The following is a 113014-nucleotide window of genomic DNA, read 5'->3' as shown; positions in this document are numbered from 1 at the left end:
GGTCGGCGTCGTGCCGATGGAGACGAGCCCCTTGAACGACGCGCTCTCTTCGGATGTGACATTGCGAATAGCGTCAAGCTCGGTCATCACGCGGGTGGCGTGGTTGAGAACTTCGCGGCCGATCTCCGTGATGACCATGCCGCGCCCGTGCCGCTCGAACAGCGCGGCGCCAAGTTCCTTTTCAAGCAATCTGATCTGCCGGCTCAAGGCCGGCTGCGCGATGCGAAGGCGATCGGCGGCCTTGCTCAGGCTTCCCAGTTCGGCCACGTGGATGAGTGTCTTGAGCTGCGCGACGTCCATCTCTGTGGTCCACCAGTGCTTAGGAAGGCGCGATTACGCCGCCCGCATGATGGCATCCACGAGCAATCCTGCAAACAGCAGCAGCCCCGCGTCGCGGTTGGACTTGAACAGCCGCAGGCATAGTGCGGAGTCGCTGATATCGGTGCGTGCGACCTGCCAGACCAGATGCAAGGCGAATGCCGCGAGGCCGAGCCATGCCGGCCAGCGCGCGCCAGCCAGCGCTAGCGCCGCGCCGATCAGCACCACGGCAAGCCCGTAGAACAGCGTCAGCGCGGCCTGCGTGCGTTCCCCAAACAGCAGCGCGGTGGACTTCACGCCGATCAGCGCGTCGTCCTCGGTGTCCTGATGAGCGTAAAGCGTGTCATAGGCGATCACCCAGCAGATCGAACCCGCGTACAAAGCAAGCGCTGTTGCATCGATGCGACCGAACACGACAGCAAAGCCCATCAGCGCGCCCCATGAGAAGGCGAGGCCCAGCACGCTCTGTGGCCAGTAGGTGATGCGCTTCATGAAGGGATAGGCGGCAACGATGCCAAGCGAGGCGATGCCGGTGGCAATGGCGAAAGTGTTAAACTGAAGCAGCACCACAAGACCGATGAGGGCCTGCAGCACCAGAAATGCAAAAGCCTGTTTCGCCGTGACCTGCCCGGCCGGAATCGGCCGCGAGCGTGTGCGCTCCACCTTGGCGTCGAGATCCCTGTCGGTGATGTCGTTCCAGGTGCAGCCGGCGCCGCGCATGACAAAGGCGCCGATAAAGAACAGCGCGATCATCTTGGGCAATTGATGGATATCATGCGCCATGCCGGAGGCGAGCGCCGCCGACCACCAGCACGGCATCAGCAGCAACCATGAGCCGATCGGACGGTCGAAGCGCGACAGCCGCAGATAGGGCCGCGACCACAACGGCGCCGAGCGATCGACCCAGTTGCCGGTCGCATCCGCAACGCGGGCGGCCGCGTCGCTCATTGGAACAGAATGATCTGCCACCCGATCATCGGGTGAGCACGTTGCCGTTCAGCGTATCGAAGGTGGTGCCGCCGCTCTTGCGCGCATTGTTCGCTTCCGGCAGCGATGCCGAGGAGCCCAGCACGTCGCTGAGACGCGGCGCTGCCACCGGGCCGCCACCACCGCCACCCCGTTGCTGCTGCGCGACGCTGCAGACCTTCTGCCGCATGCCTTCGGTGTTCTTGTGGCCGGTCTTCATCTGTTCGCCGACATTGGGCGGGATGCCGCACTTCTGCGCATTCGCCTCGATGTATTTGATCATCTTGACTTCGGTCTGCGAGAAAGAGGTGATCAGCTTGCAGGCCTCGTCCGGCGGCGCGCGACGCTCGCTCGCAGCCTTGATGGCAGCGCCCTTCTTTTCGGCGTCCTGGCGCAGGGGCAGAAAGCCCTTCATGCAATCTTCGCCGCCGGGCGGGCCCGCCTGCTGCTGCGGAGGAGCGCCGAAGCCGCCACCACCAATCGGCGCAGCGCCGTTGGAGGGAAACGCGCTGGGCGCAGCCGCTGCACCATTGACCGGCGGAAATGGCGACGCGCTGGCAGGCGCACCGTTCACCGGCGGGAATGGCGACGAACTCGCAGGCGCAGCCGAGCTGTTGCCCGGCAGCGGCGCGGGAAACGCGCCTTGGGCATAAACTTCGATAGCCTGCATGGCGAACACGGCCATGGACAGCGGCACAATCAAACGACGGATGATCACAGATATTCCTCCGGCAGCTCAGTGCCCCGATTGATCGGGGGCGAAGCCCATCCTGATTCAGGACTTTCTACGATTCCTGCCAAGCCTTAACAACCCACCAAGAGCACGCGGATTCGGGCGGCAGCACGGCGCAAAGCCGCGTTCTCGCATGATAATTCGTCGCAGTTGGGCTAAAGCTCGCCCTCTGAATGGAACATGAACGATGCCGCAAGCCGATTTCCGCAGCCCCCGCCTCTTTGTCGATGCGCCTTTTGCAGCCGACGCAACCATTTCGCTCGATCGCAACCAGAGCAATTACCTCGGCAATGTGCTGCGGCTGGGCTCCGGCGCCTCGGTGCTGGTGTTCAACGGCAAAGACGGCGAATGGCAGGCCGCCATTTCCGGCGGCAAGCGGGCAGACCGCCTGACCCTGCTGACCCAGGTCCGGCCACAGGATACCCTGCCCGACGTGACCTATGTATTCGCCCCACTGAAACATGCACGGCTCGATTACATGGTCCAGAAGGCCATCGAAATGGGCGCGGCGGCACTGCAGCCTGTCATGACGCGCTTTACCCAGGCCAGTCGGGTGAATACTGAGCGGATGCGCGCCAATGCGGTCGAGGCGGCCGAACAATGCGGAATTCTGAGCGTGGCCAGCGTCGCCGAGCCGCTGAACCTGCCCAAATATCTCGACCAGCGAGACGCCAAGCGGCTGCTGATCTTCTGCGACGAAGCCGCCGAAGTGGCCGATCCCGTGGCGGCGCTGACCGGTGCCCGGGAGGCCGCAGCGAACGGAATCGACGTCCTCATCGGCCCAGAAGGCGGTTTTGCCGAGGAAGAGCGGGCTCTTCTGCTGAAACAGGCCAATATTCTCCGGCTGGCGCTGGGACCCCGGATCATGCGCGCCGATACGGCGGCGGTGGCTGCGCTGGCGCTCGTGCAGACTGCCCTTGGTGACTGGAATGGTAACCAAGTAGGCAAATAGCCCGCTGCCATGACCCGACATTAAGGCCACCGGGCGATGGTGGTCGAAACGTCGCAACCGCCATGCTATGGGCTGCGCCAACGACCACTCTGTTGAGATTGCTGGACTTCGAGATGACCAAACCCGCCGCCCCTCGCGCGACCGGATCCGCCGCCTGGGCGGATGCGCTGCTGTTGTCGTTTGCCGAGGCCGGCTACGCCCATGCCGAGCCGGCGATCCTGCAGCCGGCCGATCCGTTCCTCGACATGTCCGGCGAAGACATCCGCAAGAGCCTGTATCTGACGACCGACGCGTCGGGCGAAGAGCTATGCCTGCGGCCGGATCTCACGATCCCCGTGGCGCGCGATTATCTCTCCTCGCCGCAGGCCGGCCAGCCCGCGGGCTTCAGCTATCTCGGCCCGGTGTTCCGCTATCGTCAGGGCACGCCCAGCGAATTCCAGCAAGCCGGCATCGAATCCTTCGGCCGTCAGGATCGCGCCGCCGCCGATGCCGAAATGCTGGCGCTCGGCCTGGAGGCAACGGCCGCCTTTGGCCTCAGCGATATCGAGATTCGCACCGGCGACGTCGCACTTTTCGCGGCGCTGATTGAGGCGCTCGACCTCTATCCGGTGTGGAAGCGCCGGCTGATGAAGGACTTCAACCGCAAGATCAGCCTGACCCACGATCTCGACCGGCTGACCCTCGCGGAGTCGCCGGTCCGCAACGAATACGAAGGCGTACTCGCCGCGCTCGCGGGCTCCGACCGCAAGGCGGCGCTGGCACTGGTCACCGACCTGATGTCGATCGCCGGAGCGACAAATGTCGGCGGCCGTTCGGTGGCAGAAATCGCCGATCGCTTCCTCGAACAATCGACACTCAAGGGCGGCGCACTGCCGCGCGATGCGCTGGTACTGATCAAGCGCTTCCTCGCGATCTCAGGCGATCCCGACGATGCCCTGCAGCAACTGCGCAAGCTCGCCTCCGATGCCAAACTCAACATCACGGCCGCCATCGACGAATTTGAAAGCCGCATCGGCTTCATGGCGGCGCGCGGTATCGATACCACCAAGACGCGTTTCTCGACCTCATTCGGCCGCGGCGTCGACTACTACACCGGCTTCGAATTCGAACTACACCGCAAGGGCAACGGCACCGAGCCGCTGGTCGCCGGCGGCCGGTATGACGGACTGCTGACGCAGCTCGGCTCCGCTACGCCGATCCCTGCGGTCGGCTTCTCGATCTGGATCGAAGCCCTCACTCACAACGCGTCCTCGGCGCTGGTTTCCGGGAGCGCGTCATGACCGCACCATTCGTCCTTGCCGTTCCCTCCAAGGGACGCCTGCAGGAAAACGCCGAAGCCTTCTTCACCCGCGCCGGTCTGACGCTGGCGAAGCCGGGCGGCGTGCGCGATTACCGCGGCACCATTGCCGGCTTCGACAATGTCGAAATCGCCTATCTCTCGGCCAGCGAGATCGCCTCGAACCTGGCGCGCGGCTCCGTGCATCTCGGCATCACCGGCGAAGATCTGCTGCGCGAGAGCATCCCCGACGCCGACAAGAAGGTCGCTTTGATCGAAGGCCTCGGCTTCGGCAGCGCCAATGTGGTGGTCGCGGTGCCGCAGGCCTGGATCGATGTCCGCACCATGGCCGATCTCGATGACGTCACCACCGGCTTCCGCGCGCAGCACAATCGCCGCATGCGCGTCGCCACGAAGTATATCAACCTGACGCGCAACTTCTTCGCGTCCCATGGCGTGGTCGACTATCGCATCGTCGAAAGCGCCGGCGCCACCGAAGGCGCACCGGCCACCGGCACCGCCGAACTGATCGTCGACATCACCACCACCGGCGCGACCCTCGTCGCCAACGGCCTCAAGGTGCTCGATGACGGCGTCATCCTGCGCAGCCAGGCCAATCTCGTCGCCTCGCGCGCCGCCGATTGGTCGGCGCAGTCCTTGGAAACTGCGCGCATCATTCTCGACCACATTGCCGCGCGCGCCCGCGCCAGCAAATACAAGGAAGTGCGCACCCGCTTCGCCGGCTGCAATCAGGCGCTCCTCACCGAGGCCCACAACCGTTTCGGCGTGGTGTCGCCGTTCGGCGGCCCGACCTCGTCGGGCATGATCACCCTGCACTGCCCGCCGGCGCAGCTTTACGCGCTGAGCAGCTTCCTGCGTGCCAACGGCGCAGATACCGTCTCGGTCGCCTCGCTCGACTATGTGATGGATCGCGAGAATCCGCTGTTCGCCAAACTTGAGGCGTTCTTGCGGCAGTAACGCGCAGCGCGGCGTTTCGCCTTGCTGGCGGACGCACCGGCTGATTACCATATGATTCATGAGCGTATTTTGGATATCGGAATCTGATCGATGATGCTGGGCAGCGACGTATCGAGCCTGTCGACCGATGCCGCGACCGCCGCGGCACAAGGCCTGTCGATCGTTGTGCCTGTTTACAACGAGGCGCCCGGCCTTGCTCTGTTTCATGAGCGGCTGGCGACGCTTGCGACGACACTGAAAGAACGCCACGGCCTCGCCTGCGAAGTCGTCTATATCGATGACGGCAGCGCCGATGGCACGCTGGCGGTTGCGCGCAGCCTGCAAGCCACGTCGCTCGACGTTCAGGTCGTGTCACTGTCGCGCAATTTCGGCAAGGAAGCCGCGCTGATGGCAGGGCTCGACCATGTCACCAAGGGCGCGGTTCTGTTCATGGATGGCGACGGCCAACATCCGCCGTCACTGGTCGAACAGCTGGTGCGGCACTGGATCGTCGAAGGTTATGACGTCGTCTATACCGCTAAAGCCCATCGCGACAACGAATCCTTCCTGCGCCGCCAGGCCGTGCGCGGCTTCTATGCGCTGATCAACTGGGGCGCGCGGCAGAAGATCCCGGAAGACGCCGGCGACTTCCGTTTGCTGTCACCGCGCGCCGCAGCGGCGCTGCGGCAGCTGCCGGAGCGCAACCGGTTCTTCAAGGGACTGGCGACCTGGATCGGCTTCCGCCAGCTCCGCGTCGACTACGAGCCGGCGGCGCGCGAACATGGCGTGACATCGTTCAATCCGAAGCAGTTGATCGGCCTGTCGATCGAAGGACTGACCTCGTTCTCGGTGGCGCCTTTGCGTTTCGCCAGCCTGCTCGGTCTGCTGCTCGCCTTCGGCGCGTTCCTGTTCGGTCTGTCGATCCTGTGGGAGACATGGGTCTCCGGCAAGTCTGTCCCGGGCTATCCATCGCTGGTCGTCGGCCTGATGACCCTCGGCGGCGTGCAGCTGATCATGATTGGCGTGCTCGGCGAATATATCGGCAAGATCCTGTCTGAACTGAAGGCGCGGCCGATCTATTTCGTCGCCGAGCACAGCGTGAAGCGCAACACCCCCGATAGTGTGACGCAAACCACCGACCGGACCGCTGCCGAATGACCGGCGCAGCCCTGCGCCGCATCACGCTCTGCGCCGACGATTATGGCATCAGCCCCGGCGTCAATCAGGGCATCCGCGAACTCATTGCGCTTGGACGCCTCAACGCCACCTCCGTGATGGTGGTCGGACCTGCGATTTCGCGCGATGACGTGAGTGCGTTGCAGGACGCCGTCGCCAAGAACCCGAACTGCGAGATCGGGCTACACGCGACGCTGACCGCCCCGTTTCATCCGCTGACGATGCACTACCGGCCGCTGCTCGACGAGCTGTTCCTGCCGCTTGGCAAGATGCTGCGCTTCAGCCTGATGCGGAAGCTGGATCGCGAGGCGATCGAAACCGAGCTGACGACGCAGATCGCGAAGTTTGTGGCCCTGTTCGGGCGCGCCCCCGACTATGTCGACGGGCACCAGCACGTACAGACCTTCCCGCAGGTGCGCGATGCGCTCCTCGCTGCGGTGAGGAAAAATGCGCCGAAGGCTTGGGTCCGGCAATCCGGCCGCGTGCTACCGTTAGGCCAACGCCTCGATAATCCGAAGGCGCTTCTGCTCGACACCCTCAGCGCCACGTTCCGCCGACGTGCGACGCGCGCCGGCGTGACGTTCAATCCGGGATTCTCCGGCGCCTATGACTTCACCAAGCAAGCCGACTTCAGTGCGCTGATGGCCGGTTTCCTCAACGACCTCCCGGATGGCGGACTGGTGATGTGCCACCCGGGTCATGTCGATGAGATCCTGATCGACCTCGACCCGTTCACCGACCAGCGCGAACGCGAATATCAGTATCTGGCAAGCGATGCCTTCGTGCAGTTGCTGGCGGCAAACAACGTCACTCTCGCACGCTAATCCGCGAACTGTCCGCTCGCCTTGATGATCGGCGCCCAGCGGTCGACTTCGCTATCGAGCTGCTTCTTCAATGCCTGCGGCGTCGCCTGATCCTGTGGCACCGGATCGGTGTTGATGTCGTTGAAGCGCTTGATCAGCTCGGGATCGCGCAACGAATCCTGCAGCACCTTCGCCAGTTTCTGCACGATATCGTCAGGAGTTCCCTTTGGCGCGTAGATGCCATGCCAGGCGCCAGCTTCGAAGCCTTTCAGCCCAGCCTCATCGGCCGTGGGGAGATCCGGCATCGACGACAGGCGTGTCTTGGTGGTGATGGCGTAGCTCTTCACCAGCTTGGCTGCGATCGGGCCGGTGGTGTTGGTGGTCTGGTCACAGGTGAGATCGATCTGGCCGGCGATCAGGTCGTTCATGACGGGGCCGTTGCCCTTGTAGGGTACCGACAGGATCTGCTTGTCGATGGCATTCATGAACATCAGGCCGCACAGCTGCGAGGCCGCGCCGAGGCCGGCATTGCCGAAGGTCATCTTGTCGCCGTTGGCCTTGATATAGGTGATCAGCTCGGCGAGCGTGTTCGGCGGCAGGTTCGGCCTGGAGATGATGGTCATCGGCGCATTGGTGACGAGGCCGATCGGCGCGAAGGCGGTCTTGGTGTCGTAAGGCAGTTTGCGATACAGCGTCGCCGCGGTGGAAATGCCGATGTGATGGATCAGGATCGTGTAGCCGTCCGGCTCGGCACGGGCTGCGCGGGCCGCCGCGATGGTGCCGCCGGCGCCTGTGGCGTTTTCGATGATGATGGTCTGGCCGAGGATCTTCGACATGGTCGCAGCGGTGACGCGCGCGACGGTGTCGGTGGCACCGCCGGCCGCGAACGGCACCAGCATGGTGATTGGCCTGTTGGGATAGCCCTGTGCGAAGGCAGCGGAGCTTGCCAGCGTAATCGCAAACGCAAGTGTAGCTGTGACTTTCATGAGATCCTCCCTGAATATTGTTTTGATTATTGAAAGCGAACGCCCCGGTGAGGCCGGGGCGTTCGGAAATCGCGTCAGACGTTCGAACTATGGATCGCCTCCACCACGGCGTCGGTCACTTCTTTCGTTGTAGCCTTGCCACCGACATCCGGTGTGATGATGCCCGCTTCGCAGACCTTCTCCACCGCACGCATCAATCGCGCCGATGCATCCGGCTCGCCAAGATGATCGAGCATCTGCGCGGCGGTCCAGAAGCTGGCCACAGGATTGGCGATGCCCTTGCCGGTGATGTCGAAGGCCGAGCCGTGGATCGGCTCGAACATCGACGGGAAGCGGCGCTCAGGATCGATATTCGCTGTTGGCGCCACGCCGAGGCTACCGGCCAGTGCGCCGGCGAGGTCGGAGAGAATGTCGGCGTGAAGATTGGTGGCCACGATGGTGTCGAGGCTCTGCGGCTTCAGCGTCATACGCACGGTCATGGCGTCGACCAGCATCTTGTCCCAGGTGACGTCAGGGAAGTCCTTCGACACTTCGTCGGCGATCTCGTCCCACATCACCATGCCGTGGCGCTGCGCGTTCGACTTGGTGACGACGGTGAGCAGCTTGCGCGGACGTGACTGCGCGAGCTTGAACGCGTAGCGCATGATCCTGACCACGCCGACCCGGGTGAACACCGAGACTTCGGTACCGACTTCCTCCGGCAGCCCGCGATGCACGCGGCCGCCGCAGCCGGCATATTCGCCTTCGGAATTCTCGCGCACGATCACCCAGTCGAGATCGCCAGTTTCGACACCGCGCAGTGGCGAGGTGATGCCGGGCAGGATCTTGGTCGGGCGCACATTGGCGTATTGGTCGAAGCCCTGGCAGATCGGCAGCCGCAGGCCCCACAGCGTGATGTGATCGGGCACATCGGGCGCCCCCACCGCACCGAAATAGATCGCGTCGAACTTCTTCAGCTTCGGCAGGCCGTCTGCCGGCATCATGACGCCGTGCTTGCGGTAATAGGCCGAGCCCCAGTCGAAGGTCTCGACATTGAAAGTCACGTCGCCGACGCGCTTTTGCAGGGCTTCGAGCACACGGGTGCCGGCGGCGATGACTTCGGGACCGATCCCGTCGGCCGGGATGGCCGCGATGGAATATTCGCGCATGGTGAGGTCTCTGCTGGGTTGAACTGGCTCTCCCTACCCTGCAGGCGAGCTACGCCGGGCTCAATCGCGGTTGTTTATACAAATAAATGATATAATAACTCCCGAGGCGGCCGAAGGGCGCCATCGGGAGGCTTGATGGATCTGCACCAGTTGCGCTGTTTTGTAACCGCGGCGGACGAACTGCATTTCGGCCGCGCGGCGCAGCGACTCGAGATGATGCCGTCCGCACTCGGCCGCTACATCCGCCTCCTCGAGGACGATCTCGGCACACGCCTACTGACGCGCACGACGCGCAGCGTCGCCCTGACCGATGACGGCGTCGAGTTTCTGAAACAGGCGCGCGACCTGCTCGCCCGCGCGGATCAGATCGCGTCGTCCTTCCGCGCACGCGTGCGGGCCCGTGCAGCCACGATCCGGGTCGGCGCAATCGACAGCGCCGCCGCCGGGCTTCTGCCGGCGCTGCTTCACGATCTTCGCGAACGCGCCCCTGACCTTGCCATCAAGCTTGATGAGGACAAGACGATCCGGCTGCTGCCCCGCCTGCTGTCGGGCCGGCTCGATCTCGCTTTCGTCCGACCGCCCGAGAGTGCCGACAAGCGGCTGGAATTCATGTTTCTGTTTCACGAGACAGCCGTCGTGGCTGTCTCCGAGCGCCATCCGCTGGCGTCGCGCACGCATCTGACGATCGCCGATATCGCCGACGAGCCGCTAATCGTGCCGGAGCGACGGTCGCGGCCGCATAGTCACGACCTGACGATGAAGCTGTTTGCGGAATCCGGGCTGCAGGCCAATGTGGTTCAGATCGCCGACGAGAAGCAGACCATCGTCAATCTCGTTGCCGCCGAGATCGGACTGGCGATCGTGCCGCGCTGGACGTCCCGCATGCCCGCGCGCGGCGTTCGCTATGTGCCGCTGGGCATGTCGGCCATGAACCGGCTGCCACTCGCCGCAGCCTGGGTCAGAGGGACCCGCGATCCGGCACGGGATCAGATTCTCGACATGCTGAAGGCCAATCTGGCGCGCTACGCGCAGGAAGCATGACAAGAGGAAGCACGACAAGGCCTGCCGGTCGTTTTGTCGCATAACTAAATTTAATCCCGGCGGCACTTATTGCGACACAAAGCGTCACTACATCTCCAGCGCGCAAAGCAAGCGCGCTTTGAAGACAGAGGACGCCATGACACCGCAAGAACGCCAACTGGTTGATGATCTCTTTGACCGGCTCAGCAAGGTCGAAGGCGCGCCACGCGATCCAGACGCGCTCGACGCCATTGCGCAGGGCCAGCGCCGCGCACCCAATGCGGTCTATGCGCTGGTGCAGACCGTATTGCTGCAGGACGAAGCGCTGAAGCGCGCCCATGAGCGCATCCAGCAACTGGAAGGCAACGGCGCCCCCGAACAGGCTGCTCAGGGCGGTTTCCTCGATTCGATGCGGGACGCCCTGTTCGGTCAGGGTCAGAACCCGAACCAGCCGCGCGGCTCCGTGCCGAGCGTTCGCCCGCCCGAGCCGAGCCGTCCTGCCTGGAACACCGGGCAGGTCATCGGCCAGCCCCAGCCACAGGGTGGCTATGGTCAAGGCGGATACGGCCAGGGTCCGGGACCGGGCCAGTTCGGCCAGCAACAACCGCAAGCCGGTGGTGGCGGTTCGTTCCTGGGTACAGCGGCTGCGGCAGCAGCCGGCGTGGTCGGCGGGTCACTCTTGCTCGGCAGCATCCGTTCGATGATGGGCGGCAGCCATCAGCAAGGTTTCGGTGACGCCGCCAATGCCAGCGAGAGCAAGAGCCCATGGAGCTCCGGTTCGGATTCCTCCGGCGGCAACCTCGGCAATCAGGCCGGCGTCAATGATATCGGTTCGTCCAGCGGCTCCCGCGCCGGATCCTTCGATCAGGCGCAGGCCGATGCCGATCAGGACCAAGATCAAGACCAGGACGACGGCGATTACGACGCCATGGACATGGATTCCGACGACAGCGATTTGGCATAATTGTCGGGCGACGCAGCCTTAACCTCTCCCCGTTTTTTACGGGGAGAGGTCGGCCGGCGAAGCCGGACGGGTGAGGGGCATCGCGCGATATGAGCCTCGGTCGCTCAACTATCGGATCGGATTTTAGCAGCAAAAGATGGCCGGCCGCGTAACGGTGGGATTCGACAGTCCCTTCGTGATGAGAGCGCATGCCCCGCCCCTCACCCGGCGCTGCGCGCCGACCTCTCCCCGCACAGCGGGGAGAGGTTAAGTAAGATCAGATCACGACCACCCGGGCGCCGACGCCGACGCGGCCATAGAGATCGATGACGTCCTCGTTGCGCATGCGGATGCAGCCTGAGGAAACGTTGGTGCCGATCGTCCATGGCTCGTTGGAGCCGTGAATACGGTACAGGGTCGAGCCGAGATACATCGCACGCGCACCGAGCGGATTTTCCGGACCGCCTTCCATGTAACGCGGCAGATCAGGACGGCGCGCCAGCATTTCCTTTGGCGGCGTCCACGACGGCCATTCCTTCTTCGCCGTGATCGTCTTCACACCGGACCAGGCGAAGCCCGGCCGGCCGACGCCGATGCCATAGCGCATTGCCTTGCCGCCACCCTGTACCAGGAACAGAAATTTGTTCGGCGTATCGACGACGATGGTGCCCGCACTTTCGCTGCCCTGATATTCGACCAGCTGCGGCTGATATTTGGGATCGAGCGCTGGGCGCGCGGCATCTGCCGTCTCCTCCTGCCGATAGACACGCTGTTGCGGATCCATCGGCGGCAGCAGCGAACGCCGCTGCTCGTAAGAGTAGTCCGGCTGCTGCTGATAACGCTGGCCCTGCCGCGCCGGACCGTCGCTGAACAGAAACTCGATGAAACCGCCGCCCATGCGCGAGCGTTCGGCATAGGCCGCGCGCTGCATCGGGCGCTGCGGCTGCTGCGCATAGACCACCGGAGGCTCGGCGAATTGGGCCGCGGCTTCCACCGCAAGCGTCTGATGCGATCCAGCGGCGATGAAAGATGCGCTGGCAAGAAGCGTGAGAGAGAACTTTTTGAACATCGACGTACTCTGCACTGTTTCGTCGTGCGCGTTCTCACCTGAGAAGCGCTTTGCACACTCCGACTTAAGGTTAAAATCGCCTCGGTTTGGTAAACACAATCGCCGTTTGGATTCACCACGTCGTCAAACGGCGCAGTTCTATTTGGTAGCGTTTATTTTGAATGAACGCGAAAGCCCCATGGTTAACTAACAGTTCTCTCACAGAAATTTCGACTATAGGTGCGATGTTCCCGCGTGAACTTCACGTTAAACTCATGGGTATACGAACGGGGGATTGATTGAACGTTGGGGGACCTGATGTCTGTTCGTCGCAAGCGATTTCGCATTGAAGAAGTTTTCGGTACTGCACCTATGCCCAATGAAGTGGTGGGCAGCGGCGAGCCGATGCCAATGCATCGCGAAATCATGGCTGAGCTCCGCGCGATCCGCGCGCAGATGGGAGCGCCGGCCCGCAACGCCGTGACAGATCAGGTCGGCGCCGCCGCCGATCAGCAGGTCGCAGAAGCGCAGGCGCTGCTCGCAACCTACCGCGCTCAGATCGAGCAGTGCGAAAAGCTGAAGATCGAACTCGATCTGATCCACGACGCCATTACCCGTACCAAGATGGAAATCGCAGTTCTTCACGGCAAGAGCTTCGAAGGCGACGAAATGGCGAAGGTCAACGGTGAGCTCGGCGCCGTCGTCGGCGGCACTGAAGAAGCCACGCAGCAGATTCTCGCCGCAGCCGAAGCCATCGATAATGCATCGACAGCGCTCGGCAAGGTGACCTCACCCGATCAGCAGAAGCAGATGCTGGAAGAGATCGGCGATAACGTCGTCGCGATCTTCGAAGCCTGTAACTTCCAGGACCTCACCGGCCAGCGCATCAGCAAGGTGATGACCACGATGAAGTTCATCGAAAACCGCATTACTGCGATGATGGACATCTGGGGTGGCGTCGATGAGATCAAGGCGCATGCGCCGGCCAAGGTCGATGACCGCAGCGAAGACGACAAGCTGCTCAACGGCCCGAAGCTGGACGGCGACGTCGGCCACGCTTCGCAGGACGATATCGACGCGCTGTTCGGCTAAGATAATTTTCGACCACAGTTAGAGATCGTTTAACGCCGGGCAGCAATGCCCGGCGTTTTTATCATCACGAAACAGAGCAGCACCGCGAGTGCCAGCACGGTCCCAAGCAGCAGCACCATGCGGTCGGACAGCGTCTCGACCGCGGATGCCACCACGAACGGTGCAAAGGCCTGCACGAACAAAGCCGGCCGCGCGATACGGCCGATGACGCGGCCATACCCCACCGGGCCAAACATCAGAAGCGGCAGCGCACCGCGCGCGATGGTCATGACGCCATTGGCCGCGCCGAAGCCGATAGCGAACAAGGCCGCCAGTGGAAACGAAATCCCTGCAAAGGCCAGCATTGCGAAGGCCGATACCACCAGCACCACCGCCCCGCGCGCGATCCACAGCGGATGGGTGCGCCCCGCGAGCATGAAGTCTGCCAGCCGCGATGCCACCTGCGCCGGTCCGAACATCGCACCGATGGTCACCGCCGTTGCAGCAGTGAGCCCGCCGCGCTCCAGCAGCGCCAGCAGGTTCGACGTCACGCCCGACAGAATGAAGCTATAAAGCGAGAACGCCGCCGCCAGCAGGATGAACGGCCAGCCTTCCGGGCGCAGGGTCGCCTGCGGGGGAACGACAACGGCGTCCGCCACGGGCAGAGGCGCGACGGCGACGTGGCGCGGCAATGCAAAAGCATGAAGCGGCGCAACCACAAAGGCGAAGATCGCTGCGAAGGTCAGATACGTCCCGCGCCAGCCGACGGCCTCGAGCAGAAGATGGGTCGCCGGCCAGCCAACCGTCGAGGCGAAGCCGCCTGCAAAGGTCACGAAGGTGATCTGCCGCCGCGCCGAGGCACCGAAGATGCGCGTCAGCGTGGCGAAGGCGGGATCGTAGAGCGACGCCGACATTGCAGCGCCGAGCAACACCCAGCAGGCCAGATAGGTCGCAGGATGATCGGCTACTGAAAACAGAGCGAGACCCAAGGCACCGGCCAACGCGCCCGATGCCATGACGACATTGCCGCCGTGGCGGTCGATCAATCCACCAACCACCGGCGACAGCAGTCCCGATACGATCAGCCCCAGCGAAAAGCCTGCCATGCCGAAGGCCAGCGACCAGCCATGTGCCGCCGTGACATGCGGCATGGTCAGCACCGGTGGATAGATCAGGATGCCCCAGGTCAGGATCTGGGTGAATGCCAGCACAAGGACCGCGCGGCCCGGTCCGAAAACAAGGTCGCGCAATCGGTGCATGGGCTCACGTCTTCAAGGGAGTGGCGGGACCCGCCTTACGCCTCAGGTCAGGCCTTGTCAGGTCAGGCCTTGGGTGCGCAACGGACATAGACCATGTTGCCGTAGCGAACCGCAGCGTCCTTGTCGATGAAGCGCGTGACGAGAATCCGGCCGTCGAAGGAGACGATCTCGCGATCCTTCTCACCACCGGCGGGACCGGGCGGGCCGATATAGTTCTTGCCGCTCGGCGAGCCCTTGAGGCGCAGTTCCTGCGGCGTCGCCTCGTCGGCGAGATGCATGATGACGCCGCCGGTGGCGCCCTGGCCGATGATATAGGGCTGCTTGCACTGGCCGCGCGCGGCGTTCTCGGTGCGAACGCGATCATTGGGATTCATGTAGGACGCCAGACCCCAGCGGCCGACGAGTTCTTCCGAGCGGATCGAGGCTGGCAGTTCCGGCGCCGGCGGAGGCTCCGGCGGCGGTGTCGGCTGCGAGTTCCCAAAGCTGAACCCGCCCAGTCCACCAGACGTGCCGCACCCGCCCAATGACAGCGCCAAAGTTGAAACGATCGCCAGATGGGCAACCGTGCGGGCGTAGCGTGACCTGATCATATTATCCCCTAGAGCAAATTCCCCGGCTGCCCGTCCCGGCAGCCAAGCGCAAAACACCTGACGGCGCAATGAGGTCGGCAGAATTACGCCGACTCTCCATTATGGTTTCCAGATCATCCTATATTGGCCTCACCAAGGCCTTAAGGCCTCGCTTGACTCAAAAAGCGTCTGGCCATATTTCCCGGACGCTCAATTAGCACTCCCGGAGCGCGATTGCTAAGGGAATGAGCCGGCCGCCCCCGAGCGTTCCGGCTGGATTCCCGCCCGCCTCCGAGATGGCAACGAAATCGCAAACCCTAAAGGGACACTCCCATGGCCAAGACCAAATTCCGCCCGCTGCACGACCGCGTCGTCGTCAAGCGCATCGTCGCCGACGAGAAGACCAAGGGCGGCATCATCATCCCGGACAGCGCCAAGGAAAAGCCGTCTGAAGGCGAAGTCGTCGGTGTCGGCCCTGGCGGCCGCGACGAAGCAGGCAAGCTGATCCCGATCGACATCAAGGTCGGCGACAAGGTTCTGTTCGGCAAGTGGTCGGGCACCGAGATCAAACTTGACGGCGAAGAACTCCTCATCATGAAGGAGTCGGACATCATGGGCGTGATCGCTTAAAGGCGGTCCACTCTCCAAACACTCGGACGTCATGCCCGGACTTGATCCGGGCATCCATCTGGCTTCTTCGCAGGAAGATGGATGGCCGGGTCAAGCCCGGCCATGACAGCGTTTTAATTTCAAATTCCCATCACTTGGAGCACCATCAACATGGCAGCCAAAGACGTTAAATTCTCCGGAGACGCGCGCGATCGCATGCTGCGCGGCGTCGACATTCTCGCCAACGCCGTCAAGGTCACGCTCGGTCCGAAGGGCCGCAATGTCGTGATCGAGAAGTCGTTCGGCGCTCCGCGCATCACCAAGGACGGCGTCACCGTCGCCAAGGAGATCGAGCTCGAGGACAAGTTCGAGAACATGGGCGCGCAGATGCTGCGCGAAGTCGCCTCGAAGACCAACGACACCGCGGGCGACGGCACCACCACCGCCACCGTGCTGGCCCAGGCCATCGTCCGTGAAGGCGCCAAGTCGGTTGCTGCCGGCATGAACCCGATGGACCTCAAGCGCGGCATCGATATCGCCGTCGCCGCCGTCATCAAGGACATCACCAAGCGCGCCAAGCCGGTTGCGTCTTCGGCTGAAGTCGCCCAGGTCGGCACCATCTCCGCCAACGGCGACGCCGCCATCGGCAAGATGATCGCCCAGGCAATGCAGAAGGTCGGCAACGAAGGCGTCATCACGGTCGAAGAGAACAAGTCGCTCGAGACCGAAGTCGACATCGTCGAGGGCATGAAGTTCGATCGCGGCTACCTGTCGCCCTACTTCGTCACCAATGCCGAGAAGATGACCGCCGAGCTCGAGGATGTGTACGTCCTGCTCGTCGAGAAGAAGATCTCCAGCCTGCAGGCCATGCTGCCGGTGCTCGAAGCCGTGGTGCAGTCGGGCAAGCCGCTGCTGATCATTGCTGAAGACGTCGAAGGCGAAGCGCTCGCCACACTCGTGGTCAACCGCCTGCGCGGTGGCCTCAAGGTTGCTGCCGTCAAGGCACCAGGCTTCGGCGATCGCCGCAAGGCGATGCTGGAAGACCTTGCGATCCTGACCGGCGGTCAGCTCGTCTCGGAAGATCTCGGCATGAAGCTGGAAAGCGTCACGCTCGCCATGCTCGGCCGCGCCAAGAAGGTCGTGATCGACAAGGAAAACACCACCGTCGTCAACGGCGCTGGCAAGAAGCCGGCCATTGAGGCTCGCGTCAACCAGATCAAGGCGCAGATCGAGGAGACCACCTCGGACTACGACCGTGAGAAGCTGCAAGAGCGTCTGGCCAAGCTGGCTGGCGGCGTTGCCGTTATCCGCGTCGGCGGCGCGACCGAAGTCGAAGTGAAGGAAAAGAAGGATCGCGTGGATGACGCGCTGAACGCCACCCGCGCGGCCGTTCAGGAAGGCATCGTCCCCGGTGGCGGCACTGCGCTGCTGCGTGCCAAGAAGGCCGTCGGCCGTCTCACCAACGAGAACGCCGATGTGCAGGCCGGTATCAACATCGTGCTGAAGGCGCTGGAAGCTCCGATCCGCCAGATCGCCGAAAACGCCGGCGTTGAAGGTTCGATCGTGGTCGGCAAGATCCTGGACGAGAAGTCCGAGACCTTCGGCTTCGACGCGCAGACCGAAACCTATGTCGACATGGTCGCCAAGGGCATCATCGATCCGGCCAAGGTGGTGCGTACTGCACTGCAGGACGCCGCCTCGGTTGCCGGCCTGCTGGTCACCACCGAAGCCATGGTCGCCGAACTGCCGAAGGAAGCTGCACCGGCGATGCCGGGCGGTGGCGGCGGTATGGGTGGCATGGGCGGAATGGGAGGCATGGGCTTCTAAGCCCTGCTTTCACGCTCAACTGCATTGTGATCGAAGGCCGCCTCCGGGCGGCCTTCTTTTTTGCCCTGATACAATGCGCCTGCGACTTATGGCCTTTCGCCTTGGTCGCGGTTCTGATTCAATCCCGTGATTAATCTCGCATGGGCGGAATCAGATAAATCCGCCCGGAGACACGTCGATAACGTCCAGGGACTTTTGAAATGCGCGCGCTTCATCTTTGTCTGCTCGGCCTTACGGTCACCGCCTCGGTTGGGACCGTCCACCACGCCTTCGCGCAGGTGAAAGCCGCGCCGAAGAGCCAGCCGGCAGGCCCCGAGACACGCTATTTCACCTCGATCGACGGCGTCATGAACGGCAATGCCGACGTCATCCTGCGCGAGACGCGGCAAGGCAAAGCCGTCACGGCGGCGACACTTGATGTCTGCTATCCCGCCGAGAAGGGTAGCGACCGCAAGGATCGCTTCGTCGCCAATCTCGCGGTCAGTGGGTCGACGTTGACCGGCGCAACGCAGACCCAGGTCGACAAGCTGCCGGTGACCATCAAGCTGAACCGCCGGCCGACCGGCGACACGTTCGAGTTCAAGGGACAGATCTCGGTCGGTCAGACCAATAACAACGTGACCTCCTCGGACAATTCCGATCAGAGCGAGAAGGAATTCCAGGACAATCAGTCCACCGACGACAATATCGCGCCCGCGCCGAAGGACTTCACCGAAGTCTCGCCCGAAGCGATCGCGGTCAAGATCAAGCTCGAAGCCGCACTCGATTTCGTGCGCACACTGCGCGGTCAGAGCGTCGAGGTCGCGTTGAACAGCCTGGCCGTATCGTGCGATGCACTGCGCGCCGGCGAGCAGGTCATCAGCCTCGCCATCGATCCGGAACGCGCCGCGGCTTTCGTCGCCAAAACCAAGACCTATCCCGGCGTCGTCAATGTCGGCTGGACCACGGGCGCTATCGACATGGATCGTACCGTGCGCTTTGCAGCCGCCGACTGGCGCGATGGCGACAAGATCAATCGCGACAAGGTGGCGACCGCGCTGGCGAATGTGCTCGCCAGGACCATGTCGGGCAAACCTGCCGCCGCGTCATGGGACGACGAGACCGGAAAGCTCAAGCTGACCTTCAAGCGCCCGAGTCAGGTTCTGCCCGCGCTCGAATTGACGGAGACGGTCGAGGTCAACGCGATCATCGCTCCCGACAAGCCCGGCACGACGGATAAGCTGATCCTGTGGGTCAGCACACCGTCAGTAACAACCGCGGATGAGAACTCGGGCGCGAAGCTGGCTCTCGCGGATTCGCCGACGGCCGATGAAGAAAGCGATCCGCGCGACGACAACGGCGCGGTTGCAGCTGTCGCGGCGGAGTTCAAGGCACAGCGTTGGGATGCAGATAATTCGAACTGGAAGTGAGCGCCGCTACTTCCCCTCTCCCCTTGTGGGAGAGGGTGCCTGAGCGAAGCGAAGGCGGGAGAGGGGTAGCAGCAAAACTCAGCGCCTGTGGCACCCCTCTCCCGTCTCGAACGCACTTCGTGCGTTCGATCCACCCTCTCCCGCAAGGGGAGAGGGAAAGGAAGAAAGCTTCGCTACCAACGCAGCTTAAGCTATCAATTCGTATTCAGCCGAAACCGCAGCGACTTCGGCCCGACGAACGTCACTGCATCACCGCGCCGCTGCCAGTTGGTGGCCGCGCCAAGATCGGCGATCAACTGATCGTCCATCGCGGCCTGTGCGTCCGAGCAACTGCGGTTCTCCATCGCGCCGGCGACGAAAACGACAGTATTGCCGGCGACCGAGAACTGTCCCTTGCCGCCCTTGCACCACAACTCCACCCGCGCCTCACCGGCCTCGCCGATTTCCAGATTGGGAATTCGTTTCGAGCCGGGCTGACGTTGCGCATCCAGAGTCATTTCCATGCCGAATGGAAACTCGTCGGCGGCATGCACAGGGACGGCAATCAGAAACGCAGCACCGGCAAGAGCGGCCCGCAGCAAAGTGGTCATGGCAGTCATATGAATTCTCGGCGTGATGGGATCGGCGACAACGGCCGCGGTTCTACGCGCGGCCGCGACGGTTGACCAGAACCGTCGGGAAACAATATGGCGCGACAACGAAAAATCCCCGCGGCCTTGCAGCCGCGGGGATTCGTCATTGGTTCGTTGCGTGCACCCTACGGCGCCAGGACCATTAACGTGAACGGATAGACATAGGCCTGCAGCATCACGAACAGGCCGACCATGCAGGCCAGCACGATCGAGTGCCAGAACACGAAGCGCAGGATGGTGCCCTCATGCCCGAACCAGTTGGTTGCGGTGGAAGCCACAACGATCGATTGCGCATCGATCATCTTGCCCATCACGCCGCCGGACGAGTTCGCCGCGCTCATCAGGATCGGCGACAGACCGAGCTGTTCGGACGTGATCCTCTGCAGGTTGCCAAATAGCACGTTCGATGCGGTATCCGAACCGGTGAGCGCCACGCCGAGCCAGCCAAGCAGTGTGCCGAAGAACGGGTACAGCACGCCGGTGGCAGCGAAGGCCAGACCGAGCGTCGCGTCGACACCCGACAGGCGCGTGAGCGTGCCGATGGCCAGCATCGCCGAGATGGTGATCAGCGAGTAGGCGCAGATCTTGATGGTGCGGCCATATTCCACAATCATCTTCGCAGGCGAGAAGCCCATGATGAAGCCGGAGATGATCGCAGCCAGCAACATACCGCTGCCGGTATAGGAAACGTAAGTGAACGCGAACACCGCGCCTTCCGGCGTCGGCTTGGCGGCCACCGGCGGCACCTTGTTGATCATGTTGTGCAGCTCAGGCACTGGAAAATTCCAGGAGAAGATCGGGTTGACGATCCCCTTGAACCAGTTGGTGCCCCAGACCAGCAGGATGACGCAGAGGATGATCCATGGCGTCAGCGCGCTCCAGACCTGAGCCGAGGTCAGCTTCTCCGTGCTCATCGGTTTCACCGGCGGCACGGTGGACGCGGAATCGTCGTGCTGGCGCAGCGCGGCCGAGGTCCAGATCGTCTTGGGTTGCCAGACCTTCAGGAACAGGATCAACGCGCCCATCGAGATCAGCGAGGCGCCGATGTCGACGATCCACGGATTGATGAAGTTTGAGATCACAAATTGCGGGATCGCGAAGGAGAGCGCGGTAACGAGGATGGCAGGCCAGACTTCCTTCATGCCCTTCCAGCCGGCAAAGGCCCAGACCACCCAGAATGGAACGATCATGGAGAAGACCGGCAACTGGCGGCCGACCATCGCGCCCAGGATGAAGGGGTCGAAGCCGGTGACGGTGGCGAGGCCCTGGATCGGCGTGCCGAGTGCGCCATAAGCGACGGGCGCGGTATTGGCGATCAGCGACAGGCCCGATGCTGCCAGCGGCGAGAAGCCGAGGCCGATCAGCACGGCGCCGGTGACGGCGACCGGCGTACCGAAGCCCGACGCGCCCTCGAAGAATGCGCCGAACGAAAACGCGATCAGCAGGATCTGCAGGCGGCGGTCATTAGTGACGCCGCCGATGGCGCGTTGCAGTACCTCAAAGCGGCCGCTATCGACCGTGAGGCGATACATGAAGATGACGTTGAGGACGATCCAGCCGATCGGGAAGAAACCGGTCACGACGCCGAGTGCCGATGCGCGAAGCGACATATTGGCGGGCATCGTGAATGCATAGATCGCCACAAGATTGGCGAGCACCAGCGCAATGATCGCTGCGATATGCGCCTTGACCTTGTTGGTCGCGATCAGCACCAGCAGGACGACCACCGGTATCGCGGCTACAAGCGTCGAGATCGCGGAGCTATTGAATGGATTGTAGACCTGATTCCACATGGTCGTTTCCCCCCTTTGTATTATTGCAGCGGCTCGATCGTTATCGATCGGCAAATTGCTGATTGTTCACTTGCGAGGGCATCCACGATCGGTCAAAGCCGATAGCGCCCATAGGCTACGCGAATGCGAGGCCCCCATGCCTCGCTTTTGGTCATGCTAGGGTGAATCACAGTTTCGCGACAAGGTGCCGCAGGACATCAAACCAGCTACTTTAGTCTAAACGCTGGAATTCATTTTTGATCTTAAGGGCTTAGGGCCCTCCTCCCGGAGACGACCTGTGAATAACATCCGCTCCACGCTCGCGACCGTCTGGCGGATCGCGGTTCCTTATTTTCGTTCCGAGGACAAATGGGCGGGACTCGGCCTCCTCACGGCGGTGATCGCCATCGAGCTGGCGGTGGTCGGTCTCAGCGTTTTGTTCAATCGCTGGAACAACACCTTCTACAACGCACTGCAGGACAGAAACCTCGACGTCTTCACCTATCAGCTCGCTTACTTCAGCGTGCTTGCGGCGATCAACATCGCACTCAAGGTCTATCAGCTCTACCTCAACCAGTGGCTCCAGATCCGCTGGCGGCGCTGGATGACCGAGCGCTATCTCGGCAACTGGCTCGCCGACGCCAACCACTATCGCATGCAGCTGCAGGGCGACGCTGCCGACAACCCGGATCAGCGCATCGCCGAAGACGTGAAGCTGTTCGTGGAGAAGACGCTCGACATCGGCATCGGCCTGTTGAGTTCAGTCGTTACGTTGCTCTCCTTCGTGATCATCCTGTGGGGCCTGTCCGACGCGGCGCCGCTGCATGTGTTCGGTCGGGATATCCCGATCCCCGGCTATCTCGTCTGGGGCGCTCTCGTCTATGCCGTGATCGGCACCGCGCTGACTCACTATATCGGCGCTCCATTGATGGCACTGAATTTCCAGCAGCAGCGCTATGAAGCGGACTTCCGCTTCAATCTGGTGCGTGCGCGCGAAAATGCCGAGCAGATCGCGCTGCTGCGCGGCGAACCGGTCGAGCGCCAGCGACTCTCGACCCGCTTCCAGCTGGTCGTCGGCAACTGGATCGACATCATGCGCCGCACCAAGAAGCTGACATCCTTCACGGTCAGCTATCAGCAGATCGCGATCATCCTGCCCTATGTTCTGGTCGCGCCAGCCTATTTTGCGGAGAAGGTCCAGCTTGGCGCCGTGATGCAGACCGCGGATGCGTTCGGCACCGTGCAGGGTGCGCTTTCATTCTTCGTCACAGCCTATCGGACACTGGCGGAATGGCAGTCCGGCGTGATGCGCCTTGATGGCTTCGAGACAGCCATTGCCAACGTACAGGCGCTGACGACCAAGCCCGATATCGTTCACGCCACCGAGACCGGCACCAGTGACATCGCGCTGAGCGATCTGACACTCAGCCTGCCCAATGGCGCTCCCATGGTGCAGACGCCGGGCTTCAGCTTCCGCCGCGGGGAACGCACGCTGTTTACGGGCCCATCGGGCTCCGGAAAATCCACGCTGTTTCGCGCCATCGCCGGCATCTGGCCATTCGGCAAGGGCAAGATCTCCATCCCCGCGGATGCGGCGATCATGATGCTGCCGCAGCGGCCGTACTTCCCGGTCGGTACATTGCTGGATGCAGTGGCTTATCCTGCCGGGACCGACGCGTTCAGCCCGCAGGAGGTCGCCGATGCCGTCAGGGCCGTGGGTCTGCCTGCGCTGGCGACCCGGCTTGACGAAGATGGCCACTGGAATCGCATGCTGTCACTCGGTGAACAACAGCGTCTCGGCGTCGCCCGCGCACTGCTGCAAAAGCCGCAATACCTCTTCCTTGACGAGGCGACCGCATCGCTCGACGAACCATCGGAAGCGGCTTTGTACCGACTGCTGGAAGACAAGCTGCCTGGCACGACCATCGTTTCGATCGGCCACCGCAACACACTCGATGACTTGCATCAACGCAAGGTGTCGCTAACGCGGTCCGGCGATCACTTCGCGCTGGGAGATGCAAAGGCCAGGACGGAAACCGCCTGAGGCGTGACACGCCCCGCTAAAGCCAGTGCCGCGGCCAGTCGCGGCCTGCCGCATAGCGATGCCAGACAAACGTGAAGCTCGCGAGCAGCAGCGCGCCGACCAGCACCGGCGCGACCAGGAACGTCCACGGTAGTGCGTGAGACACGACAAGCAGCGGGTTGATCCCGGCGGGCGGGTGGAATGTGCCGGTGACATACATCGCCAGCACAGCGAGGCCGACTGCCATGGCGGCGGCCCAGTCATGGGGGCCGGTCAGCTTGAGCACCGCGAGCCCTACCAGCGTCGAGACGATGTGTCCGCCGACCAGCGCGCGCGGCTGCGCCGGCTCGGCTTCGGGTGAGCCGATCACGAGGACGATCGAGGTCGCAAAAGGGATGATGACCAGCGGATAATGCGCAACGGCCGAGAAGAACTCCATCACACCGATGGCGATCCCCGCCCCAAGCCCGGCAACGGCACCAGCCAGCGCATTGCGATGATTGTTGCGACGGATCGTCTTCGCTGCGCGCCGCAACCAATCCCGATTCATGGAAGCCCTATCCCAAAAGAAAAGGGGCGGCAGATTGCTCTGCCGCCCCTTCGATCTCAGTCGAAGTCGATTACTTCAGGTTGGTCATCGCGGTCAGGTCAGCCGACAGCTTGACGATGCCGGTGGCACCGCACCAGCTCGAGCCAGCGCCCGACGGGTTGATCGCGGTGAAGTTGGTGCCGGCGGCAGGAGCCGTGAAGTCCGAAGTGAAGGCGTTGCAATCACCCTTGGACAGGTTGGTGTCCGAGTAGCGCAGGTCAAGCGTGAAGACCTTGTAGGTGAAGCCGATGCCGATGTTCCAGGTGTTGTAGTCGGCGTACTTGATACCGTTCGGGAAGGCGACGGTACCGTAGAAGGAATCCGAAGTGCCGAGCCACTGGCGACCGAACTCGCCCGAAACGTAGGAGCCGATGCCGGTCGAACCGAACCAGGTCGACGGCGCGATCACCTTACCGGTGATCGAAGCATAGGTACCTTCGGCGCCGGTGTTCAAGAAGTTCGGCGAGTAGAACGCGTTGCCGCCCAGCGAGAAGTAGTCGTTGAAGGTGTAGTTGAGCTTGGCATAGCCTTCGTAGAAGCTTGCGTTCTTCTTGGCGACGCTGCCGTTGGGCAGCGCGACAGCGGAGAGATCGCCACCGCAGAAGGCGGGGGTGTTGAAGCACTGGCCGCCCGGATAGCCGTAATAGAAGAAGCCGAAGTCGAACGCTGCTGCGCCCCAAGTCGGGCGGATACCGAAGTAGCCATCGAGTTCCATCGACGCGCGGTTCGGGAAGGCGATGCTCTCACCGGAGACACCAGCGTAGATCTGGACGTCCTTGGTGATGTTGTAGCGCGGCTCGAAATAAGCTGCGACCGAACCCTTGTTGCCGTTCGACTGGGTGATACCGCGGAACACGTAGTTGCTCATGACGGCAGCGCCGAAAGCGATGTCCCAAGGATCGTAGGCCGCCACGATCGGCGGCGCCTTCTTGTACATCTTCGCGCCCAGATCGGCTGCGGAAGCCGAGCTCATCCCCATGGCGAGCACCGCAGCAGAGGCGACAACAATTTTCTTCATGACATTCCCCATCACTTTTGAAACCAGAGGCAGTTCCGTGTCCGAAAGACGGCGAGACCGCGAAATTCATCGACTGAACGCAACTTTGAGGCGCAAAGCCGCAGTGGTGAAGGAAAAAAAACGAGCAAGTGCCGCCTAAATAGGCGTTCTGACGTTTCCGTGAGAGGTTGTGGCGCGGTGTTGCAAAAGCACAACGTTTTTGGAGGGATTCCAGCCCGAAAATACCACCACGGGGAATTACCACTGAGTGGGAATTGTGGATTGCCGTCCGTGGAGCGGTTAACAGCTGCCCGTCAGAGCCTCCGGGCCGACGATCACTCGAATCGCCTGCAAATTCAGGACACCCGGCATCGGTTGAAATACGCAGGCGCGACAGAGCCTGACCAAGCAAAAACCGCAGCGGCGAGCGCTGCGGTTTTCCGGAGTTTATTGGCGAGTCAGGAACGCGGACTTGATCCGGTTCGACTATCTGATTTCGTCGTGATCGGGCGACGTATCGCCAGGAGATTCGATTGCCGTCGTCTCGCCTGAAGAATGCCCTTCGACCGGTGACGGATCAGGCTCCGGCGTCGCCCAGCTCGGTGTCTCAGCGATTGCCGGTGCGACCGGCTTGGGCTTGGGAGCACGCGGCTTGCGCGGCGGCTTCGGCGGCAGCGCAACCGGCGCTGGAGCTTCTGTCACAGCGGGCGCGGGCGCCGTGCTCGACAACAGCGTAGAAGGAACCTTCACGGACTTCTTGGCAGCTTTCTTCGGTGTTGCCTTCTTGGCGGCCTTTTTCGGCGCAGCCTTCTTCACTGCCTTCTTGGCGGGAGCTTTCTTCGGCGCCTTCTTCGCGGCTTTCTTGACAGTCTTCTTGGTGGCTTTCTTGGCCGCCTTCTTCACCGTCTTCTTGGCTGATTTCTTCGCAGCCTTCTTGGCCGCTTTCTTCACAGCCTTCTTCGCGGATTTCTTGACTGACTTCTTGGAGGACTTCTTCGCGGGTTTCGCCGCCGTCAAAAGCTTCTTCTGCTTTTTCTTGTCCTTCTTCGACTTCTTGCCTTTAGCCATCGTGGTCCTCCTGTTGGCGCCGATCCAAAAGGGACCGGCGTTTCAAGTCTTCCGCGCCAGCGCGGGGCCAGTTTAACGCGGGGCCGTTGTCACAATTAGATCAGTTCAATCCTGGCCTGGGACCGCCTGTCGCCCAATCGAGTAGCTCAATCGTATGTACGACCGGGACTGACGTCCCTCCGGCGATCTGAACCATGCAGCCGATGTTGCCGGCAGCGATGATATCCGGCTTGACCATCGCGATGTTGGCGACCTTTCGATCGCGCAACCGGCTCGCAATATCAGGCTGGAGAATGTTGTACGTCCCCGCCGAACCGCAACACAAATGGCTCTCTGGGATATCTTTCACCACGAATCCATTCTTGGAAAGCAATTCTTTGGGAGCCTGTGTGATTTTCTGCCCATGCTGCAGCGAACACGCCGAGTGATAGGCGACGACAAGGTCGCTTTGTTTGTCAGGCTTCGGCAGATCCATGGCGCTGACATACTCGCTGATATCCTTCGCCAGCGCAGAGACCTTGGCGGCCGGCGCGGCGAACTCCGGGTCCTCGCGCAGCATGTAGCCATAGTCCTTGATAACGGTTCCGCAGCCGGACGCCGTGACCAGGATGGCGTCGAGACCACCCCGGTCTGCCTCGCCGAGCCAGACACCGATATTGGCCTTGGCCCGCGCCAGCGCATCCCCGTCGCGGCCGAGATGATGGGTCAGCGCACCGCAGCACTGTTCGTCCCGGACCAGCACGACCTCGACGCCATGTCGGGTCAAAAGGCTGATGGCGGCCTGGTTGATCCGCGGCGCCAGCACCTGCTGGGCGCAGCCCTGCAGGAGTGCGACCCGGCCCCGGCGAGCGCCGATGGCGGGAAAGACGCTGCCACCCAATGGACCGGCGGCGGGTAACTGTTTCGGCGCCATCGTCAGCATCGCCTTCACGCGGCTAAGCAAGTTCGGGTTGGATTGCTTGCTGGTCGAGGGCAGCAGCGCCGCCAGCGGCCGCGCCAGCCGGGCCATGGTCATGCTCAGGCGAAACAGACCGGGGCGTGGCAGTACCCAGGCCAGCACGTCACGCAGCAATCGCTCGGAAAGCGGCCGTCTGTAGTCCTTCTCGATCTTCACCCGCGCCTGATCGACGAGATGCATGTAGTTCACGCCGGACGGGCAGGTCGTCATGCAAGCGAGGCAAGAGAGGCAACGATCGACATGCTTGACCACCTCCTGAGTCGGCTTCTGATCCTTTTCCAGCATCTCCTTGATCAGGTAGATGCGGCCGCGCGGACTATCGAGTTCGTCGCCAAGCAGCACATAGGTCGGACAGGTCGCCGTGCAGAATCCGCAATGCACGCATTTGCGCAAAATCTTGTCGGCCTCGGCAATATCCGGATCGGCCAGCTGGGTCGGAGTGAATTCGGTTTTCATGTCGCGAGTCTTTCAAGTACCAAGGCCACGCGACATCCGGCCGCGATTGAGAATGGTCTTCGGATCGAAGCTGTGACGCACACGCTCGCCGAGCGCCGCGATGCCTTTGGGCTGCGGATGAAACACATCAACGGCACGGCGCACATCTTCCGGCGCGCGGATCAGCGTCGCATGGCCACCGGCTGCATTGACGAGCTTGCGGAGTTGCGCTGCTTGCGCATCAGCCGATGGCGGTAGTGCCGCCCAGATCAACCCGCCGCCCCAGTCATAGATGACCTCGCCTTGCGAGCCTTTGGCGATAGCTTGGCCAAGTGCACCGCCGGATGCCGGCGGCGTCACGATGCGCCACACCGGCCACATCGCACGCGGCCCGCTTGCCGCAAATGGCGTCACGTCACGAACAGCCGCCCACAATACCGCGGATGCAGCGTCTTCAAGTATCTCGGCCACGCCGAATGACTTCAGCGTCGTGCTCAGTGACACCGCACGCTGCGACGCGGACGCGGTGATGCCTTCAAGGCGGATCAGCGTGACCGACTGGTCGGGCGACGCGATTTCGCCAAGCGCCCCCTGCGTGGTACGTAACGCCGAGCCCGGCAGATGCGCGGCACCTGAGACATCGAAGGGCGACCCCAGCGCTGCGGTCATCGCCTTGTTGGCTGCGATATCATCGAGCCCGCGCAGCACCAGGGTGCGCTCGCTCTCCGCGCGCGGCATCACCTTGAGCGTCACCTCCGTCATCACGGACAGCGTGCCCCACGCGCCGGCGAGCAGCTTGCAGACATCGTAGCCGGTGACATTCTTCACCACCCGGCCGCCGGCCTTGTAGCTGTCGCCGAAGCCGGAAACCGCATACACGCCGAGCAAATGATCGCGCGCACCGCCGGCCTGAATGCGCCGTGGCCCGGCGAGCCCGGCCGAGATCATGCCGCCGATGGTGCCGATATCCGGCGTGCCCAGGAGCTGTGACGTGTTCATCGGCTCGAACGAAAACTGCTGATTCTTGGAATCGATCAGCGACAGCACGTCGGCCATCGGCGCGCCGGCCTGTACGGTGAGGATCAATTCGTTCGGCTCATAGGACGTCACGGCATTCAAGGCCGACACGTCGAGCACCGCATTGGTCGCCACCGGCTGGCCGACCATGCGCTTGCTACCATGACCGATGATCTCCAGCGGCTGCTCGCTGGCAATTGCCGCGCGCACCGCCTGCTCGACGTCCTGAGCGTCTCTGACTTTCAAAATATCCACGGATGCGTCCAACTAAAATCGCGGCAGATCGGGAAACGCCAGCTTGCCGCCATGCACATGTACGCGGCCAAGTTCGGCGCAGCGATGCAGTGTCGGAAACACCTTGCCGGGATTGAGCAGACCCTGCGAGTCGAAAGCGCATTTGATACGCTGCTGCTGATTGAGATCGACCTCGCTGAACATCTCCGGCATCAGGTCGCGTTTCTCGATGCCGACGCCGTGCTCGCCGGTCAGCACGCCGCCGACCTCGACGCACAGCCTCAGAATATCTGCGCCGAAGTCTTCAGCTAGCTGCAGCTCGCCGGGCTTGTTCGCATCGTACAGGATCAACGGATGCAGATTGCCATCGCCCGCGTGAAACACATTGGCGACGCCGAGACCGTATTTGGCTGACATCTCCTTCATGCGGCGCAGCACCAGCGGCAAGGCCGCACGCGGAATCGTGCCGTCCATGCAGAGATAGTCCGGCGAGATGCGGCCAACCGCGGGGAAGGCTGCCTTGCGGCCAGACCAGAATAGCAGGCGTTCCTGTTCGGAGGTCGAGATCTGGCAGGTGGTCGAGCCGCAGCCGAGCGCGATTTTCTCGACGCGCTTGATGAGTTCGTCGACCTCGACGCCTGGGCCGTCGAGTTCGATGATGAGCAGTGCTTCGACATCGAGCGGATAGCCCGCATGGACGAAGGCTTCCGCGGCGTGTATGGCAGGCTTGTCCATCATCTCCATGCCGCCGGGAATAATGCCGGCGCTGATGACATCGGCAACGCATTGGCCGGCGTGCTCGACCTCGGCAAAGCCGATCATCAGCGCACGCGCCGTTTCCGGCTTCTGCAAGATGCGCACGGTGATTTCGGTGATGACACCCAGCAGACCTTCGGAGCCGGTAATGATCCCCATCAGGTCGTAGCCCGATGTCTCCGCCGTCTTGCCGCCAACGCGAATGACTTCGCCCGACATCAATACGATCTCGCAGCCGAGCAGATTATTGGTGGTCATGCCGTATTTGAGGCTGTGCACGCCGCCGGAATTCTCCGCGACATTGCCGCCGATCGAGCACGCGATCTGGGACGACGGATCCGGCGCGTAGTAAAAGCCGGCATGCGCCACCGCCTGGCTGATGGCGAGATTGGTGACGCCGGGCTCGACAACAACGGCGCGGTTGTCGAAATCGATCTCGCGCACGCGCTTGAACTTGCCTAGACCAAGCAGTACCGCGTCGGCCAGCGGCAGCGCGCCACCGGACAGTGACGTGCCCGAGCCGCGCGGCACCACCTTGATGCCGTTCTCGTGACAATATTTCAGAACTTTGGAGACCTGCTCAGTCGTATCGGGCAACACGACGACCATCGGCGGCTGGCGATAGGCCATCAGCCCATCCGACTCATAGGGCAGCATTTCCGCAGCGCTGGAGATCACGCCCTCGCCCGGCACCAGCTTGTGCAGCGCAGCGACAATGGCCTCGCGCCTTGCGAGGACAGCCTGATCCGGCGCGGGCATCATGATGGTCATTGAACGCGCACTCCCGAAGATCGCAGCGATCACTCGGCTGCTTTGCCATGAATCAACCACGTCCGTGTGGCTTTGGGTAGCTTACCAAAGCATGACGCGTCGCGTGGTGCCGGGACGCGCGGCAGCCGCCATCGCACTTGTGGACTACTCGGAGCGTGTGCAACAAACTAAGCTGGAAAGCCAACCAACAAAAAGAGCCATCCATGAAGTCTGTCACTTTCGGCGCCCTGATCGTCCTCGCCGCCTCGACCGCCTCCTCCTTCGCACTTGCACAGGACGTCGCCGCCGGGAAATCCTCCTTCAACAAGTGCCTCGCCTGCCACGCTGTCGGCGAAAACGCCAAGAACAAGGTCGGTCCGGAACTCAACGGGTTGAACGGCCGCAAATCTGGAACCGCCGAGGGTTATTCCTATTCGGACGCCAACAAGAATTCCGGCATCACCTGGGATGAAGCGACGTTCAAGGAATACATCAAGGACCCGAAGGCCAAGATCCCGGGCACCAAGATGGCCTTTGCCGGCATCAAGAAGGAGTCCGAGGTCAACGACCTCTGGGCCTTCCTCGCGCAGTTCGACAAGGACGGCAAAATCAAGCCGTAAGCGCTGAAGCCTTTTGGTTTGGCGCGTTTTCTTGATGCGAACCGGTGCCCACTGCGCTTGAAAAAGCGCTAGGCGCCGGCCGCCATCTTGGTCGGCAGCACGGCCTGCACCACAAGCCCGCGTGCGCGGGCATCCATCACGCCGACGGCGCGCAGCGCCAGCAGCGTGACGGTCTGCACCGCGTCGCGCAGCTTGGCCTGATCTTCGAGATTGTCGGGCGCCATTGGCCCCACCAGCGCTTCATGCAACGCGCCGAGCAGTGCGGCGGCTGCGAGCGCCGTGTCCTGCGCCGGCAAGTGACCGGCGCGAATGGCGGCCGCAATGCGGGATTCGACTTCTCCGGCGATCTCACGGCGGCTGGCCAGTCGTGACTCCGTCACATCGACCTCAACCGGCTCGGCCAGGATGCCCCACGACAATTTGCGGTGAGAAACGACATGCACGGCGACCGTGGTCACCGCAGCGGCGAGCGCCGATGACGGACCCGGCGCGGCATCCGCAGCCCGGCGGATCGCGGCGAGTTCGTCGCGCGAGACGTCAGCGATGAGTTCGGAAATCAGGTCAGCCTTGGACGGGAAATACCGATAAACCGTGCCCGCCGCGACATTGGCGCGAACCGCAACCGGCGCAATCTGAACCGCCGCCATGCCACCTTCGGCACAGGTTTCGCGTGCCGCCGCCAGAATGGCGCTGCGCCGCGCCGCAAGCCGCTTCACGACTTGATGGGTCCGTCGGTAAACCATGAGCGTCTCATCCCCGGCACCCCTCGGCCAACCTGACGGCTGTCACAAATAAGGCGCGTAACTTCAAGGTTTTGAGCGAGCTTGAGGGTGCTCGCGATAAGAACTGAACACTAGTTCAGACTCGTTGACAAGGTGTTTTGCGCATAGCGGGATTCAACTTTTCGGGTAGATCTAGCCGCCAAAACCGAGCGCGCGGGCGGCCGCGGCTACCGCCATGCCGGTGATGACGGCAATGAAGTCGTTGCGGCGGATGATGGTCACCGCCATCGCGGCGAGGATCGCGAAAACCACGACCGGCCCGCCATTGACGGCCACGGGCAGCGCGGCGGCGACGATGATCGAGCCCGGCAATGCATCGAGCATCCGCCGCACCCGCGGCGTGACGTTGACGTAGCCCATCAACCAGTAGCCTCCGAGGCGTGAGGCCACCGTGACCGCCGTCATGACCGCGAAGGCGACCATCACATCGCTGCGCAAAAATTCCGTCATGCGGACACACCCGCCGGATGCTGCGGTTCGGGTTCGTCCATGAGCCCGGCACTGATCGCTCCCGATAGCGCGCCGGCGATGATGAACCACCAGCCCGGCACCAACCAATGCACCGCGAGGGCAACGACGCCCGACACGACCCAAGGGATGGCACGGCGGGGGCCCTTCCATGCGGGCACCAGCATCGCGGCATAGAAGGCCGGCATCACCAGATCGACACCATACTTTCTCGGGTCAGTGAGTTGTTCGGCCAGCAGGAAGCCCGGGATGGCCGAGAACAGCCAGGTGAAATACAGCACGATGCCACCGCCGAGATAGAACGACGCATCGGCCCCGCCATGATCGCGATAGCGCATCGCGGCGAGCCAGCCGCCGTCGGTCACGAGCAGCATCGACGGATAGGCCTGCCATGCGGGCAACGTGCCGAACCACGGGCGCAGTGTCGCGCTCATCAGGAAGAAGCGGATGTTTACGGTGAGTGTGAGCAGCGCCAGCGTCGCGATCGCGCCCGGCGTCAAAACATCCGGCCACGACTGCACCGCAACAAACTGTGACAAGCCGCCATAGACCGTCGCCATCATCACTTCGACTTCGGCAAGCGAGAGGTTCTTCTGCGCGCACAGCGCACCGAATGCCATGCCGAAGGCCAGCGTGCCGGGCAGCATCGGACCGATGGCAATGATGCCAGGCACGATGGCGGCCTTCGACCAATAGGCTGGTGCTTTAGGGATGTGGGTGGCGTGCATCGACTGATCCGCGTGATGCCGAAAGGCGAGATCATGCCTGCGGGCATCACGCGATCAGGTCAAGCGATGCGGATTCATATGCGCCATGCAGCGCCGGATATGAGACCAAAGACTACTCCCAGTTCAGCGCGCCGCCATTCTGGTATTCGATCACCCGGGTCTCGAAGAAGTTCTTCTCCTTCTTCAGGTCCATGGCTTCTGACATCCACGGGAACGGATTTTCCGTCTCAACGAACACCGGCGCGAGACCGATCTGGGCGCAGCGACGGTTGGCGATGAAGTGCATATAGGTCTCGCACAGCGCCGCATTCAGTCCGAGGAAGCCGCGCGGCATGGTGTCCCGCCCATAGGCCGCCTCGAGCTCGGCCGCGGTGCGGATCATGTCGCGGATTTCCTCCTGGAACGCTTTGGTCCAGAGGTGCGGATTCTCGATCTTGATCTGGTTGATGACGTCGATGCCGAAATTCAGGTGGATCGATTCATCGCGCAGGATGTATTGATACTGTTCGGCGATCCCGACCATCTTGTTGCGGCGGCCGAGCGACAGGATCTGCGCAAAGCCCGTATAAAACCACATGCCTTCGAAGATCACATAGAACGCCACGAGATCGCGCATGAAGGCCTGATCGGTCTCCGGCGTGCCGGTCTTGAAGTCGGGATCGTCGAGATGCTGGGTGTGCTTGAGCGCCCAGGCGGCCTTCTCGGTGATCGACGGCACCTCGCGATACATGTTGAACAGCTCGCCCTCATCGAGGCCGAGACTCTCGACGATGTACTGGAAGGTGTGCGTATGCACCGCCTCCTCGAACGACTGCCGCAACAAATATTGCCGACATTCCGGGTTGGTGAGGTGGCGATAGATCGCCAGCACGATATTGTTGGCGACGAGGCTCTCCGATGCCGCGAAGAAACCGAGATTGCGCTTGATGGCGCGGCGCTCGTCTTCGGTCAGACCGTCGCGCGACTTCCACAGCGCCATATCAGCCTGCATCGAGACTTCGGTTGGCATCCAGTGATTGTTGCAGCCGGCGAGATACTTCTCCCACGCCCATTTGTATTTCAGCGGCAGCAGCTGATTGACGTCAGCGCGGCAATTGATCATGCGCTTTTCGTCCACCGAGACGCGGCCGCCGGAGCGATCGATGGTACCGAGACCCGTGGCGTCGGTGGAAGATTGCGGGATCGGGATGAAGGTGGGGGTTTTGGGAGCGGATGAGGTATCGGACCAGTCGAGCATGGGTGTTCCTTGCGTATTTGTTCGGCCCTCATGGTGAGGAGCCCGCTTCTTCAGCGGGCGTCTCGAACCATGAGCGTGGGGCCATCCTTCGAGACGCGGCCAAGAGGCCGCTCCTCAGGATGAGGTCAGTGTGTTTGGCGCACCCTTACTGGCACGCCTCGCATTCGGGGTTGTCGATCGAGCATGCCATCGCGACATTCAACTCCGGCGCAGTGACGGAGGACTGAACGAGGATCGGCGCACCCGCCGTCTTAGCTGTCGCGACCGTCGCCGAGACTGCGTTGAGCTTGCCATCGGTCCCCTTCAGCGTTGACTTCTCCACATGCGTGGCGCTGCGCGAGCGCAGGTAGTAGGTGGTCTTCAACCCCAGCGTCCAGGCCAGGCGATAGAGCTGATCGAGCTTCTTGCCTGAGGGATTGGCGATGTAGAGGTTGAGCGACTGCGCCTGATCGATCCACTTCTGACGGCGCGAGGCCGCTTCGATCAACCATGCACTGTCGATCTCGAACGAGGTCGCATACAGCGCCTTGAGATCGTCAGGTACACGGTCGATCGATCCGACGCTGCCATCGAAATATTTCAGGTCCGAGACCATCACCTCGTCCCACAGGCCCCTCTTTTTCAGATCGCGCACAAGGAAGGCATTCACCACTGTGAAATCGCCTGACATGTTCGATTTGACATAGAGGTTCTGATAGGCCGGCTCGATCGACTGCGCGACGCCGCAGATATTGGAGATCGTCGCTGTCGGCGCAATCGCCATCACGTTGGAATTGCGCATGCCGGTGGACTTCACGCGGTCACGCAGGCCGTTCCAGTCGAGCGTGGTCGAGCGATCCATCTGCACGCCACCGCGGGCTTCCGCGAGTATCTCGATGGAGTCGATCGGCAGGATGCCGCGGCTCCACAGCGATCCATCGAAGGACGGATAACGGCCGCGCTCGGCGGCGAGATCTACCGATGCGGAGATCGAATGGAAGGCAATCGCTTCCATGCTGGTGTCGGCAAACGCCACGGCCGCATCCGACGCCATCGCGATACCCTGCACCTGCAGTGCATCCTGAAAGCCCATCAGACCCAGACCCACCGGACGATGCTTGAGGTTCGAGCGGCGCGCTTCCGGGATGGTGTAGAAATTGATGTCGATGACATTGTCGAGCATCCGCATCGCCGTGGTCACGGTGCGCGTGAGCCTGATGTGATCGAGGCCGTCTTTGCCGATGTGATTGAGCAGATTGACCGAACCGAGATTGCAGACGGCGACTTCGTCGTCCGAGGTATTCAGCGTTATCTCCGTGCAGAGATTCGATGAATGGATCACGCCGGCATGCTGCTGCGGCGAGCGCAGGTTGCAGGGATCCTTGAAGGTGATCCAGGGATGGCCGGTCTCGAACACCATGGTCAGCATGCGGCGCCACAGGTCAGTTGCGCGCACTTTCTTGAACACGCGGATCTCTCCACGCGCGGCCTTTTCTTCGTAAACCGCGTAACGCTCCGCGAATGGCTTGCCATAGAGATCATGCAGTTCCGGCGTCTCGTCGGGCGAGAACAGCGTCCATTCGCCATCGGCCTCGACGCGCTGCATGAACAGGTCTGGCACCCAGTTGGCGGTGTTCATATCGTGGGTGCGGCGGCGATCGTCGCCGGTGTTCTTGCGGAGATCGAGAAACTCCTCGATGTCGATGTGCCAGGTTTCCAAGTAAGCGCAGACCGCGCCCTTGCGCTTGCCGCCCTGGTTGACGGCGATGGCCGTATCGTTGGCGACCTTGAGGAATGGCACCACGCCCTGGCTCTCGCCATTGGTACCCTTGATATGCGCGCCGAGACCGCGCACGCGCGTCCAGTCATTGCCGAGACCGCCGGAATATTTCGCCAGCAGTGCGTTGTCCTTCACCGACTTAAAGATGCCGTCGAGATCGTCGGCCACCGTCGTGAGGAAGCAGGACGACAGCTGCGGCCGCTGCGTACCCGAATTGAACAGCGTCGGCGTCGAGGCCATGAAGTCGAACGACGACAGCAGATTGTAGAATTCGATGGCGCGGGCTTCGCGGTCGATCTCGCGCAGCGCGAGGCCCATGGCAACGCGCATGAAGAAGGCCTGCGGCAGTTCGATGCGATTGCCCTGCACATGCAGGAAGTAGCGATCATAGAGCGTCTGCAATCCCAGGAACTGGAACTGAAGGTCCCCTTCCGGCTTCAGCGCGGCAGCGATTCGCTTCAGGTCGAAGCGCGCGAGTTCGGGATCGAGCAGCTCGGCCGCAATGCCGGTCTTGATATAGGCGCCGAAATATTCGGCGTAGCGCGTGGTCATGTCGGCCTGCGACGCGTGGGTCGGCGTGCCCCCTACAATGGACAGGACTTCGGTGCGCAGCTTGTCGAGCAGCAGGCGGGCGCTGACAAAGGTGTAGTTCGGCTCCTGCTCCACCAACGTGCGCGCGGCCATGATGCCGGCCAGTGCCAGCTCATCCAGCGTGATGCCGTCATAGAGATTGCGGCGCGTTTCCTCCAGCACGGGCGCGGCATCGACGCCGTCCAGGCCGGCGCAGGCCTCGTTGACGATCAGCGCCAAACGCGCCGAATCGAGCGGCGCACGGGTGCCATTGGCGAGCGTGACATGCAGCACCGGTGCGCTGGAGACGAGCGCCGGCTTCGCGGCCAGTTCCTCGGCGCGGGTGCGAGCGCGCTCCTCGCGGTACAGCACATAGGCGCGGGCCACCTTGTGGTGCTCGCTGCGCATCAGCGCTAGCTCGACCTGATCCTGGACGTCCTCGATATGGAAGGTGCGCCCCTCACCGACGCGGCGCGTCAGTGCGGCTACGACTTCGCAGGTCAGCTGTTCCACCGCCTCATGGACGCGGCGCGAGGCCGCTGCCGTGTGGCCCTCGACCGCGAGGAAAGCCTTGGTCATGGCCACGGAAATCTTGCTGCCGTCGAACGGCGACACCGTGCCGTTGCGTCGGATGATCTGCATCGAGGGTTCGCGCGCAGGCGCAGCGAGCGTTTCCGGCGAGAGTTGAATCAGCGGCGCATGAGCCGCATCGCGTCCGTTGGACAAAACAGAAGATGAAGTAGGCATCGGCAAGACCCCGTGTGATGCGTGTAGCAATGGGGGCTGGGGCCGAAAGGACGCTGCAAAATACACGGCGGAGATCCGCCGGCATTGCCTGCAAGCGACCGCTGGGACACCCCGCCCATGGACGTTCTGGTGTCGCGGCAGGTCTCCTGGCTCGCAGGTCAATGTCTGTTTCAGCCTTCCCGATGCTTGCGCATCAGTGACTTCAATCGAAACAGACTCACTGCTTACAGTTGCGGGGGCAGCGCCGGAATATGACGCAAAACAGCGTCTTTACCGGCTTCCCTCTTAGCCACCAAGTCTTGCGACCAGGCGGACCGTGACATCTACATTTGGTGTGACCCGCGGTGAAGTGTCAAGCGAGCATTGGCGCCGAACGCAACAAATTCGGTAGGGCTGTTGGTTCAGTGGACAACCGCTTGCATGGCGGAAACCACGGGATCGTTGGCGGTTTCTGCACGATGCGATTCGTTGCCGCCGAGCACCGCGAAGCGCAGAACATCGTGATCAACCGATGAAGGATGCGATGCGCGACCTGATGACGACCACTGAAAGGATCAACTTCAACGATTTCGTGGAGCACGCAGGCGCGCTCACGGCGTTCGAGACGACGGAGCAGATCGCCCGGCGCCGCCTCGACGAGATGCTGAACGAAGCGCTGATGGACAGCTTTCCTGCGAGCGATCCGATTTCTTCGCTGCAACTCGCTTGAGCAGAATCAGAGCGCGCGAAAGCTGGACCGATACTGGCTGGGCGTCAGGCCCAGCCGTCGCACGAAGACCTGACGCATATGTTCGGCGGTGGTGAAACCGGATTCATAGGCCACGACCTTGAGCGGCAGATCGCTGCCTTCGAGGCGGTTAGGCGCCGTGTCGATCCGGGCGCCCTCGACAAAATCTGCCGGCGTCATCTTTGTTTCGTGCTTGAATACCCGCGCGAAGGTGCGCGCGCTCATGCCCGCCACATCGGCCAGTTCGTCCACGCTGTGCGCGTCACGCAGATGGGCCATCACATGGGCATGGACTCGCGCAATCGGAGAATGCGGCTCGGCCGGCGGTACCAGATAGGGACTGAATTGCGACTGGCCACCCTGGCGCTGCGCCACCACAACCAGACGCTTGGCTACGGCCAGCGCGACATCCGCGCCATGATCTTCCTGGACCAGTGCGAGACCGAGATCGATCCCTGCGGTGACGCCGGCCGACGTCACCAGCGCGCCGTCACGACTATAGATGCGATCGAACTCCACATGCGCCTTCGGAAAACGCACCGCCAATAGCGGCGCATTCTGCCAGTGCGTCGTCACAGTCTTGTCGTCGAGCAAGCCTGCATGGCCGAGCGCGAATGCCCCGGTGCAGACCGAGCCATAGCGCTCCGCCTGGAGCGCCGCATTGGCCAGCCACTCTGTGAGCTGCGGGTCAGCCTCTGCCGTCGGCAGGCCAGGCCCGCCGGCCACCAGAACCAGATCCCAGGGTTTGTTCGCATCACTGAACGCCAGATCGGCAGATATCCGCAGGCCGTTCGATGCACGCAGCGGCGCGCAGTCTGCAGCGACAAGTGTGATGTCGTAGCCGTCGCCCGGAGCGACGAAGCCATTGGCCTCCATGAACACATCAAGCGGGCCGGCTACGTCCAGCGACTGGACGCCCGGAAAGATCGCAAGAGCAACGGTCTTCATGGTGATGCTTCATTCCGACGGCGAGGAAAGGCCCAAGTCATTCTGAATAGATAGTGGTCTTGCGGCAGGAAATCACGGGCGAATGGCAGCTTTGCAGGGCGCGGCGCGATTGCGAGGACACAGCCCCCGGACGACAACGGATGCATCACAACACCCCCGCAAGGAGCATCTCATGAGCAAGACCATCGCCGGCATCACAGTCCCCGACAGCGCCCTCGCCCGCCAGGTCGATCAGCTGGTGCGCGACACCGAAAGCGATCTTCTGTATCATCATTCCAATCGGGTTTTCCTGTTCGGCGCGCTCGCCGGACAGCGCAAGGGTCTCAAAGTCGATTCCGAGTTACTTTATGTCGGCGCGATGTTTCACGACATGGGCCTGCAGGCGCCCTATGCGAGCAAGGAGGAGCGCTTCGAAGTCGATGGCGCAAATGCTGCCGCAGACTTTCTGCGCAGCCACAGGATCGATGAGCGCGACATCGACGATGTCTGGGACGCCATCGCGCTTCACACGACACCGGGCATTCCCAAGCACAAGCGGCCCGTGGTGGCGCTCGTCACGGCCGGTGTTGAGATGGATGTATTGGGTCTGGAGTATGATGCCTTCACCGCCCATCAGCGCCACGAAGTGTGCGTCTACCATCCGCGTGGCCATGACTTCAAGAACGGGATCATCGATGCGTTCGCTGCGGGGACGATCCACAAGCCGGACACGACCTTTGGCAACGTGAAGGCTGACGTGCTCGACCTCCGCGACCCCACCTACAAGCGCGCGAATTTCTGCAGCATCATCCTGAACTCGGCGTGGAGCGAATAGACTCCCGCACGCGCATGGCGATCAACGCTGCCACCAGCAGCGTTGCGCCAAAGCCCGTGGGAGCGCCGAGAAATGGATAGGCGATCAGCAGCGCAGCAGCGAGACCGAGCACCGGCAGTTCGTGACGGCGAAAGCCTTCCGCGAGACCGATACGGGCGATGAAGCCGATGGCAATCGCAAGCACCATCACGTCGTACAGGAAAAGGTAGGGCGTCGTGAGCAAGGCGCCGACGGCCACCGCAGCGGCTTTCAGCTCATAGCGCACGCTGCTGCGCCACAACGGCACCAGCACCGCTACGACGGCACCAATCATGATCCACTGGAACGTCCAGGCCAGCGGCTCGCTGCCGTCGAAATAGCGCACCAGTGCAAAGATGCTCTGCATCTTGCCCCATGGCGCGCGGCCTTCGGTGAGGAAGGCCTGCGAGAACATCGGCATCCAGTGAATAAACGCCTGCCAGCTCTCGGTGCCGAAAGCGAGCCACGACACCGCGGCCAGCAGCACGGTGGTGATGCCTGCGCTGACAAACGCCTTCCATTGCGACGCTGCGATCAGCATCAGCGGAAACAGGAAACCATATTGCGGCTTGTAGCTGAGCAGACCCAGACAGATTCCCGACAGGATCGGCCGCGTCGGCAGCAGCACCAGCATGCCGCCGATCAGCGCCGCGGTCAGAAATCCATTCTGCCCGACAAGGCCGTTAGTCATCACCACCGGAAAAGCCGCAGCCAATAAAAGGCCGAAGGGACGACCGACGATCGCACGCATCGCCGCCAGATATGGCACGAAGCTGACCGCAGCCCAGCCGGCAAAAGCTACAGCATAAGGCAGCTTTGCGAGCAGTGCCGCGATGAACAGGAACGGCGGCGGATAATGCCAGGCGAAATTGCCGGGATAGCTCTGACCGAGAACCGCAATCTGGACCTTTTTCTGGATGTCCCAGTCATAGGCCCAAGCCGGATGACCATCGAGCACCAATCGCCCGGCAGACCACACATTGACGAAATCGGTGGGCGAGCCGAGGCCGTCTTCATAGATCCAGCCGCGACCGTAGAAGGTCGGGAAGAAGGCGAGATGCAGCATCGTCAGGATCGTGCAGACGATCAGCAGCGCCGGCGGAACAGGGCCACGCTCGGGTGTCGAAGTCATCGTGAGCGGCGCTGGCATAGGGTCCCCAATGCGCATCAAGGGCGCCGGGCGACAGTGCCGATGGAAGTTTGAGGAAGGTTTAAGTGGGACGTGGTCCCCGCATCGGGCCTCGCTCCATTCGAGCTACAGATAACAAAAAACGCGGCCTTTCGGCCGCGTTTTGCATGTTTGCGTGTGACGACTTTACGCCTGCGGCTGCGGCTCCAGGCCACCGTCCGGACGCGGGCGCGGCTTGCCAGCGGGCGGCACAGCCGAAGTGCGCGGGCCCGACGGCTCCAGCACCGACTCGCGGTTCGGCTTCTTGCCGTTCAGCAAATCCGTGATCTCGTCGCCCGAGAGGGTTTCGAATTCCAGCAAGCCCTTGGCCAGCGTTTCGAGGTCATCGCGCTTCTCGGTGAGGATCTTGGTCGCTTCGTCATAGCCTTCGGCGACCAGACGCTTCACTTCGGAGTCGATCTTCTGCGCCGTGGATTCCGAGACCGCCTGGGTGCGGTTCATCTGCATGCCGAGAAAGACCTCGTCGTTGTTCTCGCCATACGACACCGTACCGAGTTCTTCCGACAGGCCCCAGCGCGTCACCATCATGCGAGCAAGCCGCGTGGCCTGCTCGATATCGGAGGACGCACCCGAGGTGACCTTGTTGCGGCCGAAGATCAATTCTTCAGCAACGCGGCCACCCATCATGATGGCGAGGCGCGAGGTCATCTGCTCCAGGGACATCGACATCTTGTCGCGTTCCGGCAGCTGCATGACCATGCCGAGCGCACGGCCGCGCGGAATGATAGTCGCCTTGTGGATCGGGTCGGTGGCGACGACGTTGAGGCCGACGATGGCGTGGCCGCCCTCGTGATAGGCCGTCAGCATCTTCTCTTCCTCGGACATCACCAGCGACTTGCGCTCGGCGCCCATCATCACCTTGTCCTTGGCCTCTTCGAACTCGCTCTGCGTCACCATGCGCTTGTTACGGCGCGCAGCAGTCAGTGCGGCCTCGTTGACGAGGTTCATCAGATCAGCGCCGGAGAAACCGGGCGTGCCGCGGGCAATGGTCTTGAGGTTGATATCCGGGGCCAGCGGCACCTTGCGGACATGGACCTTGAGGATCTGCTCGCGACCGACAACGTCCGGATTCGGTACCACGACCTGACGGTCGAAACGGCCCGGACGCAACAGCGCGGGATCCAGCACGTCAGGACGGTTGGTGGCGGCGATCAGGATCACGCCTTCATTGGCTTCGAAACCGTCCATCTCGACCAGCAACTGGTTGAGGGTCTGTTCGCGCTCGTCATTGCCGCCGCCGAGACCGGCGCCACGATGACGACCGACGGCGTCGATTTCGTCGATGAAGATGATGCAGGGCGCATTCTTCTTGGCCTGCTCGAACATGTCACGCACACGGGATGCGCCGACGCCGACGAACATTTCGACGAAGTCCGAACCCGAAATGGTGAAGAACGGCACATTGGCTTCGCCCGCGACCGCACGCGCGATCAGCGTCTTACCGGTGCCGGGAGGGCCAACCAGCAGCACGCCGCGCGGGATACGTCCACCGAGGCGCTGATACTTGCCGGGGTCGCGCAGGAATTCGACGATCTCCTGCAGATCCTGCTTGGCCTCATCGACACCGGCGACGTCCTCGAAGGTGACGCGGCCATGCGCTTCCGTCAGCATCTTGGCGCGCGACTTGCCGAAGCCCATCGCCTTGCCGGCGCCGCCCTGCATCTGGCGCGACAGGAAGATCCACACGCCGATCAGCGCGATGAACGGCAGCCATGAGACGAGCAGCGACACGAACCACGGCACGTTGTCGCCCGGAGCCTTGGCGGTGATCGAGACCTTGGCGTCATACAGACGCTTGATCAGGGTCGGATCGCTCGGGGCATAGGTCTGGAAGCTGGAGCCGTTGGTGAAGGTGCCGTGAATCTCGGGACCCTGGATTACGACATCGCGGACGTGATTTTGATCAACTTCGGTGAGGAGCTGCGAGAACGAAATGTCCTGCGAGGCGGTGCGCTGACCAGGATTCTGGAAAAGCGTGAACAGCGCCAGCAGCAACAAAACGATAATGACCCAGAGGGCAAAATTGCGCAGGTTCGCGTTCATCGATCTTCCTTCGTCGCCGCGCGAAATCGCGGCCTTATTCCCTTGTGGGTCGCCACAAGGGTTCACCCTGGGTCGGTCGGATACAATCTAGGTGCGACCGAGGGCGCTGCCAAGGGAACTGGGATGGACTATTTAACGCATCTACGCGCATTTCCGGTTCAAATAATGGCGGTGTTTAGAGGGTTTTCCCACGGTGGTTAAGGTATTGTGGGCCAGCAGGCGCGTCTTTGCATTCAACCAACGCGGCGACGCCTGGGCGGCGCCGCAACGATTCTCAGGCGGTCCTGCGTCAGCGTGATCATGGCACCGGCGAGCGTCTGCTTCAGCAAAATACCTTTTCCGCCCAATCGCGTGGCCTGAACGATGGCGAATACAAGCGTTTCGACCTTGCCGAGCTCGGCCGGCCCTTCGTGCCCGACCTGATCGATGATCCGCAGCAACAATCGAACGCGAATTTCCTCCGCCAGCCCCGCAAATGCTCCCGCATCGATGGCTTCAGGCATCTTGCCCGGGCTGTGCAGCGCCAGAAACCGCTCTGCCCCGTCGACCATCAGTTCCAGCGCCGCATCGGCACGCCGCAGCCGCGTCGCCAGCCGGGCGAGATTTCGCGCATCGAAGCCCTCGGACGCCAGCGCCGGCATCAGCGCCCGCAGCCGCGGGCGGGTGTAGCTTGGGTCGGAATTACTGGGATCGGTCGCGAAGTCGATTTTCGCTTTGGTCAGCGTAGTAACAAGCTGCGCCTTCGCGATGTGCAAAAAGGGACGCGCGAGCTGGATGCCGTCACGCTCGGTCAGCCGCGCCATGCCCGCGAGGCCGGCAATGCCGCTGCCGCGCGCCATCCGCATGAGGAGGGTCTCAGCCTGGTCGTCACGGGTGTGCGCCGTGAGCACATGGGAGGCGCCGGCACTACGCGCGGCCTTGGCGAGCAACAGATAGCGCGCTTCGCGGGCCGCGGCAGGCAGTCCGGTTTTCGGCTTGGCGCCAGTCCAGCGGAGAGTGCGGTGAGGAATATCGAGAGATGCCGCGAGCCGCTTCACGTCGCGGGCCTCGCGGACCGCTTCAGGTCGTAAACCATGGTCGATGGTCACGGCAATAAGGTCGGGGCCGCGTTTGAGCGCACGCCGCCAACGCGCGGCGAGCCACATCAGGGCGACGGAATCAGGACCGCCGGACACGGCAAGGACCAATGTTGGCGCGGACGCCCAGTCAGCAAATAGCTGTTTCGCCATCTGGGCCGAAATCGGCGACTGGTCGTCGTCAGACATGCGCGTCGGAACCGGTTGCGACCCGGCTCATCGTCCGGGTCGATCACCTAGCACTTAACGCGTTTTTGCTCGCGGTCCACGCCCTGTTTCACGCCGGCCGAGGCACGGGGATATTTCCGTGTCACTTCACCGAAGGCGGCACAGGCCGCTTCCTTTTCCTTCAGCGCGGCCAGCGACTGGCCAAGCCGCAGCAACGCATCGGGCGCCTTGGCGGAGGTGTCGTATTTCGTGGTCACGCCGAGGAATACTTCGGCGGCATCGCGATATTTCTGACGCTGGAAGAAGCTCTCGCCGAGCCAATACTGCGAATCCGCAATCATTGGATCGCCAGGATATTTCTGGGCGAAGTTGCGCATAGTCTCTTCGGCCAGCGCATAATCACGACGCTGCATATAGCCGATGCCGAGATCGAACTCGTCCTTCGGGGTCGCGCCCGGCGGCAAGGTCGTCAGTGCTGGCGCTGCTCCGGCCGGGGCGGCATTACCCAGCGGGAGCGGCTCGCCGGCCCCACGACCGCCCTGTGCACCGACCGGTGCGTTTGCGGGCATGGGCTGCTGCCCGCCACCCAGCGCGCGCGGCACCCCCGGCGCATTGGGGTTCGCATTGGGATCGAACGCATCGTTACGACGGCCAACGCGAGGAGCCGGCGCGGGATCCTGAGCAATTGGTGCAGGTGCCGCGATCTGCGGCTGTTGCTGATTGTAACCGGGCTGCGGCGCCTGCTGCACCGGGGCGGCAGCGATATTGGGCCGGCCACCGGCAGCACCGGGAGGCGCACCGGCCGGGGCGCCACCGGCCTGCAGCTGCCGCAGCTGATCTTCGAGCTGGCGGTTCCGGAATTGCAGCTCCTCGTTCTGGCCGGTGAGCTGCCGCAGCTGGTTCTGCAACCGCTCGATCTGCAAGCCCTGATCGGCATCGTCATCGCCCGACTGCTGGCCGTAGCCCTGCTGACGGGGAGCCGGTTGACCGAACAACTGCGCCCAAACCGGCGAAGCCGTGACGAGCAGCATGGAGACGAGTGCAGCGCCGGCGAGCGAATGAGATCTGGATGACATTTGAGCCTGAAAATGACCGGTTTCGCGCCCCATTGGCGCGCATCACGATGAGGATTTCACTACGCCAAAAATGTGACTTTCGACAGCGACAAAGGCGCCTGCCCTAAACAAAAACGGCGCCTGCCCCGGGGCAGACGCCGTTTTGTTTGATATCAGACGTCGCTTACGCGCCGGCGTTCAGCACGGTAACCGCACGGCGGTTCTGCGACCAGCACGAGATGTCGTTACACACCGCGACCGGACGTTCCTTGCCGTAGGAGATGGTGCGCATCCGGCTGGCATCGATCCCGCGCGAGGCCAGGAAGGTGCGAACCGACTGGGCACGGCGGGCGCCGAGCGCAATGTTGTATTCGCGGGTGCCGCGCTCGTCCGCATGACCTTCGATGGTGAAGGAGTAGCGGTTGTACTGCTGCAGCCACTGCGCCTGCTTGTCCAGGGTCGCGATCGCCTGCGGCGACAGTTCGGTCTGATCGCTCTCGAAGAACACGCGATCGCCGACATTGACGACGAAGTCCTGCTGGCTGCCCGGCGTGGCGGCATTGGCCATCGCGCCATCGCCACCCAAACCATTCTTGTTGGCGCAGGCGCCCATCGACAGCGCCACGGCCAGCACTGCAGCCAGTTTTAATCCCTGGAGGATACGCATCTGATGCTTCATTCCCGGAGCCTCCACGCTCACGCTTTACCCAACTGTCATTCGGTCTACAGGGCGTTGGTTAAGCGAACGTTCCGTCAACCTTGATGAGGTGTTGCCAAAACCGATCAAAAGCCACAGGCCGCGAAAAAGCAACGACGTGGTTAATGGTTGGCAAATGTGGCGCGACGGTGAAGGTTCTGAGAAAGCAGCTGGTTTTAGGCAGAATCCCGCTGCAGGGACTGCTGAGAAGTCAGCAATGACCGACGACGGGACTGTCGCCCCCTTCAGGTGCGGGGCAACACCGCGGCCTGGGCGATATGGAACTCGGATGAATGGAGATCCGGCGCCAGGGGCTCGCTCTTGCGCTCGAACAGAGCCCGCTGCTCGAAGAGACTGGAGCGGAAATGTGGGTAGCGCATGAAAATGCGTTCGCGCACCGCGGCGTAGTCGGCCGCCATCAGGCATAGCGGCTTGGTCAGCGTCGGATAGGGCCGCGGCTCGCACATCGGCGTCTGCAGGAAAACCTTGCGATAGAACGCGCGATGCTCGGCGCGCACGGTCGCCGTCCCTATATCGGCTTTGAAATAGCCGCAGGCGACATAGCCCAGCCGAACCGTCATATAGGGCAGTTCAGGAAACTTGGTGCGGTTGTTCGGGTCGGCCACGAAGCGGTTCGGGTCGACGATGATCTTCCCTTTGTCCAGCTCGGGACGCAGCAAGTCCCCGAATGCATCGACGGCAGGCGTTTCCGGATTGTCCGGCGTCGCTACGCTGACGCGCAGCGAACTGGCGAGCTCGCCATCAACGAATATCCCGAAAGTCCATGAATTCGGCAAATCATCGAAACGGTCGGCGAGACGGCGATCCGCCCGAGGCTCGATGGCCCCCTCATGGAGATAGGCTCTATAGCGCAGGCTATAGATCGCCTCTTTCTCAGCTTCGGTTTCGGCAAGACGGTAGTCAACCCGGTCGAGAATATCGCTGCGCTTCGAAGCTTCAGTCGCTTGATCGGCCGAAGCCATCATTCCGTCTCCTACGCACCAACGCCATGACTACGCGAGTAAGGAAAGGTTAAAGCTTTCTTAAAAGTTGTCAAAGGTTCTGCCACAATGTGGTTAACCCTTTTGGCCTATTCGGCGTGCGAAACGAATGGAAATGGAAATTCGAGAGTGTGGCCCGCGGCTGGTCAGGCCGGCGCGCGCGTGGCCTCGACATTGGCGCCGGGCTCGATCACGCGACGTCCGTGGGATGCGTCCAGGAGCTGCCTGATCCGGGTCGCAGGCACCGGGCGGCTGAACAGATAGCCCTGCGCCTCGCTGATCGTGCCGTCGGCACTGATCAACTCGAGTTGCTCGTTGGTCTCGATGCCTTCGACGACAACCGTCATTCCCAGATCGGCACTGAGGCGCGCAACGCCGCGCAGCAGCGTCAACGGACGATCCGTATCGATCCCTTCGAGGAATGAGCGATCGATCTTCACCTTCTGCAGCGGGAAATTGTGCAGATAGCTCAGGCTCGAATAGCCGGTACCGAAATCGTCGAGCGAAATCCGGCAACCTGCTGCGTGAAGCTGCGCGAGGGCATCGTGGGTCCACTGCGTATTACGCAGCAGGGACGATTCAGTGATCTCGATCTCGAGACGACGCGCCGGCAGCCCGGACACATCGAGGGCGTAGCGTACCTCGCTCAATACATCGCGCTGATGAAACTGCTGCGACGAGAAGTTGACGGCGACGCTGACCGCGTCCGGCCACTTCATGCATTCGATACAGGCCTTGCGCAAAATCCAGCGGCCAAGATCGACGATCAGGCCCATGTCTTCTGCGACGGGAATGATATCGACCGGCGAAACAGTGCCACGGACAGGATGATTCCAGCGCAGCAGCGCTTCGCAGGTCGAGATGCGTCCCGACTTCAGATTGACCAGTGGCTGGTAGTAAATCTCGAATTCTTCATTGGCGAGCGCCTGGCGCAGATCCAGTTCGAGCACGCGGCGCGCCTCGACCGTCTGGGCCATCTCGTCGCGGAAGAAGCAGAAGGTGCCACGGCCGGAGGCCTTCGCACGATACAACGCCATATCGGCGTTTTTCAAAAGGTTGTCAGCGCTGACGTCGGGTTCCGTCAACGCGATGCCGACGCTGGCGCCGATCTCGACCTGATGATTGTCGACCTCGTAGCGCTCACTCAGCCGTTCGACGATGCGACGCGCCAGATCGGCTGCATCATGATTTGTCTTGATGGCACGTTGGAACACGACAAATTCGTCACCTCCAAAACGAGCCACGAAGTCATCCGCGCGCAACATTTCGCGCAGCCGATCGGCGACCATGCACAACAGCTGATCGCCGCATGGATGACCAAGCGTATCGTTGACCTGCTTGAACTGATCGAGATCAACGAACAGCAGGGCCGACAGCGTGGATTGGTCCGAGCTCTTCAGCATGCGGCCGATTTCGTTCCGGAAACTGACCCGGTTCGGCAGCCCCGTCAATTCGTCGAAACGCGCCATGTGGCTGATACGCGCTTCGGAATTGCGGCGCTCGGTAATATCTTCAAGCAGAACGACCGTGCCGCCGCCGACCATCGGCTGAAACTTCCACGACAATGCACGTTCACTCTCGTGGGCATGATCAAGGGTCGTGATTTCGGCGGCCTTCGAGCTTTCAATCTCGGTGATGATGGTCATCGCGCTGGCGGACGACACCGTCCCCGCATTGACGCAGAGCGAGACGACTTCGCGAGCGGTCACGCCGCGCTGCACGAGATCCTCTGAAATCTCCATCATTGCGGTAAAGCGATTGTTGAGCACCGCCAACCGACCATCGGCGCCGAACATGCACAGGCCGTTGGGCATGTTGTTCAGCGCCGTATCGAACTGGCCGGCGATGGAGCCGACCCGCTCGGTGGCCAGCAGCGCCTTAACGTAGACGTCATGCAGACGAAGCGTGATCCGGCGCAGGCCGACAAAGAACAGGACGTTCAGAAACGCAAAGCCGATATAGTAGAAGTCACCGTGGATAATCAGCGCCAGCGCCATCGGACCGCACGCCAGCAGCACCTGCAACTGCGCGATCTTCGGACGGCCATAGGTTCGGCCGGCACCGGCCGCGATATAAGCGACCGTTACTGCCGTACCCAGCATATGCGCGACCGGATCATCGCTGCCGAGCAGAACGACCCAACACCACAGGCCCAACGCGGCTGCATAGAGCGAGCCGCCAACCATGTAATTGAATTCCCAGTGGATCGCCTCGTCAGGCGTCAGCGCGGTCTCGCGCTTTTCATAGCGGCTAAGCTGAAGGGCCCGCAAAGCGCCAATGACGATGATCAGGGCGGCGCATGGCCACAGCAAAGGGTTGCCGGTCTTCACCGCAGTCATGACTGCGCCGGTCCCGGCGCAGACCGCACCGGCCAGCATCGGAATCGGGTTTTCGAACAAGGAATCGACGAGCGCCGTGTAGATCGACGGCGACATCGATTTGCTGTTCGTCCGGTTGTGGTCGGCGAGCTGCATCGGGCGTAAATGCGTCCTGTTCAGGCGCACATTGGTACCGGGTCCTGATGAAGTCTTTCTGAGGGAACATCGTTAGCGAACTGTTTACGCATTCGCATAAACAGCAAATCTGCTCGTGATTTCAGCGCGGTGGGCAAAGTTTGCCGGGAATAGCCGGTAATCCGCCCGTCGCCGCCAATCGTTTGTTTACGATAGCAACGGCGACCAGGCCGGGTCGGACGCGAAGCCGGGCGTCGGGACCTTGAGTTCGTTACGACCCGAAACGTCGACCGTAAACAGGGACGGGCCCCCGCCCGTATCGCGGAAGAACATGATCACGCGGCCATTGGGCGCGAAGGTGGGACCCTCATTATGATAGCCGGACGTCAGCAGCCGTTCGCCGGACCCGTCGGGCTTCATGATGCCGATCGAGAACTGCCCGCCGCCCTGCTTGGTGAAGGCGATATAGTCGCCGCGCGGCGACCAGACCGGGGTCGAATAGCTGCCTTCCCCGAACGAGATGCGCTGAGCACCGCCGCCGGTGGCCGCCATCGTATAGATCTGCGGTTTGCCGCCGCGATCGGATTCGAAACAAATCCGTGCCCCGTCCGGCGAATAAGACGGCGAGGTATCGATCGCCGGCGTATCAGTCAGGCGCGTCGTCGACTTCGACCGCAGATCCATGACGAACAGGTTCGAATTGCCGCCCTGCTGCAGGCTCATGATGACACGCTGGCCATCCGGCGAGAAGCGCGGCGAGAACGACATGCCCGGGAAGTTGCCGACGACCTCGCGCTGGCCTGTCTCGATATTGAAGAGATAGACCTTGGGATCACCCTGACCGAATTCCATATAGGTGATCTCTTGCGTCGACGGCGAGAACCGCGGCGTCAGCACCAGATCCGCCCCGCGCGTCAGGTAACGCACATTGGCGCCGTCCTGATCCATCAGCGCCAGTCGCTTGACGCGGCGCTCCTTGGAGCCCGTTTCGTCAACGAAGACCACACGGCTATCGAAATAGCCTTTCTCGCCTGTCAGACGCTCATAGATTTGGTCGGAAATGATGTGGGCGATACGACGCCAGTATTCCGGCGAGGTGAAATATTGCTGGCCAGCCAATTGCTGACCGGTGGCGACGTCCCACAGCCGGAATTCGGCCTTCAGGCGACCATCGCCCTGCCGGGTCATGCGGCCAGTCACCAGCGCCTGCGCATTGACGGTCTTCCAGTTCACGAAGTTCGGCGGCGCGTCGATATTGATCGCCTTCTCGACGAAGGCGGCCGGATCGATCGGCGCGAACAGGCCGCTACGCTTCAGATTGTTGGTGATGACCTGCGCGACGCCGACGCTGACTTCGTTGTCGGCGCCGGTGCCGGCGGAGAAATTGGGGATTGCGATGGGCAGCGGCGCGACTTCGCCGCCCGTAACCTGTACACGCGCCTGCCCGAACGCTCGGCGCCCGCTTCCCAACATCAATCCGCCCATCAGTAAGGCAGAAGATATCTGACGACGTGAGATTAGTGGCCGCCCGCTTGATCTATCTTTTGGCATTTTTTCCAAGCTCAATAATCTTTATAATTGTCAAACGAGGGCCAGAACCAATTCCAACCAGAATTGCCTTCGTAGAATTGCTGGGGCAGGCGGTACGGCTGACAACCTATAATCGCACGAACAACGCCTTCCTGAAAGTTTCGCTCTTGGTTCGTCCGGGCCGACGACCTTACTGTTGGTGGAGTGGCCAATGTGCCGTCTTTGTTAAGACGAACGTCGAACTCAAGTTTCATTTTTTGAGATTCCGCTCCAGCATCTGTGCGCTTCCAACAACGCCCAACTTGATCCTGGAACATCGCGCTCCAGGTCGCAACGTTGTTCGCGGCATTGGCCTTGCTCAGACCGAGCGCCTCATTGGGATTGAGGTCGGACCCCGTCACCGAATTCCGGGTCGGATCGCGCTTGTCGATGAGCGCGGCGATCTTTGACTGATCGAACACGCGCTCGGCTTTTTTGGCTTCCGCCTGAGCCTTTGCTTCAGCCTTGGCTTTCGCTTCGGCGTCAGCCTTGGCCTTGGCTTCCGCTTTGGCCTTCGCCTCTGCCTTCGCTTTAGCCTGCGCTTCGGCCTTCGCCTTGGCGTCTGCCTGAGCCTTGGCATCAGCCTCTGCCTTCGCTTCAGCCTCTGCCTTGGCGTCGGCCACCGCCGCGACTTTTGCTTCCGCCTTGGCCTTGGCATCCGCCGCAGCTTTGGCTGCAGCCTCGGCTTTTGCCGCTGCTTCCGCCTTGGCCGCTTCGGCCGCGGCCTTCTCGTCGGTCTTTGGCTGTTCCTTCGGCGCAACCTCGGTGATCACCGGCGGCTTCTTGTCGTCGATCTTGCCGACGGTATCCTCGACCGGCGGCTTGGCCTCGGCGACCTTCTCCACTTTCGGCTTCGGATTTTCCTTCTTGCCGGTCTTTTGACCGACCATGGACTGGCTTTCGACGCTGATGTCGACCCCGACGGAATCCTCCGGCATCACTTCCAATGCCTTGGAAGAGAACGTGAGAAGTCCCCACCCGATCACGATGACGTGCAGGGCTACCGATGCGATGAGTGTCTTGTCGACCTTCACGATCAGATTTCCAATCCTGCTCCTGCCCAGATCAACCGGCTGTTCCACGAGCTTACGTCCCCTGCTCCGGCAGGATCACGATATTGGCCTTGAATCCGGCAGAGCGAACAGTGCCGAGCAATTTCATCATGTCCGTGTAACAGACGTCCTTGTCACCACGGAGAAACACGGTGTTGTCTGTCTCCGAACGCGTCGCCCGGATCGCCTTGATCTTGGCGTCGAGCTCACTCACCGGCACCAGGGCGTCGCCGACATACATTTCGACCGCCGAATTACAGCCACCGCCGGTGCGCTTCACCGACACGGTGAGCGGCGGAGCATTCTGCGATATCGACTTGCCGCCGCTCGCGATCGGCAGGTCGATATCGATGGTCGAGGTCATCAGCGGCGCCGACACCATGAAGATGATCATCAACACGAGCATGACGTCGACCATCGGGGTGACGTTGATCTCGGCCATGACGGCAGCACGCCGGCGCCCGCGCCGACCTCCGCCACCACCGCCCGAGCCCATATTCATCCCCATGACAGGGTGCTCACTTCAAGGTTCAATTCGTCACCCATCAGACGCGCTCGTCGATCTGGCGCGACAGGATCGCTGAAAACTCGTCGGCAAACCCCTCCAGGCGCTGGGCCTGTTTGTTCACTTCTGACGTGAATTTGTTGTAGAAAATAGTCGCCGGGATGGCGGCGATAAGGCCGATGGCCGTGGCAAACAGCGCTTCCGCGATGCCCGGTGCGACCACCGCCAGCGATGTGTTCTTGGACGCCGCGATCGCCTGGAAGCTCGACATGATGCCCCAGACGGTGCCGAACAGGCCGACGAAGGGGCCGGCCGAACCAACCGTCGCCAGCACCAGAAGGCGGCGCTCGAGGCGTTCGACCTCGCGGGCTATGGAAACGTTCATCACCTTGTCGATGCGCATCTGCAGACCGGTGAAGGAGCGCGCCTGGCTTTCGAAAGACCGCTTCCACTCGCGCATCGCCGCGACGAAACACGCCGCCATCGACTGCGTCGGCTTGGCGGAAAGCGCGCGGTACAGATCCTCGATGGACTCGCCGGACCAGAAGGCCTGCTCGAACCGGTCCATGGCGCGGCGTGTGCGCGCATACAGGAACATCTTGTCGATCGCGATCGCCCAGACCCACACAGAACAGCCCAGCAGTCCCAGCATGACCGCTTTCACGATCCAGTGGGCCTGCAGGAACAGCGCGATCAGCGAAACGTCGGATGAAGCCAGCGGCAGGGCTGACTGCGCCACATCGGCCGGATTCATGAACGGTATCCTCTCAACGCAAAAATCCTCAATTTGCCAGCGACTTGCTCATCGCTGGTGCCGCGGCCACGCATCGCGCGCGGCGCGGAACGCCAGTGCAATGTTCTTGTTGTGTCGCATGGAGGGCTTGTCCGAAGCCGAGCCCTAAATTCCCTGCCAACATGTCAAAACAAGGGCTTGCACGCGTTTCTGCGGCTTTTACCAGACGCCAGTCATGGTTAATGCGGAGTTACCAAAGCGTGTTTTGGCCGAGAAATGAAGCGGTATTCGCTTGTTCGTGAAGGGCCCGTGACAAAGCAAAACCGCCCGCCTGAATGATCAGACGGGCGGCGATGTCGGCATCGGGCGAAGGGGGCGCTACCGCCTGACGCTATCAGTTTGGGGCTGTTAGCCCTGCGGCTGATTGTTATCCGATGGCGGGGTCGGCTTTGGGCGGTGCTGCGCCATGAACTGGTCGAACTCTTCCTTGTCCTTGGCGTGACGCAGACGATCGAGGAAGTTCTTGAACTCGTGCTGTTCTTCCTCAAGGCGGCGCAGGGTTTCGACGCGATATTCGTCGAAGGCGCGGTTGCCCGAGGTCGGCGGGCCGAAGCCGAAGCCCGACCCGAAGCCTGAGCGCTCCATGCGGTTGCGCATGCGCTCCATCTTGTACTGCATCCGCTCCATCTTGTTCTCGAAACGGCCGTTACGATCCCAGCAACCCATTTTTCTGCTCCCGAGTGTGAAGAAGAGAAGTGCGAGGCCAACCGGCCACCAGATGATAAAACCAAGCACGATCAATACGATGTGCCATGGTGAGCGCATCTGGTAGGACACCCGATCATCGGCGGGTGGACCCCATCGATTGTAATCTGCAGCGTTGGCCATTTTCCTCTCCATCAGCGGCACCATGCCGCTTGTGAATGTAAATAACATTTACATACGTAGCTCACGGCCGGATTTTGTCAAGGCGACCGCAAGGGGGGCGCCGCAAATTATTTTGGGGCGGTTCCCCAAGGACCCGATTTGGGCGCTGTAGATGTGTCGGACTTGTGGACGTTTTGGTCGGTTGGAAAGCCCAGTCCGCGCAAATAAATCAGCGCGCCGGCCTCCAGCAGGTCGTCCGGCGACATCGGCAATTTGCGCCGCGCGGCATCGCCGCGGCCGAACAGCGAGGCCACGCCGTGCGCCAGCGACCAGATGTGCAGCGCCATCATCATCGCCGGCGGACGCGTCACACCGGGCGGCGTCAAGGCGGCCAAACGTTCTGCCGCCGCACGAATCACACCGAAGGCACGTTCTCCCGCCGCGGCCAGTTCAGGACTGGAATCTACGGGGATTCCGGATTCAAACATCGCCGAATAGAAAGCCGGTTCAGTGCGGGCGAAGTTCAAATACGCCTTGCCGATCCGCTCGAAGGCCGTGACCGTATTCGGACGGCCATCATCCCACGCCGCCGTCAGCACCTGCTCGAACTGCTCGAAGCCACGCTGCGCGATGCTGGCGAGGAGATCGTCGCGATCGCGGAAATGGCGATAGGGCGCAGCCGCGCTGACGCCGGCCGTGCGCGCGGCATCGGCGAAGGTGAAACCCGCGGGCCCCTTCTCCGCAATCAGCCCGAGCGCTGCCTGCAGCAGCGCCTCTTTCAGATTTCCGTGGTGATAACCGCGCTCGCCGCGGCTGTCTTTGCGCCAGCTCATGTGAAGGGCTTTAACATGAGCCGGGCCAAAAGGTCACACCAAAACGGTGTGACCGGCACAAATTCCCTCAACAAATCAACGCCCGCCGCATGCGGAAATCCTGCGGCAGGCACGCGGCCGTGTTGCGACACGACCGTTTCATGCCCGTCGCAGTGATTTTGCCTCAGCCGAGCCGCTTTGCGGTGGTCTGCATCTCCTCGAATCCCGAGGCGACGGCCTGCACGTCCTCCGGATAATCGGCCATTTCCTGCACCTGGCGGATCTCGATCACCTCGTTGGGCGTCGCCGGGCAGCGACTGGCCCAGGCGATGGCCTCGTCGCGCGAGGCGACGTCGATCATCCAGTAGCCGCCGAGCACTTCCTTGGACTCCGCGAACGGCCCGTCGGTCACCACCGGCTTGCCGGATGGAAAGGACACCCGCGCGCCCATCGATGGCGGGTGCAATCCGTCGCAGGTGATCAGCACACCGGCGTCCATCAGCGCCTTGTTATAGGCCATCATCGCGGCGACGCGCTCGACATCCTCCGGCACGGTGCCCGGCGTCGCAGTCTCATAGCCGCCGGGGATCATCAGCATCATGAATCGCATGGTCACTATCCCTATTGATCTCGTCGCTTATTTCTTCGCGGCTTGCGCGCGCAGACGCTCTTCCTTCTCGCGCAATTCGGGCGTGAGGGCGTCGCCGAAATCTTCGGCCGCAAACACCTGACGGATCTCGATCTCGTCGCCGGCCGCAAACGGCGCGCGCTTCATCCACGCGATCGCCTCGTCCTTCGAGGCGACATCGATCAGCCAGAAGCCCGCTATCAGATCGCGCGTCACATCGAACGGTCCCTGCTTCACCACTGGCTCACTGCCGGTAAAGACGATGCGCGCGCCTTTCGATGTTGGATGCAGCCCCTCGCCGGCCTGCATCACGCCGGCATCGCACATCTCTTCATTGAACTTGCCCATCGCGGTCAGCAGTTCCGTCGTCGGCATCACGCCGGCTTCGGTGTCCTTGTTCGCATGCACAATCACCATGAAACGCATCGGTCTCTCCTTGTTCACTAGCGGTCCATGGCCTTGCCCAACGAACCCTCTGTAACTAGACGAACGGGATTGTGCGGCACCGACACGTTTACGAAATAATTTCGGGAGCGGCACTTCTAGCCCGCCCTAGGCACGGCGAAATCCTCGCGTAAACGAGCGACGTACCCGACATAACTGACGGTACTCTTCGTTACAGGTCGAACACCGCTACATTTGCCTGCCCCGGAAACGAAAACGAATCGATTAAATCAAAAATGTCAAGAATAGTGATGAATGCATAATCGAGCATCATCGCAGATTCAGAAGCAGAAAGCTGCTTTTCAGTAATTAGGTTCATGGGGGTCGAGTGCAGCAACCTGCTCGTATAGGCGTAGAGAAAATTGTACTGTTCAATCATCCCGACGTCATTGGCGCGATCTTTCCAGTTCCAACGCACCTTAGACAAACGAAACATAGGTTCGCTAAGAATACTCCATTTCGCGCTGCAAAGTTTATCAAGACTCTTCTGTATTTCCGCGAGCTGTAAGAGCTGACGCGGCAACTCCTTCTCTCGAATGATGTTACATTGATATCCATAGCCATTGAATTTTGCTGCGCTAGCGTAAATGGAAAAGGCGCGACGCGCCTTATTATCAAGATCATCGGTCAAATTGCGGTGAGTAACCTGCGCTGCCTGAATTTCCTCGTCTGTTGGATTACCCTCCAAAACCGAAAAGAATGAAAAGTCGAGATTTTCTCCATCAATTCTCTCAAACTCGTGAAAGAGAGATATCTCGCTATTGGCCTTGGCTATGAACATTTCCGTATTTTGCTTTTGTTGCTTGAGAAGCTGCTCGTAAAACAGCAGCCCATACTCTCTTTCTCTGTTGAAGAGGCGAAGCCAAATAACATTCTCGAATAAATTGCGAGCGATTGCTAATAGTTCAAAAGTTCCAGGCTCAGCTTCCAGAGCGAACGAGCTCTTCATCTTGTCGAGAGTGCCAAGCTGGGCCTGAAGAATCCAAAAGACTGAAGAGTGATTTCGCTCCACTCCTTCAGGAAGAGATGGGCTTAAGAACTGCAACTTGCCCCGCACACGGGCTCGCACCAATGACTCACGCGCTGCAATCGTGGCTCGAATCTCCGCAACTACGTTCTTAGAGTTTGAAGTTAGCACCGCGCACCCCGCCAATTCTTCTCATGCAAATCTACAACGTTAATTCCACTATACACAGCCCGAATGAATCCTATACCACTCAAGCTATTCTTCGCGATTGGATAGTTGCGCAGCTCCGCATACTTCGGCTGCAATCTTCGCTTTGCCCCTTACCTCTTTTTATTCTTGCTGAAGAATGAGCGCTAAGATTTCCACTTCAAAAACACCCCATTCCTATGCGTCGCACCGAAATACACATCGATCGACCGGATGAGATCGCCCTGGAAGCCGAAGATTTCGGTGTTGCGAAAGCTCTTGCCGTCCTTCGCCACGCAACGATAGGTCACGAAAGCCACATCGCCATCGACCGCGATACGCTCAAGATCATGCTGCGCGATCCAGTCGGCGACACGCCAGCAGCGAACGAAATAGGTCGCCTTGTCGATCCCGTCATCGAATGGGCTCGTAAAGGTGAAGTCGTCCGTGAACGTATCTTCGACGGCCTTGCGGTCATTGCGCAAATAGGCTGCAAACAGGTTTCGAATGATCCCGGCCTTGTCGGCACTCATGATGCTCACTCCTGCGGAAACATGTGCGCGTATGGCTCCGCCTCCTTCACCACCCGCGCGAATGATGGACGCGCCAGCAGCCGGCCAAGATAGGCCGAGACGTTGCGATGCGCGTCTCCGAACGGATGCACCTTGTTCGCGTAGTAGAGCGCCGGCGCAGCCGCACAGTCGGCGAGCGTGAACGCTGTGCCCATCGCCCACACGTTCGTCGCCATCTGCCTGTTGATCATGCCGTAGGACGTGGTGAGCTGGGCCCGCGCCATGGCGACGCCATGCGGATCCTTCTTGTCAGCCGGCACCAGACGGTCGCCGACGATCTTCTGCGTCGGCGTGTGCACATAGAGATCATAGAAGCGATCGCGCAGCCGCGTTTGCAGGCCGGCGTCGCCATCGGGGATGAAACGCGTGCGGCCGGGAAAATGCCGGTCGAGAAACTCGATGACGATGGAGGACTCCGGCACGATCGCGCCGCGCGCATCGTCCTGCAGCACGGGGAATTTGCCGATCGGCCACAGTTTCAACAGCGCCGCACGCTCGGCTTCGTCGCCGAGATTGACCATATGCGGCGTGAACGGCGTGTCGTTCTCGTACAGCGCGACCAGCGTCTTCCAGCAATAGGACGACAGCGGATGGAAATGCAGTGTGAGGGACAAGGGAACCTCCTGTCAGGATGGATGAAATACATCGCCGCTGCATGAGCCTGGCGAATGACGTCAACCAAGGACGAATGGGCTCGACGCGTCCCGACAAGTATCGGCCTATTTTCGCGACAGGGGAGCCAAAATCCTTCCATGCGGGCCTTGGACATATTCAGAGCTCGAAAAGTAGAACGATACTAAGCTGGCAGCCTGTGGAAATGGCCATTTGCCGTTCACACCGCTTCACGCGCGCGTTACCGACTTAGCTGAAAATTAGCTAAGGAGCGTAAGCGTGGCCATTTCCCAAACCTCACAGCGACTCTTCGGAGCGTCTATCGCAGTTCTTATGACCTTCGCGATCGAAGCTCCGGCGCAGGCGCAGAGCCAGCTTCCGCCCGTCGTTGTCGAGCAGGCCAAACCGCGTGCCACGCCGGCACGTCCGCAGCGGTCGCAGGCGACGCGCTCCGCCGCCAGCCGTCGAACTGCAGCGCGGGGGTCGACGGCGCCGGCCGCGACCGCCGCTCCGGCTTTCGAATCCGGCACGGGTCCGGTCCAGGGTTATCTCGCCGGGCAGAGCACCACCGGCATGAAGACCGACACGCCGCTGCGCGAGACCGCACAATCGATCTCGGTGGTGACCGCCGACCGCATGACCGATCAAGGGGTCACGAATGTTCAGGAAGCCATACGCTATGTGCCCGGCGTGCTCGCCGACCCCTATGGCATGGACTCGCGCGGCGACTATCCGCGCGTCCGCGGTCAGGACCCCAACATCTTCCTCGATGGCACCCGCGTCGTGAACACCTTCAAGTTCGGCGAATGGCGGCAAGACCCCTATATGCTGGAGCGCGTCGAGGTGTTTCGCGGCCCTTCCGTGCTGTATGGCGACACCTCGGTGGCCGGCCTGATCAACCTGATCTCGAAACGGCCGCGAGCAGAAGGCTTCAATGAGATCGGCGTGCAGTTCGACAACTTCGGACGCAAGCAGATCCAGTTGGACACGACCGGCAAGCTGACCAAAGACGGCGACTGGCTCTATCGTTTCGTCGGCGTGTTCCGGGACGGTCACTTGCAGACCGATTTCACGCCGGATGACCGCATCCTGCTCGCCCCGTCGCTCACCTGGCGACCGACCACCAACACCAACTGGACCATTCAGGGCTTCTACCAGAAGGACAAGTCGAGCACGGGGACCGGTTTCATGCCGCATGAAGGCATGCTCTATCCCGGCCCGAACGGCCTCATTCCCATCACCCGTTTCACCGGCTATCCCGGCTACGATCTGTACCAGGTCGAAACCTCCGGCATCGGAAGCATCTTCGAGCATTCCTTCAACGACGCGGTGAAGTTCACGCAGAACCTGCGCTACACTCATATCGAGAGCATCTATCGCACCGGTTATTCGGACAGCTTCTCGAACCCCGCCAACCCCTACCTCGATCCCGATCGCCGGACGGTTGCGCGGTTCCTGGACAATCAGGAGACAACCCGCGACCAGATCACCATGGACAACAATCTGCAGTTCAAGTTCCTCACCGGCCCGGTCAGCCACAAGGTGCTGGTGGGCGCCGACTATCGCGAGATCAATGAACGCAGCCGCACCGGGAGCGCCTTCGATCCGACTCCGTTCGATCTCTATGCGCCGGTCTACACGACGACGATCGCGCCCGAACTGTTCGACGATCCGCGCGTCCGGCAGAACCAGCTCGGCCTCTACGCGCAGGACCAGCTCCGCGCGGGTCCATGGCTCGCAACCCTCGGCATCCGGCAGGATTTCGTCGGCAATCGCGTCGTCGGCAGCCCCGACGAGGACACGCGGGCAACCACCGGCCGCGCCAGCCTGATGTATGAGACGCCGTTTGGCTTCAATCCCTATGTGACCTATGCGACGTCATTCAATCCGGTATTCGGTGCCAATGTCTGCGCCGGTATCTGCAAGGCGCAGCGCGGCGAGATCTACGAGGTCGGTTTCAAATACAATCCGTTCCCGGGCACCGCGATCAATGGCGCGATCTTCGACACTGTCGAGAAGAACCGGCTCGCCTCGGACCCCACCAATCCATTGTTGTCCATCCAGACCGGTCAGGTCCGCATCCGCGGCGCCGAGCTGGAAGTCATCACCAAGGTGACGCCGGACCTCAACCTGATCGGCGCCTATACTTATCTCGATGCCAAGGTCGAGAGCGGCGACAATGCCGGCAAACACGTCGAGATCGTGCCAGAGCAGCAGGCGTCGCTGTGGGGCACCTATCGGCTGTCCGCGCTCGGCCTGCGCGAGGTCACCATCGGCAGCGGCGTGCGCTATGTCGGCGCCTCCTGGGACGGCACCGATACGCTGCAGACGCCAGATTACACGCTGTTCGATGCCATGATCAAATACGAGACCGGTCCATGGCGGCTGCAAATCAACGCCAGCAACCTCGCCGACAAGCGCCACATGACCACCTGCCTTGCCCGTGGCGATTGCTTTCCGGGCATGGGACGGACGGTGCTGGGCTCTGCAACCTATCGGTTCTGAACTCCGCACATCGTCACCTGATCGAAGAGTGGCCGGGCTTGTCCCGGCCGCTCACGTTCTCTAAACAGCCCTGAAATGAGCAAGACATAGGGCAGGACATGACCAAGGCTGACGGCAAGGAACAGATTCGCAAGGTTGCACTCGTCACCGGCGCCGCACGCGGCATCGGCCTTGCGGTCGCCAAGCGCTTTCTTGGCGAGGGCTATCGTGTCGCGCTGCTGGATATCGAGCGCGAGCTGCTCGATGCCAGCGTCAAGGCGCTGAACGATCCCGACAACACGCTGGCGCTGCATACGGATGTCTCCGACGCCGCTGCTGTCGACAAGGCCTTTGCCGCCACGCAGGCCCGCTTCGGCCGGCTCGATGCACTGGTCAACAATGCCGGCATCGCGAATTTCAAGCCTCTGCTCGAGACGACACTGGCGGAATGGGAACGCATCATGGCCGTGAACCTCACCGGCCCGTTCCTGTGCACCAAGGCGGCGGCCCCCTTGATGCGCGAGCATGGCGGCGGCGCCATCGTCAACATCGCCTCGATCTCGGCGCTCCGCGCGTCCACCCTGCGCGTCGCCTACGGCACCAGCAAGGCCGGCATCATTCACTTCACCAAGCAGTCCGCTGTCGAGCTCGCGCTGCTCGGCATCCGCGTCAATGCGGTGGCGCCAGGCCCGGTGGAGACGGCGATGGCCAAGGCCGTGCATACGCCGGCGATCCGCGCCGATTATCACGATGCGATCCCGCTCAATCGCTATGGCGGCGAGGACGAACTCGCGGACGCGATCTTCTTCCTGTGCAGCGACCGGTCGAGCTACATCACCGGCCAGATGCTGGCGGTCGACGGCGGTTTCGACGCCACCGGCATCGGCCTGCCGACGCTGCGGCGCGAGGGCATCAACGGCTAGCGAAGGTCCGTGCCCGGATGACGTGCAGCATCATCCGGATTGCGCGGCTGCCGATTCGATCGCGCAGCTTTGCCAACTTAGAGAGATACTAATTCCAGACTAATTGTATGACGCCCCGGACGTCTTCCGGCTGCGTCGCTGCGTGATAAGTCGCCTGCATCACTTGGTAATGGGGTGCGGGCAAATGACATTCAAATCTTCCACACATCTGGGATGGCTGGTCGGGACGGCGCTGCCGATGCTGGCGCTGATCACGACACCATCGCAGGCGCAATCGCCGCAAGGCAGCACTGCATTGCCTGCCGTGGTGGTGGATCAACCCGTTCGACAGGCCGCGCGTGCGCGCGCGACCCGCCCATCGACGGCACGCGCGCATGCAACACGCCAGGCTGCGGCGCGCAACAATGCGCCGGTTGCGGCTGCCACCGCTGCTTCCGGTGTTCGCGCGGAAACTGCCACCGGGCCGGTGCAGGGCTATCTCGCCAATCGCGGCATGGGCGGCACCAAGACCGACACGCCACTCCGCGAAACGCCGCAGTCGATCTCGGTCGTGACCGCCGATCGCATCACCGACCAGGGCGGCCTGTCTGTCCAGGAAACCCTGCGCTATGTGCCCGGCGTGACCGCCGATCCGTTCGGCGGCGATGCCCGCGGCGACTACACGTTGATCCGCGGCCAGGAGCCGAGCCGCTATCTCGACGGCATGCAGGGCTCGCGGCTCAGTCAGGTACTGGAATGGCGCCGCGATCCCTACGCGCTGGAGCGCATCGAGGTGCTGCGCGGGCCATCGTCCGTGCTATATGGCGGCTCGTCCACCGGCGGCGTGCTCAACGAAGTATCGAAGCGCCCGCAGGCCGAATCCCGTAACGAGATCGGCGTGCAGTATGGTTCCTTCGACCGCAAACAATTGCAGATGGACTCCACCGGCAAGCTGACCAAGGATGGCGAGTGGCTGTATCGCTTCGTCGGCGTATTGCGCGACTCCAACTCGCAGGTCGACTACGTGCCGAACGACCGCATCCTGCTGGCGCCGTCGCTGACCTGGCGCCCGACCAATGATATCTCCTGGACCGTGCTCGGCAACTACCAGAAGGACAGTTCCAGCTCGTTCAGCGCCTTCCTGCCCATCGAAGGCGTGCTGAAGCCCGGCCCCAACGGCTATATTCCGGTCAACCGCTTCGCCGGCGAACCGAATTACGATCGCTACAACATCACCACCGGCGGCATCACCAGCCTCTACGAGCAGAGCTTCGGCGACGCGCTGAAGATCAAGCAGAGCTTCCGCTACAGCCACACCGACGGCGATTACGCCATCATGTATCCGGACCTGTATTCCAACCCGACCAATCCATTCCTCGATCCCGGCCGGCGGACCGTACAGCGAATCTACTACGCCCGTCAGGCCGCGAAGGACGCCTTCACCTCCGACAGCAATGCCGAAATCAAGCTGCAGACTGGCGCGGTGTCGCACAAGGTGCTGGTGGGCATCGACTATCTCGGCCTGCACGAGAAAACCCGCAGCGGCAGCGGCCTCGATCCGCGGCCGTTCGATCTGTATGCCCCGGTCTATAGTAGTTTCTCCGCGTCGCTGACCGACGATCCCCAGGCGCAGCAAGGCCAGACCGGCTTCTATGCCCAGGACCAGATGCGGCTGGGCCCGTGGCTGGCGCTGCTCGGCGTGCGGCAGGACTATGTCAGCTATAGTGTCGAGGGACTGCCCACCCAGAACGACAGGGCCACCACCGGCCGCGCCGCGCTGATGTACGAATTGCCGTTCGGCGTGACGCCCTATGTGTCCTGGGCGCAATCGTTCAACCCGGTATTCGGCGCCAACACCTGCGAAAGCGGGTTCTGCAAGCCGGTGCGCGGCGAGCAGTTCGAGGTCGGCTTCAAGTACAATCCGTTTGCCGGCACTGCGATCAATGCGGCGATCTACGACACCACCGAGCGCAACCGGCTGTCCTCCGGACCCGGCGTCTTCTCGATCCAGACCGGCCAGGTGCGGATCAAGGGCCTTGAGCTGGAAGTGCTGACCAGCGTCACACCCAATCTCGACCTGATCGGCGCCTATGCCTATACGGACGCGCGGATCGAATCCGGCGACAATGCCGGCAAGCGCGTCGCCAGCGTGCCGCAGCAGCAGGCCTCATTGTGGGGAAAATATCGCCTGGCATCGCTCGGCCTGCCCGACGTCACCGTCGGCGCGGGTGTGCGCTATATCGGCGAATCCTGGGACGGCATCGACGTGCTGCGCACGCCGGACTACACGCTGTTCGATGCCATGGTGCGCTGGGACAATGGCCCGTGGCGGCTGCAGTTCAATGCGACCAATATTGCCGACACCCGCAACATCGCCACCTGTCTGTCGTTCGGCGACTGCTTCTACGGCATGGGCCGCACGCTGCTGAGCACCGCGACGTATCGGTTCTGAGGCGACGAGGCAGCAGGTCTGCACTAGAGAACGCGGAGCCCCAGCATAAAAAAGGCCAGCGCGCCGGTGGATGCCGCCGTGCGCACGTGGTTCCAGCCGGTCCAGACCGACAGATAGCGCGTCCACAGACTTGCAGTCTCGGCGCTGTCGGCTGGCGCGGCAGCGAGCGCGTCGTTCAGCGGCACGTTGAAGACAACGGTGACGAGGAAGGTACCGACGGTATAGAGCAGCGCACCCGTGACGAGATAGGGTGACGCCGGATGCGACCAGTTCAGTACCGCGATCACAGCGATGATGACGCAGAGCAGCACCGTGCCCATAAAAGCGGTGAGGAACAGCGGGCTGAGAATCGTGCTGTTGATCGACTGCATCGCGGCAATACCGGCCGGCGCTGGCAGCTTGCCGAGCGCGGTCATCACCGTGACCGAGAACACGAAGAACAACCCGGCCATCAGGCCGGAGCCTATCGCTGCCGCAAATGTCAGGCCGAACGACATTCGTCCCATCCTCACCTCGACCCTGTCGGTGCTCAGCCTAGCAGTTTTACTACTCCGCGAGCTGCGGCGAAAGTTCGCGCGGGCGCAGCGTGGCAATACTGACGACAAGCGCAGCAACCGCCGTGCAGGCGATGGTCGCCACCATCGGCAGTGAGGTGCCGTCGAAGAACAATCCAGACACGCCGATCATCACGCCGCCACTGACCATCTGCAGCGTACCGCCCAAGGCCGATGCGATGCCCGCGATGGGGCCATGATTCTCCAGCGACAGCACCATGGTGGACGGGATCACCAGACCGAGGAAGGCGAAGGAGACGAACAGCAGCGGAATCAGCACGGCAAGGCTGGTGAAGCCGGCCAGTGTCAGCGCCAGCAGCACGACTGCGAACAACGCATAGGCCGACACCGCCGCCATCACCACACGGCCCATGCCGAAGCGGCCACCGAGGAACCCCGCGAATTGAGAGGCGCCGATGAAGCCGATGGCATTCACCGAGAAAGCGAGGCTGTACTGCGTCGGCGTCAGGCCATAGTGGCCGATATAGACGAAGGACGACGTCGCCAGGAACGCAAAGAAGCTCGCCATGCCGAGGCCACCGATGAAGGTGAGCCCGAGAAAGTGCCAGTCGCGCAGCAGTTCGCCGAAGCTGCCGAGCACATTGCGCACACTGCCCGAGATGCGCTCATGCGCAGGGCGCGTCTCCGGCAGCAACGCGGCCACCAACACAAGGGCAATGACGGCTGCGATGGTCGTTGCAACGAACACGGCGCGCCAGCCGAATGGCACGATCAGCGCACTGCCGCCGAGCGGCGCGAGGATCGGCGATACCGAGAATACCAGCATCACCAGCGCCATGAGTTTCGTCGCCTCAGGGCCGGTGTGCAGATCGCGAATGATGGCGCGCGGGATCACGCCCATGGCGGCGGCGCCGAGACCCTGGACAAAGCGGAACGCAATCAGCCAGGCCACACCCGGTGCCAGCGCGCAACCGATCGAGCCGGCGATGAACAGCGTCAGACCCGCATAAAGCGGCGCCTTGCGGCCATAGACGTCGGACAGCGGGCCATAAGCGATCTGGCACAGGCCGAAAGCAATGAAGAACGCAATCAGCGTCATCTGCGTCGCCGAGGTCGTGGTGTGCAAATCGGCGGTGATCGCCGGCAGCGCCGGCAGATACATGTCGATGGCGAAGGGGCCGACGGCGGAGAGCAGGCCGAGCACGACGGCGTTGCGGGTAAAGGCGGACATGGGATCTTCTTTTCTTATTCAACGTGGCCGCGACGCATCTTCGATCGCTGATCGTGACACGCCGGCTGAGATGAGGAGCAAGGCACAGCCTCTCACAACACCAATGATCTGACGGGGCGCCTTGTAGCGGAAGAGAACCCTACACGCCAATCAAGCGGTTGGCATCGTGCCCCGCCCCTCACCCGCCGCGACCTCTCCCCGCGCAAGTGCGGTGAGAGGTAAGAAAGCGGCGTACGCCTCACATCACTCCATCGCGCAGTTGATCATCCAGGGCGCACCGAATTTATCGACACACATGCCGAATCCCTTCGACCAGAACGTGGGCCCGAACGGCATTTTGATGGTGCCGCCCTCGGACAATGCCGCGAACACCTTGGCGCCATCAGCAGGATCCTTGATCTGCAGCGCTACCGACATGCCCTGCATCTTCTCGAAATAATCCGGCGGCGCGTCCGAAGCCATGATGACCTCGCCATCGACCGAGATCTGGCCATGCAGCACCTTCTTGGCCATCGACGGCGGCATCTGTTCCGCCGCGGGCGAGCCTTCCACATGCATGATGACGTCGATCTTGGCCCCGATTGCCTTCACATAGAAATTGAGGGCCTCTTCGCAATTGCCGTTATAGTGAAGATAGGGATTGACCTGCATCGTTCTTTCCTCCGGTTAAAGACTCTGGTTTCGGATCGGGATCATCGCGCGCATAGCGGGATCGCGCAGGTACAGCCCACCCCATGCCATCACGCCGATGTAAAAGCCAAACAACAGATGCGTGAACAGCGGGCTGTCGACGCGCAGATGTGTCGCCATCGCGCCACCGAGCAGCCCGGTGAGCAGAATGGCGCCGAAAACGGACGTGCGCGGGGTCGCGTAAAACAATGCGCAGAGCAGCGTGAGAACGCCAAGGCCGCGCGCCTGCGCCATACTGCCGCTATAGCCGAGCTGCTGCATGGTCTCGGTAACCTCCTTGATCGGCACCAGCTTGATCCCGCCATCCATCACAAGAAAGAGAATGACGAGGCCGCTGAGAATGCGGCCGATCCAGAGCGCGGTAGGGGAAACGGGCATGAAATGGTCCTGTGTTCGAATAGCTGCCGATGTCTCAAAGACGAGCGGCATCGACGCAATCCGACACCGCCATAGAAATTATTCGCGGTGTACTTTCTTCCCTCCCCCCTTGCGGGGGAGGGTGGCGCGCAGCGCCGGGAGGGGGGTGCCACACACGCCATCGCTTGTGGTTACCCCCCTCCCCGGCCCTCCCCCGCAAGGGGGGAGGGAGCAGAAAGCGTCTCGCCCGTCTTTCGTTTGCGGCTACTGTTCGGCGGCTTGCTCTCCAGCATCAGCCGGTCGAGATGCATCCGGATGTGATCGGCCTCCGCCGACGTATTGGCCAGCGCGATGGCGCGGTTGAAGCTTTCCCGCGCTTCATCGTTGCGGCCGAGTTGCATCAGATATGCGCCTTGCACGCCGAAAAAGTGGAAATAGTTCGAGAGCTTTGCGGCCAATGGCGCGATCATCTCCAACGCCGCTTCGGGACCGCGCACTTTCGAGACCGCCACCGAGCGGTTGAGCGTGATCACCGGCGACGGCTGCAGGATTTCCAGCGAGCCATAAAGCAACTCGATCTGCGCCCAGTCGGTGTCTTCCGGCTTGGCCGCGCGGGCATGCAACGCGGCAATGGCAGCCTGGATCTGATAGGCGCCGGTGCGGCGATGCCGCATCGCCTTGTCGATCAACGCCAGGCCTTCGGCGATCATCTTGCCGTTCCACAGCGTACGGTCCTGATCGTCGAGCAACACGAGCGCGCCATTGGCATCGAAGCGCGCCGCCGAACGGGCATATTGCAACAGCATGAGCGCTGCGAGGCCCATGATCTCCGGTTCGGCCGGAAACAGCTTGAGCAGCAGCCGTCCCAGGCGGATCGCCTCCTCGCATAATGGCGCGCGCAGATCGATGCTCTCGCCTGACGCCGAATAACCCTCGTTGAAGATCAGATAGAGCATGGCGGCCACGGCAGCGAGACGCTCGCTGCGTTCCGGCGCGCCGGGCGTCTCGAACGGCACATTGGCCTTGGCCACTGCCGCCTTGGCGCGCGTGATGCGCTGTTCCATCGCGGCATCCGAGACGAGGAACGCGCGGGCGATCTGCTTCACTGTCAGGCCCGAGACGATGCGTAGTGCGAGCGCGATCTGCTGCGTCGCCGGGAGCTGCGGATGGCAGCAGATGAACAACAGCCGCAGGATATCGTCGCGATAATGCGATCCATCGAGACGCTCGGCGAGCTCGCTCTCGGCATCGTCCAGATCGGATATCGCGTGGTCGTCCTCCGGCAGCGGCTGCTGCTTCGCGCCGCGGCGGATATCGTCGATAGCCACATTGCGACCGACCATGATCAGCCAGGCGGCGGCATCGCGCGGCGGGCCATTTTGCGGCCAGGTCTTCAGCGCGCGCAGGCAGGCGTTCTGGAACGCCTCCTCCGCGGTGTCGAGGTTACGGAAATAGCGCAGCAACGCACCGAGCGCCTGGGGACGCGCCGAGGTCAGCGCCGCATCGATCCAGGCGACATCGGTCATGGCTGGAACGCTCCGTGGAAGACGCCGATCGGGCGAATTTCATAGGCGCCGCCGGGATTGGCGCGGCCGAGGTCCTGCGCAATCTCCAGCGCGCCGTCGAGATTTTCTGCCTCGACCACATAGAAGCCGAGCAACTGTTCCTTGGTTTCAGCGAAGGGGCCATCCAGCACCACCGACGGCTCGTCCTTGCGCAGCGTTGTCGCCGCGGTGGTCGGCAGCAGTCGCGCAACGGGACCGAGCCGGCCCTGCTGCGCGAGCTTGCCGTGCACAACGGCGAGCTTCGCCATCACGGCGTCGTCTTCGTCCTTCGACCAGCCGCCGACAACGGCTTCATCATGGTAGCAGAGGATGGCGTAAAGCATGGGGTCTCCTTGGATGAAAGACGGTCGGCATCGTGCGATCCCGACAGGTTAGCGGAAATTATTGTTGGGAGCGCGACGACGTGGAACACGTCACGCGGAGGACCGGCATAACAGGCCGACCGCCTTCTGCAGGAACGCCTCCAGCTCTACACGCGGAACACCGGCACGGGACCGGATCGAGAGCATATTCAGTATCGCAGACGCCATCTGCGACAGCGTGGGAACATCGATCGTCTCCGGCAATTCGCCGCGCGCGACGGCGGTCTTGAAACACCAGCCAAAGGCGTCATCGAGCTCGACAAAATTTTCGCGCATCATCGCGCCGATCTCCGGATCGGCGATAGCGTCGGACGCCACCGTCATGACAGCAAAACAGCCGCGCGGCGCGGTATCGCCTGTGGTGTAGATGTCGAGTGCCGCATCGAAGAACCGGCGCAGCCGCTCCCGGACGTCGATATCGGCCTTGAAGATCGCGATGACCCGGACGGTGTAGTCGTCGCGATAGCGCTGGTAGCTCTTGATATAGAGCGCACGCTTATCGCCGAAGGCGCCGTAGAGCGACGGCCGGTTCATGCCGGTCACTTCGCTGAGATCGTCGAGCGACGTCGCCGCATAACCGCCTTTGCGAAACAGCGCCAGCGCCTGACCGATCGCCACGTCGGGCTCATAGGCGCGTGGCCTGCCGCGGCGCTTCGGCTCGGTGGCCACCTCCGGCTTCGCCACGACGACGGGCTTTTTCTTTTTTTGTACCATTTCGCATTAAATCCCTTGACCGAATTTATATTATGCGAGACGGTACGAAAATCAACCGGCGGACAGGTCGTAACAGTCCGCTATCTCAAGGAGGCTTCCATGGATCTGTATTTCTCCCCGATGGCCTGTTCGATGGCCACTCGCATCGCGCTGTATGAGGCCGAAGCCGGCGCCGAAGCCCGGTTCTTCGAGGTCGATCCACTGAACAAGGAGGTGCGCAACGACGGTTCGGATTTCCGCGACGTGAATCCGCTCGGTCTGGTGCCGACGCTGCGCACCGACGATGGCGTCATCCTCACCGAGAATGCTGCGATCCTGCAGCATGTCGCCGACTGGTTTCCACACTCCCCCATCGCCGCGGGTTCGGGCATCGACCGCAGCCGGCTGCAGCAGTGGCTGTGTTTCATCGGCACCGAGCTGCACAAGGGCCTATTCGTGCCGCTGCTAGCCAAGAAGGCGCCCCCAGAGATGAAGGCCTATGCACTACAAAGCGGGCTGTCGCGGCTGACCTATCTCGAAAACCATCTCACCGGACGCAACTTCCTGCTCGACAGGTTCAGCGTCGCCGACGCCTACCTCGTCACGGTGCTGAACTGGACGATGGTGTTGCCGGAGATCGATCTGAACAACTGGCCGGCGATCAAGGCCTATCACAAGCGCCTGCGCGAACGGCCGAGCATCGTGCGCGCGGTCACTGAAGAGTTCGAACTGTTCAAGGCCGAACAGGAACGTCACAAGGCGGCGGCGTGATCACGCCACCGCGCGGCGACCGATGATGGCAAAGCGCAGTCGGCTGGAAATCCAGTCGATTGCCGCCACCGCTACCAGGATCATCAGGATCAGAAACGAGACCTTCTGCCATTCCAGCACGCGGATCTGCTCGGCGAGCTGAAGACCGATGCCGCCCGCGCCAACGATACCGATGATGGTGGCGGAGCGGGTGTTGGACTCGATGAAATACAGCACCTGACCGGCAATCACCGGCAGCACCTGCGGCATCAGGCCGAAACGAATCTCATGCAGCGCGCTGCCACCGGAAGCGCGGATGCCCTCGACCTGCTTCTTGTCGGCGGCTTCGATAGCTTCCGAGAACAATTTTCCGAACGCGCCGAAATCCGAAATCGCGATCGCCAGCACGCCGGCAAACGGGCCGAGACCGACGACATTGATCCAGACCAGCGCCCAGATCAGCGTATCGACGCCGCGGATCGAATCCAGAAAACGTCGCACCGGAAAGCGTAGCCAGGCCGATGGAATGACGTTGCGTGCCGCGAGCAGACTGACCGGCAGCGCGAACACTGCAGCAAGGGTGGTGCCAAGCAGCGCGATCGAAAGCGTCTCGCCCATCGCGTGCAGATAGGCAGGCAGCGACGAGCCGGGATCCGGCGGGATCATCATCATGGTGATCCAGCCGAGTTCGCGCAGGCCGGTCCACATCCGCGCCGGCGAGAAATCGAGTTCATTGAGCCCAAAGATGAACAATGCCAGCGCCGCGACCAGGATGGCGGGCACACCGGCGCGCGACGCCATCGGGCGGTTGAAGACATCAGGATAGCGCCCGCGCAATGCGGGGGTATTGATGTCAGGCTGCCTGTTCATGATCTGGCTTCCTTGCCGAACAGACGGCCGCGCAGCCAGCCGGTGCCGATATCGATGATGAACACGGTAACGATGATCATCAGCAGGATCGCACTGACGTCGGAATAATAGAACTTTCTGACAGCAACGACGAGTTCCTGGCCGATGCCGCCGGCGCCGACGAAGCCCATCACGGAGGCACCACGCACATTGATCTCGAAGCGCAGCAGCGTGTAGCTCGCAAATCCGGCCGCGACCTGTGGCAGCACCGCAAAGCGCATGCAGTCGATCCAGCCCGCTCCGGTCGAGCGAATGCCTTCCACCGGCTTCATATCGATATTCTCGACGATCTCGCCATAGAGCTTGCCGAGCGCCCCAACGCAGTGGATCGCAATGGCCAACACGCCGGCCATCGGGCCAAGGCCAAAGGCGATGACGAAGATCAGCGCGAACACGATATCCGGCACGGTTCGGCAGAATTCCATGAAGCGGCGCACGGCAAAGCGCAGTGGCACTGAGGGCGCAGTGTTCTCGGCCGCGAGAAAATTGAGCCCGAAGGCCAGCACGGCGCCGATCAGCGTACCGACATAGCTGATCAGCACAGTCTCGCCGAGCAGCGACAGCCACTTCTTCCAGCCCCAGAACCATTCATTGACGTCGGTCCAGACCCGGGTGCCGGCTTCGAGCGTGAAGATGCGATCGAAATAGCTGCCGAAGTTGCCTATCTTTTCGATGAAGGTCCTGAGATTGACCTCGGCACCAAGCGCCGCGACGAACAGCGCTGCAAAGCAGGCCACCACGACGAACAGCGTGCGCAACCGCCGGCGCGCAACCGCCTTGCGGTAGGCATCGTTCAGCGCAGCGAGCTGCGGAGCCGGAAGGATGGAAACGGCGGCGGACATGAAAGGTTGTGCCTATGAAAGTAACATACAGTCAGGTCGCTGCGCTCAGGATAACCTCTCCCCGCTTGCGGGGAGAGGTCGGAGCCGAGCGTTAGCGAGGCTTCGGGTGAGGGGGAGCCAGTGTTTCACTTGCTGGCTCCCCCTCACCCGTCTTCGCTTCGCGAAGCCACCCTCTCCCCGCAAGCGGGGCGAGGGAAGAAACCGCAGCGTTCCACGCAGAAAAGGAGCCGGACCATTGCTGATCCGGCTCCCTTCAATGATCAGGCAATCAGGACGCCTTCTTCTTGCGAAGCGCGTCCACGAACTTGATCAGGTCGATGGTCGCGTCCCAATCCTTGGTGGTAGCGGCATGGAAGCCCTTCTTCTGGCCGTCCGACAGGCGATCAAAAGCCGCCTTGTCCTTGGTCGGTGCATCGACGAAGGCCTTGGCGATGGCGACCTTCAGCTCTTCCGGCAGGTCGGAGCTATAGGCATAGGGGCCGTTGATGATCGGGGCCGACTTGTGGATGATGCGGAAGTCTTCCTTCTTCATCGGCGTGCCGTCGGCATTCTTCAGCATGCCCTTGGTCAGCATCTGCTGCAGCGTCGAGTCGTTGTCGTTGGTCCACTGGTTGGCGGCGACATCGACGGTGCCCTGCGACAGCGCCAGCAGCGCATTTTCGTGGCTGCCGGTGAACACGACCTTGCTGAAATAGGTGTCGGCATCGGAGATGCCCATCTTGTCCAGCTCGAAGCGCGGCACGTTGTTGCCGGAGGTCGAATTCGGATCGACCAGACCGAGGTTCTTGCCCTTCAGATTATCGATGGTCTTGTAAGCGCTGTTCGCCTTGACGAAGAACACCGAGTAATAGCCCGTCGAGCCATCGATGTTGATGTCGTTGGCAAAGGCATCGGTCTTGACGCCGGTGAGGCGGGCGCGCGCGAACGAGGCCGAACCATAGCTGGCGATGTGGATGTTGCCGGAGCGCTGGCCTTCGATGACGGCTGCGTAGTCATTGGCGATGCGCAAATTGACCTTCACGCCGAGTTCTTTCGACAGATAGGCGACGAAGGGCGCCCAGCGCTCGGTGACGCCCGAGGCGTTTTCTGCCGGGATGATGGCGAAGGTCAGTTCCGGATACTTGGCCTTGTAGTCCTGAGCCGAAGCAGTGGTGGCGGCGAAAGCCAGCGCCGCGGCGCTGAGCAGAATGGAGCGACGGTTGATCATGACAGTCCCTGTTTTGATCTGAGGTGAAACGTTTTTTCTTGGTAGAAGGCGCGTCTATCGCGGCGATGGCATCGTTACGATGACGTCACCGCGATAATTTCAACGCACTGCAATCACGCAACGGCGGCAGCGCCGTATTCGGGAACGCGGACGGGCGCTGGCACATGCGCCGATCCCATTACCTCGTCGGCTTCGAGATCGTAGAGTTCGCGGGCAATATGTTCGGTGAGCGCGGAGGGCGCGCCATCGAACACGACGCGGCCGGCGGACATGCCGATCAGGCGATCGCAATAGGTACGCGCCAGATCGAGCGAATGCAGGTTGCACATCACGGTGATGCCGAAGTGCTTGTTGATACGCAGCAGTGCATCCATGACGATGCGGGTATTGCGCGGATCCAATGATGCGATCGGCTCGTCCGCAAGTATGATGTCGGGCTGCTGCACGAGGGCGCGGGCAATGGCGACGCGTTGTTGCTGACCGCCGGAGAGCTGATCGGCGCGCTGCGAGGCATATTGCGCCATGTCGAACTGTTCCAGCGCCGACATCGCCAGCGCACGGTCGTCCTCAGGCCACATCTGGGTCAGCGAGCGCCACTGCGGCATCTCGGCCAGACGGCCCATCAGCACATTGGTCAGCACGTCGAGACGGCCGACGAGATTGAACTGCTGGAAGATCATCGCCGAGCGCGCGCGCCACTTGCGCAGATCGCGGCCCTTGAGCGCGGTGACATCCACGCCATCAAATACAATACGGCCTTCGGTCGGCTCGCACAGGCGATTGATCATGCGCAGCATGGTCGACTTGCCGGCACCGGAACGGCCGATCACGCCGACGAATGCGCCCGGCTTGATCTCGAACGACGCATTATCGACGGCAGCCTTGGCGCCGAAACGGCACGTCAGCTTATCCACCACCAGCATGAGGCACTCCAATGACAATAGACATCGCCACCGGTAACGCCCGCGTTTAACAATGATGTGACATGTGCCCTGCGCATACGGGTTATCGTCGTTGCGGGAAAAGGACGCCCGAATTCATGCTGATGTCACGACACCGTCACGAAACCGACCGAAGAGGTGCCCGCGCGCCAGCGCACACTCTGATATATCACCCACCGATTCCTCTTCCGTCGCACGAGCGTCACATGGCTGGAAAACAACTCTCGCTCACGCCAGCGGTCGATCCCACCGCGAAACTCGTCGATACCGAGCTCGGCGCCTATACCGAAGTCGGCGCGCGCACGATCCTCAATGAAGTGACGATGGGCGACTATTCATATGTCGTGAATGACGGCCAGATCACCTACACGACGATCGGAAAGTTCTGCTCGATTGCGGCGATGACGCGGATCAATCCCGGCAATCACCCGATGCACCGGGCGACGCAAGCCCACTTCACCTATCGCGCCAGTGCCTATTTCCGCGGCGAGAGCGACGACGCCGACTTCTTTGCCTGGCGACGCGAACATCATTGCACTATCGGCCACGATGTGTGGCTCGGCCATGGCGCCATCGTGCTGCCCGGCCGCAATATCGGCACCGGCGCGGTGATCGCCGCCGGGGCCATCGTGACCAAGGACGTCGCCCCCTATACGATCGTCGCCGGCAATCCGGCGCGGCCGGTGCGGCGGCGGTTTTCCGAAACTGTGGAAGATGGGCTGATGGAGCTCGCCTGGTGGGACTGGGAGCACGAGATGCTACGACAGGCACTGCCGGATTTCCGTAAGCTCCCGGTCGAGGATTTCTTGAGCAAGTATAAAGGCGTCAAGGCGCCCAGGCAGATGGCAGTGACATGACTGAACTTTTCATCGACGGCGGACGCACTTTGCTCGGCCAGGACATCGCCGAGACCTCGCTGCAGATTGGGGATGGTGTGATTGCGGACATCGGATCGGATGCGACCCATGGCGCGCTCGGCCTCGATGCCTCCGATCTGCTGGTGCTGCCTGGAATCGTCGACCTGCATGGCGACGCCTTCGAGCGGCAGTTGATGCCGCGCCCCGGCGTCGACTTTCCTGTCGATGTCGCGCTGATCGACAGCGACCGACAGGCCATCGCCAATGGCATCACCACAGTGTTTCATGGCACCACGTGGTCCTGGGAGCCGGGCCTGCGCGGCGCGGAGAACGCCCGCAAGCTGCTGGATGCCATCGAGACGTTGCGGCCGAAGCTCGCCTCCGACACGCGCTTCCATCTGCGGCAGGAGACGTTCAATCTCGACGCCGAAGATGAGATCGTCGGCTGGCTGCAGGCCGGCCGCATCGATCTGCTCGCCTTCAACGATCATATGGACATCGCCGGCATCTCAAAGCCGGCGAAGCGCGCGCGGATGGTGGAGCGCACTGGTCTCAGCAGCGAGGCCTTCGATCAACTGGTCGAACGCGTTCTGTCGCGCACCGACGAGGTGCCGGCCTCGATCGCGCGTCTCGCCAAGGCGGCGAACGCTGCCGGCGTGCCGACGCTCTCGCACGACGACGCGACGCCTGCGATGCGCGATGACTTCCGCAAGCTCGGCGTCAACATCGCCGAATTCCCGATCAATGAAGAGACCGCCAAGGCCGCAGCCGCGGCCGATGACTTCATCGTGTTCGGCGCGCCCAATGTGGTGCGCGGCGGCAGCCACACGGGCTGGACCAAGGCGTCGGACATGATCGCCAAGGGCCTCTGCTCGATCCTCGCCTCAGACTATTATTATCCCGCGCAATTGCTCGCGGCATTCCGGCTGGTTCAGGACGGCATCCTGTCGCTGCCGCAGGCCTGGGCGCTGATCTCGTCCGCGCCCGCAAAGGCCGCCGGACTCACCGATCGCGGCGAGATCGCCGACGGGCGCCGCGCGGACCTTCTACTGGTCGATGACAGCATCGCGCTACGGCCGCGCATTGTCGCCGTGATCGTGCAGGGCAAGCTCGTGCATCTGACCGATGCCACAAGGCTTCAGCCGGCGCGTGCCATGCAACGCAAAGCTATTGCCGCAGCGTAACGCGGCTCCTCTCTTACTTGAGCATGATCGTTCCCGAAAACCGGCATCCACTTTTCGGGATCATGCTTTATGGTGCGGCCATGAGTGAATTCCCGCGCTACGCGATCTATTACGCCCCCGACACCGACAGCGCCCTCTCCCGCTTCGGCGCCGAAATCCTCGGCTACGATCCTTTCACCGGCAATGACGTGCTGGTTCCCGGTGACCTCATCATACAGGCGCCGGACTGGCCGGCTGTCATCAAGGACCCACGCAAATACGGCTTTCACGCCACGCTGAAGGCACCGTTCTCGCTAGCACCAGAAGCCACCGAAGCCGACCTAATCGCAGCCTTCGATGACTTCGCGCGAATGCCCCGCGCCATTCCGAAAATCTCGCCGGTGGTTCGTATCATCAGCGGCTTCACGGCTGTGGTGCCGGATGCGCCCTCTGCTGAACTTTCCATACTGGCTCAGGCCTGCGTTGAGGGATTCGAGGTGTTCCGCGCACCGATGACGCCCAACGATCGCGCGCGCCGCAAACCGGAGAACCTGACGCCGCGGCAGGTCGAGCAGCTGGATCGTTTCGGCTATCCCTATGTGCGCGACGACTTCCGCTTTCACATGACGCTGACCGGACGGCTTGCACCCGAGCGCAGCGCCGCGGTACTGGCGATGCTGCAGCAGCGGTTCGCGACACTTGATCTCACCTCACTGCGGATCGACCGCATCGGCCTATTTCACCAGACATCTGCGACGTCGCGCTTCCAGGTGCTGTGCCACGCGCCGCTGACGGCGACTTGACGCGTCACGAGAACGCCATCTCGTCCGTCCGCTTCCATGCCGGAAACGGATCGACCAGCGCAGCCCAGCCTGCGATATCCATGCCGGGCTTGCCGGGCACGAGGCAGGCATCGAGCCGACGACGGATATCGCTCTCATCCATGTCGGAACCGATGAAGACGATCTCCTGACGCCGGTCGCCATAGATCTCGTTCCAGTTCTTCTTCAGGGACTGCCGCCAATACGGATCGTCCGGCCAGCGATCAACGGGGACATTGGCCCACCAGAATCCCATACCCTCGGTGCGCACGATGGCGCCCGCCTGGCTGAGTTCGCCGACCCATTGTGGCCGCGTTGCCAGCCAGAAATGCCCCTTGCTACGGATCACGCCGGCCCAACTCTCGCGCAGAAAGGCCTGAAACTTCACGGGATCGAACGGCCGCCGCGCGCGATAGACGAAATTCGTCACGCCGTATTCTTCGGTCTCCGGCACGTGATCGGCGAAGCCATACAGCTCCTTGTGCCAGAGTGGATGCTGCTGCGCCTTTTCAAAATCAAAACGGCCGGTATCGAGCACGCGGTCGAACGGCACATTGGCAAAATTCGCCTCGATGATATCGGCGTCGGGATTGAGCGCGCAGATGATCTTGCGCGCGCTGTTGCATTGCTCGGGCGTGGCGTCATTGACCTTGTTGAGCACCACGACATCGGCGAATTCGATCTGCTCCACCAGCAGATCCACCAGCGTGCGTTTGTCGCCGTCGAGGGCCTCACCGCGGTCCTGCAGAAAGTCGGTCGAGGAATAGTCTTTCAACAGGTTCACCGCATCGACCACCGTCACCATGGTGTCGAGCTGCGCCACGTCCGACAGGCTGTCGCCGTTCTCGTCGCGGAAATCGAAAGTCGCGGCCACCGGCAGCGGCTCTGCAATTCCGGTGGATTCGATCAGCAGGTAATCGAACCGCCGGCTTTCGGCGAGCGCCCGCACTTCCTTGAGCAGATCGTCGCGCAGCGTGCAGCAGATGCAGCCATTGGTCATCTCGACCAGCTTCTCATCCGTCCGCGACAGGTTGGCACCGCCATCGCGAACCAGGGCCGCATCGATGTTCACCTCGCTCATGTCGTTCACAATCACCGCCACCTTCAGGCCGTGACGGTTGTTCAGCACATGGTTCAGCAAAGTTGTCTTTCCAGCCCCGAGGAAGCCGGACAAGACTGTGACGGGGAGTTTTTGCATCGAGATCGAACAGTCTTTTGAGGGTACGGGACATCAGGCTCTTCTTATTTGTAATGTTATAACATTACAATCTTCATGCCTGTCAACCCCGCGCCCACCGATCCCGTCGGTGCGCTGTCAGCTTTTCTGATGTGCCGGAAATTCATCTGGCGCGGGTCAGCCCACGCTCATTGCCTCGACGTTAGCCTGCCCGCGCGATTGTCTCGGCATCCACCGGCTTGGCAAAGGTCACGCGGTTTCGGCCACTGGCTTTCGAGGCGTAAAGTGCCCTGTCGGCAGCAGGTGTGAGATCGCAGGGATCGTCACCCTCGCGGCCGATGGCTATACCGACACTGGCGCCAACGGTCAGTTCCAGGCCATCGATGATGAACGGCTCCGAGAGCGTCCGAATGATGCGGCGGCCCAGCAACATTGCCTCCTCGCGATTGCCGACGACGGATTGCACCACAACGAATTCGTCACCGCCCATGCGCACCGCGAAGTCGCCGTCGCGCAAAATTCCGCTGAGCCGGCTCGCGACCGCCTGCAGCAGCGCATCGCCTATGGGATGGCCATGCACGTCGTTGACCTCCTTGAACCGATCGAGGTCGACGCTGTGAACGGCAATGAGACAGCCCACCGCCCTGGCGCGCGCGGCGATGATCGCGAGGCGCTCCTGAAAGCCAAGCCGATTGGCCAGGCCCGTCAGCGCATCGTGCCGCGCGAGGGTCGAGAATTCGTGCTTGAGCGAGATCTGCTCGATATTCTGCCGATAGATGAAACGCACGGTCTCGAAGCTGCCGAGCAGGAACGCGATCAGGATCACCGCATAGAAAGCCAGATTGCTATCGACGCGGGCGAGCGCCGCGAACGCCGTCGGCAAGGCGACCAGCATCAAGGCAGGCAATGCGATCCCCGGCCGGACGGAAATCCGACAGACGATGCCGGCCGCATAGCCGAACACCAACGCGGTCGCCAGGAGTTGATGAGCCGGATTCTTCGCCCAGAAGGTTGCTGCGCCGAGTATTCCGATCAGCCCTGCGAAGACGTAGCTGCTCCACGCGTAAAGCCGCTCCCATCGCTCGGCCGCGGCGATTGTGAAGCTGCGTTGACCCTTACTGCGATGATAGACGCCTTCGGTGGCCACGCGGAAGATCGTGACGATCACTCCGGCTGCACTCAACCCGTAGAACCATGGATTCGCAGAACTAATGGCGACGTGACACGAGACAATGGCCAGTGTGAAGCCGGCGATCGAAAGCGGCACACGCGTCTGGAAGAGCATGTCGATGAGTTCGATCCGGACATGGTCCGGAACGCCTACGAAAATTGATCTCCAGAATTTGACCACGTCGCTTCTCCCCGAAGCACCCGATACCGCCAAAGTCTGAAATTTTCATCGGCGAACTCGGTCAAAATCTAACTGAGTTAACCGGCAGTTACCAATCGCACGCTTGTCCGCCAGGCGCAGAGCCTCTTCCGCTAGATGCAGAGAATTCGAGCTTATCGGTAGAAGACTGGCGAACTCCGGACCAGTCACGGCGCGATGGGACCTGAAGTTCGCCATCGCGCCTTGTCCTGATCGATCAGAAGCCGAGTGCGAGGCCGTCCTTGCGGTGGTCCGAGGCGCCGAGCAGCACGCCACGCTCGTAATCGATCTGGATGGCCTGGCAGCCACCGATGCCGGTATCCATCATCTGCAGCGTATGGCCGCGGGCGGCCAGATCGTTGCGCACCGCTTCCGGGATGGTCTTTTCAAGCTGCAGCAGGTTGTTGGTCGCGAACGAGCGCGGCGCCTCGGCAGCGGCCTGGATGTCCATCTTGCGGTCGATCACATCGGATATGAACTGGGCATGGCCGGTGGCCTGATAATGGCCGCCCATCACGCCGAACGGCATAACCGCGCGACCGTCTTTCATCAGCATGCCCGGGATGATCGTGTGCATCGGCCGCTTGCGCGGGCCAAGCGAATTCACATGGCCGGGCTTGGCGCGGAAACTCCAGCCGCGGTGATGCAGCAGCACGCCGGACTTCTTTGCATAGATGCCGCTGCCGAACGGGCCGAACAGCGAATTGATCAGGGACACGGCGTTGAGATCGCGGTCGACCACGGTCAGATAGACCGTGTCCTTGTGGATGACCGAGTCCCAGTGCTCTTCCGGCGAAGCGTGCTTCATGTCGATCTTGGCGCGAAGGTCGCCGATGAACTTGTCCGACAGGAAGCGCTCAACATCGACCTGGCCATAGGCCGGATCGCAGAAATAGGCATCGCGCGTGCGATAGGCCGCCTTGGTCGCCTCGGCAAGCACATGGATGCGGTCGGCCTCACTCAGATTGGCCATGTCGTAGCCGGCCAGCACGCGCAGGATCATCAGTGCGGCGAGCCCCTGGCCGTTCGGCGGGCATTCGGCGACATCATAGCCGTGATGATTGGCGGAGATCGGCGTCACATAGTCGGAGCGCTGCTCGTTGAAATCATCGGCCTCGTGCGCGCCGCCAACGGCACGCAGCGTGGTGATAATGTCGTCGGCCACCTGGCCCTGGTAGAAGCCGTTACGGCCCTCGCGTGCGACCCGGCGCAGTGTGGCAGCGAGCGCCGGCTGGACGCGCTTGTCGCCGACCGCGGGGGCATGGCCGCCCGGCAGGTACTGCGCGGTCGCGTCGGGATGCAGTTCCAGCTTGCGGCGCCATTTGGCCCAGTCGGCGGACACGCGCGGGGTGATGAGGAAGCCGTTCTCGGCGGCATCGATGGCTGCGGCAAACACGTCGGCCAGCGGCTTCGAGCCATGATCCTTGCTGAGCGTGCACCAGGCATCGATGGCGCCGGGCACGGTGACGGTCTCAACGCAGGTCTCGGGAATGTCGCGGACGCCGGACGCCGCATATTTCTCGGAATCGATCTTGGCCGGGGTACGGCCGGAGCCGTTCAGCGCGATCGGCGCGCCGCCCTTCCGCGAATAGAGGGCAAAACAGTCGCCGCCAATGCCGGTCATCGCCGGATCGGCCACGCATTGCACGGCGACTGCCGCCAGCGCCGCATCGATGGCATTGCCGCCCGACTTCAGCATCTCCACAGCAGCCAGCGTCGCCAACGGATGCGAGGTTGCGGCCATCCCGTGCTCGGCAACGGCGACGGAACGGGCAACGGCCATGAAATCACGCATGAGAGTCCTCTATCGGTACGAAGCCGCCTGGCGCAGATCGCGCGACGAGGCGGGAGAGATGCGGTCGAGCGCCGAGCAGATCGGCCCCCAGGCGCGCGGGGATGGCGTGTGGTTTAGCGTGTGAATCGGCAGTGCGGTAGCCGTTATGACAACAATGAGACTGGCAGCCGCTACCGCGAATACGATATTGCGCCGCAACCCAGCCGTGCATATGACGAGCTAGCTCCCGAGTGAACGGCGCGGCGTCGAACGCGCGGTCTCATATTCATCGCGCGTGCGGGCGACCAGCGTCGCTACGGGCTCGATTGCAGCAATACCTGAGACAGAGTGGCCTGCGCTCCAAACGTCGCGCCATCGCTTGACCCCGGACGTCGCTTGCCGGCCATAGAGCGCATCGGCGCGTTCTTTGGTCATGTCCGTCGGCAGATCTTTCGGATCAAGGCCCGCGGCGACAATCGAGGGAACCAGCGTATTGGTTTCCAGGCCGGTGAAAGCCCGTGACAGCAGGACATCGTCGAGTTCGGACGTGACGAGCATCCGCTTGTACTCGTCCACTGCCATGCTCTCCTCGGTGGCAATGAACTTGGTACCCATATAGCTGAGATCGCAGCCGAGCACCTCGGCGGCAAACACCGCCTGCCCGTCCGACACGCCGCCGGCCAGCACGATCGGCCCTTCATAGAAGGAGCGAACCGCCCGCACGAAGGAAAAGCCGTTGACCCAGCCCGTCTGCCCGCCAGCACCCGCCGTCAGCAAGACGAGACCATCGACACCGGCCGCAATGGCCTTCTTCGCATGACGGATCGAAGCGACATCGGCAAACACCATACAGCCTGCCTCATGCAGCGGTGCGACGACGGCGTCCGGCGGTCCGACGCTGGTGATCACCATCTCGCAGCCATGCCGGATCACCGTGGCAAGATCATCCTGCAAGCTCTCGCGGCGGATGATGAGATTCGGACAGAACGGCGCGTCGTCCGGCCCGAGCGCGCCGAGAATACGCGCTATCCAGTGATCGAGCTCTTCGTCGGTTCGGCAATTGGCCGTTGGAAACGAACCGATCACGCCAGCCTTACACGCGGCAATGACGAGTTCCGGGCCTGACACGCGAAACATCGGCGCAGCGACCAACGGCACTGACAGCCGCGGCCGAATTGTTTCCGTAAAACGCGCAGCACTCGTTTTGCCGCTGGGGTCGTCGATCACGTGGCGGTCACCCGAAGACAGCGGCATTTGTTTCCATCCCTCATATTTTCCGGGAGGATAGCCGGAATTCCCCGGCAACCGCTATAAGCCGGACAGAATGTCCGGCATGATGCGGCTACTCCGCGGGCGATGCCACCGCCTGCTCATGCACCTGGCCCTTTTCGTCCTTCTTGCGGCTCGAAAACAGGCGCCGCACCAGCACGTAAAGCACCGGCACGAAGAAGACGCCGAGCACGGTCGCGGTGACCATACCGCCCGCGACGCCGATGCCGATGGCATTCTGGCTCGCCGAACCTGCGCGGGCGGCAGCACGCCGAGAACAAAGGCCGCCTGATCACGCATCCGATTTCTTAACCGATTGATCACCATAATCGGCCAAGCTGCGCCATTGCGCGGCATGCCGCCGCGCGCGCTTGGACCGGATACGGCATGTTCCAGATGTTCCTGCGGGCTCGTGCCCAGAACTATCTTCGCAGCCTTGTCGGCGAGCGTGAGTTCAGGGCGCGTTCGGCTGAACGCGATGCCGAAACTGATCGCGAGCGGCTGGATTACGTCCTTTCGGCCCTCGATAGCGCACTCAGCAATGCCGAAGCCGAGCAGGCCGGCCTCACCCGCCGCGTCGACGATGTGCTGGCGCGCGCGGCTGTAACCTTCGGCAATGGGGACGATGAGTATCTGACCCGGGAGAAGCTCGACAGCGATCACCTGGACCTGTTCGAGACCGAAATTTCAAACGGCCAGCGCCGGTTGCGCGACCTTGCTGTCAGCATCTCGCACTTCAAGTTCCTGAAGACCGCCATGCTGTCGCGGTTTCCGGATTACAAAGGCCCCGCGTCGCGGGCGTCATCGTAACGGCAGATGCCTATTCGCTTCGGGCGGAATCCTTGGCATCGCTCCAACGCCGCTTGAAGCCCGCCGCATCCGGCGAACTACCATCGCGATTGCGCCGCCGCTCACCGCTGAATGTCCGCATGTGGTCGTTCACAAATGACATCAGTTCGTTGCGGAAACGCTCAGCCGAGAATTTCTCGGCCTGCATCCGGCAGTCAGCACGCGAAAATGAGCTTTCATTCGCTACAAAGGCACGGACGCATTCCGCAATCGCCTTCGGCTCGTTGGAATCGAAAAACATGCCGGTGCGCAATTCCGGAGAGGCAGAGACCGTCTCGCGCGCGCCGCCGCGGCCGAACGCCAGAACCGGCGCACCTTCGGATTCCGCTTCGACAACGATGATCCCGAAGTCTTCCTCGGCGGCAAAGACGAAGGCACGCGCCGTCGCCATCAATTCGCGCAGCTTCTCATCACTGACGAAGCCGACGAATGTCACGTTCGGGCCGGCGATTGCCTTCAACCGCTCCGCATCCGGGCCGTCGCCTGCAACGATCAGCTTCTGATCCGGCAGTTCGGCAAAGGCCTGGATCACGGCTTCGATCTTCTTGTAGGGCACCAGACGACTTGCCGCGAGGAAGTGGTCTCCGGTAGGCAGATCAGGCGGCAGCTTCGACATGGTCACCGGCGGGTAGATGACCTTGGCGTCGCGGCCATAGACCTTCTTGATCCGCTTGGCGACGAAATTGGAATTCGCCAGCATGGCGTCCGGCCCATGGGCCGTACGCACGTCCCAGATCCGGATCCGGTGCAGCAGCGCCCGTGCCAACGCGCTCTTGATGCCAGCGGTGTAACCGCTTTCATTCAGATAAGCGTGCTGCAGATCCCACGCATAACGCATCGGCGAATGCACATAGGACACGTGAAGCTGGTTCGGGCCGGTGATCACGCCCTTGGCCACCGCATAGCTGCTGGAAATAACCAGGTCGTAACCTGACAGATCGAACTGCTCGATCGCGATCGGCATGAGTGGCAAATATGACCGATGACGTTTGCGGATGAACGGCATCTTCTGCAGGAAGCTGGTGCGCGCCTTCTTGAAGCCGATTTTGGCGCGATCTTCCGGCGTCAGCACATCGAACAGCGTGAACACATCCGCTTCCGGATAGCACTGCAATATCTCGCGCAGCACCTGCTCGGCACCGCCCAGCGTGTAGAGCCAATCGTGGACGACAGCGACGCGCATAGGACCTCAACGGCGGAAACGGCGAATGTGGGCTGACCTGAAAATAGACCAATGCGCCCCTTCTACAATCCACTCCTACAACTTGCGTTAATTCGATTGCGAACTGTCGGTAAAAATTAAATCAATTCAGATGTGTTCTGATAACCTCTGGGGAAAATGCTACCGGGTTCGCGGACGCGGACGGCACCATATCCATCCAGAGCAGACGAGCGCGCATTCCGGCGCACCATCCGCGCCATTCAGCATAACGAGAGTTTTTGCGCATGATGACGTTACGCCAGGTTGAAGTGATCCGCGCCGTCATGGTGACGGGCACCATTGGCGGCGCTGCCAAACTCCTGAATGTGTCCGCGCCCGGCATCAGCCGCCTGGTCAAATACACCGAGAAGTCGCTCGGCATCCGCTTCTTCCAGCGCCAGAACGGACGCTACTTCCCGACCCCTGAAGCGCAGAATATTTTCGAGCAGATCAACGGTGTCTACAAGAAAGTCGACGATCTCACCGAGATCATCTCCAAAATCGGCCATGGAACGCTGTCGGAACTGCGCATCGGATCGGTTCCCAGTATCTCGCAGGTGATGGTGCCACGCGCCATCGAGCAGGTGCGGCGGCGTTATCCCGGCCTGCGGATCGACATCAACATTCTCAAGCTTGAGGAGGCGATCGACTATCTGCTGCTCGGTCGCGGCGACTGCGTCGCCATGAGCTATCGGCTCGAACATCCCGGGCTCGACTTCATGCCGCTGGCGTCCGGCGAATTGTTCTGCATCGTGCCGGAGGGACACGAACTCGCAGGTCGCAAGCAGGTGTCGGCCAAGGAGATCATCCGGTATCCCCTCATCGGCATCGACCCCAACGACCCCTACGGTCGGATCATGGCCGAGATCTTCGCCCGCAATAAACTCAAATACGACATCACCATTCGAGCGAGATTTGGCACCACGGTCTGTGCCCTGGTGAAGGCAGGATTGGGCATCGCGGTCATCGACCAATTCACGGTGGCCCATGGCGGCTATCCCGGCGTCGAGGTGATCCGCATCGTCGAACCCACCCGGTTCGATACCTACATCGCCGTGAAACGCGGCGCGCCGCTGTCACTGCATATCGAGCATTTTATCGACTGCCTGCGCAACGAGATGCGCGCAGTCGGCTCTCACAAAATTGCCGCTGCAAAGCCGGCCTCGCGCGTCCGTAAAAAATAACATCATGTTATGTTTGTTGTATAACAGGGTAATTGTGTTAGATCGCCGCCGCGCTATCTTCTGTCCCGTTTCTGATGATGATTGACAGTATTGGCCATCCGTTCATGACCTCTTCGACGCCCCATACCCCGGCGACGGGCCAACGTTTCCTCACCGGCCTGCTCGGTGCGCCGATCGCGCATTCGGCGTCACCGGCGATGCACGAACGGGCCGCCGACGCCATGGGTGCACGCTGTTACTATCAGCTGATCGAGATCGCCGGTGCCGACCGCAGCGGATTGCGCGCCATTCTGGACAGCGTCCGTCGCCTCGGTTTTGCCGGCATAAACGTGACCTTCCCCTATAAGGAAGCCGTGGTCGATCTGCTCGACGAGCTCTCGCCGGGGGCCAAGGCCATCGGCGCCGTCAATACGGTCGTGGTCCGCGACGGCAGGCTGACTGGCCACAACACCGACACCACGGGCTTTGCAAGGGCCGCCAGGCAACTGGTTGCCAATTCCAACCACGGCCCGGTCGCGGTCATCGGCACCGGTGGCGTCGGCAAGGCCATCGCCTTTGCATTGGCCGATCTCGGCGTTTCGGAGATCCGGATTTTCGATACGGACACGGCCAAGGCCCAGCATCTCGTTTCCCTGCTCCACAACCGGCAAAGCATCCGCGTGGCGGACAGCGTCGATGACGCGGTTCGCGGCGCAGTCGGCATCGTCAATGGCACACCCATCGGCATGTTGCCCAACCGCGGCACGCCGGTGCCCGATGCGCTGCTGCATGCGGAAGCGTGGGTTGCGGATGCGGTGTATTCCCCGCTGTGGACGCCGCTGCTCAACGCGGCCAAGGCGAAGGGCGCGCCGGTCATGACCGGCCGCGATCTGGCGATCTACCAGGCCGCCGATGCCTTTGAGTTGTTTACAGGATTTGCGCCTTCACCGACTGAAATGGGAATTGCTTTCGACGCCGTCATGGTCAAAAGGTACCCGACACCAAACGCAGCCTGAATGAAGCGGCCGCTCATAAGGCCGCACCCACAAACACAACAATAGCAACAGGAGGATTCCATGAAGCCAGTGTTTTTGGCGAGCGCCCTGCTCGCGACTGTATTGACCGGTGCTGCCATCGCGCAGTCCGGAGCCCCTATTAAACTCGCCAATGTCGCCGAATTGTCCGGCGGCGGCGCCACCGTCGGCACCAACTGGAAGAACGGCATCGATCTCGCGATCGAAGAAATCAATTCCAAGGGCGGTGTACTCGGCCGCAAGCTGGAAGTGACCCATGCAGACTCGCAGTCCAACCCCGGTGTCGCCCGCGCCCAGGTTCAGAAGGCACTGGACGCCGAGCCTTATGTGCTGCTCGGGCCCGGCTATTCCGGTTCGGTGAAGGTCACCGCGCCGCTCGCCGCCGAAGCCGGCATCGCACAAATCATGGGCGGCGAAGCCGCTGAACTCACGACAACCGGCAACAAGTTTCTGTTCCGCACCTCGTTCGGTCAGCAGTCGTCCATGCCCAAGGTCGCCAAATACATCAATGACGAACTGAAAGCGAAGTCTGTCGCCATCGTCTGGGTCAACAACGACTTCGGCAAAGGCGGGCGCGATTCCATCAGCAAGGAATTCGCCAAGTACAATATCAAAGTCGCGGCCGATCTCTCCACCGAAGCCGGCCAGGCCGACTTCGCGGCCGATGTCAGCAAGATCAAGGCGGCGGCGCCGGACGCGGTGTTCGTTTACGTCAACGAAGAAGAGAGCGCGCGCATACTCAAGGAGTTGAAACGCCAGGGCATCACTGTGCCGCTGGTCGGCGAAACCACGCTGGTCGGACAGAAGGTCGTCGAACTCGCCGGCGACGCGGCCAATGGCGCGCGCGGCCATGTCGGTCTCACCACCGACGCGCCGGTCGAACTGATCAAGGCGTTCCGCGACAAGTTCGTGAAGAAGTACAACTACGTCCCAGACCATAACGGCCTCAAGGGCTGGCTCGCGATCTACATGATCAAGGCCACCACCGAGAAGATGGGCAAGGTCGATTCCAAGGGCTTCGCCGATGCCCTGCACGGCTTCACAATCACCGCCGCCAAGGAGCCGGGCATCCTGATGGATGCGACCTTCGACGCCAATGGCGACATCGATAGACAGGGTTTCCTCGTCGAGATCGTCGAGGGCAAGCAGGTCGTCAAGCAGGTGCTGCCAAAGCTCGGCAACTGAGGCCCGGCGTGTTTAGCCTCTCCCCGCTTGCGGGGAGGGGGCGGAGCCGAGCGGAAGCGAGGCTTCGGGTGAGGGGGAGCGAGTGTTTCACTTGCAAGAACCCCTCACCCCCAGCCCTCTCCCCGCAAGCGGGGCGAGGGAGCGCGCGGCCGGTGCTTTAGCTGCCGGCCATTTGGAGAACCAAATGTCCAACCTTCTCGATCTCCTCATCGCAGGTCTTGCCACCGGGGCGATCTACGCGATCGTCGCCGTCGGCTTCACGCTGCTGTGGCAGACCTCACAGACCATCAATTTCGCGCAGGGCGAATTCGTCATGCTGCCGGCCTTCCTGATGCTGGCGGTGATGCATGCCGGTGCACCGTTCTGGCTGGCGATCCTGATTGGCATCGCGCTGTCGCTGCTGCTGCTGGGCCTCGGCTTCAAAATGTTGCTGGTCGATCCAATGCTGCGCCATGGCGTGCTGCCGCTGGCGATTGCGACCATGGCCCTGGCCATCGGCATCAAGGAAGCCGCCAAGCAATTCTGGAGTGCCGAAGCCTCGCCATTTCCATCGATCATCCCGGGCGGTGACGTCACGATTTTCGGCCGCGTCGTCGCCCTGCAGAGCATTGGCGTGCTGGTGCTGGCGATTCTCGCCGTGCTCGGCCTGACAACGCTGCTGAACCGCACCTCCATCGGTCACCAGATGCAGGCCGCCGCACAGAACCCGACCGTCGCGCGCATCATCGGTGTGCCCGTTGAGCGCATGATCCTTCTGACCTTCCTGATCAACGCGTTTCTGGTCGCGCTGGCTTCACTCCTCATCACTCCGATCTATCTCGCTAAATTCTCCAACGGCGAAGTGCTTGGCCAGGCCGCATTCATCGCCGCCATTGTCGGCGGCTTCAACCAGGTCCGCGGCGCCATTGCCGGCGGCCTGCTGATCGGCGTCGTCGACAATCTGTCGGCCGCCTATGTCTCCACCCAGTATCGCGCCGCCGTGCCATTGGTTCTGCTGATCGCGATCATTCTGTTTCGGCCGCAAGGCATGCTTGGCCGGCCTGAGGAGCGCACCGTATGACCGCGGCGAAGACCCTCAAGATCGGCTTCGGCATCGTTGTCATTGCCGCGCTGATCATCGTTCCGATGAACTTCAACCGCTACGGCCTGTTCATCCTCAGCCAGTGGGCTGTGATGACCATCGCCGCCATGGGGCTCAATCTGACGCTGGGTTATGCAGGGCAGGTCTCGCTGGCGCAGGGCGCCTTTGTCGGCATCGGCGCCTATACCGCTGCGATCATGACATCGAGTGGTCTGCCGCTGATCGGAGCGCTCGGCGTCGCCATCGTGCTGTGCTTCGCCATCGGCTGGATTCTCGGTTACCCCGCGCTCCGCGTACAGCATCACTATCTGGCTTTTGTCACCCTCGCCTTTTCGACGCTCGCTTTTCTCGTGTTTCGGAACGAGGATTGGCTGACCAAGGGCATCTACGGCATCAGCAACATCCCTCGCCCGGAGATTTTCGGCTATCCGACGCGGCGGCCGTTACCGTTCTATTATGTCTGTCTGGGATCGCTCGGCATCGTCTCACTGGCCGTCTGGTGGCTGATCCGTTCGCCGTGGGGCCGCGCTTTCATTGCGCTGCGCGAAAATCCCGTTCGTGCGCTCTCGCTCGGCATCGACACAAGGCGCTATACGCTGATGGCCTTTGCAATTGGTTCCGCACTCGGCGGTGTCGCGGGCACGCTCTATGCGCCGCTGACCCAATATGTCGATCCCGTGCCGTTCCACCTGTCGCTGTCGCTCGATCTCCTGATGATGGTGATCGTCGGCGGCTCCGGTTTCTTCTTCGGGCCGTTCCTTGGCGCGATGATCGCCGTGCTGTTGCCTGAATGGCTGCGCTTCACGCAGGGTTACTATCTGATGCTCTATGCCATCGCAGTGATCCTGCTGCTGATCTACTCACCCACCGGTATTCTCGGCATTCTCGATCGTTACATCTCCGAACGCCGCACCAAGGCAGCGTCCGCATTACGTGCGGTCGCCAAAGCGAAACTGGAAACGGCGCCATGACCGCGGTTCTCGAAGTCAGCAATATCCGCAAGAGCTTTGGCGGCATCACCGCCGTGAACGGCGTCTCGTTCGATGTGCAGGAAGGCGAAATCCTCGGCCTGATCGGTCCGAACGGCTGCGGCAAGTCCACTCTGTTCAACTGCATCCTCGGCCAGCTCACACCAAGCGCCGGCGAAGTGAAGGTCGACGGCAAGGTGGTCACCGGCATGCGGCCGTCAGAGCTGAACGGCCTCGGTGTCAGCCGCACGTTTCAATTGCTGCAGGTATTCCCGAAGCTGTCGGTGCGCGAAAACCTGATCCTCGCTGGTCAAGAACACCAAGGTAACATGCTGTCGCGCCTGCTCGGCCCATCCGATGCCGGACTGACCGAGGCGGCCAACCAGATGATCGGCTTCTTCAAGCTCGACCATCTCGCCGATGAGCCCGCCGGCGGCCTCTCTTATGGCCAGCAGAAACTGCTCGATGCCGCGATGGCCTTCATGGGCGGACCGCGCCTCGTGCTGCTCGACGAGCCTGCCGGCGGCGTCAACCTGACCATGCTCGCGGATCTCAAGGATCGCCTCGCGGCGATCAACCGGGAGAAGCGCGCCACTTTCGTTGTCATCGAGCACAACATGGAATTCGTGATGTCGCTCTGCACACGCGTGATGGTGATGGCCGAAGGCAAGGTTCTTGCGGTGGGGCGACCGGACGAAATCCGCGCCAATCCTGCCGTGATCGAAGCCTATTTGGGACATTGAGGATATAACGCTATGAGCGATGCAATCCTGGACGTTCAGAACCTTGTCGGCGGCTACGGCAAGATGACGATCTTGAATGGCACCACCTTCTCGGTGCCGGCTGGGTCGATCACCACCGTCATCGGGCCAAACGGCGCCGGCAAGTCCACGGTGTTCAAGGCGATCTTCGGTCTGCTGAAGCTGCGCGAAGGCAAAGTCATATTCAAAGGCAAGGACGTCACCGGTCTCAGCCAGCGCGCACTGCTGACGGCAGGCATCTGCTATGTCCCGCAGGGCCGCAATATCTTTCCGGAATTGACGGTTCGTCACAATATCGAGCTCGGTGCCGTCGCCGCCGGCCGCGACATCACCGATCTCCCCGCTCGTATCGAGGCCGCTCTCGATCAATTCCCCGTGCTGCGCACCAAGGCGAAGCAACAGGCCTCGACGCTATCCGGCGGCGAGCAGAAGCAGCTCGAAATCGCTCGCGGCCTGCTGCTCAATCCGCAGCTAGTGCTGATCGACGAGCCCTCCATTGGGCTGTCGCCCCTGATGGTGCTGCAGACCTTCAACATCCTGAAGGAGCTGCGCGACCGCGGCGTCTCGATCCTGATGATCGAGCAGAATGCACGCTCGGCACTGGAGATTTCCGATTTCGGCATCGTGCTGGAGCTCGGCCAGACCCGCTTGATGGACAAGGCCGACCGTGTGCTCAACGATCCGCGCATCGGACAGTTGTTCCTCGGCGGCGCCATGACGGAGACCGCGGCATGAACAAGCTCTCGATCGCCACCGTCTCGCTATCAGGCGCACTGGACGAGAAACTCCGCGCCATCGCTGCTGCCGGCTTTGACGAGGTCGAGATCTTTGAAGCGGACCTTCTATCCTTCAATGGAAGCCCGCGGGACGTCGGCCAGATGTGCCGCGACCTCGGCCTGACCATCTGCGCTTTCCAGCCGTTCCGCGACTTCGAGGGCATGCCGGAGCCGCAGCGCAGCCGCAACTTCGCGCGCGCGGCGCGCAAGTTCGACCTGATGAAAGAGTTGCAGACGGACTTGATGCTAATCTGTAGCAACATCTCGCCGGCCTCGCTTGGCGGTATCGACCGAGCCGCAGCGGATTTTCGCGAGCTTGGGGACCTCGCCGCGCAGCATGGCATGCGTGTCGGCTTCGAAGCGCTCGCATGGGGCGCTCATGTCAACGACTATCGCGATGCCTGGGAGATCGTGCGCCGCGCCAATCACCCGTCCATCGGCGTGATCCTCGATAGCTTCCATGCACTGGCCCCGGCATTTCCCGTCAGTGCCATTGCATCCATCCCGGCGGACAAGATCTTTCTGGTGCAGCTCGCCGACGCGCCGAAGCTGGGCCTCGATGTCTTGTCCTGGAGCCGGCATTTTCGCTGCTTTCCCGGTCAGGGCGACCTGCCCGTGGCTGAGTTCATGGAAGCGGTGCAAGCCACCGGCTATAGCGGCGCGTGGTCCCTCGAGATTTTCAACGACCAGTTCCGCGCAGGCTCTGCCGTTCGCACAGCCACTGACGGATTGCGCTCACTGATCCTGTTGCAGGATCAACTGGCAAAGACACCGGCCGACGCCCTGCAGCCAAAGACATCCACCCGCGGCGTCGGCTTCATCGAATTCGCCGTCAATGAGACCAAGGCGACAGACCTTGCGACGCTGCTCAGCCAACTTGGCTTTCACAAGACTGGCGCCCATCGCAGCAAGGACGTCGAACGCTGGTCCCAGGGCGCCATCGAACTCGTGATCAATTCAGAGCCGGACGGTTTCGCGCATTCGCATTACGTAACGCATGGCCCCGGCGTGTGCGCCATCGCACTGGACGTCGGCAATACCAAGCAGGCCATGGCGCGCGCGGAAGCCTTGCAGGCGCGGACATTCTATCAGCCGGTCGGACCGGGCGAACTGGAAATTCCGGCGATCCACGGCGTCGGCGGCAGTCTGCTCTACTTCCTGGAAGCGGCCGGCAAGAACTGGGACGTAGATTTCGAGCCGCTGCAGAGCAATGCCGGTTCAGATCATCTTTCCGTCGTCGATCACATCTCGCAATCGATGCCCTATGACGAGATGCTGTCGTGGCTTCTGTTTTACACGGGCATTCTCGACCTGCAGCGCCTGCCGCAGATGGAAATTCCGGACCCGGTCGGCCTCGTGCAAAGCCAGGCGCTGATATCAGCCAATCAGTCGCTGCGCATCATCCTGAACGGATCATCCGCAACGCGCACGCTGTCGAACCGCTTCATCTCGGAGTTCTTCGGTTCCGGCGTGCAACATATCGCGTTCTTGTGCGACAATATCTTTTCTGCTGTGGCCGATATGCGCAAACGCGGCGCCAAATTCCTACGTATTCCCGACAATTACTACGATGACGTGGAAGCCAAGTATGGGCTCGATGCCGAGCTGATGGCTGCGCTGCGCGACAACCAGATCCTGTATGATCGCGAAGGCGACGGTGAATTCTTCCAGATCTACACGCCGAGCTTCGATGAGCGCTTCTTCTTCGAGATTGTCGAGCGCCGCAACTATCAGGGATTTGGTGCGGCTAACGCCGGTATCCGTCTCGCAGCTCAAACGCGTGACGCGCGGCCTGTGTCCGTGCCGCGCGCCTGACGAACTCGTTAAGGCTTACTTCGGCCGAACGCTTTGATCGCCACCGGGACTGCCGGGCGGGGGAATCACCGGCGTATTGCTACTATCTGAATTCGGCGCGCGTGCCCGCATCGCGGGATCGACATTGCTCGGCGGGCAAAGGACACCATCTGATTTCGCGAGCTTATCGCCCAACGGCTCCGGGCTCTGGCCGGTCGTCGTACCGCTCGGAGCAATCGTCCCCTGTGGGGTCGTTTGTGTGGGTGCACAATTGGCATTTGCGCGCTCTGCCGATGGCGGCGCGGTCTGTGCGGGAGGTGTGGCAGGCGTCGGCGGCGCCTGCGCGAAGGCGGCGCTGGAACCGGCGATGACTAGACCTGCGATGACGAGCGACTGTTTGATCTGCATCCGGAGCCAACCGCGGGCGCGAACGGAGGTTCCGGTCCCGCGCTCCACAGTCAGGATTTAATGTAGCGGATCAGCGAAAAATGCCCCATCGGCGGCATCGGCCGCCGCTCGGCCAGTGTGATCCCGCCATGGACCGTTGCCCAGTCCACCAGCCGCTTCCACGGAAATTCCGGTCGCCAGCCGAGCCGGCGGGCCAGCGGCGCAAAGGCCAGTTCGAAAATTTTGCGCGGACCGCTCTCGGCGCCGATGTGATTGACGAGAATGAGCTCGCCGCCTGGTTTCAACACGCGGATGAAATCGTCCAGCGTCGCTTCCGGATCGGGTACGGCAGTGATGACATATTGCGCCACGACGGCATCGAAATGATTGTCGGGGAATGCGAGATTCTTCGCATCCATAACCGCCAGCGTTTCGACATTGGTGAGGTTGTGGGCGCGGACGCGCTCATGGGCCTTGCGCAGCATCGGCTCGGAAATATCGACGCCGCAGATTTTGGTGGTGCGAGCGTAATCGACCAGCGACAGTCCAGTGCCGACGCCGACATCGAGGATGCGGCCGCCGATGCGATCGGCCTCGATAATCGTCGATTGCCGACCGCTATCGAACACCTTGCCAAAAACGAGATCGTAAATCGGCGCCCAGCGCCCGTAAGCCTTCGCGACCCCCGCGCGGTCGATATCGCCAGCCATGCCCCTACCCTGAACTCTTACACACGCATCGCTGCGACGGCGGGGACATTAGCATCGCGGGGGGAGGTGCTGACAGGGCTTTTCGCCGCAGCGCTCTTGATGAAGCCGCCGCCGAGCACGCGGGCCTGCCCGTCCGGCGCGTCGTAGAACACACAGGCCTGACCGGGCGATACGCCCTCTTCGCCGCCGACCAGTTCGATCTCGTAGCCGCCATTCACAGCACGCAACCAGGCCGGCTGTGGTCCACGGGTCGAGCGCACCTTGACGAACAGCTCGAGGCCATTGCCAACGGCGCTATCGAGCGTCCCGCCGCCGATCCAGTTGACGTCGCGCAGCACAATGCGGTGCATCCGCAAGGCCTCACGCGGGCCGACGACCACGCGCCGGGTGACGGCGTCGAGCTTGATCACGTAGAGCGGCGCGCTGGCTGCAATACCGAGGCCGCGGCGCTGACCGATAGTGAAATGGATAATGCCGTCGTGGCGGCCGATGACATGGCCATCCATATCGACGATCTCGCCCGGTTCGAGCGCATTCGGCTTCAGACGTTCGATCACGTCGGTGTAGCGGCCGGACGGCACGAAGCAGATGTCTTGGCTGTCCTGCTTGTCGGCGACCGACAGATCGAACTGCCGGGCCAGTTCGCGGGTCTGCGGCTTGCTCATGTCGCCGAGCGGAAAGCGGAGATAATCGAGCTGTTCCTGCGTAGTCGCGAACAGGAAATAGCTCTGGTCGCGATCGGCATCGGCAGCACAGACCATGGCACGCGAGCCGTCAGCAAGGCGGCGCGAGGCCACGTAATGCCCGGTCGCCAGCGCCTGCGCGCCGAGATCGCGCGCGGTCGCCAGCAGGTCGCGGAACTTGACGGAACGATTGCACTCGATGCACGGCACCGGCGTTTCGCCGGAGGCATAGCTCGCGGCGAAATTGTCGATGACGGACTCGCGGAACCGGCTTTCGTAATCCAGCACATAATGCGGGATCCCGATCCGCTCGGCGACGTCGCGAGCATCATGTATGTCACGGCCGGCGCAGCAGGCGCCCTTACGATGGGTGGCGGCGCCGTGATCGTAGAGTTGTAGCGTAATACCGACGACGTCGTAGCCCTGCGACTTCAACAGCGCAGCCGTCGCCGAGGAGTCGACGCCGCCGGACATGGCGACCACGACCCTGGTGTCCTGCGGACGGCCTTCGAGATCGAGACTGTTGAGCATGGTTTCGGTCACTGATGCGACCGCGCTGGCTGCAAACCGTCGCGATCAGGAAAACGGAGCCAAATCCCGGAACTTAAGGTCGGTCCGACAATGGGTTGGGATATGGCACTTTAATATAGGCCGCCTTGCGCTCAATCAATCACGGCGCCTCGCCGGAAACGGCAATTCTTGCCGCCGGGCAGAAAAGATAATGCCGCGACGGTCCCCACGGAGGTTCCATCCGAATTACAACATACTGATTTATATAGATATTTTTATAAAACGAGAGGTGGCCCGGTCCTTGCTGAAAGGAGGATAGAACTCTTCTGGAAAGGCCGCCCGTGGTTAGCGTCACGTCCGATATCGTCTCAAACGTCTCGTTTCAGAACGCACGATCGAATTCGTCCCGCGACGATCAGCGGTCGGACGCCGACAGCTTCGGCTCGCTGGTCGACAGCAACACCGTTGCCAGCGCCAATAGCGACCGCGCCGCGGCAGCCCAGCCTGATCTGCCAGCACCCGCACGGCGTGACGACACCCGCTCCTCAAGCAATGACCGCACACGGCAGGCCGACGATCGCACCGACAACGCGGCCGCCAATGCACGCGACCGCGACACCCACGCAGCCGATGCCGCGCAGGACTCCCGCAAGGCGAATAAGAGCGACCCGAGCGACACGAAGGTCGATTCCAAGGCCGACGCGAAGACGGGCGACAAGACCGACACCAAGGACGCCCCGTCCAAGGATACCGACAAGACAACAACGACCGACGCCGACGCAACGGCCTCAACCGAGAAACCCGTCGCGGTCGCCGCCGTCGCCGTCGCGATCCCCGTGCCTGCGGCCACGACCGATGTTGCGGTAGCTCCGGCAGCGCCCGAAACCACCGGCGTTGCACAGCCTCTCGCCATCGCTGCAGCCGTTTTGAAAGCCCAGACGGCAGTGACCGAAGCTGCAACGGCTGATACCGAAGCGGCGCCTGCAGCGACGCCCCCGGAAGCCGAAGCGAATTTCGCGACACTTATCGCATCCGCGACACCCGCGGGCGGCAAAGCCGGCGCGAAGAAGACCAGCGCAGCCGATGCCGCAACGGCATCAACGGCTGAGGTCAAATCAGAAGACAAGACGAAGGCGGCCACGACGACGTCCACGCAGCCAGTCGACGCGGCCGCAGCGGCAACAGTCGGCAAGGACGCCAAGCCGGGCGACAAACTCGTCGATGGCGTAGCAACTGACGCGACCACTGTTGCACCGGAAGCAGCAAAGCCTGCGGCTGGCGCTGCCCACGAGCGTCGCACCGAACACACCGCTCAGGCTGCAGTACCGGATGTGACTGCGCCGACCACCAATAGCTTGCAGCAGCAGCCGTTGCAGACCGCAACGACGCCGATTGCAGCTGCGACCCCGCAATTGACCGCCACGGTCGCGACCAATGCGCCAGTGCCTTTGAATGGCGTCGCCGTCGAGATCGCCCAGAACGCCAAATCGGGCAAGAGCAGCTTCGACATCCGGCTCGACCCTGCTGAGCTTGGCCGTATCGATGTCCGCCTCGAAGTCGACAAGCATGGCAATGTCACCTCGCACCTCACCGTCGAGAAGCCGGAAACCCTGACCATGCTGCGCCAGGATGCACCGCAACTGCAGCGCGCGCTCGAACAGGCGGGTCTCAAGACCAACGACAGCGGATTACAATTCAGCCTGCGCGATCAATCGCAAGGCCAGCAACAGAATAGTGGCGAGAATTCGGGCCGCAACGCCCAGCGCCTTGTGATCCACGAAGACGAGTCCGTGCCTGCGATTGCTGCGGGCCGCGGTTATGGCCGCATGCTGGGATCCAGCAGCGGCGTCGACATCAGTATCTGAGGAGTGAACCATGGCAGTTGAAGCAACGACTCCAAGCCCTGTCGTATCCGGTACCACGCCGGTATCGAACTCGAGCAGCAGCTCCGGCTCGACGACCACCGGCATTGCCGATAATTTCCAGACGTTCCTGACGCTGCTGACGACGCAGCTGCAGAACCAGAACCCGCTCGATCCACTCGATACCAATCAGTTCACGCAGCAACTCGTGCAGTTCGCGGGCGTCGAACAGCAGCTCAAGTCGAACGATCAGTTGAAAGCCCTGGTCGATCTCGGCAAAGCTACGGAAGCGACGCAGGCGCTCATCTATGTCGGCAACAACGTCGCTGTCGACGGCAGCACGGCGCAATTCAAGACGTCGGCGACATGGAATCTTCTCGCCGACAAGGACTCGACAGCCACCGTCAACATTACGAATTCCGCTGGTAACGTTGTCTACACCGGCAAGTATACGTTGAAGTCCGGCAACGGCACTTTCGTATGGGACGGCAAAGGCAATGATGGCGTTCAGTATCCCGAAGGGGCCTATACGCTGACGGCAACGGGCAAGGACGACAACGGTCGCGACGTCGCTATCTCCACGGAAGTCCAGGGCGTTGTCGATTCCGTCGATCTGTCAGCGAGCCCCGCCCTGCTCTCGATCAACGGCACCAACTATACCGTCGACAAGATCAAGCGCGTGGTGCGGCCGACGACTCCGACGACGCCAACCACACCGACAACCTGACGCTGCGCCGCGTCATCTCCTCGGGACGATTATTTCGAACCAAATCCAGTTCTATTCGCATTGGAGTTGTAGGCTTAGGCAAATTTTAAGTCGCTGGGCGTAGATTGTTGAAGTGAGTTCAGTGGTTGAGAGTTTGTGAGTACGCCATGACAGAACCCCATCGCCCGAGGGTCAAATACGTCATCGGGCCTGACGGCAGTCCGTTAACAATTGCGGATCTGCCCGCGCCCGGAACCAAACGGTGGGTCATCCGCCGCAAAGCCGAAGTCGTCGCCGCCGTACGCGGTGGCCTTCTGTCTCTTGAGGAAGCCTGCAGCCGCTATACGCTGACAGTCGACGAATTCCTCTCGTGGCAGTTCTCGATCGACCAGCACGGTCTGGCAGGACTGCGGACCACCCGCATCCAGCAGTATCGTCAGTAAACGAATCGTTAATATCTCCAATTCGATGAAAACCGGCTCCCTCATGGGAAGCCGGTTTTCGTCATTTGGCCATATTTTTGCCACCCGTTAACCGCCGTTAACCATATCGAAACCATACCCCGGCAAAATTTGCCCAGTCGGTCTTTGAGGCCGAATCTCAGGGGCTGGTTCGTGCAGAGTCTTCTAAGTTTCCTTAAAGGTCTCGGCGCGGCGCGCCTGATGGCGATGGTTGCGGTGACGGCCGCGCTCATCGGCTTCTTTGCTTTCGTCATCATGCGGGTCACCACGCCGCAGATGACCACCCTGTTCACGGACCTGAGCGTCGAGGACTCCTCGGCGATCATCAAGGACCTGGAACGTCAGGCCATCCCTTATGAGCTGAAGAACGACGGTGCCGCCATCATGGTGCCGAAGGACAAGGTGACTCGCCTGCGCATGAAGCTGGCCGAAGGCGGCCTGCCCAAGGGTGGCGGCGTCGGCTACGAGATTTTCGACAAGTCCGACGCTCTCGGCACAACAAATTTTGTTCAGAATATCAACCACTTGCGTGCTCTCGAAGGCGAATTGGCTCGAACTATCCGGGCGATCGACCGGGTGCAGTTTGCCCGCGTCCACCTCGTCCTGCCGGAACGCCCCCTGTTCTCCCGCGAAGCGCCTGAGCCTTCGGCCTCGATCGTCGTCCGCGTCCGCGGCGCCCTCGACCCGCAGCAGGTTAGGGCGATCCGCCATGTCGTCGCGTCGGCCGTCAACGGCCTGAAGCCGGCCCGGGTTTCGATCGTCGACGAAGCCGGACAGCTGCTCGCCGACGGCGCCGCTGACGCGACCATGGAAGGCGCCACCGGCGACGAACGCCGCGCCGGCTTCGAAAAGCGGATGCGGAGCCAGGTCGAAGCGATCGTTTCCTCGGTGGTGGGCGCAGGCCGGGCCCGGGTCCAGCTCACAGCCGACTTCGACTACAACAAGGTCACGCAGACCTCCGACAAATTCGACCCGGAAGGCCGGGTCTTGCGCTCCAGCCAGAGCCGCGAAGAATCCTCCGCCGTCGGCGAGCGGGATGGCCAAGTCACCGTCAACAACGAACTGCCAGGCAATCAGGCGGCCGGCAACACGGGGACGGCGAAGGATCAAAGCAAGAAGTCGGAAGAAACCAACAACTACGAAATCTCCCGCATCACCAAGACCGAAGTGACCGAAGCAGGCCGTGTCAATCGCATCTCGGTCGCGGTACTGGTCGACGGCAGCTACAGCAAGAACGAGAAGGGCGAGCAGGTCTACGCCCAACGCCCCAAGGAAGAACTCGATCGCATCGCAGCGCTGGTCCGTTCGGCCATTGGCTTCGACCAGAAGCGCGGCGATCAGGTCGAGGTCGTCAACCTGAAATTCGCCGAGGGCCCAACTGTCGTTCCGACGCCGGAGCCGACCGGTCTGCTCGGCATGATGCAATTCACCAAGGATGACGTGATGCACGTCATCGAACTCGCGGTCATGATGCTGCTCGGTCTGGTCGTGATGTTCATGGTCATCCGCCCGCTCGTCCGCCGCGTCCTCGCCTCTGAGCCCGTGCCGGCGCTCCCTGCAGCCAACGCTCTCGTTCTTCCCGACGGTGTCGCCCTCAGCGCTGACGGACAGACCGTCATTCCCGCCAGCGGCCCCAACATGATCGACGTCGCCACCATCCAGGGTCAGGTCCACGCGCAATCCGTGCATCGCGTGGGCGAACTGGCCGATCGTAACCCCAACGAAACCGCAGCCATTGTTCGCGCATGGCTGCAGGAACCGGCGTGATCTGAATGGCATCCGTTCCGCAAACCACCGGCGACAACAGCAGCGACATCGCCAGCGTCGTCGCTTCGCTCGCACAGCGCCAGGGCGGCCGCGCGCCCGCGAAGCCGCTCAGCGGCCCGAAGCGTGCAGCCATCCTGATGCTGGCGCTGGGCGAACAGTATGGCGGCAAGGTGTGGGCGCAGCTCGACGACGACGAAGTGCGTGAGCTTTCACTTCACATGTCGTCGCTCGGAACCATCGAGCCGGAGACGGTCGAAGATCTGCTGCTCGAATTCGTATCGCGGATGTCCGCCTCCGGCGCCCTGATGGGCACTTTCGATGCCACCGAGCGTCTGCTGACCCAGTATCTGCCGTCCGAGCGCGTCAGCGGTATCATGGAAGAAATCCGCGGCCCCGCCGGCCGCAACATGTGGGAAAAACTCTCGAACGTGCAGGAAGAGGTTCTCGCGAACTACCTGAAGAACGAATATCCGCAGACCGTCGCTGTGGTGCTGTCGAAGCTGAAGCCGGAGCATGCGGCACGCGTGCTCGGCATCCTGCCCGAGGATCTTGCGCTCGACGTCATCAACCGCATGCTCAAGATGGAAGCGGTGCAGAAGGAAGTCATCGAGCGCGTCGAACAGACGCTGCGCGTCGAATTCATGTCGAACCTCTCGCAGACCCGTCGCCGCGACGCGCACGAAGTCATGGCGGAAATCTTCAACAATTTCGACCGCCAGACCGAGACGCGCTTCATCACCTCGCTGGAAGAAGACAATCGCGAGGCGGCCGAGCGCATCAAGGCGCTGATGTTTACCTTCGACGACCTGATCAAGCTGGATGCCGGCTCCGCACAGACCCTGATGCGCAGCATCGACAAGGACAAACTGGGTATCGCACTGAAGAGCGCCAACGAGGAAGTGCGCGCCTTCTTCATGGGCAACATGTCGTCCCGCGCCGCCAAGATGCTGACCGACGATATGGCCGCGCTCGGCCCGGTCCGTCTGCGCGATGTCGACGAGGCACAGGCACTGCTGGTGAATTTGGCCAAGGATCTCGCCGCCAAGGGCGAAATCGTGCTGACCAAGAACCGCGCCGACGACGAGCTGGTGTATTGATGGCCGCCCCCGCAAAATTTCTGTTCGATATGGACTTCGCAGCGCCCGACAAGACGCGTGCGCCCGCGATCACGCCGGCCGAGATTGCGGAGAAGGTCGCCAACGCCGAAGCTCAGGCCTATCGCGCAGGCTTCGATGCGGCCCAGCGCGAGGCGAAGGCCGAAAGCGACCGTCGCGCCGCATTGGCGCTGGAACAGATCGGCGTTGCGATTTCCTCGATCTCGTCGCGCTTCGGGGCCATCGAAGAAAAGATGGAAACCGAAGCTGTCGATGTCGCGGTGTCGGTGGCACGCAAACTCTGCAGTGAATTGATCGCCGTTGAGCCGCTCACCGAAGTCATGGCCCTGGTCCACGACTGTTTCAAGAATCTGGTGTCGACACCGCATCTCGTGGTGCGCATCAACGACCAGCTCTACGACGAAGCACGCGAACGCATCGAGAAACAGGCCAAACAAAGCGGCTTCGCCGGTCGCCTCGTCATCCTCGCCGAGCCGGATATCGAGAACGGCGACTGCAAAATCGAATGGGCGGATGGCGGCGTCGTGCTCGAACGCTCAACCATCGACGCCAAGATCAACGAACTCGTCGGACGCTACATGGCGTCGCGCAATCAGGCCTGACAGGGCTGTGAGGACTAGAATATGAGCGATCCACAGGTGCCGCTTCCCGATCTCAATGCCACCGATCCCGGCGCAATGGGGGACGTGGGCTATGCTGACGAAGAACAGGTCACGCGTATTGCCGCCGATCTCGAAGCGGTCTTCGACGTTCCAGTCCAGGTCTCGGCCGTGCTCGGCCGCTCCAAGATGGGTGTGGGCGAATTGCTGAAGCTCGGGCCCGGCACCGTGCTCGAACTCGACCGCCGCGTTGGCGAAGCGATCGACATCTACGTGAACAACCGCCTGGTGGCGCGCGGCGAAGTCGTCCTCGTCGAAGAAAAGCTCGGCGTCACCATGACTGAAATCATCAAGGCTGAACGCAGCTAATTCGAGACAAACGGCGCCTCAAGGGCGCGACCAGGATATAACAGGAGATCACCATGCGGCTTCTCATCGTTGGTACCCTCAAGGGCCAACTCACCACCGCCACCAAGATCGCCATGGATAACGGCGCCTCCGTGGTTCATGCCGAAGGCCACGATCAGGCGATGGGCGTGTTGCGCGGCGGCAAGGGCGCGGATCTCCTGCTGGTGGATGTCGCCCTCGACATCCGCGACCTCGTGATGCGGCTGGAAGCCGAACACATCCATGTACCGATCGTCGCCTGCGGCATCACCACCGATGCCCGCGCTGCGGTGGCGGCGATCCATGCCGGCGCCAAAGAATACATCCCGCTGCCGCCAGATCCGGAACTGATCGCCGCCGTTCTGGCCGCCGTCGCCAACGACTCCCGCGACCTGATCTATCGCGACGAGATGATGGGCAAGGTGGTCAAGCTGGCGCAGCAGATCGCCGGCTCCGATGCGTCGGTGATGATCACGGGCGAATCGGGCACCGGCAAGGAAGTGCTGGCGCGCTACGTCCACACCCGCTCCAACCGCGCCAAGAAGCCGTTCATCAGCATTAACTGCGCTGCAATCCCCGAGCATCTCCTGGAGTCCGAACTGTTCGGCCACGAGAAGGGTGCCTTCACCGGCGCGATCGCACGCCGCATCGGCAAGTTCGAGGAAGCCACCGGCGGCACGCTCTTGCTGGACGAAATCTCGGAAATGGACGTGCGGCTGCAGTCGAAGCTGCTGCGCGCCATTCAGGAGCGCGTCATCGACCGCGTCGGCGGCACCAAGCCGGTGCCGGTGGACATTCGCATCATCGCAACCTCGAACCGCAACCTGTCCGACGCCGTACGCGAAGGCACGTTCCGCGAAGATCTGCTGTTCCGCCTCAACGTCGTGAACCTGAAGATCCCGCCGCTGCGCGATCGCCCGGCCGACATTCTCGAACTGGCGCAACATTTCGCCAAGAAATATGCCGACGCCAATGGCGTTCCGGTGCGTCCGATCTCCGCCGAGGCGCGGCGCGTGCTCACCGCCAATCGCTGGCAGGGCAACGTCCGTGAACTCGAAAACACGATCCACCGTTCGGTGCTGATGGCCAACGGCGACGAGATCGGCGCGGATGCCATCCTGACCCCGGATGGCGATCGTCTCGATCTCGCCAAGACCCCGCCGGCCGTGGCGCATGCAACCATGGCGGCAGAAACCGTGACCCGCGCACTGGTCGGCCGTACCGTAGCCGATGTCGAGCGCGATCTGATCCTTGAAACGCTGAAGCACTGCCTCGGCAACCGCACCCATGCGGCCAACATTCTTGGCATCTCGATCCGCACGCTGCGCAACAAGCTCAACGAATATGCCGATGGCGGGTTGCCGATCACACCGGCGGGCGCAGGCGCCGGCGACTATCGTGCGGCCATGGGCGCGATGTAATTACGCGAAAAACGACAACGACGCGCCCTGCGAATAGCTCGGCGCGTCCTGCTTGCGAAAAATCTTGATCGGATCTCCCGGCGTCAGCGCCTGCCGGGTGAACATCGCATAGGCATAGAACGCGAGATAACCGATCGAAATCGCGCCGATCACATAGACGATCCCAATGCCGATCCGCTTCATGCGACCGCACCCCGCCGCACGAGATGGCGGAGCCACAGCCAGATCATCGGGACGACCACGAGTTCGCCGATCAGACTGATCAGGAGGCCCACGGTCGGAAAGCCATGACCGAGCACCGCCAGCAGACGCGCAGCCGCACCAAACACGAGGATGAAGGTCACGATCGAAATCCGCTCAAAGCGCTTTTCGATCTGCGGGATCGCCGACCAGTAGATCAGTCCGACCGCCACCAGCACACCCTTGATGAAGCGCACATAGCCTTCCATCGTCACGCCGAGCCTGACGCCCGAGAGGCTGGTGCCGAACAGCACGCCGGTCAGGCCGAACAGGATGGCCACGAGGCCGACAATCGCCAGTGCGATCTGAAGCAGTCTGCGTTCCAAAATGGGCTCCCTGGGCTCAAGCAGCCTAATAACTGCGTCATGGAACGACAATGAGCAACCGGCCACGTTGGCGCACACAACTTGGGGGTCTCCGGCTTGCGTCAGACGCCTGAATGGTTAGCTTTCCCCGCTGAGTCGCGGCAAAATGGCTGCGCACCGCTTTCCAGAGACGCAATGCCGACCTTTACCCCGCATCAGGATGCCGCGCTGAAAGCCGTCGACGACTGGCTGAAGGCGAAGCCAGGCCGCAACGGCACACCGCAGGTGTTCCGGCTGTTCGGCTTTGCCGGTACCGGCAAGACGACATTGGCGCGGCACGTCGCCGACAATGTGGACGGCGAGGTGAAATTCGCAGCCTTTACCGGTAAGGCGGCGCTGGTGATGCGCAACAAGGGCTGCGACGGCGCCTCCACGATTCACTCACTGATCTATCGCGCCCGTGAGAGCGGCGAGGAGCAGCCGAATTTCGAACTGTGGGACGACGCGCCAGCCTCCAAGGCCAAGCTGATCGTGATCGACGAATGTTCGATGGTCGACGCCGAGCTTGGCCGCGACCTGCTGTCATTCGATTGCCCTCTGCTGGTGCTCGGCGATCCCGCGCAGTTGCCGCCGATCCAGGGTGGCGGCTTCTTCACCGAGACCGAGCCCGACGTGATGCTGACCGAAGTGCATCGCCAGGCCGAGCACGATCCGATCGTGCGCATGTCGATGGATGTCCGCGAGGGGCGGTCGCTGCAGCCCGGGCAATATGGCCTGAGCGAAATCGTGTCGCGCAAGGCACTCGATCCGGATCGCGTGATGTCCGCCGATCAGGTACTGGTTGGCCGCAACAACACGCGCCGCGCCTACAATATGCGTGTCCGGCAGAAACTTGGCATCGAGGACCTGCTGCCGGTGGCCAATGACAAGCTGGTCTGCCTGCGCAACAACCGCAAGAAGGTGCTGTTCAACGGCGGTCTGTGGCGCGTGAAGGCGCGCGCTGCCTCGAAGTCGCAGATCATCACCATGCGAATTTCGCCGGATGAGGATTTTGGCGGCAAGGTCACCAAGGTATCTGTGCGCGCGGACTGTTTCTCGGGCGGTGTTGAGACGCTGCCGTGGGAGCAACGCAAGCCTTACGACGAATTCGACTATGGCTACGTGCTGACCGTGCACAAAAGCCAGGGCTCGCAATGGGACGACGTCGTTCTGTTCGACGAGAGCTTTGCATTTCAGGAGAGCCGCGCCCGCTGGCTCTACACCGGCATCACCCGCGCCGCGAAGCGCTTGAGCATCGTGGTTTAACGCGCGTATTTTGCAATCAATCGCATGCGCTGATCTGACGCGTCTGGCTCCTAGGCATCGTGGAACAAGATGCCCGCCCGAACGTTTCGGCCACTTACGCTTAATAAGGAGCTCGATATGCATCCCGCGAAAATCTTGACGATGGCTACGATGATCGGCGCAAGCGCGCTGGCGTTTTCGGCGCCGGCAACATCTGCGCCCCTGCTTAGTCAGCCCGGCCTCGCCAGTGCCGTACCGTCGGCCACCGAGAACGTGCAGTATTATCGCCGCTACGGTTATGGCCCACGCTACGGCTACGGTCCCGGCTACTATCGCCGCGGACCCAGCGCTGGCGCCGTCGTCGGCGGCCTCGCAGCGGGCGCCATCATCGGCGGCGCGATTGCGGCCAGCCAGGCCAACGCGGCAGCCCAGCAGAACGCAGCCTATTGCGCGCAGCGCTATCGTTCCTACGATCCGGCGTCAGGCACTTATCTGAACAACGACGGCAATCGTTATCCCTGCCCGTAAGTGGTTAGCGTCATAGTTAATCAGAAAGCCGCGGGACGCATGTTCCGCGGCTTTTTCCTGCCATCCAGATCCTCACGAACTCGTGTCCGGTATCGCGTAACAACCGGCACCCTCTTCCGTATCTCGGATGTGCCCACCGGAAATGCCGATTGCGAACCACGGGCTCCGGTCTAGACTGCCGGTCATCCGGCCATCGATCATCCAAGAGGACCTGCTATGCGCCGCTCCCTGTTCAGCCGCCTCTCGCTCTGCGCCTTTGCCGGCGCATTGGCGATTTCGACCGCCCTCGTGGCTCCTACTTTTGCCGCCGAAGAGGCTGTCATCATTCCCGCACCCGCGGCGGATACGCCGGCCGCGACCGGCATTCAGACTGCGGTGATTGCGGGTGGGTGCTTCTGGGGCGTCCAGGGCGTATTCCAGCACACGGCAGGCGTCGTCAACGCTGTGTCCGGCTATGCCGGCGGCTCCAAGAGCTCGGCCAATTACACCGCGGTCAGCACCGGCTCGACCGGGCACGCCGAAGCGGTCGAGATCAAATACGACCCGCAAAAGATCAGCTACGGCAAGATCCTGCAGATTTATTTCTCGGTGGCGCATGACCCGACCCAGCTGAATCGCCAGGGCCCGGATTCGGGAACGCAATATCGGTCGGAAATTTTCGCGACGACGCCGGAGCAGAATAAAGTGGCGGAAGCCTATATCGCCCAGCTCAACGCTGCAAAGGTCTACAAGAAGCCGATCGTCACCAAGCTCGGCATGCTTGAAGCCTTCTATCCGGCGGAAGCTTATCATCAGGACTACCTGACGCTGCACCCGAACCAGCCCTATATTGCCTATAACGATATTCCGAAGGTCGAGAACCTGAAGAAGATCTTTGCCCAGAACTATATCGAGAAGCCGACGCTGGTGAGCGCGTCGAAGGTCACAAATTGACCTGAGCGCTCGCAGCCATCGCCGATCGGGAAGGAGAGAGAATGACCGACACCAAGACCACATCCGGCAAGGTCGAAAAGAGCGAAGCCGAATGGCGCCGCGAACTGACCCCGATGCAGTATGCGGTACTGCGCGAAAAGGCGACGGAGCGTCCGTTCACCGGCGAGTACGAACATGACCATACGCCGGGCACCTTCGTCTGCGCCGGCTGCGGCCAGACACTGTTCGAGTCCGATGCCAAGTTCGATTCCGGCTGCGGCTGGCCGAGCTTCACGCAGCCCTCACGAGAAAGTCATATCGACGAAGAACGCGATGTGACCCACGGCATGATCCGCACGGAAGTGCTGTGCTCCAAGTGCAATGGTCATCTCGGACATGTGTTTGACGACGGCCCCGGACCCACGGGATTGCGATACTGCATCAACTCTGCGGCCTTGAAACTTCAGCCTAAATAAATACGTATCCCCTATCGAACTGTTTCAGTGCCCCGTGCGACTCATCGAAGTCTCGCGGGGCATTTCTGTCCAATACTTGTCCGTAAGCGGCTTCGCCTATTGCCTGTTACTTGAACATGCCTCAGCGGTATGCACGTTTGCGAAGAAGAATAAGAAAGTACCAAGATGTCTACCCGTTCAAACCGTTTGTTGCTCGGCATTGCCCTTGCGGGTCTCATTCTCGAAAGCTTGGTGTCCCACCCCGCACTGGCGACCGACAAGGTGTCGCTGTTCAAGGTGATCACGGCCAAGGACGAGATCATCATCGGCATTAACGATGACCAGCTTTCCACTTTCGAAGCCAAGAACGCCGGCGGCGTCGCCAAGCATCTGGTCCAGAAGGGTACGCTGACGGCCTGGCAGTACGCCGTGCGCAAGGCTGAGGCCGGGGCGCTGGAGCAGGCGCCTTTGCGGCAGGTGGGGCTTATGTCGACTGAGGCGCTGCGGGTCGAGCCCTATACCACCCCCCTGAAAATCGTGCCGCTGCCGGACGTGACCGGACAATAGGCAAATATTGCGCCGCGCGCGCCGCTGCCCATGCCTTAAGCGCGCGCTAAGCTCTTTAAATCACAAAGCTATTACGGCAATACCGCCCGCGGCCGGCGATTCATCATGCTGTATCGCAGGTGTCGCAATCGGCCAAAACGTGCTTATATTGGGGTCTGTCCTGAAATGATGTTCCGCGCGCCGCCGGATCGGCTGCATTGCGAATGAAGCGTCGTTTCGTTGCGTATTCAGATGAGGTCCCCGACCATGGCAGCTTTCAGCTACAACACCGCAGCCGAACTCTTCCCCGCCGCGATCCGCAAGAAAAAGCGTGCCGGTTTCGCCTATCGTCGTTTCGATACGGCCGCCGCCGCCGTCCAGTTCGCGATCGAGGAGCTGCCGGCTGACTCGCTGAACGGCGCCTATCTGCAGGTCGAGGAAGCCCGTTTCGACCAGAGCGGCATCCGCTCGCTCTATGAGAGCCAGGATTTCCCGCTCGAGCGCCGCGTGCGCGCCGAAGAACCTGCGACCGACGACGCCGACGCAGCTTGAGCTTCACGAATTGAGACGATCGCAGCCCGGACTCTGAACTAGAGTCTGGGCTGTTTTTCGAGCCACTTGCGCAGCATTCTGACGTTGCGGACATTGGCCCGGAACATCACGTCGAACGCATCGCCGATAAAGGGCACGATGCCGACAGCACCGTCCACCGCAACATTGCCCAGCATCCGCGCCGTGAGATGCCACGGCGCGCCGAGCGCCCGTGCCTCGCGCACCACCCATAGCGAGATCGCCGTGGTGATGATGTCGCCCACGATCGGAATCAAGCCGATCAGACCATCGATGCCGTAGCGGATCTTGGTGCCCGGTACGATGAAGGCGACGTCGAGCAGTTTCGCCAGCGCATCCAGCCGCGCCAGCCGTTGCTCGCGCGTGAGATTTGCAAACGGATTGGCGCCCGCTCCGAAGTCGAACCGAAAGCCCTGCACATCCGGCCGAAGTTGCTCGGGCCGAACCTCAAAACCATCCTGATCGATGATCGGACCATGCGCGGACGCCGGTTTGCGTGGGCGGCCGGCGTCGTAAGTGGTTGATTGACCTGTGCTCATCATGGCCATGACATGGGGGACACGCGCCAACTCTGCAAGCGGCATCGCGTCACGCCTCATCGGGCGATCCACCGCGATCCCCATATTTGCCGCGCAGAAATTCTCCAACCACCGGTTGAATTGCAAGGAGCCCGCTATATTCTGCCCCCGCCGGGAACGGGTGGGGATGAGCGATGCGACGACCCTTGGGTGACGTGTGCCTCGATATTGCAAGCTTCGCCCGGGAGCGGAAGCACGAATTTCTCTCCTACATCCTGCGGCTCGCGGCAGCAGAGGCCTACCAGACCACGGCCGAGGACGACGCGTTCGAGATGCCGATGCCGCGCCGGCTCGCCGCACGTGAACTGATCGCAGGTTTCTGGGACTGGGACATCAGCAACGACCGCAACTATCTCGATGCCGGGGCTGCCCGCTTCTTCAATGTCGATCCCGAAACGGCCGCGCGCGGTCTGCCGAACATGGCCTATCTCGCAGCGGTCCATCCCGATGACGTTGACCGGGTGCACGCGGCGGTCGCGGCCGCGATGCGATCAGGCGGCATCTTTGAGTGCGAGTGTCGCCTGATCAAGAACGACCGGATCAGTTGGGTTCTCGCGCGCGGCAGTTGCACGCTGGACGGACATGGGCGCCCCGTCCGCCTGCCCGGCGCGATCATCGACATCACCCACGACAAGACGATGAACTGAGCGATCAGGCCAGCTTGCGGGCGCGGTCGATGGCTTCGTCCATGTTGAGAGCCGGCACCATCGACGGCGCTTCGAGATCGCATAGGGCGAAGCGGTTCTTGCCGTCGTTCTTGGCGGCATAGAGCGCCTGGTCGGCAGCCGCGATCAGTCGCTCCGGATATTGCCCGACCTGCGGGTGCCACTGCGCCACGCCGATGGACGCCGCAATCGGAATCTCGCCGGGCGCACAGCCCGCGGCGTCGATGCGGCACACATCCAGAATGCGGCGCGCGATGTTTGCCGCTTCATGCAGCGTCGTCGCCGGCAGGATGATGCTGAACTCGTCGCCGCCGGAACGCGCGAGCAGATCGCCGGGGCGGAGTTTGCTCTGGGTCATCAGCGTGAAGTGACGCAGGCAATCGTCGCCGGCCGCGTGGCCGTGGCCGTCATTGATTTCCTTGAAGCCGTCGAGATCGATCGCCAGCAGCGCGAACGGCTTTTGCGTGCGACGCGCCAGCGCGCATTCCTCGGTGAGGCGCTGCACCAGATGACGACGATTGGCGACGCCGGTGAGATCGTCGACCAGTGCGAGTTCGGCAACTTCGCCGCGCAGGCGATCGATGGCCATCAGGAGGAATCCGAAATTCCACGACATCGCCAGGAACACCAGCACCAGCACCATCATGGCCTGGAGATTGTTGAAATCGGCAAAGGTCATATTGCCGCCGATATTCGCCAGCGCCGCGGCCGAACGCACGGCATGCGCAGCAACGAGCGTGATGGCGAGCCAGCCGGCGAGACGGGCGCCGGCATTGCCGCCGCCATCCTTGCGCGACAACAGCAGCGGCACGGTCATGACAACGGTGACCGACTGGCCGGCGGAATAGATCAGCACCCGCATCGTCATGTTGTCGTGCCACAGCGTGAACAGCAGCAGGCCGGCCAGGCTGGCGGCGATGACGACGGCTTGCGCGCGCCAGCCCGCTGGGCGGCCGTAAAACTGATTCATGCCGATGGCGGCGAGGCTGGTGGCCAGCAGCAGCAGGCCGTTGCCCAGCAGGATGGCGATCAGCGGATCGACGCCGACGCCGCGCAGCACCGAGATGCTGTTGCCGAGCGCCGCGGCGAACGCGGCGGCTGTCCAGTAACGCGCGGCGTGCAGATTGGGATAGCTGGTGGCCACATAGGCCCAGACCACGCCGAGGGCCAAAAAGTTGACGGTGAACACCGTGAACAGCGTGCCGACGTTCAACATCGGCGGCACCCGCCACGTTGTGCGTCGCGCTTCTGCGCGCTGCTGTCGATCCCCGCCATCACTCTCACCACTCGTTCCCAGCAGGTGGTAAAATGCGTCGGCGACGCTTAACGGAATCTGACTCGCGGCGGATAATCCCCAGTGTGGTTTTGAAAGAGTGAAAGGGAATGAGTTAATCCGACTTTCACCATCGGGGTTCCCAAAGTTCGCCCGGCGGCCGCGCGGCTTAACAAAAGTTTAAAACCGCGCGCGCCCTCGCCTTGCCTATCGCCCCTCGCCTAGCGTCCGGCCGCGAGGCGATCGGCGAAATAGCCGATGGTCTTGCGATAGATCGTGGCCCTGTTCCACTCGCGCATCGCCTCGAAATTCGCCGTGCCTTCGCCGTAAGGCTGGCCGCCCCGGAAGCCCGCGGTCTTCAGGAGGTTCGCGGTCGAGGCCAGCACGTCCGGCACCGAATGGCGGAGATCCACATGGCCGTTGCCGTCGAAATCGACGCCGTATTTGATGTAGCTCGACGGCAGGAACTGCGTCTGGCCGAGCTCGCCGGCATAGGCGCCGATCAGGTCGCGCTGCGGCAGGTCGCCGCGCTGCAGGATCTTCAGCGCCGCGATCAGCTCGCCCTGAAACAGTTCGGTGCGGCGGCAGTCATGCGCCATGGTGGAGAGCGTGCGGATCACCGGCATCTTGCCGATATCGCCCTTGCCGAAATCCGACTCGAGGCCCCAGATCGCCACCACGATTTCAGGCGGCACGCCGAAGCGTTGCTCGATGCGCGACAGCAGCGAGGCGTGACGCTGCATCATCTGCAGGCCCATGGAGATACGGCCCTGGCCGACGCGGGTCGAGACATATTGCTCGAAACTCTTGTTGAAGGTGCCGCGCTGGCGGCGATCGAACGACAGCACCGCGGGGTCCTGCGTCACGCCGGCAAAGGCCTGCGAGATCACGCCCTGCGACACGCCGGCGGCGGCGGCCTCCTGCGACATGGCCGCGATGAAACCCTGGAAGTCGCCGCCGCATTTGGCGGCCTGCGAGGATGTGGCCGTCAGCGCAACCGAGACGAAGGACACAGCGGCAATGGCAATGGCGGTGATACGATTGGTCATGAAAAACCTGTTGGGTTGGCGATACCGGAGTGTGGCATGACCGGTGTGTCCGAACAACGGCGCGCCTTGTTCTCGTCATTCCGGGGCGCGCGCGACGCCGAAGGCGGCAAGCGTGAACCCGGAATCCCGACATGGCCTAGCGCTATCTGAGCCTCCCATGTCGGGATTCCGGGCTCGCGTCCGGCAAGCGCCGGCCGCGCCCCGGAATGACGTGCGTGGGATCTTCAGACATGCGTCATCACCCCCATTGTTTGCGGCGCGGGGGCGCCGTCGTGGTTTGCATTCCCGGCCCCCTGTGAGAGGGCGTGCGGAACGCCGGGTGCCCGTTGCACCCTTGGGCCTGATGCGATGCGGTCTTCCGCAATTGTGAGTGCATCAGGACTTTCGGAGGCGCCGAGCGATTGCCCGGCGTTCCGCATGCGGTGTTTTTTCGGTTGCTTGCACATCTGCCATGGCGAACGGTCCCATCACCAAAATTAATGTCCCAGGGCGGAGGGACAGGGTAGCCGCA

111 protein-coding genes and 1 riboswitch (1 of these 112 cut by a window edge) are annotated in these 113014 nt (G+C 62.0%); of the genes, 46 read left to right on the top strand and 65 right to left on the bottom strand.

Features of this window, described 5'->3' with window-relative positions:
* The 3 genes in view from HP556_RS07270 to HP556_RS07260 are tightly spaced (at most 33 nt apart) and all read right to left on the bottom strand, a layout consistent with a single transcriptional unit that may run on beyond the window.
* Positions 1–300, bottom strand: partial view of a LysR substrate-binding domain-containing protein gene (locus HP556_RS07270; RefSeq protein ID WP_175366455.1) — the 5' end (the start) only. It extends 639 nt beyond the left edge of the window; 300 of the gene's 939 nt are visible here — the first part of the coding sequence; its start codon is at positions 298–300; the stop codon falls past the left edge of the window.
* 33 nt (positions 301–333) lie between these two features.
* Positions 334–1266 carry a 4-hydroxybenzoate octaprenyltransferase gene (ubiA, locus tag HP556_RS07265; RefSeq protein WP_175366454.1) on the bottom strand — a complete coding sequence of 311 codons (933 nt, stop codon included), beginning with the start codon at positions 1264–1266 and terminating at the stop codon, positions 334–336.
* 25 nt (positions 1267–1291) lie between these two features.
* A complete protein-coding gene (locus HP556_RS07260; RefSeq protein WP_175366479.1) occupies positions 1292–1999 on the bottom strand; it encodes a hypothetical protein in 708 nt (235 codons plus the stop codon).
* Between the two features lie 205 nt (positions 2000–2204).
* Between HP556_RS07260 and HP556_RS07255 the strand changes: the two genes are divergently transcribed.
* From HP556_RS07255 to HP556_RS07235, 5 genes are all read left to right on the top strand, one after another.
* Positions 2205–2969, top strand: a complete 765-nt coding sequence (locus HP556_RS07255; RefSeq protein ID WP_175366453.1) for a 16S rRNA (uracil(1498)-N(3))-methyltransferase — start codon at positions 2205–2207, stop codon at positions 2967–2969.
* 113 nt (positions 2970–3082) lie between these two features.
* Entirely contained in the window at positions 3083–4249 is a 1167-nt protein-coding gene (locus HP556_RS07250) for an ATP phosphoribosyltransferase regulatory subunit (protein ID WP_175366452.1), read from the top strand.
* Positions 4246–5223 carry an ATP phosphoribosyltransferase gene (gene hisG / locus HP556_RS07245; RefSeq protein WP_120288553.1) on the top strand — a complete coding sequence of 326 codons (978 nt, stop codon included), beginning with the start codon at positions 4246–4248 and terminating at the stop codon, positions 5221–5223. Before HP556_RS07250 ends, hisG begins: the two co-directional genes overlap by 4 nt.
* Positions 5224–5313: 90 nt before the next feature.
* Positions 5314–6360, top strand: a complete 1047-nt coding sequence (locus HP556_RS07240) for a glycosyltransferase family 2 protein (protein ID WP_089261913.1) — start codon at positions 5314–5316, stop codon at positions 6358–6360.
* On the top strand, positions 6357–7202 hold the full coding sequence (locus tag HP556_RS07235) for a ChbG/HpnK family deacetylase (protein ID WP_175366451.1): 846 nt from the start codon (positions 6357–6359) through the stop codon (positions 7200–7202). Before HP556_RS07240 ends, HP556_RS07235 begins: the two co-directional genes overlap by 4 nt.
* Here HP556_RS07235 and HP556_RS07230 read toward each other — a convergent pair.
* Together HP556_RS07230 and HP556_RS07225 are read right to left on the bottom strand one after the other, a co-directional pair.
* The gene (locus tag HP556_RS07230) at positions 7199–8167 is read right to left on the bottom strand and encodes a tripartite tricarboxylate transporter substrate-binding protein (RefSeq protein WP_089261917.1); all 969 of its coding nucleotides are present in this window, start codon (positions 8165–8167) and stop codon (positions 7199–7201) included. The two genes, HP556_RS07235 and HP556_RS07230, sit on opposite strands and share 4 nt — an antisense overlap.
* Positions 8168–8241: 74 nt before the next feature.
* The gene (locus HP556_RS07225; RefSeq protein WP_175366450.1) at positions 8242–9315 is read right to left on the bottom strand and encodes a tartrate dehydrogenase; all 1074 of its coding nucleotides are present in this window, start codon (positions 9313–9315) and stop codon (positions 8242–8244) included.
* A gap of 135 nt (positions 9316–9450) precedes the next feature.
* On the opposite strand from HP556_RS07225, the gene HP556_RS07220 reads away from it, so the two are divergent.
* Positions 9451–10356, top strand: coding sequence for a LysR family transcriptional regulator (locus HP556_RS07220; protein WP_175366449.1), 906 nt, complete (start codon positions 9451–9453; stop codon positions 10354–10356).
* Positions 10357–10492: 136 nt separating this feature from the next.
* Positions 10493–11299, top strand: coding sequence for a DUF2076 domain-containing protein (locus HP556_RS07215; protein ID WP_175366448.1), 807 nt, complete (start codon positions 10493–10495; stop codon positions 11297–11299).
* 256 nt (positions 11300–11555) lie between these two features.
* On the opposite strand, the gene HP556_RS07210 is transcribed toward HP556_RS07215, so the two are convergent.
* Positions 11556–12347, bottom strand: coding sequence for a L,D-transpeptidase (locus tag HP556_RS07210; RefSeq protein ID WP_175366447.1), 792 nt, complete (start codon positions 12345–12347; stop codon positions 11556–11558).
* 297 nt (positions 12348–12644) lie between these two features.
* Here HP556_RS07210 and HP556_RS07205 point away from each other — a divergent pair, with 297 nt between their 5' ends.
* Positions 12645–13418 carry a protein phosphatase CheZ gene (locus HP556_RS07205; RefSeq protein ID WP_175366446.1) on the top strand — a complete coding sequence of 258 codons (774 nt, stop codon included), beginning with the start codon at positions 12645–12647 and terminating at the stop codon, positions 13416–13418.
* A gap of 29 nt (positions 13419–13447) precedes the next feature.
* On the opposite strand, the gene HP556_RS07200 is transcribed toward HP556_RS07205, so the two are convergent.
* The gene (locus tag HP556_RS07200; RefSeq protein ID WP_175366445.1) at positions 13448–14656 is read right to left on the bottom strand and encodes an MFS transporter; all 1209 of its coding nucleotides are present in this window, start codon (positions 14654–14656) and stop codon (positions 13448–13450) included.
* Between the two features lie 62 nt (positions 14657–14718).
* The gene (locus HP556_RS07195; RefSeq protein ID WP_068733601.1) at positions 14719–15246 is read right to left on the bottom strand and encodes a hypothetical protein; all 528 of its coding nucleotides are present in this window, start codon (positions 15244–15246) and stop codon (positions 14719–14721) included.
* Between the two features lie 312 nt (positions 15247–15558).
* Here HP556_RS07195 and HP556_RS07190 point away from each other — a divergent pair, with 312 nt between their 5' ends.
* From HP556_RS07190 to HP556_RS07180, 3 genes are all read left to right on the top strand, one after another.
* On the top strand, positions 15559–15855 hold the full coding sequence (locus HP556_RS07190) for a co-chaperone GroES (protein ID WP_089261928.1): 297 nt from the start codon (positions 15559–15561) through the stop codon (positions 15853–15855).
* A 150-nt stretch (positions 15856–16005) separates the two neighbouring features.
* Positions 16006–17661: a chaperonin GroEL gene (gene groL, locus HP556_RS07185; RefSeq protein ID WP_068733597.1), complete on the top strand. Its 1656-nt coding sequence runs from the start codon at positions 16006–16008 to the stop codon at positions 17659–17661.
* 200 nt (positions 17662–17861) lie between these two features.
* Positions 17862–19070, top strand: a complete 1209-nt coding sequence (locus HP556_RS07180; protein WP_175366444.1) for a hypothetical protein — start codon at positions 17862–17864, stop codon at positions 19068–19070.
* Between the two features lie 194 nt (positions 19071–19264).
* On the opposite strand, the gene HP556_RS07175 is transcribed toward HP556_RS07180, so the two are convergent.
* Positions 19265–19660: an META domain-containing protein gene (locus HP556_RS07175; RefSeq protein WP_420878653.1), complete on the bottom strand. Its 396-nt coding sequence runs from the start codon at positions 19658–19660 to the stop codon at positions 19265–19267.
* Positions 19661–19827: 167 nt separating this feature from the next.
* Positions 19828–21495 (bottom strand): L-lactate permease, encoded by a 1668-nt coding sequence (locus HP556_RS07170; protein ID WP_175366442.1) that lies wholly within the window; start codon positions 21493–21495, stop codon positions 19828–19830.
* Between the two features lie 277 nt (positions 21496–21772).
* On the opposite strand from HP556_RS07170, the gene HP556_RS07165 reads away from it, so the two are divergent.
* Entirely contained in the window at positions 21773–23518 is a 1746-nt protein-coding gene (locus HP556_RS07165; protein WP_175366441.1) for an SbmA/BacA-like family transporter, read from the top strand.
* A 16-nt stretch (positions 23519–23534) separates the two neighbouring features.
* Here the strand turns inward: HP556_RS07165 and HP556_RS07160 are convergent, their stop codons facing one another.
* The 6 genes from HP556_RS07160 to HP556_RS07135 form a co-directional block, all read right to left on the bottom strand.
* A complete protein-coding gene (locus HP556_RS07160) occupies positions 23535–24047 on the bottom strand; it encodes an HPP family protein (RefSeq protein ID WP_175366440.1) in 513 nt (170 codons plus the stop codon).
* A gap of 70 nt (positions 24048–24117) precedes the next feature.
* Positions 24118–25104: a TorF family putative porin gene (locus HP556_RS07155; protein WP_089261939.1), complete on the bottom strand. Its 987-nt coding sequence runs from the start codon at positions 25102–25104 to the stop codon at positions 24118–24120.
* Positions 25105–25569: 465 nt separating this feature from the next.
* Positions 25570–26151 carry a hypothetical protein gene (locus tag HP556_RS07150; protein WP_175366439.1) on the bottom strand — a complete coding sequence of 194 codons (582 nt, stop codon included), beginning with the start codon at positions 26149–26151 and terminating at the stop codon, positions 25570–25572.
* A 100-nt stretch (positions 26152–26251) separates the two neighbouring features.
* Positions 26252–27565 (bottom strand): glycolate oxidase subunit GlcF, encoded by a 1314-nt coding sequence (gene glcF / locus HP556_RS07145; RefSeq protein WP_175366438.1) that lies wholly within the window; start codon positions 27563–27565, stop codon positions 26252–26254.
* Between the two features lie 12 nt (positions 27566–27577).
* On the bottom strand, positions 27578–28816 hold the full coding sequence (locus tag HP556_RS07140; RefSeq protein WP_175366437.1) for an FAD-binding protein: 1239 nt from the start codon (positions 28814–28816) through the stop codon (positions 27578–27580).
* 12 nt (positions 28817–28828) lie between these two features.
* The gene (locus tag HP556_RS07135) at positions 28829–30322 is read right to left on the bottom strand and encodes an FAD-linked oxidase C-terminal domain-containing protein (protein ID WP_175366436.1); all 1494 of its coding nucleotides are present in this window, start codon (positions 30320–30322) and stop codon (positions 28829–28831) included.
* A 203-nt stretch (positions 30323–30525) separates the two neighbouring features.
* On the opposite strand from HP556_RS07135, the gene cycA reads away from it, so the two are divergent.
* Positions 30526–30921 (top strand): cytochrome c-550 CycA, encoded by a 396-nt coding sequence (gene cycA, locus HP556_RS07130; protein WP_115034028.1) that lies wholly within the window; start codon positions 30526–30528, stop codon positions 30919–30921.
* A gap of 68 nt (positions 30922–30989) precedes the next feature.
* On the opposite strand, the gene HP556_RS07125 is transcribed toward cycA, so the two are convergent.
* The 5 genes from HP556_RS07125 to HP556_RS07105 all read right to left on the bottom strand — a co-directional run bounded on the left by HP556_RS07125 (position 30990) and on the right by HP556_RS07105 (position 37212).
* On the bottom strand, positions 30990–31664 hold the full coding sequence (locus HP556_RS07125) for a TetR/AcrR family transcriptional regulator (protein WP_175366435.1): 675 nt from the start codon (positions 31662–31664) through the stop codon (positions 30990–30992).
* 171 nt (positions 31665–31835) lie between these two features.
* On the bottom strand, positions 31836–32153 hold the full coding sequence (locus tag HP556_RS07120) for an AzlD family protein (protein WP_089261953.1): 318 nt from the start codon (positions 32151–32153) through the stop codon (positions 31836–31838).
* Complete coding sequence (locus HP556_RS07115; RefSeq protein ID WP_175366434.1) at positions 32150–32899, bottom strand: AzlC family ABC transporter permease; 750 nt, start codon at positions 32897–32899, stop codon at positions 32150–32152. Before HP556_RS07115 ends, HP556_RS07120 begins: the two co-directional genes overlap by 4 nt.
* A 112-nt stretch (positions 32900–33011) precedes the next feature.
* Complete coding sequence (locus HP556_RS07110; RefSeq protein WP_175366433.1) at positions 33012–34136, bottom strand: ribonucleotide-diphosphate reductase subunit beta; 1125 nt, start codon at positions 34134–34136, stop codon at positions 33012–33014.
* A gap of 145 nt (positions 34137–34281) precedes the next feature.
* Positions 34282–37212 carry a ribonucleoside-diphosphate reductase subunit alpha gene (locus tag HP556_RS07105; RefSeq protein ID WP_175366432.1) on the bottom strand — a complete coding sequence of 977 codons (2931 nt, stop codon included), beginning with the start codon at positions 37210–37212 and terminating at the stop codon, positions 34282–34284.
* Between the two features lie 119 nt (positions 37213–37331).
* Positions 37332–37546: riboswitch (cobalamin riboswitch) on the bottom strand.
* A 189-nt stretch (positions 37547–37735) separates the two neighbouring features.
* On the opposite strand from HP556_RS07105, the gene HP556_RS07100 reads away from it, so the two are divergent.
* A complete protein-coding gene (locus tag HP556_RS07100; RefSeq protein ID WP_175366381.1) occupies positions 37736–37921 on the top strand; it encodes a hypothetical protein in 186 nt (61 codons plus the stop codon).
* A gap of 6 nt (positions 37922–37927) precedes the next feature.
* On the opposite strand, the gene HP556_RS07095 is transcribed toward HP556_RS07100, so the two are convergent.
* Positions 37928–38887 (bottom strand): GlxA family transcriptional regulator, encoded by a 960-nt coding sequence (locus HP556_RS07095; protein ID WP_175366431.1) that lies wholly within the window; start codon positions 38885–38887, stop codon positions 37928–37930.
* 172 nt (positions 38888–39059) lie between these two features.
* Between HP556_RS07095 and HP556_RS07090 the strand changes: the two genes are divergently transcribed.
* On the top strand, positions 39060–39701 hold the full coding sequence (locus tag HP556_RS07090; RefSeq protein WP_175366430.1) for an HD domain-containing protein: 642 nt from the start codon (positions 39060–39062) through the stop codon (positions 39699–39701).
* Here HP556_RS07090 and HP556_RS07085 read toward each other — a convergent pair.
* The 18 genes from HP556_RS07085 to HP556_RS07000 all read right to left on the bottom strand — a co-directional run bounded on the left by HP556_RS07085 (position 39673) and on the right by HP556_RS07000 (position 58350).
* The gene (locus HP556_RS07085; protein WP_175366429.1) at positions 39673–40869 is read right to left on the bottom strand and encodes a glycosyltransferase family 87 protein; all 1197 of its coding nucleotides are present in this window, start codon (positions 40867–40869) and stop codon (positions 39673–39675) included. The two genes, HP556_RS07090 and HP556_RS07085, sit on opposite strands and share 29 nt — an antisense overlap.
* A gap of 165 nt (positions 40870–41034) precedes the next feature.
* Positions 41035–42951 (bottom strand): ATP-dependent zinc metalloprotease FtsH, encoded by a 1917-nt coding sequence (ftsH, locus tag HP556_RS07080; protein WP_093759402.1) that lies wholly within the window; start codon positions 42949–42951, stop codon positions 41035–41037.
* A gap of 233 nt (positions 42952–43184) precedes the next feature.
* Positions 43185–44216: a tRNA lysidine(34) synthetase TilS gene (gene tilS, locus HP556_RS07075; protein ID WP_175366428.1), complete on the bottom strand. Its 1032-nt coding sequence runs from the start codon at positions 44214–44216 to the stop codon at positions 43185–43187.
* Between the two features lie 47 nt (positions 44217–44263).
* Positions 44264–45271 (bottom strand): tol-pal system protein YbgF, encoded by a 1008-nt coding sequence (gene ybgF, locus HP556_RS07070; RefSeq protein ID WP_175366427.1) that lies wholly within the window; start codon positions 45269–45271, stop codon positions 44264–44266.
* A gap of 163 nt (positions 45272–45434) precedes the next feature.
* A complete protein-coding gene (gene pal / locus HP556_RS07065) occupies positions 45435–45929 on the bottom strand; it encodes a peptidoglycan-associated lipoprotein Pal (RefSeq protein ID WP_175366426.1) in 495 nt (164 codons plus the stop codon).
* 263 nt (positions 45930–46192) lie between these two features.
* Positions 46193–46933, bottom strand: coding sequence for an N-acyl amino acid synthase FeeM domain-containing protein (locus HP556_RS07060; protein WP_374725695.1), 741 nt, complete (start codon positions 46931–46933; stop codon positions 46193–46195).
* Positions 46934–47094: 161 nt separating this feature from the next.
* The gene (locus HP556_RS07055; RefSeq protein WP_175366425.1) at positions 47095–49422 is read right to left on the bottom strand and encodes a putative bifunctional diguanylate cyclase/phosphodiesterase; all 2328 of its coding nucleotides are present in this window, start codon (positions 49420–49422) and stop codon (positions 47095–47097) included.
* Between the two features lie 186 nt (positions 49423–49608).
* Positions 49609–50952, bottom strand: a complete 1344-nt coding sequence (gene tolB / locus HP556_RS07050) for a Tol-Pal system beta propeller repeat protein TolB (protein WP_175366424.1) — start codon at positions 50950–50952, stop codon at positions 49609–49611.
* Positions 50953–50963: 11 nt separating this feature from the next.
* Positions 50964–52052 (bottom strand): cell envelope integrity protein TolA, encoded by a 1089-nt coding sequence (gene tolA, locus HP556_RS07045; RefSeq protein ID WP_338117542.1) that lies wholly within the window; start codon positions 52050–52052, stop codon positions 50964–50966.
* Between the two features lie 4 nt (positions 52053–52056).
* On the bottom strand, positions 52057–52530 hold the full coding sequence (locus HP556_RS07040) for a biopolymer transporter ExbD (RefSeq protein ID WP_093759405.1): 474 nt from the start codon (positions 52528–52530) through the stop codon (positions 52057–52059).
* A 37-nt stretch (positions 52531–52567) separates the two neighbouring features.
* Positions 52568–53281 carry a protein TolQ gene (gene tolQ / locus HP556_RS07035; RefSeq protein WP_089261977.1) on the bottom strand — a complete coding sequence of 238 codons (714 nt, stop codon included), beginning with the start codon at positions 53279–53281 and terminating at the stop codon, positions 52568–52570.
* Positions 53282–53668: 387 nt separating this feature from the next.
* A complete protein-coding gene (locus HP556_RS07030) occupies positions 53669–54148 on the bottom strand; it encodes a DUF2852 domain-containing protein (RefSeq protein ID WP_089263604.1) in 480 nt (159 codons plus the stop codon).
* Between the two features lie 107 nt (positions 54149–54255).
* Positions 54256–54960 (bottom strand): TetR/AcrR family transcriptional regulator, encoded by a 705-nt coding sequence (locus HP556_RS07025; RefSeq protein WP_092139180.1) that lies wholly within the window; start codon positions 54958–54960, stop codon positions 54256–54258.
* Positions 54961–55123: 163 nt separating this feature from the next.
* On the bottom strand, positions 55124–55549 hold the full coding sequence (locus HP556_RS07020) for a YciI family protein (RefSeq protein WP_175366422.1): 426 nt from the start codon (positions 55547–55549) through the stop codon (positions 55124–55126).
* Between the two features lie 27 nt (positions 55550–55576).
* Entirely contained in the window at positions 55577–55993 is a 417-nt protein-coding gene (locus tag HP556_RS07015; RefSeq protein ID WP_175366421.1) for a YciI family protein, read from the bottom strand.
* Positions 55994–56183: 190 nt separating this feature from the next.
* A complete protein-coding gene (locus HP556_RS07010) occupies positions 56184–57149 on the bottom strand; it encodes a hypothetical protein (protein ID WP_175366420.1) in 966 nt (321 codons plus the stop codon).
* A gap of 182 nt (positions 57150–57331) precedes the next feature.
* Positions 57332–57697: a nuclear transport factor 2 family protein gene (locus tag HP556_RS07005; RefSeq protein ID WP_175366419.1), complete on the bottom strand. Its 366-nt coding sequence runs from the start codon at positions 57695–57697 to the stop codon at positions 57332–57334.
* A 5-nt stretch (positions 57698–57702) separates the two neighbouring features.
* Positions 57703–58350 carry a glutathione S-transferase family protein gene (locus tag HP556_RS07000; protein ID WP_175366418.1) on the bottom strand — a complete coding sequence of 216 codons (648 nt, stop codon included), beginning with the start codon at positions 58348–58350 and terminating at the stop codon, positions 57703–57705.
* Positions 58351–58681: 331 nt separating this feature from the next.
* Here HP556_RS07000 and HP556_RS06995 point away from each other — a divergent pair, with 331 nt between their 5' ends.
* From HP556_RS06995 to HP556_RS06985, 3 genes are all read left to right on the top strand, one after another.
* Positions 58682–60853: a TonB-dependent siderophore receptor gene (locus HP556_RS06995; RefSeq protein WP_175366417.1), complete on the top strand. Its 2172-nt coding sequence runs from the start codon at positions 58682–58684 to the stop codon at positions 60851–60853.
* A gap of 98 nt (positions 60854–60951) precedes the next feature.
* Complete coding sequence (locus HP556_RS06990) at positions 60952–61755, top strand: SDR family NAD(P)-dependent oxidoreductase (RefSeq protein ID WP_175366416.1); 804 nt, start codon at positions 60952–60954, stop codon at positions 61753–61755.
* 184 nt (positions 61756–61939) lie between these two features.
* Positions 61940–64186, top strand: a complete 2247-nt coding sequence (locus HP556_RS06985; protein WP_175366415.1) for a TonB-dependent siderophore receptor — start codon at positions 61940–61942, stop codon at positions 64184–64186.
* Between the two features lie 23 nt (positions 64187–64209).
* Here the strand turns inward: HP556_RS06985 and HP556_RS06980 are convergent, their stop codons facing one another.
* The 7 genes from HP556_RS06980 to HP556_RS06950 form a co-directional block, all read right to left on the bottom strand.
* The gene (locus tag HP556_RS06980; RefSeq protein ID WP_093759414.1) at positions 64210–64692 is read right to left on the bottom strand and encodes an anthrone oxygenase family protein; all 483 of its coding nucleotides are present in this window, start codon (positions 64690–64692) and stop codon (positions 64210–64212) included.
* Between the two features lie 40 nt (positions 64693–64732).
* Positions 64733–65932 (bottom strand): multidrug effflux MFS transporter, encoded by a 1200-nt coding sequence (locus HP556_RS06975; protein WP_175366414.1) that lies wholly within the window; start codon positions 65930–65932, stop codon positions 64733–64735.
* A 243-nt stretch (positions 65933–66175) separates the two neighbouring features.
* Complete coding sequence (locus tag HP556_RS06970; protein WP_175366413.1) at positions 66176–66583, bottom strand: VOC family protein; 408 nt, start codon at positions 66581–66583, stop codon at positions 66176–66178.
* A 15-nt stretch (positions 66584–66598) separates the two neighbouring features.
* Entirely contained in the window at positions 66599–67000 is a 402-nt protein-coding gene (locus HP556_RS06965) for a DoxX family protein (protein ID WP_175366412.1), read from the bottom strand.
* A gap of 170 nt (positions 67001–67170) precedes the next feature.
* Complete coding sequence (locus tag HP556_RS06960; protein ID WP_175366411.1) at positions 67171–68505, bottom strand: RNA polymerase sigma factor; 1335 nt, start codon at positions 68503–68505, stop codon at positions 67171–67173.
* Positions 68502–68867: a YciI family protein gene (locus HP556_RS06955; RefSeq protein ID WP_175366410.1), complete on the bottom strand. Its 366-nt coding sequence runs from the start codon at positions 68865–68867 to the stop codon at positions 68502–68504. The genes HP556_RS06960 and HP556_RS06955 overlap by 4 nt, the downstream gene beginning before the upstream one ends.
* A 90-nt stretch (positions 68868–68957) precedes the next feature.
* Entirely contained in the window at positions 68958–69620 is a 663-nt protein-coding gene (locus tag HP556_RS06950) for a TetR/AcrR family transcriptional regulator (protein ID WP_175366409.1), read from the bottom strand.
* 99 nt (positions 69621–69719) lie between these two features.
* Here HP556_RS06950 and HP556_RS06945 point away from each other — a divergent pair, with 99 nt between their 5' ends.
* On the top strand, positions 69720–70370 hold the full coding sequence (locus HP556_RS06945) for a glutathione binding-like protein (RefSeq protein WP_175366408.1): 651 nt from the start codon (positions 69720–69722) through the stop codon (positions 70368–70370).
* Here HP556_RS06945 and phnE (HP556_RS06940) read toward each other — a convergent pair whose 3' ends face one another.
* The 4 genes from phnE (HP556_RS06940) to phnC all read right to left on the bottom strand — a co-directional run bounded on the left by phnE (HP556_RS06940) (position 70371) and on the right by phnC (position 74230).
* On the bottom strand, positions 70371–71219 hold the full coding sequence (gene phnE / locus HP556_RS06940) for a phosphonate ABC transporter, permease protein PhnE (protein WP_175366407.1): 849 nt from the start codon (positions 71217–71219) through the stop codon (positions 70371–70373).
* Positions 71216–72100, bottom strand: coding sequence for a phosphonate ABC transporter, permease protein PhnE (gene phnE / locus HP556_RS06935; protein ID WP_093759421.1), 885 nt, complete (start codon positions 72098–72100; stop codon positions 71216–71218). The genes phnE (HP556_RS06940) and phnE (HP556_RS06935) overlap by 4 nt, the downstream gene beginning before the upstream one ends.
* Before the next feature lie 268 nt (positions 72101–72368).
* Entirely contained in the window at positions 72369–73307 is a 939-nt protein-coding gene (gene phnD, locus HP556_RS06930; RefSeq protein ID WP_175366406.1) for a phosphonate ABC transporter substrate-binding protein, read from the bottom strand.
* A 113-nt stretch (positions 73308–73420) separates the two neighbouring features.
* Positions 73421–74230, bottom strand: a complete 810-nt coding sequence (gene phnC / locus HP556_RS06925; protein ID WP_175366405.1) for a phosphonate ABC transporter ATP-binding protein — start codon at positions 74228–74230, stop codon at positions 73421–73423.
* A 224-nt stretch (positions 74231–74454) separates the two neighbouring features.
* Between phnC and HP556_RS06920 the strand changes: the two genes are divergently transcribed.
* The 3 genes from HP556_RS06920 (at position 74455) to HP556_RS06910 (ending at position 77071) form a co-directional block, all read left to right on the top strand.
* Complete coding sequence (locus HP556_RS06920; protein WP_175366404.1) at positions 74455–75105, top strand: LbetaH domain-containing protein; 651 nt, start codon at positions 74455–74457, stop codon at positions 75103–75105.
* Positions 75102–76289 carry an alpha-D-ribose 1-methylphosphonate 5-triphosphate diphosphatase gene (locus HP556_RS06915; RefSeq protein WP_175366403.1) on the top strand — a complete coding sequence of 396 codons (1188 nt, stop codon included), beginning with the start codon at positions 75102–75104 and terminating at the stop codon, positions 76287–76289. The genes HP556_RS06920 and HP556_RS06915 overlap by 4 nt, the downstream gene beginning before the upstream one ends.
* An 80-nt stretch (positions 76290–76369) precedes the next feature.
* Complete coding sequence (locus HP556_RS06910) at positions 76370–77071, top strand: DUF1045 domain-containing protein (RefSeq protein WP_175366402.1); 702 nt, start codon at positions 76370–76372, stop codon at positions 77069–77071.
* A 4-nt stretch (positions 77072–77075) separates the two neighbouring features.
* On the opposite strand, the gene zigA is transcribed toward HP556_RS06910, so the two are convergent.
* The 5 genes from zigA to HP556_RS30570 form a co-directional block, all read right to left on the bottom strand.
* On the bottom strand, positions 77076–78287 hold the full coding sequence (zigA, locus tag HP556_RS06905) for a zinc metallochaperone GTPase ZigA (protein WP_175366401.1): 1212 nt from the start codon (positions 78285–78287) through the stop codon (positions 77076–77078).
* Positions 78288–78468: 181 nt separating this feature from the next.
* A complete protein-coding gene (locus tag HP556_RS30465) occupies positions 78469–79617 on the bottom strand; it encodes a diguanylate cyclase domain-containing protein (protein WP_175366400.1) in 1149 nt (382 codons plus the stop codon).
* 235 nt (positions 79618–79852) lie between these two features.
* The gene (gene ggt, locus HP556_RS06895) at positions 79853–81430 is read right to left on the bottom strand and encodes a gamma-glutamyltransferase (RefSeq protein ID WP_175366399.1); all 1578 of its coding nucleotides are present in this window, start codon (positions 81428–81430) and stop codon (positions 79853–79855) included.
* A gap of 219 nt (positions 81431–81649) precedes the next feature.
* Entirely contained in the window at positions 81650–82663 is a 1014-nt protein-coding gene (locus HP556_RS06890) for an NAD(P)H-dependent flavin oxidoreductase (RefSeq protein WP_175366398.1), read from the bottom strand.
* Positions 82664–82751: 88 nt separating this feature from the next.
* A complete protein-coding gene (locus tag HP556_RS30570) occupies positions 82752–82886 on the bottom strand; it encodes a hypothetical protein (protein ID WP_420878652.1) in 135 nt (44 codons plus the stop codon).
* Between the two features lie 179 nt (positions 82887–83065).
* On the opposite strand from HP556_RS30570, the gene HP556_RS06880 reads away from it, so the two are divergent.
* Positions 83066–83488 (top strand): hypothetical protein, encoded by a 423-nt coding sequence (locus HP556_RS06880; RefSeq protein WP_089262035.1) that lies wholly within the window; start codon positions 83066–83068, stop codon positions 83486–83488.
* 10 nt (positions 83489–83498) lie between these two features.
* Here HP556_RS06880 and HP556_RS06875 read toward each other — a convergent pair whose 3' ends face one another.
* Entirely contained in the window at positions 83499–84710 is a 1212-nt protein-coding gene (locus HP556_RS06875; RefSeq protein WP_093759432.1) for a glycosyltransferase, read from the bottom strand.
* Positions 84711–84973: 263 nt separating this feature from the next.
* Here HP556_RS06875 and HP556_RS06870 point away from each other — a divergent pair, with 263 nt between their 5' ends.
* The 8 genes from HP556_RS06870 to HP556_RS06835 all read left to right on the top strand — a co-directional run bounded on the left by HP556_RS06870 (position 84974) and on the right by HP556_RS06835 (position 93511).
* A complete protein-coding gene (locus tag HP556_RS06870) occupies positions 84974–85912 on the top strand; it encodes a LysR family transcriptional regulator (protein ID WP_175366397.1) in 939 nt (312 codons plus the stop codon).
* A gap of 104 nt (positions 85913–86016) precedes the next feature.
* Positions 86017–86907, top strand: a complete 891-nt coding sequence (locus HP556_RS06865; protein ID WP_175366396.1) for a shikimate dehydrogenase — start codon at positions 86017–86019, stop codon at positions 86905–86907.
* Positions 86908–86967: 60 nt separating this feature from the next.
* Entirely contained in the window at positions 86968–88110 is a 1143-nt protein-coding gene (locus tag HP556_RS06860; RefSeq protein ID WP_175366395.1) for an ABC transporter substrate-binding protein, read from the top strand.
* A 184-nt stretch (positions 88111–88294) separates the two neighbouring features.
* Positions 88295–89170: a branched-chain amino acid ABC transporter permease gene (locus HP556_RS06855; protein ID WP_093759434.1), complete on the top strand. Its 876-nt coding sequence runs from the start codon at positions 88295–88297 to the stop codon at positions 89168–89170.
* Positions 89167–90162, top strand: coding sequence for a branched-chain amino acid ABC transporter permease (locus tag HP556_RS06850; RefSeq protein ID WP_175366394.1), 996 nt, complete (start codon positions 89167–89169; stop codon positions 90160–90162). The genes HP556_RS06855 and HP556_RS06850 overlap by 4 nt, the downstream gene beginning before the upstream one ends.
* On the top strand, positions 90159–90902 hold the full coding sequence (locus HP556_RS06845; RefSeq protein WP_089262045.1) for an ABC transporter ATP-binding protein: 744 nt from the start codon (positions 90159–90161) through the stop codon (positions 90900–90902). The genes HP556_RS06850 and HP556_RS06845 overlap by 4 nt, the downstream gene beginning before the upstream one ends.
* Before the next feature lie 12 nt (positions 90903–90914).
* Complete coding sequence (locus HP556_RS06840) at positions 90915–91655, top strand: ABC transporter ATP-binding protein (RefSeq protein ID WP_175366393.1); 741 nt, start codon at positions 90915–90917, stop codon at positions 91653–91655.
* Complete coding sequence (locus HP556_RS06835) at positions 91652–93511, top strand: bifunctional sugar phosphate isomerase/epimerase/4-hydroxyphenylpyruvate dioxygenase family protein (protein WP_175366392.1); 1860 nt, start codon at positions 91652–91654, stop codon at positions 93509–93511. Before HP556_RS06840 ends, HP556_RS06835 begins: the two co-directional genes overlap by 4 nt.
* A 15-nt stretch (positions 93512–93526) precedes the next feature.
* Here the strand turns inward: HP556_RS06835 and HP556_RS30210 are convergent, their stop codons facing one another.
* The 3 genes from HP556_RS30210 to mnmA are packed head-to-tail and all read right to left on the bottom strand — an operon-like array spanning position 93527 to position 95801.
* On the bottom strand, positions 93527–93898 hold the full coding sequence (locus HP556_RS30210) for a hypothetical protein (RefSeq protein WP_120289121.1): 372 nt from the start codon (positions 93896–93898) through the stop codon (positions 93527–93529).
* A gap of 50 nt (positions 93899–93948) precedes the next feature.
* Positions 93949–94587, bottom strand: coding sequence for a class I SAM-dependent methyltransferase (locus HP556_RS06830; RefSeq protein WP_175366391.1), 639 nt, complete (start codon positions 94585–94587; stop codon positions 93949–93951).
* Positions 94588–94604: 17 nt separating this feature from the next.
* Entirely contained in the window at positions 94605–95801 is a 1197-nt protein-coding gene (gene mnmA / locus HP556_RS06825) for a tRNA 2-thiouridine(34) synthase MnmA (RefSeq protein ID WP_175366478.1), read from the bottom strand.
* A gap of 320 nt (positions 95802–96121) precedes the next feature.
* Between mnmA and HP556_RS30460 the strand changes: the two genes are divergently transcribed.
* The 8 genes from HP556_RS30460 (at position 96122) to flbD (ending at position 104098) form a co-directional block, all read left to right on the top strand.
* On the top strand, positions 96122–97645 hold the full coding sequence (locus HP556_RS30460; RefSeq protein WP_175366390.1) for a flagellar hook-length control protein FliK: 1524 nt from the start codon (positions 96122–96124) through the stop codon (positions 97643–97645).
* Positions 97646–97655: 10 nt separating this feature from the next.
* Positions 97656–98369 carry a flagellar hook assembly protein FlgD gene (locus tag HP556_RS06815; RefSeq protein WP_175366389.1) on the top strand — a complete coding sequence of 238 codons (714 nt, stop codon included), beginning with the start codon at positions 97656–97658 and terminating at the stop codon, positions 98367–98369.
* 146 nt (positions 98370–98515) lie between these two features.
* Positions 98516–98791 (top strand): CtrA inhibitor SciP, encoded by a 276-nt coding sequence (gene sciP, locus HP556_RS06810; RefSeq protein ID WP_002714638.1) that lies wholly within the window; start codon positions 98516–98518, stop codon positions 98789–98791.
* Positions 98792–98962: 171 nt separating this feature from the next.
* Positions 98963–100576: a flagellar basal-body MS-ring/collar protein FliF gene (gene fliF, locus HP556_RS06805; protein WP_175366388.1), complete on the top strand. Its 1614-nt coding sequence runs from the start codon at positions 98963–98965 to the stop codon at positions 100574–100576.
* Between the two features lie 5 nt (positions 100577–100581).
* Positions 100582–101673 (top strand): flagellar motor switch protein FliG, encoded by a 1092-nt coding sequence (gene fliG / locus HP556_RS06800; protein ID WP_089262059.1) that lies wholly within the window; start codon positions 100582–100584, stop codon positions 101671–101673.
* A complete protein-coding gene (locus HP556_RS06795) occupies positions 101673–102293 on the top strand; it encodes a FliH/SctL family protein (RefSeq protein WP_175366387.1) in 621 nt (206 codons plus the stop codon). Before fliG ends, HP556_RS06795 begins: the two co-directional genes overlap by 1 nt.
* A 21-nt stretch (positions 102294–102314) precedes the next feature.
* Complete coding sequence (gene fliN / locus HP556_RS06790) at positions 102315–102659, top strand: flagellar motor switch protein FliN (protein ID WP_089262063.1); 345 nt, start codon at positions 102315–102317, stop codon at positions 102657–102659.
* Between the two features lie 53 nt (positions 102660–102712).
* Positions 102713–104098, top strand: coding sequence for a sigma-54-dependent transcriptional regulator FlbD (gene flbD / locus HP556_RS06785; protein ID WP_068733445.1), 1386 nt, complete (start codon positions 102713–102715; stop codon positions 104096–104098).
* Here the strand turns inward: flbD and HP556_RS06780 are convergent, their stop codons facing one another.
* Positions 104099–104281, bottom strand: coding sequence for a hypothetical protein (locus tag HP556_RS06780; RefSeq protein WP_175366386.1), 183 nt, complete (start codon positions 104279–104281; stop codon positions 104099–104101).
* Positions 104278–104664 carry a DUF4345 domain-containing protein gene (locus HP556_RS06775; RefSeq protein ID WP_175366385.1) on the bottom strand — a complete coding sequence of 129 codons (387 nt, stop codon included), beginning with the start codon at positions 104662–104664 and terminating at the stop codon, positions 104278–104280. Before HP556_RS06775 ends, HP556_RS06780 begins: the two co-directional genes overlap by 4 nt.
* 174 nt (positions 104665–104838) lie before the next feature.
* On the opposite strand from HP556_RS06775, the gene HP556_RS06770 reads away from it, so the two are divergent.
* From HP556_RS06770 to HP556_RS06745, 6 genes are all read left to right on the top strand, one after another.
* On the top strand, positions 104839–105948 hold the full coding sequence (locus HP556_RS06770; protein WP_068733440.1) for an ATP-dependent DNA helicase: 1110 nt from the start codon (positions 104839–104841) through the stop codon (positions 105946–105948).
* Between the two features lie 117 nt (positions 105949–106065).
* Positions 106066–106455, top strand: a complete 390-nt coding sequence (locus tag HP556_RS06765; protein ID WP_093759444.1) for a BA14K family protein — start codon at positions 106066–106068, stop codon at positions 106453–106455.
* A gap of 216 nt (positions 106456–106671) precedes the next feature.
* Entirely contained in the window at positions 106672–107388 is a 717-nt protein-coding gene (gene msrA / locus HP556_RS06760) for a peptide-methionine (S)-S-oxide reductase MsrA (protein ID WP_175366384.1), read from the top strand.
* A 41-nt stretch (positions 107389–107429) separates the two neighbouring features.
* A complete protein-coding gene (msrB, locus tag HP556_RS06755; RefSeq protein ID WP_093759446.1) occupies positions 107430–107843 on the top strand; it encodes a peptide-methionine (R)-S-oxide reductase MsrB in 414 nt (137 codons plus the stop codon).
* 165 nt (positions 107844–108008) lie between these two features.
* Positions 108009–108389, top strand: coding sequence for a hypothetical protein (locus HP556_RS06750; RefSeq protein WP_139285870.1), 381 nt, complete (start codon positions 108009–108011; stop codon positions 108387–108389).
* A 246-nt stretch (positions 108390–108635) separates the two neighbouring features.
* Positions 108636–108920, top strand: coding sequence for a hypothetical protein (locus HP556_RS06745; protein WP_068733430.1), 285 nt, complete (start codon positions 108636–108638; stop codon positions 108918–108920).
* Positions 108921–108958: 38 nt separating this feature from the next.
* On the opposite strand, the gene HP556_RS06740 is transcribed toward HP556_RS06745, so the two are convergent.
* Positions 108959–109477, bottom strand: coding sequence for a DUF4112 domain-containing protein (locus tag HP556_RS06740; RefSeq protein WP_414716915.1), 519 nt, complete (start codon positions 109475–109477; stop codon positions 108959–108961).
* 173 nt (positions 109478–109650) lie between these two features.
* Here HP556_RS06740 and HP556_RS06735 point away from each other — a divergent pair, with 173 nt between their 5' ends.
* A complete protein-coding gene (locus HP556_RS06735; RefSeq protein ID WP_089262075.1) occupies positions 109651–110163 on the top strand; it encodes a PAS domain-containing protein in 513 nt (170 codons plus the stop codon).
* A gap of 4 nt (positions 110164–110167) precedes the next feature.
* Here HP556_RS06735 and HP556_RS06730 read toward each other — a convergent pair whose 3' ends face one another.
* Positions 110168–111397: a GGDEF domain-containing protein gene (locus HP556_RS06730; RefSeq protein WP_175366383.1), complete on the bottom strand. Its 1230-nt coding sequence runs from the start codon at positions 111395–111397 to the stop codon at positions 110168–110170.
* 278 nt (positions 111398–111675) lie between these two features.
* The gene (locus tag HP556_RS06725) at positions 111676–112503 is read right to left on the bottom strand and encodes a lytic murein transglycosylase (protein WP_175366382.1); all 828 of its coding nucleotides are present in this window, start codon (positions 112501–112503) and stop codon (positions 111676–111678) included.
* Positions 112504–113014: the final 511 nt, after the last annotated feature.

It is taken from the genome of Tardiphaga robiniae (assembly GCF_013359755.1).
Taxonomy (GTDB): Bacteria; Pseudomonadota; Alphaproteobacteria; order Rhizobiales; family Xanthobacteraceae; genus Tardiphaga; species Tardiphaga robiniae.
The sequence above is the reverse complement of the archived record's forward strand: the minus strand, read 5'-3'. Positions and strand labels throughout refer to the sequence as shown.

What these genes read in the sequence shown, in the direction of transcription:
- ubiA (WP_175366454.1), bottom strand. Translation starts at nt 1,266, where the DNA reads ATGAGCGACGCGGCCGCCCGCGTTGCGGATGCGACCGGCAACTGGGTC.
- HP556_RS07255 (WP_175366453.1), top strand. Translation starts at nt 2,205, where the DNA reads ATGCCGCAAGCCGATTTCCGCAGCCCCCGCCTCTTTGTCGATGCGCCT.
- HP556_RS07250 (WP_175366452.1), top strand. Translation starts at nt 3,083, where the DNA reads ATGACCAAACCCGCCGCCCCTCGCGCGACCGGATCCGCCGCCTGGGCG.
- hisG (WP_120288553.1), top strand. Translation starts at nt 4,246, where the DNA reads ATGACCGCACCATTCGTCCTTGCCGTTCCCTCCAAGGGACGCCTGCAG.
- HP556_RS07240 (WP_089261913.1), top strand. Translation starts at nt 5,314, where the DNA reads ATGATGCTGGGCAGCGACGTATCGAGCCTGTCGACCGATGCCGCGACC.
- HP556_RS07235 (WP_175366451.1), top strand. Translation starts at nt 6,357, where the DNA reads ATGACCGGCGCAGCCCTGCGCCGCATCACGCTCTGCGCCGACGATTAT.
- HP556_RS07230 (WP_089261917.1), bottom strand. Translation starts at nt 8,167, where the DNA reads ATGAAAGTCACAGCTACACTTGCGTTTGCGATTACGCTGGCAAGCTCC.
- HP556_RS07225 (WP_175366450.1), bottom strand. Translation starts at nt 9,315, where the DNA reads ATGCGCGAATATTCCATCGCGGCCATCCCGGCCGACGGGATCGGTCCC.
- HP556_RS07220 (WP_175366449.1), top strand. Translation starts at nt 9,451, where the DNA reads ATGGATCTGCACCAGTTGCGCTGTTTTGTAACCGCGGCGGACGAACTG.
- HP556_RS07215 (WP_175366448.1), top strand. Translation starts at nt 10,493, where the DNA reads ATGACACCGCAAGAACGCCAACTGGTTGATGATCTCTTTGACCGGCTC.
- HP556_RS07210 (WP_175366447.1), bottom strand. Translation starts at nt 12,347, where the DNA reads ATGTTCAAAAAGTTCTCTCTCACGCTTCTTGCCAGCGCATCTTTCATC.
- HP556_RS07205 (WP_175366446.1), top strand. Translation starts at nt 12,645, where the DNA reads ATGTCTGTTCGTCGCAAGCGATTTCGCATTGAAGAAGTTTTCGGTACT.
- HP556_RS07200 (WP_175366445.1), bottom strand. Translation starts at nt 14,656, where the DNA reads ATGCACCGATTGCGCGACCTTGTTTTCGGACCGGGCCGCGCGGTCCTT.
- HP556_RS07195 (WP_068733601.1), bottom strand. Translation starts at nt 15,246, where the DNA reads ATGATCAGGTCACGCTACGCCCGCACGGTTGCCCATCTGGCGATCGTT.
- HP556_RS07190 (WP_089261928.1), top strand. Translation starts at nt 15,559, where the DNA reads ATGGCCAAGACCAAATTCCGCCCGCTGCACGACCGCGTCGTCGTCAAG.
- groL (WP_068733597.1), top strand. Translation starts at nt 16,006, where the DNA reads ATGGCAGCCAAAGACGTTAAATTCTCCGGAGACGCGCGCGATCGCATG.
- HP556_RS07180 (WP_175366444.1), top strand. Translation starts at nt 17,862, where the DNA reads ATGCGCGCGCTTCATCTTTGTCTGCTCGGCCTTACGGTCACCGCCTCG.
- HP556_RS07175 (WP_420878653.1), bottom strand. Translation starts at nt 19,660, where the DNA reads ATGACCACTTTGCTGCGGGCCGCTCTTGCCGGTGCTGCGTTTCTGATT.
- HP556_RS07170 (WP_175366442.1), bottom strand. Translation starts at nt 21,495, where the DNA reads ATGTGGAATCAGGTCTACAATCCATTCAATAGCTCCGCGATCTCGACG.
- HP556_RS07160 (WP_175366440.1), bottom strand. Translation starts at nt 24,047, where the DNA reads ATGAATCGGGATTGGTTGCGGCGCGCAGCGAAGACGATCCGTCGCAAC.
- HP556_RS07155 (WP_089261939.1), bottom strand. Translation starts at nt 25,104, where the DNA reads ATGAAGAAAATTGTTGTCGCCTCTGCTGCGGTGCTCGCCATGGGGATG.
- HP556_RS07150 (WP_175366439.1), bottom strand. Translation starts at nt 26,151, where the DNA reads ATGGCTAAAGGCAAGAAGTCGAAGAAGGACAAGAAAAAGCAGAAGAAG.
- glcF (WP_175366438.1), bottom strand. Translation starts at nt 27,565, where the DNA reads ATGAAAACCGAATTCACTCCGACCCAGCTGGCCGATCCGGATATTGCC.
- HP556_RS07135 (WP_175366436.1), bottom strand. Translation starts at nt 30,322, where the DNA reads ATGACCATCATGATGCCCGCGCCGGATCAGGCTGTCCTCGCAAGGCGC.
- cycA (WP_115034028.1), top strand. Translation starts at nt 30,526, where the DNA reads ATGAAGTCTGTCACTTTCGGCGCCCTGATCGTCCTCGCCGCCTCGACC.
- HP556_RS07125 (WP_175366435.1), bottom strand. Translation starts at nt 31,664, where the DNA reads ATGGTTTACCGACGGACCCATCAAGTCGTGAAGCGGCTTGCGGCGCGG.
- HP556_RS07120 (WP_089261953.1), bottom strand. Translation starts at nt 32,153, where the DNA reads ATGACGGAATTTTTGCGCAGCGATGTGATGGTCGCCTTCGCGGTCATG.
- HP556_RS07115 (WP_175366434.1), bottom strand. Translation starts at nt 32,899, where the DNA reads ATGCACGCCACCCACATCCCTAAAGCACCAGCCTATTGGTCGAAGGCC.
- HP556_RS07110 (WP_175366433.1), bottom strand. Translation starts at nt 34,136, where the DNA reads ATGCTCGACTGGTCCGATACCTCATCCGCTCCCAAAACCCCCACCTTC.
- HP556_RS07105 (WP_175366432.1), bottom strand. Translation starts at nt 37,212, where the DNA reads ATGCCTACTTCATCTTCTGTTTTGTCCAACGGACGCGATGCGGCTCAT.
- HP556_RS07100 (WP_175366381.1), top strand. Translation starts at nt 37,736, where the DNA reads ATGCGCGACCTGATGACGACCACTGAAAGGATCAACTTCAACGATTTC.
- HP556_RS07095 (WP_175366431.1), bottom strand. Translation starts at nt 38,887, where the DNA reads ATGAAGACCGTTGCTCTTGCGATCTTTCCGGGCGTCCAGTCGCTGGAC.
- HP556_RS07090 (WP_175366430.1), top strand. Translation starts at nt 39,060, where the DNA reads ATGAGCAAGACCATCGCCGGCATCACAGTCCCCGACAGCGCCCTCGCC.
- HP556_RS07085 (WP_175366429.1), bottom strand. Translation starts at nt 40,869, where the DNA reads ATGCCAGCGCCGCTCACGATGACTTCGACACCCGAGCGTGGCCCTGTT.
- ftsH (WP_093759402.1), bottom strand. Translation starts at nt 42,951, where the DNA reads ATGAACGCGAACCTGCGCAATTTTGCCCTCTGGGTCATTATCGTTTTG.
- tilS (WP_175366428.1), bottom strand. Translation starts at nt 44,216, where the DNA reads ATGTCTGACGACGACCAGTCGCCGATTTCGGCCCAGATGGCGAAACAG.
- ybgF (WP_175366427.1), bottom strand. Translation starts at nt 45,271, where the DNA reads ATGTCATCCAGATCTCATTCGCTCGCCGGCGCTGCACTCGTCTCCATG.
- pal (WP_175366426.1), bottom strand. Translation starts at nt 45,929, where the DNA reads ATGAAGCATCAGATGCGTATCCTCCAGGGATTAAAACTGGCTGCAGTG.
- HP556_RS07060 (WP_374725695.1), bottom strand. Translation starts at nt 46,933, where the DNA reads ATGATGGCTTCGGCCGATCAAGCGACTGAAGCTTCGAAGCGCAGCGAT.
- HP556_RS07055 (WP_175366425.1), bottom strand. Translation starts at nt 49,422, where the DNA reads ATGCAGCTCGCCGACCACAACCGGACGAACAGCAAATCGATGTCGCCG.
- tolB (WP_175366424.1), bottom strand. Translation starts at nt 50,952, where the DNA reads ATGCCAAAAGATAGATCAAGCGGGCGGCCACTAATCTCACGTCGTCAG.
- HP556_RS07040 (WP_093759405.1), bottom strand. Translation starts at nt 52,530, where the DNA reads ATGGGGATGAATATGGGCTCGGGCGGTGGTGGCGGAGGTCGGCGCGGG.
- tolQ (WP_089261977.1), bottom strand. Translation starts at nt 53,281, where the DNA reads ATGAATCCGGCCGATGTGGCGCAGTCAGCCCTGCCGCTGGCTTCATCC.
- HP556_RS07030 (WP_089263604.1), bottom strand. Translation starts at nt 54,148, where the DNA reads ATGGCCAACGCTGCAGATTACAATCGATGGGGTCCACCCGCCGATGAT.
- HP556_RS07025 (WP_092139180.1), bottom strand. Translation starts at nt 54,960, where the DNA reads ATGAGCTGGCGCAAAGACAGCCGCGGCGAGCGCGGTTATCACCACGGA.
- HP556_RS07020 (WP_175366422.1), bottom strand. Translation starts at nt 55,549, where the DNA reads ATGCGATTCATGATGCTGATGATCCCCGGCGGCTATGAGACTGCGACG.
- HP556_RS07015 (WP_175366421.1), bottom strand. Translation starts at nt 55,993, where the DNA reads ATGCGTTTCATGGTGATTGTGCATGCGAACAAGGACACCGAAGCCGGC.
- HP556_RS07005 (WP_175366419.1), bottom strand. Translation starts at nt 57,697, where the DNA reads ATGAGTGCCGACAAGGCCGGGATCATTCGAAACCTGTTTGCAGCCTAT.
- HP556_RS06995 (WP_175366417.1), top strand. Translation starts at nt 58,682, where the DNA reads ATGACCTTCGCGATCGAAGCTCCGGCGCAGGCGCAGAGCCAGCTTCCG.
- HP556_RS06990 (WP_175366416.1), top strand. Translation starts at nt 60,952, where the DNA reads ATGACCAAGGCTGACGGCAAGGAACAGATTCGCAAGGTTGCACTCGTC.
- HP556_RS06985 (WP_175366415.1), top strand. Translation starts at nt 61,940, where the DNA reads ATGACATTCAAATCTTCCACACATCTGGGATGGCTGGTCGGGACGGCG.
- HP556_RS06980 (WP_093759414.1), bottom strand. Translation starts at nt 64,692, where the DNA reads ATGGGACGAATGTCGTTCGGCCTGACATTTGCGGCAGCGATAGGCTCC.
- HP556_RS06975 (WP_175366414.1), bottom strand. Translation starts at nt 65,932, where the DNA reads ATGTCCGCCTTTACCCGCAACGCCGTCGTGCTCGGCCTGCTCTCCGCC.
- HP556_RS06970 (WP_175366413.1), bottom strand. Translation starts at nt 66,583, where the DNA reads ATGCAGGTCAATCCCTATCTTCACTATAACGGCAATTGCGAAGAGGCC.
- HP556_RS06965 (WP_175366412.1), bottom strand. Translation starts at nt 67,000, where the DNA reads ATGCCCGTTTCCCCTACCGCGCTCTGGATCGGCCGCATTCTCAGCGGC.
- HP556_RS06960 (WP_175366411.1), bottom strand. Translation starts at nt 68,505, where the DNA reads ATGACCGATGTCGCCTGGATCGATGCGGCGCTGACCTCGGCGCGTCCC.
- HP556_RS06955 (WP_175366410.1), bottom strand. Translation starts at nt 68,867, where the DNA reads ATGCTTTACGCCATCCTCTGCTACCATGATGAAGCCGTTGTCGGCGGC.
- HP556_RS06950 (WP_175366409.1), bottom strand. Translation starts at nt 69,620, where the DNA reads ATGGTACAAAAAAAGAAAAAGCCCGTCGTCGTGGCGAAGCCGGAGGTG.
- HP556_RS06945 (WP_175366408.1), top strand. Translation starts at nt 69,720, where the DNA reads ATGGATCTGTATTTCTCCCCGATGGCCTGTTCGATGGCCACTCGCATC.
- phnE (WP_175366407.1), bottom strand. Translation starts at nt 71,219, where the DNA reads ATGAACAGGCAGCCTGACATCAATACCCCCGCATTGCGCGGGCGCTAT.
- phnE (WP_093759421.1), bottom strand. Translation starts at nt 72,100, where the DNA reads ATGTCCGCCGCCGTTTCCATCCTTCCGGCTCCGCAGCTCGCTGCGCTG.
- phnD (WP_175366406.1), bottom strand. Translation starts at nt 73,307, where the DNA reads ATGATCAACCGTCGCTCCATTCTGCTCAGCGCCGCGGCGCTGGCTTTC.
- phnC (WP_175366405.1), bottom strand. Translation starts at nt 74,230, where the DNA reads ATGCTGGTGGTGGATAAGCTGACGTGCCGTTTCGGCGCCAAGGCTGCC.
- HP556_RS06920 (WP_175366404.1), top strand. Translation starts at nt 74,455, where the DNA reads ATGGCTGGAAAACAACTCTCGCTCACGCCAGCGGTCGATCCCACCGCG.
- HP556_RS06915 (WP_175366403.1), top strand. Translation starts at nt 75,102, where the DNA reads ATGACTGAACTTTTCATCGACGGCGGACGCACTTTGCTCGGCCAGGAC.
- HP556_RS06910 (WP_175366402.1), top strand. Translation starts at nt 76,370, where the DNA reads ATGAGTGAATTCCCGCGCTACGCGATCTATTACGCCCCCGACACCGAC.
- zigA (WP_175366401.1), bottom strand. Translation starts at nt 78,287, where the DNA reads ATGCAAAAACTCCCCGTCACAGTCTTGTCCGGCTTCCTCGGGGCTGGA.
- ggt (WP_175366399.1), bottom strand. Translation starts at nt 81,430, where the DNA reads ATGCGTGATTTCATGGCCGTTGCCCGTTCCGTCGCCGTTGCCGAGCAC.
- HP556_RS06890 (WP_175366398.1), bottom strand. Translation starts at nt 82,663, where the DNA reads ATGCCGCTGTCTTCGGGTGACCGCCACGTGATCGACGACCCCAGCGGC.
- HP556_RS30570 (WP_420878652.1), bottom strand. Translation starts at nt 82,886, where the DNA reads ATGGTCACCGCGACCGTGCTCGGCGTCTTCTTCGTGCCGGTGCTTTAC.
- HP556_RS06880 (WP_089262035.1), top strand. Translation starts at nt 83,066, where the DNA reads ATGTTCCAGATGTTCCTGCGGGCTCGTGCCCAGAACTATCTTCGCAGC.
- HP556_RS06875 (WP_093759432.1), bottom strand. Translation starts at nt 84,710, where the DNA reads ATGCGCGTCGCTGTCGTCCACGATTGGCTCTACACGCTGGGCGGTGCC.
- HP556_RS06870 (WP_175366397.1), top strand. Translation starts at nt 84,974, where the DNA reads ATGATGACGTTACGCCAGGTTGAAGTGATCCGCGCCGTCATGGTGACG.
- HP556_RS06865 (WP_175366396.1), top strand. Translation starts at nt 86,017, where the DNA reads ATGACCTCTTCGACGCCCCATACCCCGGCGACGGGCCAACGTTTCCTC.
- HP556_RS06860 (WP_175366395.1), top strand. Translation starts at nt 86,968, where the DNA reads ATGAAGCCAGTGTTTTTGGCGAGCGCCCTGCTCGCGACTGTATTGACC.
- HP556_RS06855 (WP_093759434.1), top strand. Translation starts at nt 88,295, where the DNA reads ATGTCCAACCTTCTCGATCTCCTCATCGCAGGTCTTGCCACCGGGGCG.
- HP556_RS06850 (WP_175366394.1), top strand. Translation starts at nt 89,167, where the DNA reads ATGACCGCGGCGAAGACCCTCAAGATCGGCTTCGGCATCGTTGTCATT.
- HP556_RS06845 (WP_089262045.1), top strand. Translation starts at nt 90,159, where the DNA reads ATGACCGCGGTTCTCGAAGTCAGCAATATCCGCAAGAGCTTTGGCGGC.
- HP556_RS06840 (WP_175366393.1), top strand. Translation starts at nt 90,915, where the DNA reads ATGAGCGATGCAATCCTGGACGTTCAGAACCTTGTCGGCGGCTACGGC.
- HP556_RS06835 (WP_175366392.1), top strand. Translation starts at nt 91,652, where the DNA reads ATGAACAAGCTCTCGATCGCCACCGTCTCGCTATCAGGCGCACTGGAC.
- HP556_RS30210 (WP_120289121.1), bottom strand. Translation starts at nt 93,898, where the DNA reads ATGCAGATCAAACAGTCGCTCGTCATCGCAGGTCTAGTCATCGCCGGT.
- HP556_RS06830 (WP_175366391.1), bottom strand. Translation starts at nt 94,587, where the DNA reads ATGGCTGGCGATATCGACCGCGCGGGGGTCGCGAAGGCTTACGGGCGC.
- mnmA (WP_175366478.1), bottom strand. Translation starts at nt 95,801, where the DNA reads ATGCTCAACAGTCTCGATCTCGAAGGCCGTCCGCAGGACACCAGGGTC.
- HP556_RS06815 (WP_175366389.1), top strand. Translation starts at nt 97,656, where the DNA reads ATGGCAGTTGAAGCAACGACTCCAAGCCCTGTCGTATCCGGTACCACG.
- sciP (WP_002714638.1), top strand. Translation starts at nt 98,516, where the DNA reads ATGACAGAACCCCATCGCCCGAGGGTCAAATACGTCATCGGGCCTGAC.
- fliG (WP_089262059.1), top strand. Translation starts at nt 100,582, where the DNA reads ATGGCATCCGTTCCGCAAACCACCGGCGACAACAGCAGCGACATCGCC.
- HP556_RS06795 (WP_175366387.1), top strand. Translation starts at nt 101,673, where the DNA reads ATGGCCGCCCCCGCAAAATTTCTGTTCGATATGGACTTCGCAGCGCCC.
- fliN (WP_089262063.1), top strand. Translation starts at nt 102,315, where the DNA reads ATGAGCGATCCACAGGTGCCGCTTCCCGATCTCAATGCCACCGATCCC.
- flbD (WP_068733445.1), top strand. Translation starts at nt 102,713, where the DNA reads ATGCGGCTTCTCATCGTTGGTACCCTCAAGGGCCAACTCACCACCGCC.
- HP556_RS06780 (WP_175366386.1), bottom strand. Translation starts at nt 104,281, where the DNA reads ATGAAGCGGATCGGCATTGGGATCGTCTATGTGATCGGCGCGATTTCG.
- HP556_RS06770 (WP_068733440.1), top strand. Translation starts at nt 104,839, where the DNA reads ATGCCGACCTTTACCCCGCATCAGGATGCCGCGCTGAAAGCCGTCGAC.
- HP556_RS06765 (WP_093759444.1), top strand. Translation starts at nt 106,066, where the DNA reads ATGCATCCCGCGAAAATCTTGACGATGGCTACGATGATCGGCGCAAGC.
- msrA (WP_175366384.1), top strand. Translation starts at nt 106,672, where the DNA reads ATGCGCCGCTCCCTGTTCAGCCGCCTCTCGCTCTGCGCCTTTGCCGGC.
- msrB (WP_093759446.1), top strand. Translation starts at nt 107,430, where the DNA reads ATGACCGACACCAAGACCACATCCGGCAAGGTCGAAAAGAGCGAAGCC.
- HP556_RS06750 (WP_139285870.1), top strand. Translation starts at nt 108,009, where the DNA reads ATGTCTACCCGTTCAAACCGTTTGTTGCTCGGCATTGCCCTTGCGGGT.
- HP556_RS06745 (WP_068733430.1), top strand. Translation starts at nt 108,636, where the DNA reads ATGGCAGCTTTCAGCTACAACACCGCAGCCGAACTCTTCCCCGCCGCG.
- HP556_RS06740 (WP_414716915.1), bottom strand. Translation starts at nt 109,477, where the DNA reads ATGAGCACAGGTCAATCAACCACTTACGACGCCGGCCGCCCACGCAAA.
- HP556_RS06735 (WP_089262075.1), top strand. Translation starts at nt 109,651, where the DNA reads ATGCGACGACCCTTGGGTGACGTGTGCCTCGATATTGCAAGCTTCGCC.
- HP556_RS06730 (WP_175366383.1), bottom strand. Translation starts at nt 111,397, where the DNA reads ATGTTGAACGTCGGCACGCTGTTCACGGTGTTCACCGTCAACTTTTTG.
- HP556_RS06725 (WP_175366382.1), bottom strand. Translation starts at nt 112,503, where the DNA reads ATGACCAATCGTATCACCGCCATTGCCATTGCCGCTGTGTCCTTCGTC.